This is a genomic window from Neoaquamicrobium sediminum (assembly GCF_040970315.1).
GTDB lineage: Bacteria > Pseudomonadota > Alphaproteobacteria > Rhizobiales > Rhizobiaceae > Aerobium > Aerobium sediminum.
In genome coordinates this window covers 1-92,222 of the sequence record NZ_JAZHFV010000011.1, presented here as the reverse complement: position 1 = coordinate 92,222, position 92,222 = coordinate 1, and the positions used below count along the sequence as shown (strand labels likewise).

Annotated in this window: 92 protein-coding genes and 5 pseudogenes; 46 read left to right on the top strand and 51 right to left on the bottom strand. The window is 59.8% G+C overall.

The genetic code is table 11. From position 1 onward, the window contains the following. The first annotated feature begins 47 nt into the window (after positions 1 to 47). Complete coding sequence (locus V1479_RS23755) at positions 48 to 1,034, top strand: xanthine dehydrogenase family protein molybdopterin-binding subunit (RefSeq protein WP_368805041.1); 987 nt, start codon at positions 48 to 50, stop codon at positions 1,032 to 1,034. A gap of 59 nt (positions 1,035 to 1,093) precedes the next feature. Here V1479_RS23755 and V1479_RS23750 read toward each other — a convergent pair whose 3' ends face one another. From V1479_RS23750 to V1479_RS23710, 9 genes and pseudogenes are all read right to left on the bottom strand, one after another. Further along, positions 1,094 to 1,306: a hypothetical protein gene (locus V1479_RS23750; protein ID WP_173194154.1), complete on the bottom strand. Its 213-nt coding sequence runs from the start codon at positions 1,304 to 1,306 to the stop codon at positions 1,094 to 1,096. A 362-nt stretch (positions 1,307 to 1,668) separates the two neighbouring features. Beyond that, complete coding sequence (locus V1479_RS23745; RefSeq protein ID WP_173194152.1) at positions 1,669 to 2,247, bottom strand: carboxymuconolactone decarboxylase family protein; 579 nt, start codon at positions 2,245 to 2,247, stop codon at positions 1,669 to 1,671. 186 nt (positions 2,248 to 2,433) lie between these two features. After that, positions 2,434 to 3,660: an ATP-binding protein gene (locus V1479_RS23740; protein WP_368805040.1), complete on the bottom strand. Its 1,227-nt coding sequence runs from the start codon at positions 3,658 to 3,660 to the stop codon at positions 2,434 to 2,436. 419 nt (positions 3,661 to 4,079) lie between these two features. Continuing rightward, the gene (locus V1479_RS23735; RefSeq protein WP_173194150.1) at positions 4,080 to 5,030 is read right to left on the bottom strand and encodes a helix-turn-helix transcriptional regulator; all 951 of its coding nucleotides are present in this window, start codon (positions 5,028 to 5,030) and stop codon (positions 4,080 to 4,082) included. Position 5,031: 1 nt separating this feature from the next. After that, the gene (locus tag V1479_RS23730) at positions 5,032 to 7,185 is read right to left on the bottom strand and encodes a xanthine dehydrogenase family protein molybdopterin-binding subunit (RefSeq protein ID WP_368805039.1); all 2,154 of its coding nucleotides are present in this window, start codon (positions 7,183 to 7,185) and stop codon (positions 5,032 to 5,034) included. Next, entirely contained in the window at positions 7,185 to 7,652 is a 468-nt protein-coding gene (locus V1479_RS23725; protein ID WP_173194144.1) for a (2Fe-2S)-binding protein, read from the bottom strand. The genes V1479_RS23730 and V1479_RS23725 overlap by 1 nt, the downstream gene beginning before the upstream one ends. 454 nt (positions 7,653 to 8,106) lie before the next feature. Further along, on the bottom strand, positions 8,107 to 9,390 hold the full coding sequence (locus V1479_RS23720; RefSeq protein WP_368805038.1) for an ATP-binding protein: 1,284 nt from the start codon (positions 9,388 to 9,390) through the stop codon (positions 8,107 to 8,109). 231 nt (positions 9,391 to 9,621) lie between these two features. Next, a pseudogene (locus V1479_RS23715) lies at positions 9,622 to 9,711 on the bottom strand (IS5/IS1182 family transposase); the annotation flags it as partial. Positions 9,712 to 10,034: 323 nt separating this feature from the next. Next, positions 10,035 to 10,943, bottom strand: coding sequence for a LysR family transcriptional regulator (locus V1479_RS23710; RefSeq protein WP_368805037.1), 909 nt, complete (start codon positions 10,941 to 10,943; stop codon positions 10,035 to 10,037). Between the two features lie 86 nt (positions 10,944 to 11,029). On the opposite strand from V1479_RS23710, the gene V1479_RS23705 reads away from it, so the two are divergent. Together V1479_RS23705 and V1479_RS23700 are read left to right on the top strand one after the other, a co-directional pair. Beyond that, positions 11,030 to 11,461, top strand: a complete 432-nt coding sequence (locus V1479_RS23705) for a cupin domain-containing protein (RefSeq protein WP_368805036.1) — start codon at positions 11,030 to 11,032, stop codon at positions 11,459 to 11,461. Positions 11,462 to 11,995: 534 nt separating this feature from the next. Next, on the top strand, positions 11,996 to 12,202 hold the full coding sequence (locus V1479_RS23700; protein ID WP_368805035.1) for a hypothetical protein: 207 nt from the start codon (positions 11,996 to 11,998) through the stop codon (positions 12,200 to 12,202). A 94-nt stretch (positions 12,203 to 12,296) separates the two neighbouring features. On the opposite strand, the gene V1479_RS23695 is transcribed toward V1479_RS23700, so the two are convergent. Both V1479_RS23695 and V1479_RS23690 read right to left on the bottom strand, forming a co-directional pair. Continuing rightward, positions 12,297 to 12,476 (bottom strand): hypothetical protein, encoded by a 180-nt coding sequence (locus tag V1479_RS23695; RefSeq protein WP_368805034.1) that lies wholly within the window; start codon positions 12,474 to 12,476, stop codon positions 12,297 to 12,299. An 88-nt stretch (positions 12,477 to 12,564) separates the two neighbouring features. Further along, the gene (locus tag V1479_RS23690) at positions 12,565 to 12,822 is read right to left on the bottom strand and encodes a hypothetical protein (RefSeq protein ID WP_368805033.1); all 258 of its coding nucleotides are present in this window, start codon (positions 12,820 to 12,822) and stop codon (positions 12,565 to 12,567) included. A 654-nt stretch (positions 12,823 to 13,476) separates the two neighbouring features. Between V1479_RS23690 and V1479_RS23685 the strand changes: the two genes are divergently transcribed. The 8 genes from V1479_RS23685 to V1479_RS23650 all read left to right on the top strand — a co-directional run bounded on the left by V1479_RS23685 (position 13,477) and on the right by V1479_RS23650 (position 21,669). Continuing rightward, on the top strand, positions 13,477 to 13,692 hold the full coding sequence (locus V1479_RS23685) for a hypothetical protein (RefSeq protein ID WP_368805032.1): 216 nt from the start codon (positions 13,477 to 13,479) through the stop codon (positions 13,690 to 13,692). Positions 13,693 to 13,760: 68 nt separating this feature from the next. Next, positions 13,761 to 14,729, top strand: coding sequence for an MvdC/MvdD family ATP grasp protein (locus V1479_RS23680; protein ID WP_368805031.1), 969 nt, complete (start codon positions 13,761 to 13,763; stop codon positions 14,727 to 14,729). A gap of 20 nt (positions 14,730 to 14,749) precedes the next feature. Continuing rightward, on the top strand, positions 14,750 to 16,453 hold the full coding sequence (locus tag V1479_RS23675; RefSeq protein ID WP_368805030.1) for an ABC transporter ATP-binding protein: 1,704 nt from the start codon (positions 14,750 to 14,752) through the stop codon (positions 16,451 to 16,453). A 461-nt stretch (positions 16,454 to 16,914) separates the two neighbouring features. Further along, the gene (locus V1479_RS23670; protein ID WP_368805029.1) at positions 16,915 to 18,849 is read left to right on the top strand and encodes a sensor histidine kinase; all 1,935 of its coding nucleotides are present in this window, start codon (positions 16,915 to 16,917) and stop codon (positions 18,847 to 18,849) included. A gap of 46 nt (positions 18,850 to 18,895) precedes the next feature. Beyond that, the gene (locus tag V1479_RS23665) at positions 18,896 to 19,576 is read left to right on the top strand and encodes a LuxR C-terminal-related transcriptional regulator (protein ID WP_368805028.1); all 681 of its coding nucleotides are present in this window, start codon (positions 18,896 to 18,898) and stop codon (positions 19,574 to 19,576) included. Between the two features lie 123 nt (positions 19,577 to 19,699). Further along, positions 19,700 to 20,095, top strand: a complete 396-nt coding sequence (locus tag V1479_RS23660) for a hypothetical protein (protein ID WP_368805027.1) — start codon at positions 19,700 to 19,702, stop codon at positions 20,093 to 20,095. Further along, complete coding sequence (locus tag V1479_RS23655; protein WP_368805026.1) at positions 20,092 to 20,769, top strand: hypothetical protein; 678 nt, start codon at positions 20,092 to 20,094, stop codon at positions 20,767 to 20,769. Before V1479_RS23660 ends, V1479_RS23655 begins: the two co-directional genes overlap by 4 nt. Before the next feature lie 99 nt (positions 20,770 to 20,868). Next, positions 20,869 to 21,669: a hypothetical protein gene (locus tag V1479_RS23650; RefSeq protein WP_368805025.1), complete on the top strand. Its 801-nt coding sequence runs from the start codon at positions 20,869 to 20,871 to the stop codon at positions 21,667 to 21,669. A gap of 31 nt (positions 21,670 to 21,700) precedes the next feature. Here V1479_RS23650 and V1479_RS23645 read toward each other — a convergent pair whose 3' ends face one another. The 4 genes from V1479_RS23645 to V1479_RS23630 form a co-directional block, all read right to left on the bottom strand. Next, a complete protein-coding gene (locus tag V1479_RS23645; RefSeq protein WP_368805024.1) occupies positions 21,701 to 22,060 on the bottom strand; it encodes a hypothetical protein in 360 nt (119 codons plus the stop codon). Between the two features lie 18 nt (positions 22,061 to 22,078). Next, positions 22,079 to 22,444 (bottom strand): hypothetical protein, encoded by a 366-nt coding sequence (locus V1479_RS23640; RefSeq protein WP_368805023.1) that lies wholly within the window; start codon positions 22,442 to 22,444, stop codon positions 22,079 to 22,081. A gap of 635 nt (positions 22,445 to 23,079) precedes the next feature. Then, the gene (gene scpB / locus V1479_RS23635; RefSeq protein WP_368805022.1) at positions 23,080 to 23,742 is read right to left on the bottom strand and encodes an SMC-Scp complex subunit ScpB; all 663 of its coding nucleotides are present in this window, start codon (positions 23,740 to 23,742) and stop codon (positions 23,080 to 23,082) included. A gap of 2 nt (positions 23,743 to 23,744) precedes the next feature. After that, positions 23,745 to 24,662, bottom strand: a complete 918-nt coding sequence (locus V1479_RS23630) for a DUF1403 family protein (protein ID WP_368805021.1) — start codon at positions 24,660 to 24,662, stop codon at positions 23,745 to 23,747. A gap of 162 nt (positions 24,663 to 24,824) precedes the next feature. Here V1479_RS23630 and V1479_RS23625 point away from each other — a divergent pair, with 162 nt between their 5' ends. Continuing rightward, positions 24,825 to 26,036 (top strand): site-specific integrase, encoded by a 1,212-nt coding sequence (locus tag V1479_RS23625; RefSeq protein ID WP_368805043.1) that lies wholly within the window; start codon positions 24,825 to 24,827, stop codon positions 26,034 to 26,036. A 29-nt stretch (positions 26,037 to 26,065) separates the two neighbouring features. Here the strand turns inward: V1479_RS23625 and V1479_RS23620 are convergent. The 7 genes and pseudogenes from V1479_RS23620 to V1479_RS23590 all read right to left on the bottom strand — a co-directional run bounded on the left by V1479_RS23620 (position 26,066) and on the right by V1479_RS23590 (position 35,173). Then, positions 26,066 to 26,318, bottom strand: a pseudogene (locus V1479_RS23620) (PIN domain-containing protein). Between the two features lie 17 nt (positions 26,319 to 26,335). Then, positions 26,336 to 26,584, bottom strand: coding sequence for a plasmid stabilization protein (locus V1479_RS23615; RefSeq protein WP_368805020.1), 249 nt, complete (start codon positions 26,582 to 26,584; stop codon positions 26,336 to 26,338). Between the two features lie 257 nt (positions 26,585 to 26,841). After that, positions 26,842 to 28,155: a plasmid replication protein RepC gene (repC, locus tag V1479_RS23610; protein WP_368805019.1), complete on the bottom strand. Its 1,314-nt coding sequence runs from the start codon at positions 28,153 to 28,155 to the stop codon at positions 26,842 to 26,844. A gap of 187 nt (positions 28,156 to 28,342) precedes the next feature. Further along, a complete protein-coding gene (gene repB, locus V1479_RS23605; RefSeq protein ID WP_368805018.1) occupies positions 28,343 to 29,353 on the bottom strand; it encodes a plasmid partitioning protein RepB in 1,011 nt (336 codons plus the stop codon). 250 nt (positions 29,354 to 29,603) lie between these two features. Continuing rightward, positions 29,604 to 30,833 carry a plasmid partitioning protein RepA gene (gene repA / locus V1479_RS23600; RefSeq protein ID WP_368805017.1) on the bottom strand — a complete coding sequence of 410 codons (1,230 nt, stop codon included), beginning with the start codon at positions 30,831 to 30,833 and terminating at the stop codon, positions 29,604 to 29,606. Positions 30,834 to 31,934: 1,101 nt separating this feature from the next. Continuing rightward, a complete protein-coding gene (locus V1479_RS23595; RefSeq protein ID WP_368805016.1) occupies positions 31,935 to 32,204 on the bottom strand; it encodes a DUF982 domain-containing protein in 270 nt (89 codons plus the stop codon). Between the two features lie 581 nt (positions 32,205 to 32,785). Next, positions 32,786 to 35,173: a thiamine pyrophosphate-binding protein gene (locus tag V1479_RS23590; RefSeq protein WP_368805015.1), complete on the bottom strand. Its 2,388-nt coding sequence runs from the start codon at positions 35,171 to 35,173 to the stop codon at positions 32,786 to 32,788. A 123-nt stretch (positions 35,174 to 35,296) separates the two neighbouring features. On the opposite strand from V1479_RS23590, the gene V1479_RS23585 reads away from it, so the two are divergent. The 3 genes from V1479_RS23585 (at position 35,297) to xth (ending at position 37,433) form a co-directional block, all read left to right on the top strand. Beyond that, positions 35,297 to 35,767, top strand: a complete 471-nt coding sequence (locus V1479_RS23585; RefSeq protein WP_368805014.1) for an Lrp/AsnC family transcriptional regulator — start codon at positions 35,297 to 35,299, stop codon at positions 35,765 to 35,767. Positions 35,768 to 36,027: 260 nt separating this feature from the next. Continuing rightward, the gene (locus V1479_RS23580) at positions 36,028 to 36,663 is read left to right on the top strand and encodes an alpha/beta hydrolase family protein (RefSeq protein WP_368805013.1); all 636 of its coding nucleotides are present in this window, start codon (positions 36,028 to 36,030) and stop codon (positions 36,661 to 36,663) included. Beyond that, positions 36,660 to 37,433, top strand: a complete 774-nt coding sequence (xth, locus tag V1479_RS23575) for an exodeoxyribonuclease III (RefSeq protein ID WP_368805012.1) — start codon at positions 36,660 to 36,662, stop codon at positions 37,431 to 37,433. Before V1479_RS23580 ends, xth begins: the two co-directional genes overlap by 4 nt. A gap of 122 nt (positions 37,434 to 37,555) precedes the next feature. Here the strand turns inward: xth and V1479_RS23570 are convergent, their stop codons facing one another. The 3 genes from V1479_RS23570 to V1479_RS23560 all read right to left on the bottom strand — a co-directional run bounded on the left by V1479_RS23570 (position 37,556) and on the right by V1479_RS23560 (position 39,278). Further along, positions 37,556 to 37,747 carry a DUF982 domain-containing protein gene (locus V1479_RS23570; RefSeq protein WP_368805011.1) on the bottom strand — a complete coding sequence of 64 codons (192 nt, stop codon included), beginning with the start codon at positions 37,745 to 37,747 and terminating at the stop codon, positions 37,556 to 37,558. A 134-nt stretch (positions 37,748 to 37,881) separates the two neighbouring features. Continuing rightward, on the bottom strand, positions 37,882 to 38,130 hold the full coding sequence (locus tag V1479_RS23565) for a DUF982 domain-containing protein (protein ID WP_368805010.1): 249 nt from the start codon (positions 38,128 to 38,130) through the stop codon (positions 37,882 to 37,884). Positions 38,131 to 38,306: 176 nt separating this feature from the next. After that, positions 38,307 to 39,278, bottom strand: a complete 972-nt coding sequence (locus V1479_RS23560) for a YihY/virulence factor BrkB family protein (protein ID WP_368805009.1) — start codon at positions 39,276 to 39,278, stop codon at positions 38,307 to 38,309. Positions 39,279 to 39,687: 409 nt separating this feature from the next. Here V1479_RS23560 and V1479_RS23555 point away from each other — a divergent pair, with 409 nt between their 5' ends. Both V1479_RS23555 and V1479_RS23550 read left to right on the top strand, forming a co-directional pair. Next, positions 39,688 to 39,963 (top strand): hypothetical protein, encoded by a 276-nt coding sequence (locus tag V1479_RS23555; RefSeq protein ID WP_368805008.1) that lies wholly within the window; start codon positions 39,688 to 39,690, stop codon positions 39,961 to 39,963. A 245-nt stretch (positions 39,964 to 40,208) separates the two neighbouring features. Beyond that, entirely contained in the window at positions 40,209 to 40,397 is a 189-nt protein-coding gene (locus V1479_RS23550; RefSeq protein WP_368805007.1) for a hypothetical protein, read from the top strand. Positions 40,398 to 40,450: 53 nt separating this feature from the next. Here the strand turns inward: V1479_RS23550 and V1479_RS23545 are convergent, their stop codons facing one another. Next, positions 40,451 to 42,772: a membrane-bound PQQ-dependent dehydrogenase, glucose/quinate/shikimate family gene (locus V1479_RS23545; RefSeq protein ID WP_368805006.1), complete on the bottom strand. Its 2,322-nt coding sequence runs from the start codon at positions 42,770 to 42,772 to the stop codon at positions 40,451 to 40,453. Between the two features lie 185 nt (positions 42,773 to 42,957). On the opposite strand from V1479_RS23545, the gene V1479_RS23540 reads away from it, so the two are divergent. From V1479_RS23540 to ctaD, 5 genes are all read left to right on the top strand, one after another. Continuing rightward, positions 42,958 to 43,539, top strand: a complete 582-nt coding sequence (locus tag V1479_RS23540; protein WP_368805005.1) for a cytochrome c oxidase assembly protein — start codon at positions 42,958 to 42,960, stop codon at positions 43,537 to 43,539. 65 nt (positions 43,540 to 43,604) lie between these two features. Then, on the top strand, positions 43,605 to 44,678 hold the full coding sequence (locus V1479_RS23535) for a c-type cytochrome (protein ID WP_368805004.1): 1,074 nt from the start codon (positions 43,605 to 43,607) through the stop codon (positions 44,676 to 44,678). Further along, positions 44,675 to 45,673, top strand: a complete 999-nt coding sequence (locus V1479_RS23530) for a cytochrome c oxidase subunit II (protein ID WP_368805003.1) — start codon at positions 44,675 to 44,677, stop codon at positions 45,671 to 45,673. The genes V1479_RS23535 and V1479_RS23530 overlap by 4 nt, the downstream gene beginning before the upstream one ends. A gap of 3 nt (positions 45,674 to 45,676) precedes the next feature. Further along, entirely contained in the window at positions 45,677 to 46,747 is a 1,071-nt protein-coding gene (locus tag V1479_RS23525) for a sodium:calcium antiporter (RefSeq protein WP_368805002.1), read from the top strand. Next, positions 46,744 to 49,314: a cytochrome c oxidase subunit I gene (gene ctaD / locus V1479_RS23520; protein WP_368805001.1), complete on the top strand. Its 2,571-nt coding sequence runs from the start codon at positions 46,744 to 46,746 to the stop codon at positions 49,312 to 49,314. Before V1479_RS23525 ends, ctaD begins: the two co-directional genes overlap by 4 nt. 349 nt (positions 49,315 to 49,663) lie before the next feature. Here ctaD and V1479_RS23515 read toward each other — a convergent pair whose 3' ends face one another. After that, complete coding sequence (locus V1479_RS23515; RefSeq protein ID WP_368805000.1) at positions 49,664 to 50,656, bottom strand: cation diffusion facilitator family transporter; 993 nt, start codon at positions 50,654 to 50,656, stop codon at positions 49,664 to 49,666. Positions 50,657 to 50,772: 116 nt separating this feature from the next. Here V1479_RS23515 and V1479_RS23510 point away from each other — a divergent pair, with 116 nt between their 5' ends. Next, positions 50,773 to 51,063 (top strand): DUF3175 domain-containing protein, encoded by a 291-nt coding sequence (locus tag V1479_RS23510; RefSeq protein ID WP_173194426.1) that lies wholly within the window; start codon positions 50,773 to 50,775, stop codon positions 51,061 to 51,063. Then, a complete protein-coding gene (locus V1479_RS23505) occupies positions 51,063 to 51,278 on the top strand; it encodes a hypothetical protein (protein WP_368804999.1) in 216 nt (71 codons plus the stop codon). The genes V1479_RS23510 and V1479_RS23505 overlap by 1 nt, the downstream gene beginning before the upstream one ends. 177 nt (positions 51,279 to 51,455) lie before the next feature. Here V1479_RS23505 and V1479_RS23500 read toward each other — a convergent pair. After that, positions 51,456 to 51,710 (bottom strand): annotated as a pseudogene (locus V1479_RS23500) (TCP-1/cpn60 chaperonin family protein); the annotation flags it as partial. Between V1479_RS23500 and V1479_RS23495 the strand changes: the two are divergent. Next, positions 51,702 to 51,922 (top strand): annotated as a pseudogene (locus V1479_RS23495) (protein usg); the annotation flags it as partial. The pseudogenes V1479_RS23500 and V1479_RS23495 sit on opposite strands and share 9 nt — an antisense overlap. Here V1479_RS23495 and V1479_RS23490 read toward each other — a convergent pair. Beyond that, complete coding sequence (locus tag V1479_RS23490) at positions 51,916 to 52,233, bottom strand: DUF982 domain-containing protein (protein WP_368804998.1); 318 nt, start codon at positions 52,231 to 52,233, stop codon at positions 51,916 to 51,918. The pseudogene V1479_RS23495 and the gene V1479_RS23490 sit on opposite strands and share 7 nt — an antisense overlap. 125 nt (positions 52,234 to 52,358) lie before the next feature. Further along, positions 52,359 to 52,574: a hypothetical protein gene (locus V1479_RS23485; RefSeq protein WP_173194428.1), complete on the bottom strand. Its 216-nt coding sequence runs from the start codon at positions 52,572 to 52,574 to the stop codon at positions 52,359 to 52,361. Positions 52,575 to 52,784: 210 nt separating this feature from the next. Between V1479_RS23485 and V1479_RS23480 the strand changes: the two genes are divergently transcribed. Both V1479_RS23480 and V1479_RS23475 read left to right on the top strand, forming a co-directional pair. After that, positions 52,785 to 53,258, top strand: coding sequence for an Hsp20 family protein (locus V1479_RS23480; protein ID WP_368805042.1), 474 nt, complete (start codon positions 52,785 to 52,787; stop codon positions 53,256 to 53,258). Between the two features lie 96 nt (positions 53,259 to 53,354). Beyond that, complete coding sequence (locus V1479_RS23475; protein ID WP_368804997.1) at positions 53,355 to 53,870, top strand: Hsp20/alpha crystallin family protein; 516 nt, start codon at positions 53,355 to 53,357, stop codon at positions 53,868 to 53,870. Positions 53,871 to 54,406: 536 nt separating this feature from the next. On the opposite strand, the gene V1479_RS23470 is transcribed toward V1479_RS23475, so the two are convergent. The 4 genes from V1479_RS23470 to groES form a co-directional block, all read right to left on the bottom strand. Further along, the gene (locus V1479_RS23470) at positions 54,407 to 54,625 is read right to left on the bottom strand and encodes a DUF982 domain-containing protein (RefSeq protein ID WP_368804996.1); all 219 of its coding nucleotides are present in this window, start codon (positions 54,623 to 54,625) and stop codon (positions 54,407 to 54,409) included. A gap of 356 nt (positions 54,626 to 54,981) precedes the next feature. Beyond that, positions 54,982 to 56,349, bottom strand: coding sequence for a Do family serine endopeptidase (locus V1479_RS23465; RefSeq protein ID WP_368804995.1), 1,368 nt, complete (start codon positions 56,347 to 56,349; stop codon positions 54,982 to 54,984). Positions 56,350 to 56,744: 395 nt separating this feature from the next. Then, entirely contained in the window at positions 56,745 to 58,373 is a 1,629-nt protein-coding gene (groL, locus tag V1479_RS23460) for a chaperonin GroEL (RefSeq protein ID WP_368804994.1), read from the bottom strand. A 56-nt stretch (positions 58,374 to 58,429) separates the two neighbouring features. Further along, positions 58,430 to 58,744 (bottom strand): co-chaperone GroES, encoded by a 315-nt coding sequence (gene groES, locus V1479_RS23455; RefSeq protein ID WP_368804993.1) that lies wholly within the window; start codon positions 58,742 to 58,744, stop codon positions 58,430 to 58,432. A 333-nt stretch (positions 58,745 to 59,077) separates the two neighbouring features. Here groES and V1479_RS23450 point away from each other — a divergent pair, with 333 nt between their 5' ends. Beyond that, a complete protein-coding gene (locus V1479_RS23450; protein WP_368804992.1) occupies positions 59,078 to 59,425 on the top strand; it encodes a hypothetical protein in 348 nt (115 codons plus the stop codon). 27 nt (positions 59,426 to 59,452) lie between these two features. Beyond that, on the top strand, positions 59,453 to 59,731 hold the full coding sequence (locus V1479_RS23445) for an usg protein (RefSeq protein ID WP_173194432.1): 279 nt from the start codon (positions 59,453 to 59,455) through the stop codon (positions 59,729 to 59,731). 1,005 nt (positions 59,732 to 60,736) lie between these two features. Here the strand turns inward: V1479_RS23445 and V1479_RS23440 are convergent. The 6 genes from V1479_RS23440 to V1479_RS23415 form a co-directional block, all read right to left on the bottom strand. Continuing rightward, entirely contained in the window at positions 60,737 to 61,051 is a 315-nt protein-coding gene (locus tag V1479_RS23440; protein WP_368804991.1) for a hypothetical protein, read from the bottom strand. Between the two features lie 99 nt (positions 61,052 to 61,150). Next, the gene (locus V1479_RS23435; protein WP_368804990.1) at positions 61,151 to 61,426 is read right to left on the bottom strand and encodes a hypothetical protein; all 276 of its coding nucleotides are present in this window, start codon (positions 61,424 to 61,426) and stop codon (positions 61,151 to 61,153) included. Between the two features lie 44 nt (positions 61,427 to 61,470). Continuing rightward, positions 61,471 to 61,644: a hypothetical protein gene (locus V1479_RS23430; protein WP_368804989.1), complete on the bottom strand. Its 174-nt coding sequence runs from the start codon at positions 61,642 to 61,644 to the stop codon at positions 61,471 to 61,473. Positions 61,645 to 61,721: 77 nt separating this feature from the next. Then, positions 61,722 to 61,964, bottom strand: coding sequence for a DUF6894 family protein (locus V1479_RS23425; RefSeq protein WP_368804988.1), 243 nt, complete (start codon positions 61,962 to 61,964; stop codon positions 61,722 to 61,724). A 160-nt stretch (positions 61,965 to 62,124) separates the two neighbouring features. After that, positions 62,125 to 62,508 (bottom strand): hypothetical protein, encoded by a 384-nt coding sequence (locus V1479_RS23420; RefSeq protein WP_368804987.1) that lies wholly within the window; start codon positions 62,506 to 62,508, stop codon positions 62,125 to 62,127. A 204-nt stretch (positions 62,509 to 62,712) separates the two neighbouring features. Then, positions 62,713 to 63,738: a sodium:calcium antiporter gene (locus tag V1479_RS23415; protein ID WP_368804986.1), complete on the bottom strand. Its 1,026-nt coding sequence runs from the start codon at positions 63,736 to 63,738 to the stop codon at positions 62,713 to 62,715. A 700-nt stretch (positions 63,739 to 64,438) separates the two neighbouring features. Here V1479_RS23415 and V1479_RS23410 point away from each other — a divergent pair. Both V1479_RS23410 and V1479_RS23405 read left to right on the top strand, forming a co-directional pair. Further along, positions 64,439 to 65,977 carry a sensor histidine kinase gene (locus V1479_RS23410; protein ID WP_368804985.1) on the top strand — a complete coding sequence of 513 codons (1,539 nt, stop codon included), beginning with the start codon at positions 64,439 to 64,441 and terminating at the stop codon, positions 65,975 to 65,977. Between the two features lie 66 nt (positions 65,978 to 66,043). Further along, positions 66,044 to 66,808, top strand: coding sequence for a Crp/Fnr family transcriptional regulator (locus V1479_RS23405; RefSeq protein ID WP_368804984.1), 765 nt, complete (start codon positions 66,044 to 66,046; stop codon positions 66,806 to 66,808). Here V1479_RS23405 and V1479_RS23400 read toward each other — a convergent pair. After that, entirely contained in the window at positions 66,795 to 67,670 is an 876-nt protein-coding gene (locus tag V1479_RS23400; RefSeq protein ID WP_368804983.1) for a Crp/Fnr family transcriptional regulator, read from the bottom strand. The two genes, V1479_RS23405 and V1479_RS23400, sit on opposite strands and share 14 nt — an antisense overlap. 267 nt (positions 67,671 to 67,937) lie before the next feature. Between V1479_RS23400 and V1479_RS23395 the strand changes: the two genes are divergently transcribed. Both V1479_RS23395 and V1479_RS23390 read left to right on the top strand, forming a co-directional pair. Then, positions 67,938 to 69,026 (top strand): AI-2E family transporter, encoded by a 1,089-nt coding sequence (locus tag V1479_RS23395; protein ID WP_368804982.1) that lies wholly within the window; start codon positions 67,938 to 67,940, stop codon positions 69,024 to 69,026. Positions 69,027 to 69,345: 319 nt separating this feature from the next. Next, entirely contained in the window at positions 69,346 to 69,792 is a 447-nt protein-coding gene (locus V1479_RS23390) for a CBS domain-containing protein (RefSeq protein WP_368804981.1), read from the top strand. 50 nt (positions 69,793 to 69,842) lie between these two features. Here the strand turns inward: V1479_RS23390 and V1479_RS23385 are convergent, their stop codons facing one another. Next, complete coding sequence (locus tag V1479_RS23385) at positions 69,843 to 70,349, bottom strand: superoxide dismutase family protein (RefSeq protein WP_368804980.1); 507 nt, start codon at positions 70,347 to 70,349, stop codon at positions 69,843 to 69,845. 96 nt (positions 70,350 to 70,445) lie between these two features. On the opposite strand from V1479_RS23385, the gene V1479_RS23380 reads away from it, so the two are divergent. The 3 genes from V1479_RS23380 (at position 70,446) to V1479_RS23370 (ending at position 73,659) form a co-directional block, all read left to right on the top strand. Further along, positions 70,446 to 71,339 carry a DMT family transporter gene (locus V1479_RS23380; protein ID WP_368804979.1) on the top strand — a complete coding sequence of 298 codons (894 nt, stop codon included), beginning with the start codon at positions 70,446 to 70,448 and terminating at the stop codon, positions 71,337 to 71,339. A 137-nt stretch (positions 71,340 to 71,476) separates the two neighbouring features. Then, on the top strand, positions 71,477 to 71,665 hold the full coding sequence (locus V1479_RS23375) for a DUF3008 family protein (RefSeq protein ID WP_368804978.1): 189 nt from the start codon (positions 71,477 to 71,479) through the stop codon (positions 71,663 to 71,665). A 20-nt stretch (positions 71,666 to 71,685) separates the two neighbouring features. Then, entirely contained in the window at positions 71,686 to 73,659 is a 1,974-nt protein-coding gene (locus V1479_RS23370; protein ID WP_368804977.1) for a protein-L-isoaspartate(D-aspartate) O-methyltransferase, read from the top strand. A gap of 1,875 nt (positions 73,660 to 75,534) precedes the next feature. Here the strand turns inward: V1479_RS23370 and V1479_RS23365 are convergent. Continuing rightward, positions 75,535 to 75,717, bottom strand: a pseudogene (locus V1479_RS23365) (hypothetical protein); the annotation flags it as partial. Positions 75,718 to 76,287: 570 nt separating this feature from the next. On the opposite strand from V1479_RS23365, the gene V1479_RS23360 reads away from it, so the two are divergent. The 4 genes from V1479_RS23360 to V1479_RS23345 all read left to right on the top strand — a co-directional run bounded on the left by V1479_RS23360 (position 76,288) and on the right by V1479_RS23345 (position 81,162). Beyond that, on the top strand, positions 76,288 to 76,812 hold the full coding sequence (locus V1479_RS23360) for a hypothetical protein (RefSeq protein ID WP_368804976.1): 525 nt from the start codon (positions 76,288 to 76,290) through the stop codon (positions 76,810 to 76,812). A gap of 82 nt (positions 76,813 to 76,894) precedes the next feature. Beyond that, complete coding sequence (locus tag V1479_RS23355) at positions 76,895 to 77,425, top strand: sigma-70 family RNA polymerase sigma factor (RefSeq protein WP_368804975.1); 531 nt, start codon at positions 76,895 to 76,897, stop codon at positions 77,423 to 77,425. A gap of 453 nt (positions 77,426 to 77,878) precedes the next feature. Continuing rightward, positions 77,879 to 79,294: an alpha,alpha-trehalose-phosphate synthase (UDP-forming) gene (locus tag V1479_RS23350; RefSeq protein ID WP_368804974.1), complete on the top strand. Its 1,416-nt coding sequence runs from the start codon at positions 77,879 to 77,881 to the stop codon at positions 79,292 to 79,294. Between the two features lie 425 nt (positions 79,295 to 79,719). Continuing rightward, entirely contained in the window at positions 79,720 to 81,162 is a 1,443-nt protein-coding gene (locus V1479_RS23345) for a phospholipase D-like domain-containing protein (protein ID WP_368804973.1), read from the top strand. Here the strand turns inward: V1479_RS23345 and V1479_RS23340 are convergent. Beyond that, a complete protein-coding gene (locus V1479_RS23340) occupies positions 81,106 to 82,074 on the bottom strand; it encodes a lysylphosphatidylglycerol synthase domain-containing protein (RefSeq protein ID WP_368804972.1) in 969 nt (322 codons plus the stop codon). The two genes, V1479_RS23345 and V1479_RS23340, sit on opposite strands and share 57 nt — an antisense overlap. A gap of 55 nt (positions 82,075 to 82,129) precedes the next feature. On the opposite strand from V1479_RS23340, the gene V1479_RS23335 reads away from it, so the two are divergent. Next, entirely contained in the window at positions 82,130 to 82,876 is a 747-nt protein-coding gene (locus tag V1479_RS23335) for an endonuclease/exonuclease/phosphatase family protein (protein WP_368804971.1), read from the top strand. Here the strand turns inward: V1479_RS23335 and V1479_RS23330 are convergent. After that, positions 82,873 to 83,073, bottom strand: coding sequence for a hypothetical protein (locus V1479_RS23330; RefSeq protein WP_368804970.1), 201 nt, complete (start codon positions 83,071 to 83,073; stop codon positions 82,873 to 82,875). The genes V1479_RS23335 and V1479_RS23330 overlap by 4 nt on opposite strands. 324 nt (positions 83,074 to 83,397) lie before the next feature. Between V1479_RS23330 and V1479_RS23325 the strand changes: the two genes are divergently transcribed. Beyond that, positions 83,398 to 83,637, top strand: a complete 240-nt coding sequence (locus tag V1479_RS23325; RefSeq protein WP_368804969.1) for a hypothetical protein — start codon at positions 83,398 to 83,400, stop codon at positions 83,635 to 83,637. Between the two features lie 17 nt (positions 83,638 to 83,654). Here the strand turns inward: V1479_RS23325 and V1479_RS23320 are convergent, their stop codons facing one another. Beyond that, positions 83,655 to 83,915 carry a hypothetical protein gene (locus V1479_RS23320; protein ID WP_368804968.1) on the bottom strand — a complete coding sequence of 87 codons (261 nt, stop codon included), beginning with the start codon at positions 83,913 to 83,915 and terminating at the stop codon, positions 83,655 to 83,657. A gap of 377 nt (positions 83,916 to 84,292) precedes the next feature. Here V1479_RS23320 and V1479_RS23315 point away from each other — a divergent pair, with 377 nt between their 5' ends. Continuing rightward, positions 84,293 to 84,829 carry a sigma-70 family RNA polymerase sigma factor gene (locus V1479_RS23315; RefSeq protein ID WP_368804967.1) on the top strand — a complete coding sequence of 179 codons (537 nt, stop codon included), beginning with the start codon at positions 84,293 to 84,295 and terminating at the stop codon, positions 84,827 to 84,829. 506 nt (positions 84,830 to 85,335) lie between these two features. On the opposite strand, the gene V1479_RS23310 is transcribed toward V1479_RS23315, so the two are convergent. Next, positions 85,336 to 85,518, bottom strand: a complete 183-nt coding sequence (locus V1479_RS23310) for a hypothetical protein (RefSeq protein WP_368804966.1) — start codon at positions 85,516 to 85,518, stop codon at positions 85,336 to 85,338. A gap of 392 nt (positions 85,519 to 85,910) precedes the next feature. Beyond that, entirely contained in the window at positions 85,911 to 86,162 is a 252-nt protein-coding gene (locus V1479_RS23305; RefSeq protein ID WP_368804965.1) for a YMGG-like glycine zipper-containing protein, read from the bottom strand. A gap of 397 nt (positions 86,163 to 86,559) precedes the next feature. On the opposite strand from V1479_RS23305, the gene V1479_RS23300 reads away from it, so the two are divergent. From V1479_RS23300 to V1479_RS23290, 3 genes are all read left to right on the top strand, one after another. Continuing rightward, positions 86,560 to 86,880: a hypothetical protein gene (locus tag V1479_RS23300; RefSeq protein WP_368804964.1), complete on the top strand. Its 321-nt coding sequence runs from the start codon at positions 86,560 to 86,562 to the stop codon at positions 86,878 to 86,880. A gap of 696 nt (positions 86,881 to 87,576) precedes the next feature. After that, a complete protein-coding gene (locus V1479_RS23295; protein ID WP_368804963.1) occupies positions 87,577 to 88,425 on the top strand; it encodes a TIGR02587 family membrane protein in 849 nt (282 codons plus the stop codon). A 10-nt stretch (positions 88,426 to 88,435) separates the two neighbouring features. Next, a complete protein-coding gene (locus V1479_RS23290) occupies positions 88,436 to 88,828 on the top strand; it encodes a hypothetical protein (RefSeq protein WP_368804962.1) in 393 nt (130 codons plus the stop codon). Positions 88,829 to 89,192: 364 nt separating this feature from the next. Here V1479_RS23290 and V1479_RS23285 read toward each other — a convergent pair whose 3' ends face one another. The 3 genes from V1479_RS23285 to V1479_RS23275 all read right to left on the bottom strand — a co-directional run bounded on the left by V1479_RS23285 (position 89,193) and on the right by V1479_RS23275 (position 91,837). Then, the gene (locus tag V1479_RS23285) at positions 89,193 to 89,888 is read right to left on the bottom strand and encodes an Ntn hydrolase family protein (protein ID WP_368804961.1); all 696 of its coding nucleotides are present in this window, start codon (positions 89,886 to 89,888) and stop codon (positions 89,193 to 89,195) included. Between the two features lie 175 nt (positions 89,889 to 90,063). Further along, positions 90,064 to 91,269 (bottom strand): NAD(P)/FAD-dependent oxidoreductase, encoded by a 1,206-nt coding sequence (locus V1479_RS23280; protein WP_368804960.1) that lies wholly within the window; start codon positions 91,267 to 91,269, stop codon positions 90,064 to 90,066. A gap of 262 nt (positions 91,270 to 91,531) precedes the next feature. Beyond that, positions 91,532 to 91,837 (bottom strand): DUF1236 domain-containing protein, encoded by a 306-nt coding sequence (locus V1479_RS23275; RefSeq protein WP_368804959.1) that lies wholly within the window; start codon positions 91,835 to 91,837, stop codon positions 91,532 to 91,534. Positions 91,838 to 92,222 lie beyond the last annotated feature (385 nt).

Here is a 92,222-nt window from a genome sequence, read left to right as displayed (position 1 = left end):
AAATGCAGTTAATTTGAGAATCTGGCTGCAGGAATTCTCACGATTAAGTGCCTAACCCGGGCAAAACCACCGCATTCTTGCATTTAAATGCCAAGCGACAATCGCCAGGCGAAGTGCGTGAGGGTGAATGGCTGATCGGTCTCGGCATGGCTTCTGCTGCGCGCGTCAACATGTTGATAGAATCGAAAGCGAGCGTGACGCTGACCAAACAGGGCCGTGCGACCATTGAGACCGATATGACGGATATAGGGACTGGCACATACGCCATCCTGGGACAGGTTGCAGCGGAAATGCTGGGATTGCCGGTGACGGACGTTGAAACGAGGCTCGGTGACACCAACTTGCCCCCGGCCTCGGGCTCCGGTGGTTCATTTGGGGCTGCCTCCAACGGAACCGCTGTGTTCCTCGCATGCGAGGAAATCCGCCAACAACTTTGCACCAAGCTCGACTGCAACCCTGAAGATCTGACGCTAAAGGATCGTCACGCGGTCGTGGGCAATCGTCGAATTCCCGTTGTCGATATTCTGAACGGTGAAGACATCCGCGGTGAAGGCCATGTTGAGCCGGGCGAGGCTGAGGACAAGGTCAGGCAGGCTACTTATGGCAGCTATTTCGCGGAGGTGGCCGTGAACTCGGTCACCGGAGAGGTGCGGGTGCGCCGTATGCTCGGGGTATTCGCCGCCGGACGCATTTTGAACGCCAAGACCGCCCGTTCACAATGTCTGGGGGGAATGACCTTTGGAATTGGGATGGCATTAACGGAGGAACTTCTGCACGATCCTCGAGATGGCCATATCGTCAATCGCGATTTTGCTGAATACCATTTGCCGGTGAATGCGGACGTTCCGCAGATTGAGGTTGAACTGCTTGAGGAGCGGGACGCATGGGCGAACCCCTTGCAAGCAAAAGGTATTGGCGAACTCGGCATCTGCGGCGCAGCCGCGGCTATCTTGAACGCGATATATAACGCTACAGGAGTTCGTATTCGCGACTTGCCGGCGACGGTAGATAAGGTTCTCCCCGGCCTTGCTTGACCCAAATACGGCGACCAAAAAAACCAGTCGTCGCCACTGCAAAAATTCGCAAGGGCCCTCTAGCTGTCGACTGTCGCCATGAGCACGGCCAAGTCCGATGGACTGAGCTGCAATTCATAGCGATAAAGAGCTCCAGATCCGTGTATTCCGTCAGCGCAGATCGTAATCACCGTAATTCCATCGCGCTTCGCAACGTCTTCTTCCCTCAGAGCACGATCATAGATCTTCTTCCGATTGCCCACGCGCTTGGCCGGGCCTACATCGACCAGCATCCCCCACCTCCGCCATCGTTCCCATGCATGCAATAGCACATTATTGCCGGGCCCTGAATATAGTCGCGCTGTACTGCTTGACAGGGCCGACAGCGTGTTTAGGTGTTGTCCTCGTTCTGGGAAATGGGCGCGCAAGCACGCACTTCACTGCTTGAACGGTGCCACCTGCATTCCTTAGCAAGGCGGAGATTAGGCGAATTTTAACTACAAGCGTTCACTGTTCAAGTGTCGACTTTGTCTTGCGTAACGGCGACAGCTGGCGCGTCAATTGTATCCCCCTGATCGACAATTGACGCGCCTCTAATCTCGACTTACGGCACAGCGGTGCTCAAAATGCTCCGGCGAGATGGTGGACCCGTTCGTCAGAGGGCTGTCATTGAGAGTTCTCTTCGAACGCTCAAGTCGCTATCCAAAAATTCCGGCTCCGCCTCAGCCCCCACAGCGTCGAAGTAGCGGCTCAAAAAGTTGCGAAACGAGGCGGCTAGAGCGATATCGGCTATATTCAGATCCGAAAGCCCTACGGCACGGAGCGCCTCAATGTCTGCTTGACCTATGCGAGAGGCGTCGACCGTGATCTGCTCGGCATAGGCCAGCATGGCGACCTGTTGGTCCGTCAGTCCGGCGTTTCTATAGTCTCGATGCACGGCGAGTGCTTGTTCCCTTCCGATCATGCCGGACAGCGTCTTGAAGTAGACTTGGGAACAGTAGCTGGAAGGCACATATTTGGCCGCCACCAGGGTGATGAGCCGGAAGTTGAGCAGTCCAAGAGAAAAACCGTCTCTCAACTGCTGCAACAAGTGCTCGATCGGTACCAGCATGTCAGGTCTAGCTGACCAGCATTGCGTTGCCTGCATCACCCTTCCCATTGACGCCAACTCATTGGCATAGATTGCCGCCACTGCGCCCTCAGCCTGTTCTGGTTCTATGGTTTGTATGAACATCGTTACCTCCCGGGGGTACTGACACTGCCACATTCTCGAACGGAAGCGTTGACATGGGAAGAGCTTGCTAAAGGCCGCATTGTCAGCTCGAGGCTACTCCACTCCTTGGTCGCACGATCATGAGTTCCTGCCCGGAGGTGACCTAGCACGCGACTTGTCTTTCGACGGGGTGCGACGGAGGCCTGGTCAGGACTCTGACCAAAGGCTCGATATTGGAGCGGCGAAAAGGTTGTCACCAAAAGGGACGATCTGGTCCCCGTCGTAAAGGACTACGCCCTGCGTGAACCTGCTGTGCAAAGACTCTGAGAGCTTGCGCAATCCCTTGAAATCTCCGGACGACACCGATGCGGCGGCCTTGATCTCGATCCCGGAGATATTCCCGTCTGATGCCTCGAGAACGATGTCTACTTCAACCCCTTCCCGATCTCGGAAGTGAAAGACCGAGGGTTGCTGCTCGCTCCAGCCGATGATCTTGCGCACCTCGCTATGGACGAACGCTTCGAGCACGGTGCCGAAGGCGCTACGGTCGCGCCGGACGTTATCGGGTGAGATGCCCCGCATCGCCGCAAGCAACCCGGAATCCAGAAAGTGCAGCTTGGGCGATTTCGTCAGTCGTTTGAGCTTGTTGGTGAACCAAGGCTGGACCGTATCGATGATGAACAGGCTTTCAAAGATGCGAAGATATTTCTGCGTGGTAACATGGTTGAGGCCGGCCGCAGAGCCGATCGAAGAGTAGTTCACGAGCTGGCCGGAATGCTCGGCGATCATGCGAAGCAAGTGCGGCATTACAGCTATCTGTTCGACTTGGGCGATATCCTTTATGTCGCGCTGCACGATCGCATCGATGTAACTGGTATACCACCCCTGACGTCGTGACCATCGGTTCCGAGAAAAGGCCTCAGGATACCCGCCGCGGAGTACCACCTCAACGAGATCATCTCCGTGAATGCAGTTGCCCACCGTGGGCTTGCGTCCGGAAAACAGGTTGTCGACGAAAGCCGATCGTCGCCCGAGGATTTCGGATTGAGCCAGCGGCAGAAGGGAAATGGTCTCCATTCGGCCGGCGAGGGAGTCGGCCACCTTAGGGATTGTCATCAGGTTGGCGGAGCCGGTAAGCAAAAAGCGACCAGGCCGCGTGTCGCGATCCACCTCGACCTTGATTGGCAACAGTAGCTGCGGAGCGCGCTGTACCTCGTCGATAACGGCGCGGTCGATGCCACGAAGGAAGCCGACCGGATCGGCGCGGGCCGCATCGAGCGTAGTTGGGTCATCGAGGGTGAAGAACTGCATACCCTTCCCGGAAACCTCCTTGGCCAAGGTGGTCTTGCCTGACTGCCTGGGGCCGGAGATGAGGACCACGCGCGTATCCTCGAGTGCTTCCTCGATCCGTACCTTTACATAGCGGGTAAACATGAGAGGCGACTCATCCGCATGCCGGGTTTCGTGACTGAATGAAAGCTATGAAGCCGCGAATTGAAAGTCAACGCTCCGCGAATTGAAAGATGAGTAGCCGCAAATGGAAGGATTTATGCCCGCGGATTGAAATGGCGATACCGCAATCCGATGATTGCCCCCGCCTCCACGTTTTTTGGTTGAGGCTGGGATATGGGCGGACGAACTCAAAAGTTGAACGGTGGAATGCAGGCCGCGTGCTTCTTTTGCCGTTTGCATCGCCTGCGTCTTTAACAATTGCCAGCCCGTCATCCCATCGGTTCCAGATCCACCGGGTTTTCGCTCAGGATCAGGCGGCGAAGCCCTCCCAGCATGTTGGTGCTATTGGTCTCGTCGATGCTTGCGGTTTCCACGATCGTGGCGTGTCCGGTACTCCCACGTCAAGTGGTTGGTTTGTTCTCTTCGTGCCTTGTGGCCAGGCGCCGGTATTCCGCCGGCGTCGGGCCAACTGCGGCGCGGAAAGCGCGTTGGAAGTGCGGCTGGTCGCTGTAGCCTGCAAGCAGCCCGACGAGCGCAAGAGGGGTGTCTGTTCCTGCAAGCAGCCGCGTCGCCAGATGGACACGCGCGGAGGCGACAATGTCGCTCAGGGTCCAGCCGGCTTCCGCCAGCCGCCGCTGAAGCGACCGAAGGCTGAGCCCTGCCGCGTGGGCAATATCGGCCGCCCTGCGGCGTCTCGTCGGTGCTCCGAGCTGTTCCGCAAACACTCGCCTCACATGGGGATCGCTTATACTTCGCCCCGCAACATCGACGGCGGGAACTGGCCCGTCGTCCGATGGCGAAGGAGCATTCGGCGGAGGCGTAAATCCTTGCCAGGAGACCCACCAGATATGGGTCCGGGCGGCTGGTGCGGCAGGTTCAGTGAGTGAGACCGACCCATCAAAACTCAACACAGCACCGTGCGCCCCGCGCCACCTGAGAATGCCCAGGATCAAGCCTGCTACTGCGATGTTCTCGCCTGCAGATATGGACAAACCGCACGTGTCGAAATGCTCCATGACAATCCTGTCATCAGCGCTGTCGACGACACGGGTGCGATGCCGGGAATGGAAATAGCGTTCTATGGCGATCCAGCTTGCGACCACATCGCTCGGCGTCCGGCATCCGGCGAACACGCCGGCGACCGGATGGTCTGCGAAATCCGGCACGATATCGGCAACGCGCAGGATCGTTGCCGGGCCATGAGCCCCAAGCACTCCGTCGAGTAGCGCCCGCTTCTCGGCCGGGTCCACGGTGCGATCACCTACGGCCGTCGAAGCAGGTACCGCTATCGACTGGCGGGCAAGGGAACGGCTCACCATCGCCACAACAAGCGCGCTGGCGAAATCGTCCAAGTTAGGCCGCCTTAACCGGGAGCGCCGTCACCGTCCGGCCCGTCATCGCCGCGATGGCGCTGGTGACGGCCGCCGTTCCGCAGACGATCGCGGTCTCGCCAGCACCCGTCGGCTCGTTGCTGCCCTCGATCAGACGGATTTCGATGCTCGGCACATCGGACAGCACAGGCAGCGGGTAGTCGAAGAAGCTCTCGGGCAGTATGCGCCCGTCCCCCACCACCAGCTCCTCCCTCAACGCCATGCCGATCCCCCACACAAGGTTGCCTTCTACCTGCGCCCGAACCTGATCGGGGTTTATCACAAGGCCGCAGTCATGCGCGCACCACAGGCCGGACACTGTGTACCCGGCATCGCGTCTTGTCACGCGCGCCACTGCGGCGGCGTAGGACATATCCTTGTAGATGCCGCAGGCGAGCCCCCAGCTCTCATTCCGTGAGTCCTTCGGCCGTGACGCCCAGCCGGCCATTTCCGCCGCCTCGGTGAGCACCGTGCTCAAGCGCGCGTGTTCCGGCTTGATCGACTTCAGGCGCATGTCCAACGGGTCGATGCCCTTTGCCCGGGCAAGCGCGTCTATGGCGGTCTCGACCGCCCAGTGGTTGGCCGCGGCACCCAGCCCGCGCCAGGGACCGGTCTTGACCGGCAGGCGAACATCCTGAAACTCGACGCGGCTGGCATCCGCCGCGTAAGGTGGGATCGAGCCCCGCGCGACACCCGGGTCGGCGACGAAACTGGTGGCAAGTTGCAGGCCCGGTCCCATCGCCGCCGAGGTGAAGATGATGTGGCCCGAACGGAATGCGTGGTGCCAATTCGTGATCCGTCCTGCCGCATCTGCTGAAAGCCGGATGCGGTGGGACGATGGAGGGCGATGGAACCCTGCACGGAATTCGTCGCTCCGGCTCCATTGCACCTTGACCGGCCGCCCGCAGAGCTTCGCCAGCCGCGCCGCTTCCATCTCGGCGGCCACGATGGTTCGCGCTCCGAAACCGCCTCCCATGCGCATGCCGTGAACCACCACCTTGTCCCGGTCGAGGCCGAATTCATCGGCAAGGCTGTCTCGGACGAAGAACGGATCCTGAGTGCCAGTCCATACATCCAGGCCACCATTCTCACCGAACCGGGCGATAGACGTGCGGGGCTCGATCGAGGCGTGGGCGGCGTGTGGCACGGTGAGCGTCAGGTCGACGTCGACCGGTCCGCTGCTTGTGTCGCCTGCATCAAGGACACTATGCTCCAGCGCGCCGGATGCGTCACCGACGTCGACCATTGCCGCAATGGCGGCGGAATTGATGTTCGGCCCTTCCTCTTCTTCGACACCAAGCAAGCTTATCGCCTGTGCCAGCGCGCCACGGCGGGAGGCGATGAGGCCTGCGAAGTTGCCCTCCTGGTAGAGGCCAAGGAATCCTGGGATCGATCCACATTCCGACGCATCGATGCCAAGGATTCGCCCTCCGAGGGTCTGTGGGCGGACGACCGCACCGAACACCATTCCCGGCAGGCGGATGTCGTCGGCATAGAGCGGGCGGTTGCCGGTGACGATTGCATCAATGTCGTGGGTCGGATGGGCGCGGCCGACCTCGCGCCGACCGTCTGAAACCGCAAGCAGCCGAGGCGTTGCGGTCTCGACATCCTCGGCGGTCATGAGGAGGGGCGTGCCTGCGCCCAATTCTTCGAAGGTGAGGATCGTCTTGCCATCAGATGCGACGCCATCCGGTGCCAGTTGCAGGTCTGCAACTGGACGGCCAAGCCGTTGCGCGGCCTCGCGCAGAACGGCGCCGGCAAGGGCCGCCGCCGCGCGCGCCACCAGCAAACCCGTCTCGCGCATCGCGTCGGAGCCGACGGTCGAGCGGGCGACCGGAATCAGGCTCGTATCGGGCTGCACGAGACGGACGCGGTACGCGCCGACGCCCAGTTCGTCGGCTGCCACCTGCCGAAGCCCCATCGAGATGCCCTGGCCCATCTCGGCGCGAGTGGAATATAGCTCGACAAACCCGTCCGGCCTCAAGCTGAGCCACGCCGCGGCATCCGCAGACGTCGGCACATTGCGCGGTGGCAGAGTCGGCATCAAGGCCCAGGCCGCCCCCCCGGCGACGACCGTGATACCGGCAGCGCCCCACCCGAGCGCGGTGAGGAAGCGGCGTCGCGACAGCTTCGGCATCATGCGTCTCCCGCCATTGCGGCTTGCGCTCGTGCAATCGCTTTGCGGATGCGTGCCTGTGTGCCGCAGCGGCAGAGAACACCGTCCATTACCGCCTCGATCCCGGACGCGTCGGCATCCGGCCGGGCAGCCAGCAGGGCAAACGCGGTCATGATCTGGCCGTTCTGGCAATAGCCGCACTGCGGCACGCTCTCCTCGATCCAGGCCTGCTGGACCGGATGCAGTTTGTCGCTATCTGCAAGCCCTTCCAGCGTGAGAACCTCGGAGCCTTGTGCTGCCGAGGCCGGATAGACGCACGAGCGATGCGCTTCCCCGTCGATGACGACGGTGCAGGCACCGCAGGACGCCACACCACAGCCGAAGCGCGGCCCATTCAGTCCGAAATGGTCCCGCAGGACGAAGAGCAGGGGTTCGTCGGAAAATTCATCGGGGATTTCCACCGACTGGCGATTGAGAATGATACGCATCTGGACCTCCGTTGATCGGCGGAGGTTCGCGCACCATAGGCAAGCCGTATTGAATGATCGCGCCACAATGGTGGAAGGCAGCACCGGGGCCGATACCGGATGGTCGGGTTTTTGGGCGCCGCGGGCCAAATAGCTGCCGTTTAACTCGGACTGACCTAGTCGACGGCTCCCGACCCCCAAGTCGATCTTTCAGGCCGGGCTGTTGAGCGCCCTAGACCTGCCGTTGATACAGCACCTGCTTCCGGCTCAAGCGAACCCGGCTGCGGATAGTCCGGTTGATCGCGCGAAGTCTGATCATGCGGCTATTCGCAACAAACTGGGTTGGCATCGCTCCCAGCCCCTAAGTGATATGTGGAATACATTGGGCGTCTTGTGCACGTTCTGGGAGAGGAAGAACGCTCAGTTCTGGCAGAGCGCGTTTGTGCGACATTAGAAACAACCCACTACCAACGTCCTAGTCAGCGGCAAATGACCAGAACGACGATAGTGGCAGGGCGAATAGCTTTGAGCCGAATGTCAAAGGTCTATCTCCCAGGTAGACGACGATGCCGATGACGTTCCAGGCGCTCCCGGGGCCGTCGGTTCGGAACCATTGCAGGTGGCGGAAATCATTCAAGTCGACGTTCGATGATGCCTTCATCTCGAAGCCGACTATGGTTCTGTTGGTTTCCGCTAGAATATCGATCTCTCGCCCACGTTGGTGGCGCCAATGATAAAGACGCCAGTGACTCTGCTGATGAGGCAAAGATTTCAACAATTCGTTGTGCACGAAGGTTTCAAGCACTCCACCGAGCGCTGCCGGATTGGCATCGGCAAGAAAGCTCTCAGAAGTCAGGTTCCGTAGTGCCGCGACGATTCCCGTGTCTACGAGGTGAACCTTCGGCTGTCGGATATCGCGCCCGGCCTCGCCAGAAGTCCAGGCTGGGAGCCTCGACATCAACGATAGCTTGGTAAGCACGTCCAGATAGGTCTCGATTGTAGGGCGCTGAACACCGATGATGCTCCCCATTTCCTGGACATTGAGTTCGTTCGCGGTTCGAGCGGCAATCTGATCAATCAGGCGGCGCATGGCATCGGACTTCCGTACCTTAATGAGATCGGCAACATCCCTTTCAACAATGGTGTCCACATAGTCGCGGTAGCGACGTTGTCGGCTACGGTCCGGCAGGTTGCGGATTTCAGGGTAGCCGCCCGCCAGAAGCTCCTGAATATAACCGTTCCTCGAGACGGGTTCTGGTTTCGGTAAGTCCCTAAGTAACGGTTCGGGAGTGCGGCTTGCCCAGTCAAGGATTCTCGCCGGACCCTTGCGTTGGACTTCGGCGCCGCTCAGCGGCAGCATCGTCAATGTCTGGACCCGTCCCGCGAGGGAATCAGCAACATGTGCGTTCGTGAACACATTGGATGATCCAGTTAGGATGAACTGCCCCATCCTTCGCCGTTCATCGACTATCCGCTTGATCGCGAGGGCGAGGCGCTTGGATCGCTGCGCCTCATCGATGATAAGCGGAACGTCATTCGCTTCAGACACGAGCGCTTCGATTTGTCCGGACGGATCGGCCTCCATCGCTGCAAGCACGTTCTCGTCGTCCAACGTAATGAACCTCCCGACATCGAGGAGCTCCCGAACCAGAGTCGTCTTGCCGACCTGTCGAGGGCCGATGATGTTGACCACCCTCGTCGAACGGAGGGAATCCAGCAGTTCGGCTCGCAGGTGTCTTGGCAGCAGAGTGTCTTCCATCGAATGTGACCTCGACATGTTAGATCGCTGGGCGGATTGATAACAGGAAGTTGGGGAAATGTATAGTAAAGATGCGGGGAAATGCATAATTGACGCCCGGGGAAATGTCTAGTCGCTCTGGGCTGAACCCCACAGGACGTGCCCTGCTGGCGCAAGTTCCGCCCTCGGGTAGTCGATGCGTCCGCCATTCCGTAGGGTCAGCAAGGCCGGACTACGCTCAGGACTCATTGATCAGATCCAGAAGATGATGGCTGCTGCGATGCAGATGGCCGAGAAGAAGGTGTGGGCGCATCGGTCGTAGCGGGTTGCGACGCGCCGCCAGCAGCAGACGTACAACCTTTGATGAAGGCGCAATGCCAATAAAGTGCGGCGGACACCTTCACGACCGCAATTTCTACTGCGCCGCACAAAACGCTGGAGTGCGCTTCCACCCCGATCGGTTTGCAGGCTTCATCTAAGTTGCGCAGATTGGGAAATGTTTTACGAGCGACGCCTTTGGGGCCGTATCCGGATTGTCCGGTTCCGGCTGAGATATTGAGAAAGCGGACGTTCGGCCAACGACCCAATGTCAGTCGTTCCGGCACCTTCGTTTCGGCTTGCAAGTAGCCATTGCCGGGAAAGCCCCACCTTCATCGAGCCGTTGGCTATCCGATCAGCGCTGTCTTCAATGCGGGAGCGTCTTCAAGCACATGATCGACGAAGGCGGCGATCCGGGGCGTTTTCCTGAGATCGGGGTGTGAAAGCAGATACCAGCTCCTCGTGAGTTCCTCCACCGGCGGCAGCACCTGGACGAGCGTCTCCTCAGCGTCGCCCAAGGTGGTGGGCAGAGGCGCCACGCCGATACCCGCCTTCACCGCCGACAACGTGCCCAGCATGCTGTTGTTGCGGTTGACGATATGAGCATTCGGCACCGCCTGCGGCAGCCATTTCGCCACGCGGTGGTTCTGCATGATGCCGTCGAAGCCGATCAGGGAATGGTCCGCCAGTTCGAGGATACTACCGGGGCGGCCGTGCTGCTGGATGTAGCTCTTGCTGGCGTAGATCGCCCATATGGAGTCGCAGATCTTGCGACCAACCAGACTGTCGTCCACAGGTTCGCCCGAGCGGAAGGCGACATCGGCCTCGCCCTTGGCGATGTCGAGATAGCGGTCGCTGGTGATAAATTCGACCGCAAGGCCGGGATAGCGCTGGTGAAAGCGGTCGAGCAGCCCGGTGGCGGCGATGCGCGAGACGGTCGGCTCTGGGCAGGTAAGGCGGATCACGCCCTTGAGGTCGTGCTTCAGCGCCTGAACTTGGCGCTCCAGTGCGCCGACTGCGGTCTCGACGGCGAGCACGTAGTCGATCAGCGTCTCGCCCAGTTCAGACAGGCGATAGCCTGACGGATGCCGTTTCACCAGGGTCAGACCGATGCCGCTTTCCAGTTCGCCCAGCCTGCGGTGAACGGTGGACTGGTTCACGCCAAGCGCTTTCGCAGCGGCCAGCGTGCTGCCAAAGCGCGAGACGGCAATGAGATGACGAAGGTCGCTCCAGTCGAACATAACTTCATTATGCACTTTTGCGCGCGGGTTTTGCAGATTCTCTGCTGCCGGCCGTCGAGCCGGCTCGGTAGATTCTCCCTCGTCCTTACGGGAGAAAATCCATGCACCACCAAAGCGACATCAAGACCATGATCGCAGGCCTGACCGTTGGACTGACGCGTAGCGCCCAGGAAAGCGGAATGGCGAAGCTGACCCCGATCCACCGCGAGGTCGTACGGGGCATGCCGATCCAGCCCGAGCAGGAGATCCGGGTACTTTTCTCGACCCTGCATCCGGGCGATGTGACGCCCTATCATTCCCATCGGTTTCCGGTGACCGTTTGCATGCTGGAGGGAACGTTCACGCTGGAACTGGACGGACGGGGGCCCGTAGCCATCGAGGCGGGAGAAGTCTTCGTTGAACCCGCCGGTATCAACATGACCGGTTTCAACAAGGGCAACGTTCCGGCGCGGATGGCGCTCTTTTATGTCTGCGCGCCCGATGCGCCGTTCATCGAATTGAGAATAGCCCATGTGAGTTCTCCTCGGCCTTGATTGGCCAGAGAATAAACGCAGGCATCTCCGTCACGGCTTAGGGGCCAAAGCCGACCAGGCAAACTTTGCCTGAAGGGGGCCGAGTGCGGACAGTCGGGTTTGTATTTCGAGGACTACGAAAGCAGCCATTATCTGCCTAAAGCGTTGCCATCCGAAGGCAAAGCGCCCGGTAGCCGAAGACGAGCGCGATGCGCGTTTGGAGTACGAAGACGTTGATAGGCTGCTCGTCCAAGGTCAGCGAGCCAGAACACCATTTTCGGCCCCCTTTGTCGAATTCGCTTTCGAGACAGGTGCTCGCCGAGGCAGCAGACGATTTGTTCGAGGTGCTTCTTCCGGGGTGGCGGGTGACAAAGTATGCTGGCGCGAACGCACCTGATAGCCGTTCGCCTGGGCGCCTGCCGCAGAGCAGCGCGCCTCTGCGGGGAAAAGTCTCTATCAGCGACGATCCGCGCCCTGCCAGGTGGGCATTGCGCGCTTCGGTTGCGGGAGATAAGCCGGACCCCATGCGGCACTGAAAAAGAGACTGAAGCAACTATGTCCCAGTATTACAAGCAGATGCATCATGGACGCAGCGAAGCGAAACGTTTGCTAGAGGAGCGGCTTGCTCAGAAGGAAATCGGCGATGCCGCCTATGACGAAGGAGCCTTCTGCACCGATGATCGCGCCTTCAAGGCGGTAGGCATAGTGTTCATTGCTGCGTTTGCCCTTGTGGTCTTTGCTGTCACCTGGCTAGGATACTGACCTAGCCTCAAGCCATAAACGCCAAGTCCAGTCCAAAACGATATCAACCCGATGCCGCTGTATTTGTGGCCAGAGCCATGCTTCTTCCAGCCTATCAAAACATGGTGCCGGTCTTTGGGTTGACATTGCGGTAATGCGCCTTGGATGGCTTGGCCAATCCAGGCTTCTTCTGGCCTGTTGGGCGCGTTGCCACAAAGATGTGGATCGCCACAAAACCTGTGACGATCAACACGATTGCGACGAGCACTATCAGATTTACCCATCCGGCTGACATTGATTCCTCCCGCGCTTCGTCCTGTTAGTAGATTATTCTGGTCAAGAAATATATCCGTAGTGGTGTCAAGGTACGTTTTCCCCGCGACCTACAGCAGGGAGAGTATGAGCGATAAGCCTAGAAGGATAAGTGTCAAAATGCCGAGCCAAAGCCTGTCTCTAGCGTAACACTTAGCCACCAGTCCGCCGCGAAAGGCGCGGATTGCCCATCGTGGTCCAGGCAACGCGGTGCCACTTTCGGCAACAGCATCGGCACGCAGGGCAAACAGCCAACGGAAGGCAAGGGCGATCCAGGCCAGAAAGACGACGCTCTGAATCGTCAAGAGAGTGAGGGAAATCAGGGTCATACGAGAGCCCCCTTAGCTGCTGGTTGATTCATGATTGACGGCCGGTAGTGTCTCATCTCCATCTCCTTCCTCGGTGCCAGTCCCATCCGTTCGCGCTGGAACGCTGCGCCCAGAGGGCGGCGCGCGGACGGTCGGCGTCGTCGTCGCCGTTTTCCAATCGGAACCCAGCCTCCAGAACAACCACGCCCTCACTCCAAAGCATCGCAATCCAAATGCCCTTGCGAAATGAATACGCCCTACTGCTAGACATCAACGCCCACGACTGTTGGTAGTCGCAGCACAAGCACAAGGGTTGTTCAAGCGTTCACTGAGACGATTCGATCGACCCGCACAATCAGGGCGTCGCCCGGTGGGCCGATGCCGAACTCGATATGCATGAGGAGTGGGGCCACGCCCTGGCCTGCGAATCGCGCGCGCACTGGTCACGACTGGGCGGCACGATTTTTGCGTGCGACGGGTATCGTCCCAGTGCACGCGACCGATCCTGCGGGCTGAAAAGATCACGCTTCGATACGAGATCAGCCCCCCTGAACCGGGGTTGCGGCGGTGTCCTGGATCACTAATCCTGAGAGGTGGCCGTTCGACCGCAGGATAACGCGTGTGCGCCGTTCGCTGCGGCTCAGGGGGCCATCGTCAGACTGAAAGGAAACTCAGGTGCAACATCAGACTCAGACTGCACAGCGTGCATTCGTCATGCTGAACGCCCACCTCTTCGACCCGAGCACCAGCGATGTCGAGAATGTGGGCCACTACGACCCGGTCACTCAGACCTGGATCGGGCGCATCAACGCGATGGGCAAGACCTACAGCGATCGCTCGACGGTGAACGGCACCGCGTCGGGCGACCGCACCAACACCCAGGACGACTGACGCCATCGACCGTTCGCCGCGCCAACGATCCGGGGCGGCGAACGTTTCGTGCACCTTCGAACGTCACCATGTCCAAGCCCATTCTTATTGTTACCGAGAAATTCGATCCGCATGCCGATGCGGTGATCGAGAAGCTGCGTGAGCGCGACCGTCCGTTCTTCCGGCTCAATTCGGACGACTTCCATATCGACTATTATGTCGATCTGGACGGGCGCGACGGTGTGATGTCCTTCCATGATCGCTGGGGCCGGTCGGTGCGCTTTCCCGATGGCGTGCATGCAGCGTGGCATCGCAAGCCCCGCGAGCCAAATCCGCCCGAGGGCGTAACCGAAGAGGCGGCACGCACCACGATCCGCACCGAGACCATCGAACTGATGAGCTATCTCAGCTGCATCCGCACGATCCCCTGGTACAATAACCCGGAGGACAATCGCGTCGCGCAGCGCAAATTCCCGCAACTCCGCCTCGCGCGCGAGCTGGGCCTCAAGGTCCCGCGCACCCTGGTGACCAACGATCCTGCGCGCGCGCGAACGTTCCAGCAGGATGTTGGCGGCGACTTGTTGTGCAAGCCGATGAAGGAGCCGGGCTTCACCACGGACGACGAGATCTATTTCATCTTCGCCCGCAAGGTCGGGACGCAGGAATTCGACGACAACCTCGATCGGATCGCACTTTGCCCGACACTACTGCAGGAATACACACCCAAGGCCTACGAGCTGCGCGTCACCATCATCGGTGACAAGGTGTTTGCCTGTCGGCTGGATTCGCAGCGTACGCCTGGTGCCGAAACCGACTGGCGACGTGTCAGCCCGGAGAAGGTCGCGCACAGCCTGATCGACCTCGAGCCCGCGGTCGAGGACCGCCTGCGCGAGATGCTGAGGCTCTGCAATCTCCGCTTCGGCGCTTTCGACCTGATCGTCACGCCTGAGGACGAGACGGTGTTTCTCGAGCTCAATCCCAATGGACAGTGGCTGTGGATCGAGTTGCTCACCGGCGCCCCGATGGTCGACGCCATGACCGACCTCCTTCTGTCCTGATTCATGAGGCGCGGACCGGCATGATGGGTAGCGGGTTCTCGGGGCTTTGGACGCTGTTCCGCGCCGAGTTGCGCGGGCCGTTCGCGCCGTTGTCGCTGGCCGTGGTTATCGCGATTGCGCTCGGCGGCGTCGCGGTGCTCGCGCCGCTGCTGATCGCGCGGCTCGTCGACGGCGTCGTCGCCCATGCCATCACGTTGCCACTGATCGCGCTGATCGCTGCGGGCTTTCTCACCTGCGCGCTCGCCGATGCCGGGCTCGTCCTGCTTCGGCACCGCCTGATCGTCCGCGCGCAGGTCGGCCTGCGGCGGCGCATCGCCCCGCTGCTGTTCGCCTCGATCCTGCGGCTGCCTCTGTCGCGCCTGCGAAGCGACGGCCATGCCGGCGCGATCCGTGCCTTCGACGATCTCGACGACGTCATCGACATGGTGGCGCGCACCATGCCGGACCTGATGACCAGCGCGATCCTCACGCTCAGCTATACGTTGCTGATCGTGGTCATCGATATCCGGCTTGCGGCCGTCGCGCTGGTGACGCTTGCGCTCGCGCTGCTGACATCGACGCAACTAGCGCGCCTGACGCGGTCTGGGTTCGCCGGATGGTTGGTCGAGCGCGATCGCCGCTTCTCGCTGATCGTCGAAAGCGTCACATCACTGCTGACGATCAAGTCGCTGAGTGCGCATCGACCAATCCATGAGCGCTTCACGAGCCACCAGCAGGCGGAGGGAGGAAGCTTGCGTGTACTGCGCGAACGCCTCGGCGCGGCCGACGCCGTCAATCGTGCGTGGATCGCCGTCGCACCCGGCGTCGTCGGTTGCGTCGGCGCATGGCTCGCGATGCAGGGACAGATCAGCGCCGGTGAGCTCGTGCTGTTCCTGATGGTATCCGGCTCGCTTGCCGGCCCCGTTGGCGACATCTGCGTCCATTGGGAGGTGGCGCAACGCTCGCTCGCGAGTCTGGACCGTGTTTCCGTTGTTCTGGTGGGGCCAGAGTTTGAGGATATAGACGGCGGCGCGGATAGCCCCGTCCGGCTGAACCAAGGATTGTCGCTCGCGGACGTTACGTATCGTCACGGTGACGGCGCGCCTGCCCTGAAGAGCGTGACTCTCGCCATCAAAGCCGGAGATCACGTCGCCATTGCCGGGCCGTCGGGCGGCGGCAAGACCACGCTTGCGCATCTCATCGCGCGATTGGTCGATATAAACGACGGCGCCATGCATGTGGGACCGCGTGACGCATCGGATGTTCCGCTCGGCCATTATCGTCGCCGTGTCCTCGTCGTGCCGCATGTGGTGGACATCTTCAGCGCCAGCATCGAGGACAATATCCGCCTGTGGGACGACGCCTTTCCGGCGTCCGCCGTGACCAAGGCGGTGTCGCTCGCCCAATTGACCGATGTCATCGGCGGCCTGCCCGACGGGATGGCGACCTGCCTCACCAGCAGTGGTGAACCGCTCTCAGCCGGGCAGCGCCAGCGGATCGGGATCGCGCGGGCGATGCTGCGCGAGCCTGACATCCTCATTCTCGACGAAGCGACGTCGTCGCTCGACGCCGAGACGGAACGCGCCGTCATCAGCAATGTTTGCCGCGCCATGGCCGGACGGACGCTGCTTGTGATCACCCACCGATCGGAACTGGCCTCGACCTTCCCGCGCCTGCTGCGGATCACCGACGGTGAGGTGCAGGATGAGGAAACTCAACGTCGCGGCATGAGCGGAACGTTCTAGTTTTCCACCTCGTGTCTGCAAAATGAAACGATGACTTCGGCGCCGCGCTGCCGAATCAAAGTGCTACCCAGGCGAACAGCCCGATGGTATAAGCCCGCGGGGACTGGGGGATCGGCGTGAGTTCGACGGGGACAATCGGCGAGGCGGAGCAGCGCCTGCCGACCGGTGGATGCGATGTTGCCGGTCAGGCAGCGGGCGAAGCCCGGCGGTTGTCGCCGGGCAACATCTTGCTCCGCGTGATGCTGATCTGCATTGCCGCAGCCGTCGTGACGGTTGCGATTGCGATCTCCCGGCCATATCTTGGCCTAGAACTTGCCGCCGATCCCGTTCGCAATGCCATCACTGTCAAGTCTGTTGCTCTGGGTGGACCGGCCGATGGGTTGCGAGCCTCGCCAGGCACGAAGCTCGCCGCCATCGGCTCCGCGCGCGATAGCGCGTCGGCGGGGCAGGTACCGGCAGTAGTGCAACTCACCGCCGGAGACCTAGTCGAGGATCCGGATGGATTGGAAAGTTACGCCGCGCTCGCGGATTTCATGAAGCGCCAAACGGAGCTTGCCGGCATCATCAGCGGGCAGACGGTCGCGCTTGATTTCACCGACAATGCGACCCGCACGACGTATGTTGCGACAATCCAACCGCGCGCGCGGTCTATCGCCGACCTGCCCGTGGTTTTCTGGGTGCAGCTTCTGTCGGGCCTCGCCGGTTTCGCCATTGGCGCCTGGGTCTGGTCGATGCGCCGCGGCGATCTCGCCGCGGGAATGTTCGCCCTCTCGGGTGTAGGGCTGCTGCTGTCGGCGTTGCCGGCCGCGATTTACAGCACGCGCGAGCTGGCCATCGACGGCGGTTCGTTCTTCGGCCTGTCGGTACTCAATCATTTCGGAACGCATATGTTCGGCGGCGCGATGATCGCGCTGTTCCTCAGCTATCCGCGGCCGCTGGTGCGCCCCGTCTGGCTGCTGGCGATCCCTGTGATCCTTGCGGCAACGCTGACTGCCGACGTCACGCGCCTGTTACCCGATCCCGTCACCGGGATGTACGTGCCGATGCTCCTCGAGATGCTGGCGATCATCGCGCTGATCCTGCTGCAGCGCTGGCTCGCGCGCGACATGCCGGTGACGCGCGCCGCGATGCGCTGGCTCGGGCTGTCTGTGGTCATCGGCGCAGGCGCCTTCGTCGCGGCGATCGCGATTCCACTGCTGTTGGAGATCGAGCCGGCCATCAGCCAGGGCTTCGCCTTTGCCTTCTTCCTGCTGATATACAGCGGCATCGCGCTCGGCATCCGGCGCTATCGCCTGTTCGAATTGGGTGACTGGTCCTTCCGCATCCTGTTCTACACCAGCGGTGCCGTCGTGCTGTTGGTGCTCGACGCGGCGCTGATCTGGTTCCTCCACCTCGAGCGCGGGCCGGCGCTGGGCATCTCGCTGCTGATCACCAGCTTCGGCTATCTGCCGCTGCGCGATGCCTTGTGGCGGGGCATCTACAGCAAGCGCCTCCCGCCGGTGCACGAGCTGTTTGCCGGCGCGATGGAAGTCGCCTTCAGCCTCACTCGCGCGGAACGCACGGAACGCTGGCGCGCGCTGCTCGCGCGGCTCTACGATCCGCTCAAGATCGTGCCGGCCGAGACGCCGGTCGGCGACGTGGCCGTGGTAGACGACGGCCTAGACATGCTGATCCCGCCGGTCGCGGACTCACCGGCGCTACGCCTGTCCTATCCCTTCGCTGGCAAGGGGATGTTCGGGCCGCACGACCTGCAGTTGGCGAAGCAACTCGTCGCCCTGGTGATGCAGGCGGACACCAACCGCGACGCCTATGATCGCGGTGTTTTGGAAGAGCGTCAGCGCATCGCGCGCGACCTGCATGACGATGTCGGCGCCCGCCTGCTCACCGGGCTGCACAGCGTCGACGACCGCACGCGTCCGGTTCTGCATGCCGCTCTGTCCGACATCCGCTCGATCGTCAGCGGCTTGAACGGCGAAGAGGCAGCGCTGGATCGCGTGCTGGCCGAAGCGCGTCATGAGACCGCGCGGCGCCTTGAGACGGTCGGCATCGCCCTGGAATGGCCTGCCATGGAAGAAGAGCTCGCGCAGAATGCCGTACTCGACTATCGCCAGACCAAGGCCCTGGTGTCGTCGGTGCGGGAGATCGTGAGCAACGTCATGCGCCATGCCCATGCAACGCGCGTGCGTGCCGACATCGCGCTCACCGGCACGGACCTTACCCTGCGCATCAGCGACGACGGCTGGGGGATGCCTGCGGACGGTCCGGGACGCGGTTTCGGACTGGGTAACGTCCAGCGGCGCGTCGAGGAGATCGGCGGCAGCCTGACGGCAACATCGACGCCCGGCGGTACCTCGATGGCTATTGCGGTCCCGTTGAAGACCGCGGGGCACCCCTGAACAGGGGTTGGCGTCGGGGAGAAATCCGGTAGGCTTGAGGCGGATGATGCCCGCTCTGGCGACCAACCTGTCTGCGCACAAATGCCTGCTGGTCGAGGATCAGCCGCGCACGCGCGACTGGCTGCTCGGTGCGCTTACAAGCGCGTTTCCCGGCATCAGCATTGTCACGGCCTCATCACTGCACGAGGCGCAGGCCTGCCTCGATGCGGCGTCCGGTCTTGGCGGTGACTTCACTCTCGCCGTGATCGATCTCGGGCTGCCCGACGGATCGGGGATCGACATTGTGCGCCGGCTCGCGGCCGAACGACCGGACACCCTGTCGATCGTCGCCACGATCTATGACGACGACGCACATCTGTTCGAAGCGATCGCGGCCGGCGCGCGCGGCTATCTGCTCAAGGACGAGGACGTCGATCTCCTGATCGGCTACCTGCGCCGGATCGAGCAGGGTGAGCCGCCGCTGTCCCCCTCGATCGCGCACCGCATGCTGGCGCATTTCCGGACGCCGCGTCCCATGTCTCCGGTGCGTGACAACGCTGGCTTGACCAACCGGGAGATCGAGACCCTGAGCCTGTTGTCGAAAGGGCTTACCGTTGCCGAGACGGCCACCCGGCTCGGGCTCAAGCCGCAGACGGTCGCGAGCTACGTCAAGGCGATTTACCAGAAGCTCAACATTACCTCGCGCGCGGAAGCGGCGCGCGAGGCGATCCGCCGCGGCCTGGCGTGAGGCAACTGGGCGTTACTGCGCTTCGATCTTCGCGATCTTGATGTACTGGTCCCAATCCACCATCGTTATGAGAAACGCCGCTTTGTGCTGTTATGGTGGTGTTTCGACGGGAAATGAGACTTCATGCAGCGCTTTCGCAAATTGCTGAACGAAGTCAGGGGCGATGCAACGCCATTCGCGCGACCGGACAACGTCGCCCTGGCGGGAGTGGGGAGCCGCCTCGCAGCCTCGGACGTGATCGAGATTCTGGATGAACTGGACAGGCTTGCGCGCGAACGCGACGCCCTGCCGCAATGGGATGGCGATACATCGGACGAGATTGCACGCTGGCAGGAGATTCTCGCACGCCTGCGTGCAGCGAGCTCCGGCGCGGCAAGACAAACGCTGGTGTCGACCTCGCCCGCCGTGAGCCTCAGACGCAGCAGTATGTCGAGATCGCCCTTAGCTGACGTGCCTGCCGGGGCGGCCCGAGACCATGTTGTAGAATATCGCCCACTCGCTTCCGGAGGATGCCAATGAAACCACTCGTGATCGCCGTGTTGCTTGCTCTCCTTGGTGCCGCCATGCCCGCATCGGCGGGGTCGCATATGCCGATCGAGGGCATTGGCTCGACATGTCTCGAAACCATCCTGCGCAATTGTCGGGTCCTGACGGCCGGCTACGTCAATGCCGACGGCGGCGACCGGGATGGCGAGCCGATGCTGGCTTGGCAGACCCAGACCGGGTTCACCCCCGAAGACGGCGTCATGGGCGGGTTCGTGCTGTTTCAGCATGCTTCCGGCAAATGGACCGTGATGGATGCCGGCTTTAATGGCTGGCGCTTCTCGCCGCCCCAGCTCAGCGAGACTGGCCTGTTGCATATCGCCGGATATGGCGGTGGAACCGGCGCCTACAATGCCGACCGGCTCTATCAATGGCGCGATCCTGGCGATGCCGTCGCTCGGGAAGGCTGGCGACAGATTGACATGGGCACATGGCTGAAGACGATCGGGGAGAAACTGCCCGCAGGGCTTGAAATCTGGAAGGGCGTTCAATTCGAGTTTCAAGACCCGTGGTCTGGAATGATCGCCCGCACCGGTCTCTGGCGATCGGACGACGGCAATTGCTGTCCCACCGGTGGCAGCGCGGTGATTGCCTTCGGTATCGAGGATGATCGGCTCGTGGTCTCCAGGGTGGATTATGTGGTGCCCTGAACCGCGATCATCTCACCGCATGGCAGAACAGGCGGCAGGGAAACTGGCGAAGACGACGGGATGGTCGACCGCATATTCCTATCTGAGGCGGGTTCAAGGATGAAGCGATTACCAAGCCGAACAGTGCTGAGCTTTCTTCTCTCCGCAGGTTTCGCCGCCACGCTGATGTCTTCCGCCATGGCGGGCACGATAGCGCCTTGCTCCGGTGTCGGATTGCTGCGTCCACCGGCGGCGGCCGTGCTGGAAAGTGTGCCCCCAAACCCGGCCGGCTGCGGACTAGGCCGCCGTTTCCCGGTGGAGGCCGGCGTTACGCTGTGGCGCTGCCGCGTCGATGTGCAAGATGCGCCAGATAGCATCATGTCGAAATATGCCTGGTCGCACGCGCTGCTGGTCATGCGTGAGGGACAACCCATCCAGTCATATCGCGACACGCTGGCGGACGGACGTTTCGACGCGTGGCATGTGCTCCGCGTCGATCTCGATGCCGATGGCGCGGAAGAACAGGTCGTCGCCTTGTGGAACGGGCAGGAAACCGAATGGCGCATCAATTCATGGACGATCCATGTTTTCTCCAACACATGGCAACCGCTCGGCTGGTATGGCGAGGTGCATGACTGGGGGCCTTCGTCGATTGTCTCGGCGATACCGGGACGCGCGGGTTGCGACATCGCGCTGACCTCTTATGAAGACGAGGGAACCGGCAGCGTCGTACTGGAAGCAGGGTTCGTTCGACTTGAAGGCGGCCGTCTTGCCGAGGCCTCCGACAGACCCCGCGCACGTCGCCCGCTGGGCGCAGAATTACAGCATGAACGGGCCGCGCATTTTGGCCAGGACGAGAACCGGGCGGAAGGCGACATCACGGCATGGCTTGGAAAATCGATCCGCTCCAGGCCGAATTGAATGGCTTTTCAGGGCCACGAGTCGGCGGCGATTATTTGCGTTCAGCCGGGTGTTTTTTATTCATGCGCCGGCGAATGGCCGCAACAAGCGAGGCGAACGTAGCACAGCGCAACTCACTCGTGCCGAAGCGATGCCGCTCTCCGACCTCCCATCCGAACCAATGCCGTTCGGAAATCCGATGTCTGCGCCCATTCGCCTCGATCAATCGGCAGGTGGCTCCTCCAGCCTGCTCCAGCACGACCACGTCCGTGATCGCCGACAAGGCGATATGCCCTTTCACGCGGCCCTTGCGCCAGTGGAGAATGTCGCCATCGAGCCAGAATGCTCGCCTGCGCCGGAACAAGCCCGGCCGGAACACATGGCCGTACTTGCTGAACTCCTGCGCATCCATCAGCCGCGAACGCCGCCGTCAGCCGGAAGGCCGCACATGCCAGGGGTCGAAATAGGCCCGGCTGAACGGTCCCATGAGCGGTCGGCTGATTTCTCCGGCTTCGGTGTCGGCGATGTTTTCCAGGAAGCAGGTGCACACCGAATTCGCCAGCGGATTGCTGTCGTGAGGGTCCGAGGCGACGATCGATTCAACGAGGCGGAAGAGTTCGACCTTCTCGACAAGGCCGAAGTCGGCAACGTGTGCGCGGTAGAAGCGACTGAACTCAGCGCACAGGCCATGTGGCGTAAAGCATCCATCCTTGCTCCTGAACAGGGAACCCGCGCAAGACGCGCTGAACGGGGGAAAGAGTTGCTCAAGCTGCGCGCGAAGCTCATCGGTTGTCATAACAGTCCGCGTGGAAGAGGGTGTGGAAAGCATATGTGTCCTGGTGTATGCAGCTTCAATTACCCTGGCGCTGTGAAATCAAAACGGCCCCGGAACCGTTCTGCGGGAACTCCCGGTAGCGGTAGGTGAACCTGCCCTTCTCTGCATATTTGTCACCATTCGGCACTGCGCTGAAGGAGATTTCTGAAGTGCGCGCCCACGTCTCAACGGCATCGGTAGCCCCTGACGTGTGATTGCCTCGGAATAAGATAACGGCGCAGATCGCTGCGGAAAACGCGATCACAGTCCGGTCCGAGCCTGCCTGATGCTGCCACGCTATTCGCGTCGCCCTTCGATAGATGCTCGAGGGCGAGATCGAGTTGTTCCAGATTATCGGCCAGTCGCTTCAGCATCGCCGAATGTTACCAGACCGCATCCGGGAGCCCAGCAAGAAATCAGCTAAGCCGCTTCCTTGTGCGCCAGCACTACGGCTGTCCTCCGGAACGGCTCATGCTGTTGATGTCATTCGATATGGTCCGCTTTCGGGTTGCCATCGGTAGACCTCCAATGTCCGAAATGGGGGCGCATTGTTGCCGTTGGCGACGCAAATCAATTCGGCCACTCCCAAGAGACCGGCCTACTGAGGCAATGCCAGACTAGTCGGGCAGATTGCTACTTTCCTCATCGTCGGTCAGTGCCAAATCAACGCCCGCAGCGCCCCGGTTCAGCAGCCCCGCGTCCTCAAGAGCTTCCAGATCGGGTAGTTCGCGTAGCGTATCGAGCCCGAACTGCTCGAGGAATTTTTTCGTCGTCACATAGGTGTAGGGGGCACCCGGCTGCGGCGACCGGGGCCCCGATGCGATCATGTCGAGCCGGCGCAGATGGCCGACGATATCGCGAGACACCTCGCGACCGAGCATGTCAGACAGGGCGGCGCGGGTGACCGGTTGATGGTAGGCGATCGAGGCCAGAACAAGCATCTCGCCCTCGGTGATATCGGCTCCGGCGACGGTGCCGCCGAAGGCGGCCTTCAGCACATCGGCTTGCCGCGGGCGGGTGCGGAACTGCCAACCGCCCGCAACGGCGACAATCTCATAGGGACGTGCCGTAAGCTCGCTGGCAATGTCCTCAATGAGTAAATCGATGCTGCACTCGCGGCCGACGATCTGCGACAGCAATTCCCGCGACACCGGTTCGGACGCAGCAAAAATCACTGCCTCGACGCGGGTCATCCATTCGCGCCAGCGAAGTTCGGGCGGCAGGGCTGCGAGTTCGGTATCTAACAATCCAGCATTTATTTCGCGCGCAGGCCGTCCCATCGCTACAATCCGTATAACCGAAAGGACGACCGGCCCGAAAGTTCGCGCACGGCATCGAGCTGCTGCAATCGCTCGAACAGCCGTCGACTGGCCCATCGGGTCATTGCCTTGCTGGTGAAGGAACCCGACACGGCATCGTCCGAGAGCAACAGGGCGATAACCTCCCCTGCCCCCTTGGCGCGCAATTTCGGCGTGACCTCTTGCAAGCGTTCGGCTTGCAGGGCGATCGCAGCAGCGAGCCGGCAGGCCTCGTTCGCCCCGGCCGCGGCGGCTATATAGACCGCTCGCTCGAAACCCGGCGCATCGGGACGACCCCGCCGCCGATCAGGACCGAAGCGCAGCACGGTCGCGTGGATCTGGCTCGCGATCAGCGGAACGGCATTACGCCAGCCCATTCGCCATGACAGAGCGATATCGGCCATCCACCACGCCAAGGCTTCCGCGCTTGGGTCTTCATGCATGATCGCCGTGGCGGCTCCTGCTGCGATTAGCGGCGCGGGAGCCATAGCGCGCACGTTGTCGGCAATCTCCTCCACGCGTTCGGCAAAGGCATCCGTCCAGGTGATGCCGAGCAGATCGGCGGCCGATTGAAGATCCTCAACCGACAAAGGCAGCGACCGGCCAGCGAGCTTTCGCCAGGCCAAAAGCACATTGCCGGCGGGACCCGGATCGTCACCGGGTTGGCGCAGATACCACGCATCGCGCAGAGCAGATTCGTCCTCCGCGCGGCGCATCAGCTTGACCGTTGCCGCAGCAGCCTTCAAGGCAAGTCGCTGCCGCCAAGCGCCGAGCCATGGCGCGTCTGAGCGAACGAGATTGTCGAGTGAATTCATGGCGCTGCCTGCCATGTAGGCGGCTTCGACCTCGCTCTCGACCGGCGCACGCGGCACCGCCCACGCGGGCACGCGGTGCGCGTTCATGGCGGGAGGAGTTAGTGGGGCAGCGTGCCGACTCATCGCAAATCAACCTACACGTCGTGTGCGGTTTATGCGAGAATTATCGATCCAATCCGCACCGCTTGTTGCGCAATAATAACGAACGATAATCTTGCATTATCATTCGTTTTGTGCGACCCCCGCAAAATGGCCTCTCTCGTCGACAAAAACCTCAAAAAACGCGCTGACGGACGCTCCGGTCGACCACAGGGAGCCTCCTCTAATGTCGGCCGAGGCGAAGTGAGCGGCTCAGCAAACGACTTAGCCGACATCGAACTGGACGTGCTTTTCAAGGAAGACTTGGGGTCCGAGCCAGGTGAGGAAGACGAAGCCCCCTCACCTTCCTTGCCCGCCGTCGCGCCATCTCACCAATCATCGCAACTCGATGCGCTCGCGAACCGGGCACGCGATTATGTCGAAGCGGCCAGTTCCACAAACACGCGCCGTGCTTACGCGTCTGACTGGAAGCACTTTGCCAGCTGGTGCCGGCGCCAGGGTATCGAGATATTTCCGCCCGATCCGCAGCTGGTCGGCCTCTATATTGCCGCCTGCGCATCGGGAACGGTGACTGACGGCCGGCAACCCAACTCGGTTGCGACGATTGAACGTCGGATTTCCGCGCTGACGTGGAATTACAGACAGCGCGGACAGCCGCTCGACAGGACGGACCGCCATATCGCCACCGTGATGGCTGGCATCCGCAACAAGCACGCCTCACCGCCGCGGCAGAAGGAGGCGGTGTTGCCGGAGGACCTCGTCGCAATGCTGGAGACGCTCGATCGCGGCACCCTGCGCGGTCTTCGAGACCGTGCCATGCTGCTACTCGGCTTCGCTGGAGGTCTGCGCCGTTCGGAGATTGTAGGCCTCGATTGCGGTCGCGACCAGACTGAGGATTCTTCCGGTTGGATAGAAATCCTCGACAAGGGCATACTATTGCGGATCCGCGGCAAGACCGGGTGGCGCGAGGTCGAAATCGGACGCGGTTCATCCGACGCAACCTGCCCTTTAGTGGCGCTCGAGACCTGGCTCCATCTTGCACGCATCGCCCACGGCCCCCTATTCCGGCGCGTTACGGGCCAGGGCAAGGCGGTTGGCGCCAATCGGTTAAACGCGCAGGAGGTTGCCCGCCTTGTCAAGCGCACTGCGCTGGCGGCCGGTATACGCAGCGACCTGCCGGAAGGCGACCGCGGGATGATATTCGCCGGCCACTCGCTGCGTTCCGGGCTGGCCTCCTCGGCTGAAGTCGACGAACGCTACGTGCAGAAGCATCTCGGCCATGCGAGTGCCGAGATGACCCGTAAATATCAACGGCGGCGTGACCGTTTCCGTGTCAATCTCACCAAAGCAAGCGGCCTGTAGGGAAACGAAACGGCCCCTCCCCTGCCCCGTCAATAATCCCATGGAGAGATGAATTCGAAGTAGGTCGCCTCGAAACCGGCAAGGTTGCGCGTTTCCAATTGGCTGCCGTTTACGCGTGCGATTGCAGCAATCATGCCGTCCGGCGCGGTGATCCGGCTGGATTTTCTGAAATTCGTAGGCAATTTTAGCGATCGTCACTGTCGGCAACGCAAGCTCGGCGTCGTGCCTTACCAGCCACGCAACCGCCGCTTCAATAGGGGACTTCTTCAGCGTCTCCGCCACGACATTCTAGAGAAATATCAAAGCTGACCGCCCTGATGCGGTCTCTGGCTCTCGCGGACGACCGCCTCCAGATCGATATCCGTGCCGGATCGTGCGGCAAGGCGGGCATAAAATGCTGCTGCGGCTTCGCGACCGGTTTCGCGGACTTCATAAGCCTCAAGAGCGCGCTCGACGATATCGGCGATAGATCGATTTTCCCGTAGAGCCAGACGGAGGGCCAAATCCCTAGCCTTGGAGCTCCGGACGCAGAGTTGTGGTTCGGCCATTTGTCACCTCCCTCCTGGAAACAAGCCACGGGAGCTTGAGAGTCCCCTCCCCTCGCGCTTCAGGAAGTCTCCGCCATGACAACCGATCCTTCGGAAGCCAGCGGCGCGGGTCAGAGATCCTTAACTTGATGAGGTGGTCCTCTCCGCGCCCCCATAATCCTAGGTTCAAAATATCAGCTTGGGCACCTCGAGAGAGCCAGTTCACGGATACCATAGAAAAATCTGGTCGACAGCGCGACTACCATCTTCATTCCGCCTCACCTCGGCCGCTTCAACGATCGCAATAGCGCATCTGATACTTCCAAACGCTCGCTCGGACTTTTCCCTTCATTTCGTGGATCAGATGCCTTGTGTGCAGGTGATCTGCTGGCATCAAGTTTGGCGCGCAAAAGCGCCATGACCATCGGCCAGGTGGAGAACTTCCCTTCTCTTGCCTTGTCGGTCAGATTGCGCAAATAGCCGCCGGCGCTGTTGATCTGGTCCGATCGCTGGAGGATTGCGGAGAGCGTGATCGCAGCTTGGACCTCGCCCATTGCTTCACAGGCTTCTTGCCAAGCGCTGGGACTCACCCCCAAGAGCGGCCTCGCGACTTCTGCGGCGGCCAGAAAATCCCGCCAGTGGCGAATTTCGCCCCCTTTCGCCAACGCTTTCACGTCCGGGCAGGCGTCAAGCACGATGCCCAATGGCAGTTCCCGTGCGGGCAAGCTGTGCAGGTTGCGATTATTCGCTCCGCTGGCGCTCGCTTCTTTTTCTTCTCGAGAGCGTTCTTCAGATTCTTTATGTGGATCGGTATTTGAATTCTGTATATGGCGCTCAGAATGAGACTCATTGGCGCTCATTTTCTGCGATCTGACAAACGATTCCAGCGTGTCGCGGATCTCTACATGCAACTCCTGCAGCTCGTTACAGATATCCTCGATGTGTTGACGCGGCGCGCTGCGCGGTAGCCGTGACACGGTGGTTTGATAGATCTGGAGTACCCTGCCCCAATTCCCAGGCACATTCTCTTCAATGCCGGCGTCGATCATCTTCACGACGTCACGCCGCAGCAGTGTCAGGCGTTCCCTTGCGACGCGCAAGGCGCGCTTTTCAGCCTGCACAGCATCAGAAAGGTCCTTGAACTCCTGCGCTCGCGCGATGATGGGGGACAAATCAAATCCATAAGCCTGCTCGATTTCTCCGCCCGCCCCGCGCCGTGCAAAGCGTTTCCCGTTGGGGCTGTCCCGCCGGATTACCAGTCCGCACTCGACGAGTATGGCGATGTGCCGCCGCAACGTCGCCGGGGAAATGCCATTGGCACGCGCCATAAGCTGCTCATTCGACGGCCAAACGATCATTACGCCGTCCGCACGGAGCTCTGCATCCCTATGAAAAGACAGAAGTGCGTTGAGGACCGCCAGAGCCCGATCCGTGGCGCCCAGCATTTCCCGTGCCTCACGGATATGCTGGAACACTTCCCATTTGTTAACCATAGCCTCGGTCGGCATGGCTTTCGCTGAAACCTGGCTAGATATCTGGCCAAGCGTCATTGATCGCCGCCCAAAGGGCGTCGTTGCAACATGTGTCTGCATTTCCCTCACCTACGATCAGGCAAAAGAAATCCGGCCGCCCTGAGCGGTTCAGCCCAAATCGGGCCTTGACTGCGATTCTGGGAAGTGCGATTCTCTAGTTGCTACACATGAGAAAGGGCTTCCGAGGTTCGCTTTGGGGGCCTTTTTCTTTTGCGTTCAGATATTGCCGTGCAAATGGCCCGGCTTTTCAGCTGTCTGTATCATCCTCCTCCTTTGCCCGTGAGAACTCGTCGTAAAGTCGGTCGAGCCGCGCTGCTACGAAGCTCGCGAATTCGGGGACGCGCCTTTCATCGAACGTGATTGCGGTCTGCGTTCCCTGCCTGATGATTTTCGCAGCCTGGCGCCCGTGAGGTGTAGACCAGGGCTGGGATTTCGCCACGCGTCGCGTACCGGGCGATATCGCCTTCAGGATAAGCAAAAAGCGCCCGTCACTGTCCGCCTCTCGGAACCCGACGGATTCGACAACATCGTCAACACGTCGCGACTGGCCCGGCTTCTCTAGTTCCTCGGCAAGTTTGACCCATCGCGCACGGCCGGCTTTCGCCGCCGGCCCTATCTTGCGAGCCAAGGGTTCTGGCACACGTCTGGCGACGGCGATGTAGCGACTTAGGTCGGCCTTATCGCTCGAGAGCGCCGCCATAATGACGGTTCGATCGTAGCCGGCGTCCTCGAGATGCTTCGCAAAAAGAGCCTTCTCGATGAATGAAAGGTCGGCCCTATCCAGGTTTTCCCGTCCCTGGGCCACGACCAATTCCTCATCGGAAAGCTTGCGAACGATGGCCTTGATGTTGCGATCCAACTCCGCGATCGCGCGAAGGCGTCGACGGCCATAGGCGATCTGATAACGCCCTTCCGACGTTGGATGCGGCCTCACCAGAATCGGCACCTGCTGGCCATGTGTTTCTATGCTGGCCTTCAGCTGGTCGAATCCAGGATCACCATCTGCGGGCAATCTGTCGGCGATCGGCGACGGATCAATCAGGTTTGGTGAGAGTTCGACGACGTGATCACCGGCACTCAGTTGCTCTTGGAGCTTCGCTGCGGCACGGGCACCTTGGGTCAGTTCCTGCAGCGACGTACCCATGGCGCCAATCGCACCGGTGCGAACGCGCTCAGGATCCTTCGCTGGCGAGCCATGCGGGGCAGGGGCGTCCGCCTTCTTGAGGAACAGGCTGTTGATGGCGTCTTTCCGGCTCATCTGCCCACCTCGGCTCCGCTCATGTTGGGAGCTCCCAACAGCGATGCGTGTTGGGAGCTCCCAACAGTCGATCCATGAAGCATAAGATGCTTGCCGAGACGGCCATCTGCCCAAGCGGCGGGGTCACGATCAAACCCCCTTTCGTGATCATCACAGTGGCGCGCAGATGATGTCCAGAAGCGCGTGAAGGCGACCCCGGTTCGTTCTGCTACGACCGAGTTGGGAGCTCCCAACTGACAGTTTGAAGCCTTCATCGGGTACGCCCCCATGCTGCCTTCATCAACCCTTCGACTTCCGCGTTGACCGCATCGAGCGATTCCATCGCCCGATCATAAGTGGCACGGGTAAGGTTTTCCCGACCGATCTCGTATAGCGTCTGCTTGGTGAGACCTGCATCGGAGACCGCCGCAGACTTCACCATCGGATTGGTCATTACGTGGTCGTCGAACAGGTTGCGCAAGAGAGCCGCCACCTTGGTCTGCGGAGCATCCTGCGGCTCGAAGCGCGTCAGCAGATAGCGGATGAAATCGTACTCCAGTCGTCCGCCAGCTTCCCGGACCACGCTCAGGAGATCGCGCGTCATCAGCAGGAACTGGCTCATCGAGGAGACGTCCAGCATCTGCGGATGTACGGTCACGATCATCGACGTTGCCGCACACAGACCGGACAGCGTCAAGAAGCCTAGCTGCGGCGGGCAGTCGATGACGACAACATCGTAATTGTCGGAAACCGTGTCGATCGCGGTCGCGACGCGCGCAAAGAATATTCCATCCCTTGTTTTCGACCCATCGGTGAGGGCTTTAGGTGTGGTATGCTCGAATTCCATCAGTTCCAGATTTCCAGGAACCAGGTCCAAGCCATCGAAATACGTCGGACGGATCACTTCGCTGAGCGGGCGGCGCAGCTCGTCGTAGCGAATTGCGGCATACAGCGTTTCGTTCGCGCGCACATCCGTCTCGGGCAACACGCCAAGAAGCGCCGACAGACTCGCTTGCGGGTCGAGATCCACGGCCAGGACACGATAGCCCTGAAGAGCAAGAAACTGCGCGAGGTGGGCGGAGGTGGTGGTTTTCCCGCTCCCGCCCTTGAAGTTGGTGATCGCTAGAACCTGGAGATGCTCGCCGGGGCGTCGGTGGGGAATAAAATCTCTTGCGTCACGCCCACGCGTGCCGCTGGCCAGAATTTGCCTGATCTCGTTGATCTGGCCGAGCGTATAAAGCCGCCTGCCATTCGTGGTGGTCTTCGGCTGCGGCCCTTCGCCAGCGAGCGTCATCTTGCGTAGGGTAGAGTCCGAAATTCCCATGAGCTTCGCCGCCTCACCTGAGGTGAACAGGCGCAGGGTCTTGTGAGACGTCGGCGGAAACAACATCTCGCTCATCGCTTGCAATTGCGAGCTCAACAGCTCAGCATGCGCGCCGATGGCCTCATCTGCTGCCAAGGTCGTGCCAACGTTCACACTGACGGCTTCAGTCACGGACATAGTATCTCATCACGGTGGAAGCGCATTTCGCGCAAATTCTCCGTGACGATACCTAAGGTGCGTTACCTTGCAAGGACTTAATGGTTAACGACTCCTTGCCGCAAGCTGCTCTGCTGAGCGCCGTTCGCGGTTGTTTGGCCATTTATCCCGTTTTTTCCGCTACTTATGATGAACATGAAAATGCGTGTGCCTGTGAGGGCCCCTAGCGGATTCAAGGGGGTAACTGCAACCGGAGATGCCTTAGGGCGCGTAGAGCGGAGTAGTTTCGTTGAGAATCGCAGCGACTCACACACCTCTCAGATTCGTTGGGATCACCCGGGACCGCGGCCGAGGCCACATTGTTTGCATCGTTTGCGAGAAGCCAAGCATCCGCGATTGCGCGCTTGACCGATCACAGACAACAAGCCTGCCTCTCGCCAGTTCGCGGCGGCGACTGCAGACGAAGCTGGAGATGCGCTTGGCCGGGACATCTGCGGCGCTTTCTCCGATCCTGACGCGGTCGAGACCAATCGCGACGGTCACCTGTTTATCGAAAGGCTCGGGCAACGGCCTGAGAAACTGGAGCGCTGACTGCCGGTGCAGCGGAGATCGTAATTGGATGTGACGCACATGTGCTCGAGACCCCAGCCGACGATAGCCGCCCCATTGTTTCAGGCGAACCCACGATAGGAGACGACGGATTCGAGGAACTTCTACCCTCTAGTTCGCGGCACCTCCCCTGATCAGCGGGAAAGAGGAGGGGAGGGGAGGGGGCATGTCTGAGCCCGCTGCCCGGTGGCCGATCCATCGCGCGCTATCGCGACCCAATCTTCTGCTGAGCGCCGACCGAAGCCAGCGGAGGCGGAATAGGCACGTCCTTTCCAACGTTGATCGGCGGCGATCATTGCCGGCGCGTTGGCCCGGACGGGGTGGCGATCAACTCACCTGCCATCGGCTTCGGTAGCACTATGTCATACTGGCTTACGCCCTCCGGTGCAGCGCCCGCAGGGACTGGTGACGTTCACAGGACCGACAGACGCGAGCCTCAAGCAACTGCGCCGACAGAGGCCGCGTTTTGGAAACGACCAGATTCGATCGGCAAAGAACGACGTGCCAGCGGAGTTAACAGACCCGGGGGGACGTCCAGTCATCCAACAGAATTCGGGCGTCGCGTGCGGCCGATATGAATGCGTTTCGCGCATAGCTGGGAGGCTTGCGGCCTTTTATGACCTCGAGACAAGCCCGCATGGCTCTCTCCCGCTTCTTTTGGCCCCTGTCCGGCCAATCCCTGAGGAGGATTTCCGCGGCGTGCTTGGTGGAGAGCACGACCTTGTCTCGATCGATCCGACCGGGCTGCACGCGAACCGGCTTGTGGAAACGCAATTTACTCATTCCTAATGTTAGGGCATCCTATAACCAGTTTGCAAGTGGCGGGCCGGGACACCGTTGGAAGCAGTAACGGTGCTAATCTGTATACCGCGGAGTGCAGCCCTTCTGCCGAATAGCAATCGATCGACTCTGCTGTTCTACGCTTCGCTGACAAAGCCCATGTCATGAGATGGCTCGCCTCAACCAGTCGGCTGCTTGCTAAGGTCTAGGGTCGGCAGGTGGGGCAGGGCCGCACGTCACTCCAACCCAGCATCGCCGCTTTGCTAAAGGCAGCCTCGCGCTCATAGGGGCCGTGCCATTGGCCATTTCTGGATGGATCGAGTTGCTGGAACCCGTCTTTGGCCGCACAGAAGCCACAGCCGGCGACGTGGACCCGAACCCGGCCTTGTGCCCGGTTCTCGTAGATGAAGTAAAGCACGGCCCACGCCCCCCAAACAATGTTGGCGACGTAAAGACGGAACGATCGACAGGTCAAGCGAAAGAGGCTTGGTTGGCGTAGGCTAGAATTGTGGCTCTTCGAATCCGGAGGACTGGGGAAAGGAGCGCATGATCTAGATCAGCGATTTTCGACGATCCGCTAGGCTTTAGATGGTGCGGAACCGCCTGATCGGTTTGCCAGGCGTAAGCCCCTCGGCTGCTGCAACGATCCCGAGCGCGTCTATGCCGTAGTGGCGATAAAGCTCGGCTATCGATCCGGTCTGACCGAAATGCTCAATACCCACAGGCCTCACGCGATGACCGTGCACCGAGCCGAGCCAGCCGAGCGTTGCGGGATGACCGTCTATGACCGTAACGATGCTGCAGTGAGCGGGGATATCGCTGAGTAGTCTATCGACATGGCTTGTTGCGTCGCCGAGGCCACCTTCGCGCGCACGCTGTGCCGCTGTCCATCCGGCGCTGAGGCGATCTGCCGACGTTACCGCGAGGAGACCTATGTCGCGTCGGTCCTCGCCTAACATCCCGGTTGCTTCTATTGCCTCCGTCGCGACCACTCCGGTGTAGGCGATGATGACTTCGGCGTTGGGGCCGGGCTTTCGCATCCAATAGCCGCCGTTGATGATGTCTGCTTGCAATTCTGGGGTCATTTCCCGTTTGGGTTGGTCGAGCGTGCGGGTTGACAGGCGCAGATAGACGGAGCCGCCGATCGCGTCACGCAGCCATGTCATTTGATCTCGCTCGCCCTCGCCAGACCGCTGCATGTACTCGAAGCCCCAGCGCATGATGGTCGCAAGTTCATCGACGAATGCTGGTTCGAAACTCGCCAATCCGTCTTGAGACATACCGATGAGAGGCGTTGCGATCGACTGATGCGCTCCTCCTTCGGGAGCAAGAGTCACGCCTGACGGCGTGGCGGCGATCATAAACCTTGCGTCCTGATAGCAGGCATAATTCAGAGCATCGAGGCCGCGTTCAATGAACGGGTCATAGAGCGTCCCAACTGGTAGTATTCGCTCGCCGAAAATCGAATGTGAGAGCCCGAGTGCCGACAGCAGAACAAACAGGTTCATCTCCGCTATGCCCAGTTCCATGTGCTGGCCGCGCGGGGAGGATGTCCAGTTGTAGGTTGAGGGTATGCGCTCGGATTTGAAAAGATCGGGAGTGGTCTGCCTGGAGAAGAGACCACGGCGATTGACCCAGGCGCCCAAATTCGTTGAAACCGTTACATCTGGCGACGTCGTGACTATGCGATCTGCCAATGGCTCACCGGCCTTGGCAATCTCATGCATGATCAGACCGAAACCCTGTTGGGTTGACATGGTGAGCTGGTAGCCAAGGGCAAGCCGTTCGGGCACGGGAACATCGGGGGCGACAAATCTGCGGCGGCCGCGTTGGGTAAATGGCACCCGGGCAAGATAGGCGCGCGCCTGAGCCTCGCCGACAGACAGGCCCTCGAACGGATCCCACTCGTGGCCTTCCCGAACGTTCATGGACTCCCTGAAAGTCTCTATCTGGCCGGGCGTCATCAATCCGGCATGGTTGTCTTTATGTCCGGCAAGCGGCAATCCGTGGCCCTTGATCGTATAGGCAAGAAAACAGACGGGACGGTCATGTGAGCGGGCTTCCTCAAAGGCTGCGAGCAGTGCTTCGATATCGTGGCCGCCGAGATTGGACATCAACTGCGCCAGTTCGCTGTCATTGCGCTTCTCAATCAGTTGCGAGACTGATCCCTGTTCGCCAAGATCGTCCAGCAGGCGCTTGCGCCACGCTGCCCCTCCCTGGAAAGTCAGGGCGGAGTAGAGTTGGTTGGGACAGGCATCGATCCATTCGCGCAGCTTTTCGCCGCCCGGCTCCGCGAATGCAGCCTGTTGCCGTTTTCCATATTTGAGTATGACAACGTCCCAGCCGAAGTTTTGGAAAATCGCTTCGAAGCGGGCCCAGAGGCCCTCTCGCACGACAGCGTCGAGGCTTTGGCGATTGTAGTCGATCACCCACCACGTGTTGCGCAATCCGTGCTTCCATCCTTCCAGCAGCGCTTCGAAGATATTGCCCTCGTCCATTTCAGCGTCGCCGACGAGGGCCACCATCTTGCCCTCCGGTTGCCTATCGGCCCATCCTTTGGCCCCGACGTAATCCTGCACCAGAGAAGCGAAGATCGTCTGGGCCGCTCCCAGCCCAACCGAGCCTGTCGAGAAGTCGACGTCGTCGACGTCCTTGGTGCGAGACGGATAGGATTGCGCACCCTTGTAGCCGCGAAAGTTCTCCAGCTTGTCGCGAGTCTGGTTGCCAAGCAGGTATTGGATCGCGTGAAAGAGGGGGCTTGCATGAGGCTTGACAGCGACGCGATCGTGCGGCTGGAGTGCATGGAAGTATAAGGCGGTCATAATTGTCGCCAGCGATGCCGAGGACGCCTGATGACCGCCGACCTTGAGACCATCAGCGTTATCGCGCAGATGGTTGGCGTGATGGATTGTCCACGTAGCTAGCCACAATGCCTTGCGTTCAAGTTCACCAAGCATCTTCAAGTCGGCCATGTCGTTCTCCTGCTATATGCATGGACCGTACAATGATGACCGGAGCAGGTGCTGCCATATTTGCGTTCCCCAACCGCTGCGATTAGCAGGAGGCGAACGTTTCCGGCAGCAGGATGGTGAATTGTGCCAAATCAGAAAATTGACGATATCGATCGGAGAATTCTCCGGGCACTGCAGCTTGATGCGAAAATCTCGTTGAGCGAGCTTGCAGACGAGGTTGGGTTATCCGCGTCACCTTGTGCCCGGCGCATCCGTTTGCTGGAACGAGGCGGGACCATCAAGGGCTACACGGCGATTGTCGACCAGGAACAGGTCGGCCTGCCGATCAATGCCTTTGCCTCGATCAAGCTCGAACGCCAACGTGAGGAAGATCTCGATCGTTTCGAAGACGCGGTCTCGCGTTGGCCGGAGGTGTTGGATTGCTATTTGATGACGGGCCAGCGCGACTATCTCATGCGCATTGTTGCAGCGGATCTGGCTGCCTATGAACGCTTCATCAAGGACAAGCTGACACGCCTAGATAACATCGCCTCGATCGAGACGAGTTTCGCTCTTGGTCAGGTGAAACGTTCGGAAGTCCTCCCGATCCAGTGAACATATGTGAGGCTGAAGGCATCCAATTCATTCACCGCCGAATGCAAGTTCGCCTTGGTATCGACAAGGGACGCTGCTGGTGTACTCGGGTTTCCGATGACGAATGATCAAACACTTCTCTCACCTCCGGCCACTGGGTAGAGTGGCGGCGTTAGGCGTGAAAGGGTTTTTAACAACCGGAACGCTGATTGTGATGGCCCCTCGGCCGCAACTTGGCATGCAATCAGTCAGCAAATGAGCAAAGCAAACGCGAACGGTCGATGCGGTTTTTGATTGACGGGAGTGAGGACGCGCTGGTCACCATAATGCTCGCGCACGGCGCGGGGGCACCGATGGACTCGACCGCGATGGATGCCGTCACCGATGCTTTGTCGGGCGCTGGCTTTCGGATAGTGCGTTTTGAGTTCGATTATATGGCGGCCCGACGCAGCGGTGGCCGCAAACCTCCACCGAAAGCGGAACTTTTGAAAGCAAACTATCGTCTCGCCGTAGCGGAATTGAATTGCCGCAACCCGCTCGTAATTGGCGGCAAGTCGATGGGAGGTCGCGTAGCATCGATGGTCGCTGACGAACTATACGACAAGGGGGAGGTGGCCGGCCTCCTGTGCCTTGGCTATCCTTTTCATCCACCCTCTAAACCGCATGAGCTTCGTACCGCGCATCTTGAGGAATTGAGAACGCCTGCGCTCATCTGCCAGGGCACACGCGATCAGTTTGGCACCCGCGGGGAGGTGGAAAGCTACAGGCTGGCGGATCAGATCGAGATCCTTTGGCTCGAAGATGGCGACCATGACCTCAAGCCACGCAGGAAGCTCTCCGGCTTTTCGCCAGCAGATCATCTTGAAACTCTTGCTCGGACAGCTCAGGACTGGGTCCAGCGGCGTATCGGCCGGTGAAGATCGCAACTTTCAACATCAACGGCATCAACCGTCGCCTTTCCAATTTGCTGGTGTGGTTGGAAGCCACCCGCCCCGACATAGTGTGTCTGCAAGAATTAAAGGCTGAGCATACGGCCTTTCCCGAGACTCAAATCGCGGCCCGGGGGTACGACTCTGTGTGGTTGGGGCAGCGTAGCTGGAACGGTGTCGCCATCCTCTCGCGCATTGGTCAGCCTATACTTACACGTAGAGGACTTCCAGACGACCCGTCCGACCAACAGGCACGTTACATCGAGGCGGCAGTCGCCGGTGTGCTGGTCGCGTCAATCTACGCGCCGAACGGAAATCCGCAGCCGGGCGCCAAGTTCGATTACAAGCTGGCCTGGATGGCACGACTGCACAGGCGAGCCACAGCTCTCCGCAAGACGGGAGCGCCCATCGTGCTCGCCGGGGACTTCAACGTTGCCCCGACCGACCTCGATATCTATCCGACCAGATCTTGGGATAACGATGCGCTCGTGCATCCGCAAAGTCGTGCAGCATTCAAGCGCCTCATTGGACGGACATGGACCGACGCGGTGCGGCAATTTCATCCGCGCGAGCGGATCTACACCTTCTGGCATTACAAACGTCTGCGATGGCAACGTGATGCTGGCCTGCGTCTCGACCATCTGTTGGTCAGCCCCAATCTTCGCGAGAGGCTGGCAGGAGCGGGCGTCGACCGTGAGGTCAGAGGATTTGAAGGCGCCAGTGATCATGCACCAGCCTGGCTCACCCTGGCGGACTAGCTAGAAGACCTGACGGAGCGGTTCACGCGAGAACATGGGTGAAACTGGAGGCGGGATGGAATGGTCGCGCTACGCCGACACGACATGCAGCGCAGCGCATGGTCAATGGATACCGGACGAAATCAGGTGGGAAGCCGTTCGCCTCGGGAAGGCAGCGGCGCATTTGCAAGCGGCTCATCAAGCAATACGCCTCGCCGACGCGCGTAGGCGACGAAGACGTCATGGGCTTCCTGTGGAGAGCAACGTTCGGTCAGGGCATCGCGACAAGCATCGCAGGTGGCGTGATAGACCTCGTCGCGGAGGAGCTTGGGCACTTCCTCCAGATATAAGCGTCGTTGCGCATATTGAAGCCCTTCTTGTTGTGACGTCTTTTTTTTGCGGGTGCCGCGAGCGCGACAGCGCTTCTAAACCGTGAAAGCAGCAAATAGTTCCAGCTGCTCTCCTAATGTCACTCACGAAGTATCCCCGCTTCATCCGCAGCGGCGGCGAAGGCCATACGCGCCGCTGCGCGAGCGCTGTCACTAGAGGGGTCCTGGAGCGCCTTGGACAGCGCTTCTTTGGCATTAGCGTAGGCAGGGCCATTCTGTTCCGGCCACTCGCCAAGAAGCATCTCTGCAGCCTTTTCCAACCGCTCCACGTTGCGGATGCCGCGGTCACTGATCACCACGCGAACGGGCTCATCCCACCAATCCTTCATCACAGGCTCTCCGGTTGCATTTGCATCAACGCAACCCCTCGGGAACGGTTGCGCCCGCACCCGCGGAATGATCGATCGATGGAACGAGCCGATCGCCAGAGCACGGCATCTGCGCCCTTGGATGGTGTATGTTCTTTCCCGCCGCGTCAGCCGTTACGCTAGTCCGCGAAATAGCTTCAGAGCTTTGGCGGAACGACCTTATCCGCCATTTCCGCTCCGCGCATTCCCATGGGGCGGGCGGGCCCCGTTGTAGTGTCTTTTGAGGTCTGGTGTTCGAGTTCCGCGTTGATCTCGGCTCCGATCAGCAAAATGGTGACCGAAATCCACGTCCATACCATCAAGCCCATAACCGCACCTAACGAGCCGTATGTGGCGTTATAGTTCGCAAAATTCTCAAGATACCAAGAGAATAAGACGGAGGTTGCGACCCAAACGATTGTGGCAGCAGCTGAACCCCAGGTAATCCAGCGCCATTTGGCTCCAGCGCGGCTGGGGGCCCACCGATAGATGGCTGATATAGCCAAGGCCACAGCCGACAATAGAACTGGCCAGCGCAACCAGCGGACGAGAATTTCTGCCCAGTCTTCCAGTCTGAGAGCTGCCAGCAAGACGGGGACGATGCCGACAGTGATGAGGAACAGGATGCCGACCATCAAGCCTCCCATAGTAAATGCGAGGGCCATGAGATTATACGTCAAGAAGCTGCGTTTCTCGGCTTCTTCATAGACCACGTTCATCGCGTCAAAAATCGCTTTGACGCCGCTGTTCGCGCTCCAGATCGCAATTAGCAGTCCCAGGGCGAATCCGAAGCTCAAGGCATCCGTATCCTGCCGTGACAATGCGTCTAATTGGCTCTCGATAATCTCTACGCCGCCGGACGGAAGCAGGCCGCCCAAGAAAGAGATGTGGTCCGCGATCGTGGTTGGATCGGCCACGAACCCGTACAAGGAGACGAATGCGGCCAAGGCAGGAAACAGGGCCAATAGAAGGTAATATGTGACTCCTGCAGCGGTGAGCATGACGCGATCATCGATGATCTCCGCATAGACCCTCTTGATGACCGACCACCATCCACCGGCCGGCATATCGGAAGGCGATGCAGCTGATCGTCCCCGATCGCCACCGTGGAGACTCTGCGCCGCAGCCATTTGACACCCTCCCGATATCTTCGCGTCTGCCTAAAGAACCCTCATCGATGCCCGGTGTTCCCTCCGGCGACGGTCGAGCCCGTTGCTGCTTGCCTGCGTCCGGCAGGAATTGTGTCGCAACAGCAATTGAATGAACCAAGAGAGGCCCGAATTCGGGCATTCGGGCACGGCGTTGGTCTGATGTGTTGGTCGCTGTTTTCGGCGTTTTCACTTTTACGTCTATTGTCCGGCTTGAGTGAGGAACGTTACGCTCGCTCGCGCGTCATGGCAGGCGTCCGCCGAGGCGGGTGATTAGGCGAGTACCTGCTCCGGAGGACCGAGGACGCGCCGCTTCCGCGGTGTCTGGGCGGATTGCCAATCTACCTGCGTTCTGCGACATGATTGGGATCGGCGACTTGCGAGGGACCCTATGTCAGCAGATGCGAGAGCGGCTGTCGTGCAGCTACGAGCGTTGCTTCTGGCGGATGTGGCAATCGATATAGGGCATGCGCGCCGGTTGATCGAAGCGGCCGCCGAGCGGCTGGCTGATCCTGCTGCAGCTCAGGAGCTGGTCGAGACGTTCCTGTGTCTCATCCAAATCAATGCAGTCGACTTCTGCAACATGCACGACGTCAAGGATCCCATCGGGGAGGCGTTGTCACTGCTGAGCGCCAGCGAAACTGGAACGAGCTGGCGGAGACAGTAGCTGAACGCGCTATCTCTGCCTTGGGCGAAGCGTAGACAGGATCCGCCGGCCATCGTTTCCATACCGTAAACGTCGAATTATTGCGGTGCGTGGCAGGGCTCTGGTGGGCGGCGTTGTCACGCAACAAGCTTGCTTGGGATTTGCGGCGAAACGCCATGGATCGCTCGCCATTTGCTACTTACTTATCCACCCCCGATTAGCCTCGGTGCATCATGGCCTCCAGATAAATTGCTGGAGATCAAGAAATGACGCAGTTTGATTTCGCCGTTTCCGCCACGCTTGCTGTGACCATCCTATTCGCAGCAGCAGCGATTTGGCTGGCCTCTGTCGGGCCGGAGGCGCCGACCTCGCGAAGGCAGGTCGCCGAGCGCCTGGCTCAGATCGCTGTGCTTGGAGCGGTAGCCCTGTTCGCGCTGCTTAAGCGCGATAGTTGAGCGCACCCCCTGTCTTAGGTGGCGCGCTGCCAGATCGGTTCGGTTCCAGTGCGCTACTCCGGCAAAGCATACGCGATTACATGGTCACCAGGCTTCGTCCCTGTCGAGCCGTGCCCCCCTGCCACTACGACGAGATATTGCCGCCCGTCCGCTCCCTCGTAGGTCATTGGCGTTGCCTGTCCGCCGGCCGGAAGACGGTCCTGCCAGAGCGTGGCGCCTGTGGTCACGTCGAATGCGCGGACGTAATAGTCCAGTGTGCCGCTGTGGAAAGCGACGCCACCCGCGGTGACAATCGGGCCGCCTATTGCAGGGACGCCCATTTCGAACGGCAGCGGCAAGGGCGACAGATCTCGAACGGTACCGTTACGATGCTGCCAAACGACATTGCCGTCCTCCAGGCTTGCAGCAGCGACATAACCCCATGGCGGTCGCTGGCAAGGAAGGCCGATCGGCGACCAGAAAGGGCGCATTTCGGCAGCGTAGGGGGCTCCGTAGTTCTCGTTGAAGCCCGGTTTTTGTTCCGAGACATAGCTGGTTGTGTCGTCCGCACGAGGAATCAGCTTGACGATGAAAGCCAGGTAGACCGGATTGGCGATGACCACCTGGCGTACAGGATCGACGGCCACCCCGCCCCAGTTGAAGGTCCCGAAATTACCCGGATACACGATGGTGCCGTTGACCGAGGGGGGCGTATATCGGCCTTCGTAATTGAGTTCGCGGTAGCGGATGCGGCAATAGAGCTGATCGAGCATGGTCGCTCCCCACATATCGCTCTCGCGTAGCGGCTCGGGCGCGAAACTCATCGCCGAGCGCGGTTGGGTGGGGGCGGTAAAATCGCCTTCGACCGCACCTTGTGGCGCTCGCTCCTCAGTGACCGGCAGCAGCGGTTCGCCGGACCGCCGGTCGAGCACATATATGTCACCCTGCTTAGTGGCCTGCACCAGAGCCGGCACGACCTCGCCGTCGCGCCGGATATCAACGAGCTGCGGTTGAGAGGGTGTATCCATGTCCCACAAATCGTGGTGGACGAGCTGGCGCACCCAGCGCACCTCGCCGGTCCCAAGATCGAGTGCGGTAACGGAAGAGGAGAACCGTTCCGTTTCCTCGGTCCGGTCGCCGCCATACTGGTCCGGCGGAGCGTTGCCCATCGGGGCATAGACGATCCCCAGTTCCTCATCGACCGATAGCATGGACCAGGCGTTGGGCGAGTTGCCGACGTAAGTCTCGCCCTGAGCCAACGGTTCGGTCTGTTCGGGATTACCGCTGTCGAAGTTCCAGACGAGTTCGCCGGTTTCAGTGTCATATGCCCTGATGACACCGGATGGCTCCGTGGTCGAGACGTTGTCGTTGACTGCACCGCCGATGACAACCAACCCGTCCGCCACGACCGGCGGGGATGTGGAATAATATGATCCAGCGTAGAAATGGGGCATGTTGGCACTCAGGTCGACCGCACCGTCCTGGCCGAAACCCACGCATTCTGATCCCGTTTTCGCGTCCAGCGCGATCAGGCGGGCATCCGCCGTCGGCAGGAGGATGCGGCTGGAGCAGACTGCATCGGCACTTGCCTCCACACGGTAGTGAGTGAGGCCGCGACACGTCTGGTGCTGCCGCATTTGACTGTGGCCGACGGTGGCGTCATACCGCCATCGTTCCTCGCCACTGACAGGATCGAGGGCGATTGCGATGTGGTGTGGCGTGCACAGGTAGAGCAAGCCGTCCACCATGGTCGGCGTTACTTCATAGGTCGTTTCCTCGGGGTCGACTTCCGGATCGCGGACGTCGCCTGTTCGGTAGACCCAGGCCTCCTCCAACTGCCCGACATTTGCCGGCGTTATCGCTGCGAGAGGCGAATAGTGACTTCCACCGCTTGTTCGCCCGTAGGCGACCCATTGTTCGGGCGGCGCGCTTGCCTCGCTGGGGGGCAAGGAAATCTCCCCAGCTTCCGCCACCTGCCCCTTGATGGTGTGGGACTCGCCAAGCATCGCAAAGACAGCGACCGCGATCGTTGCAACCAAAGTCGCGCCCAGCGTCGCACCGCCCCATCTCCACGCGCCAGCCACACTCCGAGGCCGCCTGCCGATGAGCAACCCCAGCAGGATGATGCCAAGCACAACGATCAGCCCACCACGGGGCGCCAGCGCCCACCAGTCCATTCCAACTTCGTAGAGAGCCCAGAAAAGCGATCCCAGGACGAGGGCTGCGTAGACATAGAGAGCGACCGGATTACGCAGCCAAAGGGCGAAACCCGTAAAGGCAAAGCCGGCCCCGGCAAGCAGGTAGTACCACGACCCTCCTAGTGCGATGAGCCAGATTCCGCCCCCGCCAACGAGAAATCCCAGCAGCAGAAGAACGATTGCGAGCACGGTCGTCATGGAGAACCTCCTCAGCGCCTAATTGGCGGCGAGGCACTTTGTTCCCAAGTCTAACCATAGTTCCCAAGTCCAACCATAGCCCCCGTCTCCAGCTGACAGTGGGATATTGGAAGGCCGTTTTGCGATAGCTATCCCTTCTGCGACAGTCGAATGGAACATAGGGTTCCAACGCTTGTTATTGATCTATGGCGATTTTCGAGGGGATGTTGTCGCAGCATATGGTCGCGCATATCACGGCCATGAATGTGCTTGCGCCCTTTGTGGTACTAGCGGTTCCGCAGTTCGCTGTTCGGCTGGCCGGAGGGGGAGGGGGCGGTCTCGCTCTTGCGACTGGCCTTCAGACTGCCCTGCTCTGGATTTGGCATATCCCGGCAATGCTCGGAGCGGCACTGCAGAGCCCATCCTTGATGTTGACAATGCATGGTTCGCTCTTTGCGGTGGCGTTCTGGTTCTGGGCAGCGGTCATCCGCAGTATCAGACAGGGTGAATGGTCCTCGATGGCGGCGCTCCTTGTCACCGGCAAGCTCTTCTGCCTGCTCGGCGTGCTGCTCACCTTTTCGCCGCGCGCCATCTACTGGCAGTTAGCACTCTTGCAATCCTGTTTCGGCACCCAGCCCGCTCCGTTGGTCGACCAGCAGCTCGCCGGCCTGCTCATGCTTGTTGCATGTCCCGCAGTTTTTGTCGGCGCCGCAATCGTTGCTGCCAAACGGTGGCTCCAGTCCGCAGGATTGACCAATGGCTGGCATCCGCACCCGGAGTTGCGCTGATGGCGATCCTTCTGCCACGTCGCCGGGCTGTCGCACTCGGCGCGATGATGATCGTTGCGGGAGGGTTGGCACTCGGCGCCGCCTTTGTCCTCTCGGGCGCCTACAACGTTGCAGCCTCGGTACGCCATTTCGACATTACCAACAAGCTGATCAAACTGACGCTCCGGCGCTCGATCGACACCCATAGCGCGTTCGTCAAAGTCCCAAACCTTGATGATGCTGACCTGGTACGGCTTGGAGCGCGCCACTTCGCCAATGGCTGCCAGCCCTGCCATGCAGCGCCCGGGTCTCGCCAGAACCCGATCGTCGCAGGAATGTATCCGTCCGCCCCGCCGCTGGGCGCAAAGGTGGACGATTGGGAACAGGATGAACTTTTCTGGATCGTTCGACACGGACTGAAATTTACGGGCATGCCGCAATGGGCCGGCGACGGACGGGATGACGAGGTCTGGGCGGTTGTCGCCTTCCTGCGTGAGTTGCCGGGCATGTCGGAGCAACGCTACAATGAACTTGCAGGCTCTGCAGGTTCCCGGTCCGGCTTCACGCTGGAAGTTGCCGACGATGAGCTCTTCGCGCAGTGCATCACCTGTCACGGCGATGACGCTACCCCCCCGGTCTCGGCAATCGTGCCCTCTTTGAACGGCCAGAAGCCGGCCTATCTTCGCCGTGCTCTCGAAGAGTATGCGCTCGACTTGCGCCAGAGCGGCATGATGGAGCCTCTGGCGGCCGCGCTGTCGAGCGAGCAGATCGTCGATCTCTCCGGTCGTTTCGCGGGAATGGCCAGGCAGCCGCATGGGCGGGAAACGCCCGAAGAGGGGTCCGCCAGTGCGCGCGAGCGTGGGAAGCAGATCGCCATGCAAGGTATCCCGCGGCAGAACGTGCCGGCCTGCTCGAGCTGCCACGGCGGGGCATCAGCCCCCACCTTCCCTTCGGTGGCAGGGTTGTCAAAGACATATCTGGCCACACAGCTTCGTCTCTTCCGGAAGGGGACACGCGGCGGCTCGGCTTATGGCCAAATTATGCAGAGCGTTGCGCAAAAGCTGACCGATGCGCAGATAGATGATGTCTCTGCCTATCTCGCGGCCGAGATGGCATTACCGTCGAGCGAGGCGACCGCGCACGCGGAGCCGACACGATGACGAAGCGTGCGATCGCAAACGTCGGATTTTCCGCCGGCGGCGTTGCGCTTCTTGCGGGATGTTCCGGCCCGCAATCGGTCTTCGAGGCCCGCGGTGCCGAAGCGCAGGAGATCATGCCGCTCTTCTGGACCGTGACCTGGATAGCGGTCGCCGTGACGGTGTTGGTCGTCGCGTTTATGGCAATCGCGCTTCTCGCGCCGGAACGCTGGCGTCGCCGCCTGACGTCGGAGAAGGTCGTCGTCGGTTTCGGGATCTTCCTGCCGGTCTTTGTCCTGAGCGGTCTCCTGACCTACGGGCTCCTGGTCATGCAGGCAGGTTCGGCGCGCTCGCGGTCCGCCGAAGGACCGGGCATCACCATTGTCGGCGAGCAGTGGTGGTGGAGGGTGGTTTATGACGGCCCCGACGGGAAGCAGATCGTTAGCGCCAACGAACTGCGTCTGCCGGTCGGGCACCAGATCGCCATCAGGCTCGAGTCCGACAATGTCATTCACAGCTTCTGGGCGCCGCAACTCGCCGGCAAGCTCGACATGATCCCCGGGCGGACCAACACGCTGACGATCGAAGCGACTGAGCCCGGCATCAGCCGAGCCCAGTGTGCGGAGTATTGCGGCGGCGCGCATGCTTTCATGTCGATGTATGTAGTCGCCATGGAGCCGGACGCCTACCGACAATGGCTCGAAGCCGAGGCGGATCCCGCCACCGAACCGGTAGATGCGGTCAGGCGCAGAGGGCAGCAGCTGTTCATGGAGCATGGGTGCGGAGGTTGCCACGCTGTCCGCGGCACGCCGGCTGCCGGAACGATCGGACCGGACCTCACCCATGTGGGCAGCAGGCACTCGCTTGCCGCCGCGAGGCTGCCCAACGATCCGCAGTCGTTTCGGCGTTGGCTAACAGAGAACCAGCACATCAAGCCCGATAATTTCATGCCGGAGTACGACGTCTTCTCCAATTCCGAACTCGACTCCATCGTGGCTTATCTCGACGGTCTGGAATAGGCGATGCTTGATTTCGTTCAGCTTGGCCTCCCCATGAACATGCTGCTGTTTGCGGTCGCAGCGGTAGCGGTTTGGCTCGCCGGCGCCCGTCTTACCGGCTATGCCGACGCGATCAGCCGCATAACCGGGCTGGGGCAGGCGGTGATCGGCATCATTCTTCTGGCCGGCGTCACTTCCCTGCCTGAAATCGGCGTGACCGCAACCGCGTCAATTGCCGGCGATGCCCAGCTTGCCGTCAACAATCTGTTCGGCAGCATCGCCTTGCAGGTCGCGTTGCTTGCAGTGGTCGATCTGATGATTGGCCGCGAGGCGCTCACCGCCGTGGTTCCGGACCCTGCGGTGATGCTCCAGGGCGCGCTGAACGTCCTTCTGCTGGCCGTTGCGGCGGCGGCGATGGTTGCCGGTGACGTCGGCATATTCGGTGTTGGACTATGGGCCTGGGCTTGCCTCTTTCTGTATGTGGCTGCGGTATGGAGCCTGGCTGTTGCGCGCGGCAAGCGGCCATGGCTTGCCGCGCGCAACGGCGGCATCGACGAACGGCTGATCCACGCCGATGAAAGACATGCAGTAACCGACGATGCCCAAAGTGCCAGCTTGCGTCCACTGCTCATCAAAACAGGCGCCACTGCCGCTGTGATACTGGCCGCAGGTTTTGTGCTTGCCCGCAGTGGCGACGCCATCGCTCAGGTAAGCGGCCTCGGGCAGAGTTTTGTCGGTTTCGTTCTCGTGGCACTGGCAACTTCGCTGCCCGAACTGAGTACGGCGCTTACGGCGGCACGGCGTGGTCTCTACACCATGGCGATCTCCGACATTCTCGGAACCAACCTGATCAATGTCGCACTTCTCTTCGTGGTTGACCTGCTCGATACAAATGAGGAGGTGATCCTCAACCGGATGGACGATTTCGCCGTCTTTGGCGCATTGCTGGCCATCGCGCTGACGGCCATATTTCTGGCCGGACTGTCGGAGCGGCGCGACCGCTCGTTCCTGCGCATGGGCTACGATTCCATTGCCGTAATGCTGACCTATGCCGTCGGCGTCGCCATCCTCTACACGCTGAGACCGGATCAATGACCCATACGCAAGCAAATGGGCGTTCGCCTGCCGCATACGATCTGCCCAATCCGGCGCCTCGTCCGGATGGCGAGGTCAAGGAGTTGCTATCAATCTGGGCGCGGCCGACGGGCTGGAAGGTCATCACAGCAGTCAACAACACCGTCATCGGCATTTTTTATATCGGCACTGCATTCCTGTTTTTCCTTCTTGCCGGCTTGCTGGCGCTCGTCATGCGCACGCAGCTTGCCGTGCCGGAAAACGATCTGATCAGTCAGGACCTCTACAATCAGATATTCACCGTACACGGCACCACGATGATGTTCCTGTTTGCCGTGCCAGCGGTCGAAGCGCTTGGCGTGATGCTGTTGCCTCAGATGCTTGCCGCGCGAGACCTACCCTTCCCGCGGCTCTCCGCCTTCGCCGTCTGGGCCTATGTCGTGGGTGGCCTCGTCTTCTTCTCGACCGTATTTTACGATCTGGCGCCAAAAGGCGGCTGGTTCATGTACGCGCCTTTGACACTCAAGGAATTCTCGCCCGGCGACAACGCTGATTTCTGGCTGCTCGGCATTGGTTTCATCGAAATATCGGCGATCGCCGGCGCCGTGGAAATCGTCGTGGGCACACTTAAGACCCGGCCGCCAGGTATGTCGCTGGCCAAGATGCCGATCTTCGCCTGGGCGATGCTCATTTTTGCGGCGATGATCATCTTCGCCTTTCCCGCCGTCATCCTGGGCACCATGCTCCTCGAAATCGAGCGGTCATTTGGCTGGCCCTTTTTCTCAGCCGACCAAGGCGGCGATCCACTGCTGTGGCAGCATCTATTCTGGTTCTTCGGGCACCCGGAGGTCTATATCATCTTCCTGCCGGCCGCTGGCCTCGTCTCGATGATTGTCTCGACTATGGCGCGCCGCCCGCTGGTGGGGCACGACCTTATTGTCGTCGCCCTCATAGGCACCGGCTTCTTCTCGTTCGGCCTCTGGGTTCACCACATGTTCACGACGGGGATACCGTCGCTGAGTCTCGCCTTCTTTTCGGCAGCAAGCATGGCGGTTGCCATACCGTCCGGCATCCAGGTGTTTTCATGGATTGCGACGATCGCGGCCAGCAAGGAGCGATTTCGAATCAACCCGCCTTCGCTGTTCGTCCTCGGGTTCCTGTTCATTTTCACTGTCGGCGGGCTTACCGGCATCATGGTGGCGCTGGTGCCAGTCGATTTCCAGGTGCACGACTCCTACTTCGTGGTTGCCCATTTCCACTACGTGCTGATCGGCGGGATGGTCTTTCCGTTGTTTGCGACCTTTTATTACTGGCTTCCGATGGTGAGCAGGAACATGCTTTCCGAGCGTGTAGGGCGTTGGGTTTTCTGGCTGATGTTCATCGGCTTCAACGTTACCTTTTTCCCAATGCACATTACTGGCCTGCGAGGCATGCCACGGCGCGTCTGGACCTATCCCGGCGATGTCGGGTGGGACGCACTCAACATGATCTCCACCGTGGGGGCCTACATATTTGCCGCAGGCGTCGCGCTCTTCGTTGTGGACCTGGCAAGGCGCTTCCGGCCTGTCATCACGGGGTCTGCGGGACCGGATAACCCATGGGACGCCAGCACACTCGAATGGCTTCCCAACGACGTCTATTCAACGCGCAGCATTCCCCTGGTCACCAGCCGCGACCCACTGTGGGACCAGCCCAATCTTCCTGAAGAGGTGGAGAAGGGACATCACTTCCTGCCCAACGCGCCGACGGGCGGCCGCGAGACGATCGTGACGAGCGCCATCGAGGGGCGTCCGCAATATATTATCCGCATGCCGGGACCGGGATTCGCGCATGTGATTGCGGCGATCTTCACCGCAGCCTTTTTCCTGTTGCTCACCATCAAGGCAGTCACGATGGCGGTCATATGCAGCGTCATCGCGATCGGTGCGATGCTGGTTTGGACCTGGGGGCTGGACAAGGGGCCGGGCGCAGGCGAGGTCGACATCGGGGCGGGCGTCAAGCTGCCGACCTATATGAGCGGGCCCTCCTCGCACGCGTGGTGGGCGACTGTCGTCCTCGTTCTGGTCGCCGGTTCCCTCTATCTCGCCTACGTTTTTTCCTATCTCTATCTTTGGGTGGTCTCGCCCGAGGTGTGGGCCCCGGATGGCTCGCCATCGCTTCCCGGTGTCGTCTGGCCATGGACGTCGGCAGGGCTTGTTTTGGCCGGTGGTATCTCGCTTATGACTGCCAACAGCTTCCTGCCGGAACCAGGCCAGCGCGGGGTTGCCGCGCCGCTGCTGTTCGTTCTTACGGCTGTCTGCCTCGTGGCAGCTGTTGCTACCAATCTCTGGGGCCACTGGCAGAGCGGTCTGCGCCCGACTGAGAATGCCTACGGAGCCATAGTCTATATGGCCGGTGTGCTCGATGGGCAGCTCGCATTTGCTCTTGTCATGATGCTTGCTGTTGCCGCTGTGCGATGTTTGGCCGGGCGTCTCGATAACATCCGCCGGGTCAGTTATGAAAATGTAGCGCTGCTTTTCGGGTACGCTCTGCTGCAGATGCTGTTCGGTCTTCTTCTGGTCCACGGCTTTCCGAGAGTAATGTCGTGACACAAGATTTTCGCTCACCTCGGCGAGGCCCGTCGACCATTTCAACGATGCTATTCCTCCTTTGGGGCCTGATCGTGTGGGGACTGCAATTTTCCCTCGTCTATGTGGGCCACACGTTCCTATGCGGGCTGGGCGGGCAAGAGCATGCGTCATCCATCCTTGTCGGTACCGCGACGGTTTTTTCAGTCGCATTAATCGCGCCAATCGTCATTGCCCCTGTCCAGGTGTCGCGGTTAACCGGTCTGGAACGGCAGAGGCCGGACACGAACGCGATCATTACGATTGCGCGGCTCATCGGAGCACTCTCCCTTATCGCTGCCATCTGGACCGGCTCGGCCGCGCTTATCGTTCAGGCTTGCGTTTCCCTACGGTGAGAACGCTCGTCCTCCTTCATCTGCGAATGGCTTTCCACGGGCATGATGACGATATCGTGCACGCGCCAATCCAGTGATTTCACCGTCGCAGCTGCCTCCATAATCAGGGTCGTCAGCCGAGCCGTACCAGCTTTGGGCACCACGAAGGCTTCGCCCATGAAGATGTGCCCCTCTTCCCGGAGGCGTACTTCCGCCTGCTGCACCCAGTCGAGATTTTCCAGCGTCTGCCGCACCTCTTCCGCCAGGTACTCCCAGTCTGATCCGTCAGTCTTCATTGGCCTGCGATCCGCCAGGTCGGTTACGGCGACACGTAAATTGGCCCAACCGTCGCGCATGATGCTGCCCGAGACAACAATCGCAGCGAAGGGGTCGAGCCACCAGATGCCAACGCCCAGTCCGATCACACCGGCCGCGGCGGCCGTTTCCGACATCCAGTCGGCGCGCATCATCGCCGCGTCCGCATGCAGGATTTTGTCGTGCAGGCAGGGTGCTAGCCTTGTCTTCATGCGCCCAAGGAAGAAGGATGGGACGGCCGTGTAGAGCAGGGCTATCAGCATCGGCCAGCCGGCCCAGATCGAATGCCCCAGGAATGTGACTGTGCCGATAGTCGCCTTCTCCTGAGAAATCAGTTTCAGACCACCCTCGATCAGCAGAAACAACCCCATCGTCGACAGCGCCAACGCTGCGATGAGGTGGCCGATCGAGGTTGCGCGGTGCAGGCCGTAGGGAAAGTTGTCGGTGGGCGCGCGGCGCGCCAACCTGGTGCAGACGAGGAACGCCACTGCCGGCACTATGCTGACTGCGTCCTCGAAGAAGCTCGTGCGCATTGCCTGCGAACTGCCCATGACGAAGAATAGAAACGCAGTGGAGCTGGCGATATAGCCCACCGTGATCCACTCCAGGCGCCGAGCCCGCGCGTAGACGTAGGCTATCTCTTGCGGAAATTCATGTGCGGTGATGGTTCTCACGGTCCCGCCTCCGTGGCTGATCGACCCGTACTGCCGGAACGCTTGAGCGACGGTTGGGTTCGCCCAGTATGGAACATCGGGCGATGGAACCCGTTCCAACCATTTGGAAGAGGACGATGGCTAGATCGACAAAAGACTGGTCTGCAAAGGTGACCGAGGAGAGTGACGCGCTCGATCTCGAAGAAGATGTCTTTCTACGGGACGACCCCAAGGACGTCGCGCGTTCGCTGAAAAGATCAGCTGAACGAAGCGACCGACGTAATACCGAGCCGTTTCGCTCCGCGATGTCGATGCTGACTTTCTACATCAACCGTGCGGGCAAGAACTTGCGCGCCAGACGACGCCGCGTGCTCGAGGATGCGAAGGACGAACTACGAACGCTCTATGGCAGGAAGAGGAAGAACTGATGACTGCGAAACAGACGGCGAACAGGCGAGAGACCGGAAAGCGGATCGCGAAGCCTGTGCGTAGCGACGATCCCTCCCACGCGTTTTCTCAGGAGGCGGCAGAAAACCGGAAACCTGCCGGACATTTTGGTCTGTCTGAACCGGTCGACCAAACGCAGGCGCAGACCCACAAGTCGGAAGGTGTGGATCCAAGCAGAAAAACGACACGCCGGTGATCGGTAGACGGCTTTCAACCCTTACCGCGAATGGCAAAATGGAGAGTGCCTACTGGGTAGCTCCATACGGCTCACGAGAGAGATCGTCGACGAGGTTTAGGGTGCAACACATGCTCCAGCCCCGGAGGATAATACGTCCAAAGATTCATTTGACCGGTGCTATTGGTACCCCTGCGCCTGCTTGTAGAGATCGCCGAATTCCTCGGTCTGGGCGTTCCAGCCCCAACCAAACTCGGCCTTCTCCCGCAGCTTGCCGACGATGATCGAGCCTTCGGCACCGGCATCCTCGGCGATCTGGCGGACCGGCGCCTCGATCGCGCGGCGTACGATCTCAACTCCCGTCCGCTGATCCGCGTTGTCGACCGGGATGGTCTCCAGTGCCTTGGCCGCCCTCAGCAGAGCAACACCACCGCAAGGCAATGCACCCTCTTTGAAAGACACTATCATTTGCCGGACCACCCCTCCTCCAGCTCTATGTCTGGCAGGAATACGACCTTGCATCCAACTTCCCCGAACTGCGCGGATTCCTGGAATACTGGAGGGAGACGCTGGAAGGGCCGCTTCATTTCGTGCACGTCGCCCACCACCGTCTAATCAGACCATCGGAATGGAGGGCCGTCGACGGCATCCTATCGGTTCACTGAGCGATCTGGGCGGTATTTCCAGTCTTGCAAGCCGGCCAGCCCCACACAGGGCTAACTGTAGCATGGTAGCCAGGCATCAGGTGGGCATGTTTCGCGGCCTTGATGAAGCGTCGTCTCGCTGCTTTTGCGCTGCACCAGCCGTCGAGCGCATTACGGCACGCCATGCATGCCTTTCGCCAGCTGCGTCCGCGGGCCCATAGCGGCCACTCATTCTGGAGACATTCGATTGCCTCAAAGCTGGTTGCAACCTTGCGCTGGCTGCCGCGCGGCAAAACCACGGTCACCGGCTCGGAAAACGTGACATCATTCATCACTTCCTCCGCTTGTTTTGGTCGTCTTTTGAAAACGTAACTGGCCAAGCAAACCTTGGGCCCTCGTCCAAGATGGGCAACGACTGTTCTCTCTTCAAGGAGCCAGAGGCCGCCGCCGCACGGCATCATCTCTCGTCATCATCATCCAGTATGTCGATCAGCCTGCTGACCATGGGACCTGGCAGCGGACGTCCGGCACCGATGAGCGCTTCCTCGTTGTTGAGCCATTCCCATGCCTCGCGCAACTCTTCTATCGATGCTTCCGAGGCTATCAGTTCCACGACCAGCACTTCATCGGTGGGTCCCAGAACAGATATGACGTCAGCGCGTGTGATCGGCATGTTCAATCCTCCATCGGTTCAACATGCTTGAAGCCATGATGGCAAACCCAAGGTCACGTCCAAAGTTCCGCCGGTTCGAAGAAGGCCTTGACGGGCCAGCACTGAATTCCCAAATCGATATTGCCGGTTGCCTGCGGGGCCGGCATGGTCAGGGAGCGCCGGCTTCTTGGCGCTCCTCGTACCCATGTTGCTCAAACGGAGGATATGGCTATGAGAACCGCATTCGACTTTTCACCACTCTACCGGTCAAGCATCGGCTTCGACCGCGTTTTCGACCTGCTCGAAAACGCCAGCCAGACGACTGCCGTCGATAACTGGCCTCCTTACGACATCGCCAGAACGGGCGAAGACGCCTACCGCATCACGATGGCGGTGGCTGGCTTTGGTCAGGACGAATTATCCATAACGCAGGAACGGAACCTGCTACTGGTCTCTGGCCAAAAATCCCCAGAGGATGAAGGAGAATACCTGCACCGCGGCATCGCGGGCCGGGCCTTTCAGCGCCGCTTCGAATTGGCCGACCACGTCAAGGTGACCGGCGCCGGCCTCGAAAACGGCCTGCTGACCGTCGATCTCAAGCGTGAGATTCCCGAAGAGATGAAACCGCGCCGGATCGAGATCGGCAGCGCCGATACGCCCAAGGTCGAACACCGCAAGGGCGGAACCGACAAACAGGCTGCCTGAGCGGTCCCCTACGCGAGAGCTGACAGGGCCGGGCTGTAGGCCCGGTCCTCGTCGACAGCTTTGTTGCGAACTACCGAAACTGAAAGGAGAATGACAATGAGTTTGCGTGACGTGATCCCTTGGAACCGGGAGCGAGGTCAGGTTCCCGCCGTGTTTCGCGACGGCGATACGCGCGACCCGTTCCTCTCGCTGCATCGCGAGATGAACCGGCTGTTCGACGATGTGTTTCGAGGCTTTGGTGGCCATGCGGCTAGCCTCGGCAGAGCCTCATCGTTTGGTGGAAGTTGGCCCAACGTGGAGGTGTCCGACAACGAAAAGGAAATACGCGTAACCGCTGAGGTCGCCGGCCTCGAGGCGGAGGACATCGAAGTGCTGCTCGAGGATGGCGTGCTGACGCTACGGGGCGAGAAGAGAGCCGAGTCCGAGGAGAAGGATCGTCGATTCTCCGAACGCTTCTACGGCCGCTTTGAGCGCCGGATACCGTTCGGTTATGAAATCGACGACGATAAGGTAAGCGCCGATTTCAAGAGTGGTGTTCTCACCGTCACTCTACCCAAAACCGAACGCGCTCAGGCAAAGAGCAAGCGGATTACAATTAACGGTACTGGTTGAACCTGCCTACCGCTCGAAGGCTGCGAAACCAGCCAGCCTTCGGACGGTCTTTTCCGCCGCCCCATAGAGCTTGGGATGTGCCGCACGCAATGATCGAGAGGAGCCCCCTCGTGCCCGCGTCAAAGCAATCGAGCGCGCAGCGTGACTATGCTGCCAGAAGCCGAGAGTGTTCGGAGCTTGTAGCGTACATCCGATAGGTTTTGGGATCGACGGTAGCGGTCCTCCGCCACCAACGCCGCCGTTGCCCTCTACATTGCCGCCGTTCACCACATCGCTAAATGTTATGATCAAAACGGCCCTATTTTGGCTATAGTTTTCCGCACCGAGCCCTTGGCTGGCAGGGGAGCGGAACGCATGATACCATCGCAGTTCACGGACGCGCAGAAGACGTTCATCATCGATCAGGCGCAGGATGGGACGTCTGTTGGAGAAGTCTCCCGGAAGGCAGGCATCAGCTAGGCGACGTGCTCTGTGGATGCTAGAACTTGACGTCACGGCTAGCTCGGAGAAGCGACCGCGAAGCAGTAATGCCTGGCCTAGCTAGGAATCAGCCGACAGCCTTCGGTTCGGGAGTATGAAATGATGTTCGGTACAATTATGCCGTTGCGGCGCGCAAATGCAGCGAAAGTGGCACGCACGGTTTCGGCGTCAATCTCACCGGCAACGCCCGCCTTACAGGCGTTGAGTATCACCATGTGAGCCCCGTTGCGGCTGGAATCGGGCCAATCGCGAAGCAGTGCGTAGGCCTCCAGCACCGTTTCGATACGTCTGGGAATGCCATTCCCACCAGAATCATGATCGGCTCCTCAATGGATAGATGCGGCATGTGTCGATCCTTTCCTAGATAATTGTCGCGGCGCCGCTGTGCCGGCGAGAAGGCTACGTCCCTCCAGTGGAACTTGCATCATTGTCAACGATGCGGGCTTCAGTGGTTGGCACGTTGGTGTTGCGCTCGTCGAGACAATCTGCACGGTCTCCCTAGTATCAGGCACGGGCAACGAACTGTGCAGTCTGACTAGCACCTCGAGCCACGGCGAGCGGCACATGAAGTTCCTCATCATCGTCTCTTTGAGATGGTTGCACGCGCTAAGTAAGGTGGGGATGGCTCTAGTCATCGGATAACCAGAAGCAGGCGGTTTCCGCCGCGAAACAAATCGAGCGCAATGGTGCCGCGCGCGGCACGCAAGGCGCTTGAGAGGTCCTCCCTCGATTGAACGGGCTGACGATTCACGGCGACGATGACGTCTCCGGCGCGCAGTCCTGCCATCGCGGCAGCGCTGTTGGGCTCCACCGTTTCGACGAAGACGTTTCCGGAGGCATCTTGTAAGATCGCTCCGGACAACTTCTGGGGGAATGTTGCGGCGATCGCGCCACCATTGTCAGCTTCGATTCGAACCCGGGCCACATTTCTTTCACCGTCGCGCAGCCAGGCGATCTCAACAGTCGAGCCAACCGGCGTCAGCCCGATACGGTTTCTCAGATCGGGCGCCCCAGTGATTTCCTGCCCATCCACTGCAACGATCACGTCGCCTGCCTGAAGGCCGACATGTGCCGCTGGCGCCTGCTCTTCGACGCTCCCTACAACCGCGCCCCTTATCCTCTCGATGCCGAGCGCCTCGGCCAGGTCGGGCGTCAGATCCTGAATTGCGACGCCAATTCGGCCCCGACTGACCTGACCGTGCTCTATGAGTTGCCGCATGACCGCCTGTGCCATGTCGATCGGTACTGCAAATCCGATTCCAACATTGCCGCCGGCCGGCGCGATGATCGCGGTATTGATGCCGACGAGGCGGCCATCCCCCGTGATCAGTGCCCCGCCCGAATTGCCTGGGTTGATCGACGCATCTGTCTGTATGAAGTCCTCGTAGCCCTCGACATTAATGCCGCTGCGGCCCAGCGCGCTGACGATGCCGGACGTTACCGTCTGGCCAAGGCCGAAGGGATTGCCGATGGCAACGACGTCATCGCCAACCCGAAGCAGATCAGGGTTACCGATCGGCAACTCAGTCAGCCTTTCGGCCTCAATCTTCAATACCGCGATGTCGGTGGCCTTATCGCTGCCGACAAGCTCCGCCGCAAAGCGACGACGGTCCTTCAACGTCACGGCGATGTCACCGGCGCCTTCGATGACGTGGTGATTGGTCAGAACATAGCCGTTCGCGGCATCAACAATGACGCCGGAGCCGGCACTCATCTTGTGTCGCTGCTGCGGCATCTGCGGCAGGTCGAAGAAGCGGCGATAATAAGGGTCGTTGAACAGCGGGTTGGTTTCTGCCGGCGCGCGCGAGGTTACGGCGATGTTGACGACAGCCGGCGTCACATCTTCCAGCACATCTGCAAGGGAACGCGCTTCGACGGTTTCCGCAAATGGAGATTGTGCGGCGACGGGGGCCACGGCGCATCCCGAGAAGGCCAGGAAAATGGTGGTGACAACAACGGCGAAGAATCGCTGCGCACGCGGTGGCATATACACGATCATCTTCAGTCTCCCGAAAACGTCCTTCTCCCTGGTTCGGAAGGCGGCGGTCGGGTCTGCCGCCTTCGTCGGTGTCAAAAAATCATCCAGCCGCCATGAGCGGCATTGGCTCATCCCTCGCGGTTACGCGTAGGTGACGGCCGTGAGGCGCTCTGCGCTGACAGAAACATCAGTGTCGAAGCCACTGTCCGGCGGTTCCACCCGGCAGTTTCCGCCTTGGCAAGCAACCCTTCAAGCCACGGCTTGAACGTTGAGCGGCATTCCGCCTGATGGCCAACGAAATCGCTCGGCGGACAATTCGGTGGAGCGATCGTGCCGATATTGGGGACCATGTTCATGACAGCCTCCCTGATCGATGATGCCTGCGCCCGTAATCGGGCGCAGGCTTCGCAGTTGATCTAGAAGTCCATTCCTGCGCCGGCGGGCAGGGCGGGCGCGGTGTCCTTCTTCGGCTTCTCAGCCACCATCGCCTCGGTCGTCACCAGCAGACCGGCTACGGAGGCTGCGTCCTGCAATGCGGTACGAACGACCTTTGCCGGGTCGATCACACCCTGCTTGTAGAGATCGCCGAATTCGTCGGTCTGGGCGTTCCAGCCCCAACCAAACTCGGCCTTCTCCCGCAGCTTGCCGACGATGATCGAGCCTTCGGCACCGGCATTTTCGGCGATCTGGCGGACCGGCGCCTCGATCGCGCGGCGGACAATCTCCACACCCGTCCGCTGATCCGCGTTGTCGACCTGGATGGTCTCAAGCGCCTTGGCCGCCCTTAGCAGAGCAACACCGCCACCAGGCAGTACGCCTTCTTCGACCGCGGCGCGCGTAGCGTGCAACGCATCGTCCACTCGGTCCTTGCGCTCCTTCACCTCGACCTCGGTCGAGCCGCCGACGCGGATAACAGCAACGCCGCCAGCAAGTTTGGCGAGACGCTCCTGGAGCTTCTCGCGGTCGTAGTCCGAGGTCGTCTCCTCGATCTGCGCCCTGATCTGCTTCACGCGACCTTCGATTTCAGCCTTGGAGCCGGAGCCGTCGACGATCGTGGTATTCTCCTTCTCGATGACCACCTTCTTGGCGCGGCCCAGCATCTGAAGCGTGACGTTTTCCAGCTTGATGCCAAGATCTTCGCTGATTGCGGTACCGCCGGTAAGGATGGCGATGTCCTCGAGCATAGCCTTGCGGCGATCGCCAAAGCCCGGTGCCTTGACCGCAGCCACCTTGAGGCCTCCGCGCAGCTTGTTGACGACAAGAGTCGCCAGAGCCTCACCCTCGACATCTTCAGCAATGATCAGCAGGGGCTTTCCGGACTGGACCACAGACTCGAGAACCGGAAGCAGTGCCTGAAGATTGGAAAGCTTCTTCTCGTGGATCAGCACATAGGGTTCGTCGAGCTCGACGCGCATTTTGTCCTGGTTGGTGATGAAGTAGGGCGACAGGTAGCCGCGGTCGAACTGCATGCCCTCGACAACCTCGAGTTCGGTCTCGGCAGTCTTGGCTTCCTCGACCGTGATCACGCCTTCATTGCCGACCTTCTGCATGGCCTCCGCGAGAAACCGGCCGATCTCCTTATCGCCGTTTGCCGATATGGTACCGACCTGCGCGATCTCGTCGTTCTTCGAGATCTTCCGAGCATTCGCCTTGAGCTCGGCGACCACTGCGTCGACGGCCTTGTCGATGCCGCGCTTCAGGTCCATCGGATTCATGCCGGAGGCCACGGCCTTGGCACCTTCCTTCACGATCGCCTGAGCCAAGACGGTTGCGGTCGTGGTGCCATCGCCGGCGAGATCGTTTGTCTTGCTTGCGACCTCGCGCACCATCTGGGCGCCCATGTTCTCGAACTTGTCCTCAAGCTCGATTTCCTTGGCGACAGTCACGCCATCCTTGGTGATGCGCGGGGCGCCGAACGATTTGTCGATCACGACATTGCGGCCCTTGGGGCCGAGCGTGACCTTTACCGCATTGGCGAGGATATCGACACCGCGCAGCATGCGCTCGCGCGCGTCGGAATGGAACTTGACTTCCTTGGCAGCCATTGGATCACTCCTTCAGTAGGCAGCTTTCGTTGACTGGTTGAGCAATGGAAGAAGCCTTACGCGGCCTTCTTCAGTGCGGCGGTCGCTTCGATCACGCCCATGACATCGCTCTCCTTCATGATGAGGAGGTCTTCGCCGTTGAGCTTGATCTCGGTGCCGGACCACTTGCCGAACAGGATGCGGTCGCCAACCTTCACGTCGAGCTCGACCAGCTTGCCGGTGTCGTCGCGGGCGCCGGAACCGACGGCGATGACTTCGCCTTCATGTGGCTTTTCCTTGGCGGTGTCGGGGATGATGATGCCGCCGGCGGTCTTTTCCTCGGCTTCGATGCGGCGGACCAGGATACGGTCATGCAATGGACGGAACGTCATCTCGTTCTCCTTCAGGACAAACAAATTTTGAGAGGTTCCTCCGCACCGGACCGGGTCCGGTACGGGGTGCGCAACCCTTGCGGCATTGCGCGCACATGGAGCTAGTTTGAGAAATTTGACGTTTCAAGAGGGCTGGCGAAAAATTTTGGCACTTGATCGTTACGAGTGCTAGGGGCCTGAAATCGTGCAACTTTCTACGGCGCCCGGATCACTAAAAGGCTTGATTTTTTCGAAGGAGACGGCAAAATTTTCGCCATGGTCGCGTTCTTGAAACGCGCCAGCAAAAATGGTCGCAACTGGAGTTTGGAACGGCAATCCGAAAGGAGGTAAGCTATGGGCCGAACCGATTTCTCAACGATCATTCCGTCACTCGCGCCTGAAGCAGAGGATGTCGCGCTTGATCGTCTGTTGTCCCCATCGCGCCATTACAAGCATCCCGATGATGTTGTTCGCGACCCGGAGCTAAATATGGGCGAGAAACGCGCCATTTTGTCATCCTGGGCGTCAGATGCGTGCGCGGTTGAATCGATGCCGACCCTGCGCCGCCCGCCGGGTATTCCACAGCCAATCTCGTTTAATGTCATCATGGATGCCCTGCATCGACTGGATCACCCGGACGAGGCGAGAGCGATGGCGCGCACGGCGATGCCGGATGGGCATTGGCAGCGACTGGATGCCTGACGTTCAAACGGGAACTTGGAGACTTGAATGGCCAAAACGGTGAGCAGAGAGTTTCATTTGCAAATGGAAGGATATGGCCTGACCACGGCAGAAATCCACTATCACATGCCGGACCATCCCAGCCTTCTTCAGCTCTATGTCTGGCAGGAATACGACCTTGCGCCCGGCTTCCCCGAACTGCGCGGGTTCCTGGAATACTGGCGCGAGACGCTGGAAGGGCCGCTTCATTCCGTGCGCGTCGCCCACCACCGTCTGATCAGACCATCGGAATGGAGGGCCGTCGACGGCATCATATCAGTTCATTGAGGGACAAGGTCGGCGGTAGGCCGAGCGACAGACGGCTTAGGGTGCGTCGCTGCGCAGCGGATGCCTCGTGACCACCGATATTGCCGCAGTCTCATCAGGTCTTTCCGAGGATACAATTGCGTCCGCTTTGCTAAGAAGGTGCCGGCCTCGCCCCTAGCTCTGCTATCCAGCCACGCGCACTCCGCCGCTGGGAGCAGTGGGGACCTGGTCAATGACGGTTTGCAGGGCGTTCGGCACTAAAGCATCCGCGTGTTTCTTATCGCCGCAACAGAGATAGGCCTTTCAACGCAGATAAGGCAGCAGCCAGACGATATAGAGTTCTTGTTCGTCCTCCACGGACAACGGCCGATCGCACCGCTTAGGTGTGTCGGCTCTCGCCGCCTTCCCTTTGGTCTGCGTTTCGGGCTTGCCGCTGACGGCTCCAGGTTTGAACCAGCATCTCAGCTCGCGCTTCACGGTCTGCAGGACCTTCGTCAGGAGCTTCCGAGCGCCGTAACTCCTCGCACATCAAAGCGAGATCGCGCGGTGTGAATATACCATTGTTAACGGGTTTGGCGGACATCATAGCCATCTCCGAACCTTTGGGGCGAGAGCATGATGGTCGCAAACAGCCGTCAGCGCCCTTAGAAGATGGCTGACGATGCACCCAGTCTCACAGATTGCGGGCTTGCTGGCCAGTCACTTCATATTACGGTCGGTGGGCAGCCTGGGGGGTTCACGCAGGATATTATGTTCTGTCACTGTTGAGATAACTGGTTCGCACTCTTGACGAGTTACCTGCTTCAGTTGGAAGAAATGCCGGGGACATCGGCGTTGTGGTCATATCACGTCAGTTCGCCGCCCCCGCGCCTGATATGAACTCTGCGGCCTACGACCCCTGACTGGCAACCTCGGCTTTGTGAAACCACCGCTGTCTGCGCACGCAAGTCAGGTTTCGGCCCTTGGCGGGAGGCGGCCTCGGATACTGATCGACGCTGCCCAGCACCGTTCGACGTGTTGCTATAACTAACGGTCGTCGCGTTTAATGAATTGATGGCTGTTATCCAGAACACCGGGGTTGTCAGGCAGGACAGCCAGAGCCAGCCCCGCGTCATCGAAGAGACGAAACCACTCGTCCCATCCCACGAGCTCGAACCCGCCGGCATTTGGAGGTCGCTCCGCTTGATCCTGATCTTCATAGGCCACTTGATCGAAGGCGATAAGGAGATGCGGTTGAACGCCCGGTTGTGACGACACATCGACTACGGCTGGGACGCCCATGCGTGCCGCTGCCCAAGCTCGTATCGCATTGTGGTCCGTCAAGATCTGCTGTCTAGCCATAGTGCCCTCCTGCCGTGGAAGCACAACCAACCGTGCCCACTCATCCTTGCTTTGGGACATTTCGTCTACTGCACCGCATCCTGGGAAGAGGCGAAGACATCACACTTCGTCGAAACGACTTCCTTCGCGCGAAGGCCTTCGCGACAGGGCGGCCTCGTCATCATCATTTGGCAACGCCTCGTCACTCTGCTGGAAGGCGTTGTCGTCATCCTCTTCTAGAGGTTTGCTCGATTCTTCGGAACTGAACTCAAGCTCCCCAACGTCCAGCAACCTGTCTGGAACGACCGGGCCGGATTCTGCTTCTTCTTGACCCTGCTCTTCGACGAAAAGGGCCTTGGGCATATCAGTTCTGGCGTCATAGCTTCGCCTGCTCATGGTCTGCTCCCTTTCTCGCAAGTTGTTCTCAGCGGATTGCCGCCTTACGATTTTCCGCCGTCGTTGGCGCGGGCCTTGTCACCCTTCTTGATGCTGGTCGTCGTCTTTGCATCTGCGCTCTGACCGAAATCTGTTCCCCCCAGATGACCGCCGCTGGTAGTGTGTTCGGCCACTTTTTCGATGCGTTCTTGAATCTCTTTTTTATCGGTCTTGCTCATTTAGAAACCTCCTTTCCAATGTTCACCAACCCGCTCATAGCAAGTCCGTTCCAGATAAAGCTGCGCGAGATGAGCGGCTAGTCGGGAGACAGGCGTCGAGCCTTGAAATTGAATTCGCATTCGAACAAGGACTGTTTGTGGGCATTGAGGACGACAATACGAAACGTACGATCGTTCCCGTCCGGCACCTCATCCACGGCCATTTCGGTTATTGCTTGTACCGCTTCGCGGGACGCTTCTTCTTCGTTCCTGAATTCCAGCCCCTTAGGGTCAGTGGTCGAATAGCGACCATTATCAATTGCGAAGAAAAAGATCGGCATTGCATCTATCCCACTTGAGACCGGAACCTTAGGTGCAGGTGGGTCGGATCGAACTGCGAAAAGGCGGCAAGACGCGAGAAGACGGGCATGGTAACCCTGTCGCTGTCATTGAAGCCCGACTTCATGATTAAGCTTCTTGATCAGCGGATTTTTCAACGCTTTAGAAGCGCTTGATCCAGGAGCAGAGCCTGATCAGGGAACCGCGCGTGACATTGGGTTCTCGCATCCCGCCATCGTCTTCTGCGCCCTGGGGGGCTTGTGCGCAGTAGTCTCGCACCGCCTCATGTTGCGAGGGGGAAAGCTGAGCCCAGTTGGCGCGAACCTCCGCCTCGGTCCGTAATGTGCCGGAACCGGTATCCAGAAAGAATGCTTTTGCGATCTGAGCGTCCCATTCCGGGGGCACGCTTCCGGTGTCGCTTCCAAGTCCCGAGACGCCCTGTTTGGGGTTCTGGGCCATTTGTTGTCGTTCCTGCGCCTCAGCCTCGGCCCCCACCATTGTCAGGGCCAATCCCAGGAGGCCAACTGCAGCACTCTTCGATGCCATCACGTTCATCCTCGCGCTTGTTTGACCCCGAACAGCAAGAGGCACACCTTGTTCCCTGGTAAAAAGAGGCGATTTGCCGGAATACTGCTTTAAGTGCGTGGGGCCATGGTGCGGCCTATTGCGAGATTTGGCTCCCGCTGGGACCTGCCCGGGGCGGATCGGTTGAGGTCAGGTTGACCGATTGACGGCGGCCTTAGAGGGGGTTCAGACCCATACAAGCACGACCGACACGGCATAGAGCAGGAACACGGCCGCGCTTTCAAATCCAATTCGAGCGATACCGAGGCGCTCCCTGCGCAGCATGCCGAGAAGTAGAACCGTGGTCATGAGTAACGCCATCAACGCAGTTGCCCGGTTTGCCGGGGAGAATGCAGAGTATATGGAGCCCTGATAAGACAGGTCGGCCAGGCTGAGGAAAATCACTTCGAACGCCTTCCCGCCGATGATGTCGCCCACAGCAAGGCTCACCACCCCAATCCGCACGGCTGCGATAGCAGTCACGAGCTCGGGAAGGGAGTTCGCTACTGCGGTAAAGACTGTGCCGACAGCCGTCGCGGAAAGATGGGTCCTGTCCACGATTGCCATGCTCGCTTCGCCTATGACGTAGCCTGAACACGCCGTCAGTGCCGCCAGCAACAAAAAGGCGCGCCAGAGTGCTCCCGTGGAACCGGCGCCGGATTCGGGTTGGGTCAGTTCGACTCGTGTCTCTTCTGTGCGGACCGGCTTCCACATGGGCTCGTCCTTGATCTTTGTGAGAAGCCGCAAACCAAATCCGTAAACAAGCACGATGAGCATCGATGCCGGGTGCACACCGAAGACGGCGATATCGGGAAATGTTTCAGCAAGAAGCACTATCGTCAGCAGACCTGCCAGCAACACACCTTGCGCTAATCCGGTCACGCTTGCGGCAGCGTGTTCGAGATTTGCGCGGCGGTAGGCCAAGTCGGCAATCGCTATAAAGGCGGTTTGCGCAGTAAGCCCTCCCAAAGCATTGCCTATGGCCAGCTCCGGCGCTCCTTGCGCGGCGGTGGAGACCGAAGTGATAGCACCGGGCAGTGAGGTGGCGGCCCCGACGAAAAGAGCTCCAGCAACGACTTCACCCAAGCCGGTTCGGTCAGCCAGTGCGTCGGCAACACGTGCGAGCCGCGCGCCCGCTATCGCGACAACGATTGCACCCGCGACGAAGATTGGCACGACCCAGACCAATGACAGATTTGCAAGTTCCGGCACGGCTCCTCTCACACGGCCGGCAGTTCACAAAAATCACGCACCAGCCGGTCGGGGGACATCTCGGGCTTGGTTCTGTTCCTTGGCCAGATGTTCGCGACCGGCACCGGGTTCACGAACAAGCCCGTTGGTCAGACCGATCTTTGCTGTGTTCCCCGGCGATTGCGCGCATCAGACCATCCGCAATTTGGCGCAGATCCCGACAAAGCGTCCATGTGTGGACAGCCAACAAATAGGAGAAGGACAATGACCCACGAGAAAGGCCAAGGTTGCGAGCAATCCGGTATGAGCCGGCATAGGCCAGAGATATCCAACGAACGGCGCAACGCACGAGCGCGGGCGGGGGAGTTGCGCGATCCGCGAAGCATCTGGGAAAACGCTGAGACGGAGCCGATGCCTCGAAGCGGGTTGCCAGCGCGACCTGGCGGGGGCGAAAGGATCGCTGATGAAGGCGACGTGGGCGCCTGGGAGACCACGCCCTATGACATTCCATTGCAGGCTGAGGAAGTGGGACGGCAGACGCGACAGCCGCGGCGCGGCGAAACTCAGGATACGCGCCGGCCAATCAATAATGTGCGAAGCCGGCGAGGGGAGTGAGCACGCACGATCGAAGCAGCTGCCTGTTTGACCGCCGACCTCCTATCATTTGACATATCGCCTGCTTCAGTCCCGCGCTACATTTGATTCTACGCAGGAAGGGTCGATGTGGGGAATGAGGGTGCGCACACCGCTGGCCGCTTTTGTTTTGGCGGCCGGCCTATTCGTCTCAGTTTTGGCTAGTTCGGCTCTGTTCGTTTCGCAGGGCTATCGCGATTCAATTCGGCGCGGCGAGGAGAAGGCTGGCATAGCAGCCCAAATCGTCGCCGTGCATTTTCAATGGCTCATCGAGGCGTCAAGGCAGTCCCTTCGTCGTATCGACGACACCTTGGGTTACCGCCCGGAACTGCTCGCAACCGCCATGCTTGGCGATCTTGATGACGCAATTGAAGGACTGCCGCAGAACGTCGAAGTCAGATTATTCGACCGCAATGGTCGTGAAATTCTCTCCACTGCGCCCAGAGGAGAGATCAACATTGCCGACCGTCCGTATTTTCAGGAGCTCAGAGACGGCGCAGCGCAGGTCATCTCACAATTGCTCATCGACCGGATCACAGGCGAACGAAGCTTCATTGTAGGCCGTCGCCTTTGGCGCTCGGGCAAGTTCGCTGGGGTCGCCGTGATCGTGGTTCCCACCAGTCTCATGTCACAGGTGTGGCTGAACCTCGACCTGGGTCCGGATTCCGCGATAAGTGTTGTTCGCAAGGACGGTCTCATAGTCGCGCGTCATCCTGGTCTTGCAGAGGGATCCGCGATTGGTTCGCAGGTGGTTCCAGAAGGATTGGGCAGGCAGGAGTCCGGGACTTACAGGCGCGTCTCCCGACTGGATGGTGTCGAGAGACTCATCGGCTTCCATCGTGTTTCAAACAGCGAGCTGATCGCGTTTGCTGCTGTCGCCAGCGAGGCGGCGCTTGCGGATTTCAACAGGCGGATTGTCCGAATTTCAGTGATCGCCGTACCGGTGTTCTTGGCATTGCTGGCAATGACTGTCTGGGTTTCAAGACTACTAGTGGTGGATAGGCGGCGTCGATTGGAGGCAGAGGAGTCGCTCGCTCAGAACAAGATGCTGTTGCGCGAGATACACCATAGGGTGAAGAACAATCTGCAGACGGTTGCATCTCTTGTCCGCCTCCAACCGCTGCCCGAAGACGCAAAGCGGGACCTTTCGAGGCGCGTCGCTGCCATGGCGATGGTTCACGAACAGATCTACCGGTCCGACCGGCTCGATACCGTAGATCTCTCGATGTATCTGCGCGAGCTCGTGGGGGAGGTGGTGCAAGCCTTCGGTGCCAATAGCAAGGTTGAGCTTGGTCTCGAACCGGCGAAGATCGATGCAGATCGCGCTATGGTGGTTGGATTGATTGTAACCGAGGTGGTTTCCAACTCACTTAAGCATGCGTTTCCCGGAGAACACCGCGGACAGATCAACTTCTCGCTCACTATCGGGGATGACGGCCAGATTCGGTTGACGATAGAAGACGATGGCGTGGGGTTCGATCCGCAGGCTGTTAAGGCAGGGCTGGGCCTCAAACTGATAGATCGTTTTGCCCAGCAGCTTGGAGGCCGGTACGAGATCAGCGGCAACGGAGGCTTGCGTTTCGTGCTTTCGATACCGGTGGCAATGCATCAGCAGTCCGGTCCGTAGTCTTTTGACCCTGATATGATAGTGTTCCGCCAAATCCAGTTGCTGCGCGGCTAGTCATATAGGATCATGACCCGGCATCCACCGACCAACGACGAACTCGCTCATGACGAGCGGCTGACCCCTTTGTTGATCAATCTCCAGAACAGGGATCGACTATCGCCTCGCGAGAGAGGCGCCATCGCCGGCAGCATTGCACGATTTCAGTCTCTGAAGAGCGGCGAAGATATCGTGCGTGAGGGGCAGGAGCCTGGCGAAAGCTGTCTCATGGTGAGCGGCTATTCGGTTCGAACGCACACCATGCGTGATGGCGGCGTCCAGATATCGGCGGTCCATATGGCGGGCGACTTCGTCGACCTCCATGGTTTCCTCCTGGGGCGGATGGACCATAGCGTAATGGCTCTGGGCGATTGTACCGTGGCCTACGTGCCCCATGCTGCTCTCAAAGCGATAACGGAAGAACATCCACATCTCAGCCGATTGCTCTGGCTGTTGACATTGGTGGACGCGGCAATCCACCGACGCTGGATCGCCGCGAAGGGACGTCTTTCCTCTGTGGGACAGATGGCGCATTTCCTTTGCGAGATACGGACACGCCTACTGGCCGTCGGCTTGTCAGACGGCGGCCGCTTCCAGTTGCCCATGACGCAGCAACAGCTAGGCGACGCCATGGGGCTGTCGCCTGTGCATATCAACAGAACACTTCAGGAAATGAGGCGCCGGAATCTGATTTCCTGGCGCGCTCTCGACGTCACCATACTCGATTGGCCGGAACTGAGACGATTGGGAGAGTTCGATCCCTCGTATCTCAACCTGACGGTCAGGCCTCGCTGAAGCTAACCCCCGCCTGACGCACTTGCCGAAATCCAAGGTAGCTAGGGTCGAACTCGGCAATTTCGCGAAGCTTGTACTCGTTCAGGATTGAAACAACCGAGTTCGACCAGGAAAGGAGGCCGTCACTTCTCATCGTTTTCAGCAATCGGTTCACGTGAACGACCGAAAGGCCGAGCGCGTCAGCAAGGTCGGATTGCGTGAGCGGCAACTGAAAGCTATTGCCGGCCGCTTTCCCGACCATGGACACGCGCTCGTGGAGCTCGCAAATGAAATGTGCGAGATGGCCCAGAGCCGTTCTGCGACCCATGGAGACAATGGATTCGCGTTGAATGGCCGCCTCAGTCAGAGTTTCCATCCATAAGATCCGGCCCAGTTCGGTCGAGTTAGACAGGGCCGATCGAAACTGCTCCGCCTCGGCCACAAGAACGCGGCACATATCCAGCGCGAGCACGCTGTAGGGCTCTTGGCCTACAATCATCGAGTGAAGGTTGACGAAGTCGCCGGGGACAAGGATCGACGTGATCTGCCGCCGCCCGTTGGAGAGGATCCGATATTGCGCCGCTACTCCTTCGATGAGGAGCGCGCAGTTTGCCGGCTGACTGAATTGCCGGGCGAGATCCGTTCCGGCTGCAAAAGAGCGCTCCCGAGAAAACAGCTGCTTGATCAGATCGGCAACCGCCAACCCCGCAGCATTTCTGGCCCTGAATTTTGCTAATAGCGCAGTTGGCAACCGGCACCTGGCGAATGGACGAATCATGTTTCCGCTCGGGCGACGGCCGAGAGCGAAGACGCAATAGCTATTTCGCGGCGCCTCCGCTTTTGCATTTGATAGTCGCCAACGTGGAATCGAAAACTGGAACATTGGACCGATCCACTGGTTGGAGCGGAGATTGATGCGAGGCAGAACGTGGACGGGACACATCATTGTGCAGCAGAAACCGAATGTTGGCAGCAAACAGCTCCGGATCCGAGATATTCGACGACCGTTGTGTCTGGCGGTGATCGACGTTGACGGCGATCTGATGTGGGCACCGCGCGTTTCCTCCGGACCGCGATGTGGTCATGTACCCAATCACAACAAGAGTAGGCGGACGGCTGTTCATTCGGCCGACCTCGCCGCTTCCAGGCAATGAGCACAAATTGCGATCCCGTTGCGCACAGTACGCGCTTCATCCGGCGAGCCACAGGCGTAGCAGTATTTGGAGTTCTACTGGTCGCCGGCTGGTATCTTCGGGACCTTCTGTTGCTGGTTTTTGCAGCGACGCTGTTCGCTTGTCTTCTTGTCAGCGTCTCACAATTCATCGCACACCTCTCCCGCCTGCCTCTTGGAATTGCTTTCGGCCTTTCCTGTCTCATGACGCTGCTCATTGCGATTGGCTTTTTCTGGCTCTTGGGCTCGCAGTTGCGCACGCAGATGATGGAACTGTGGGAGCAGCTGCCGGAACTCTTGAAGCCGATAGAGAACGCTCTCAATATTGGCAGTGTCGAAGAATGGCTGGGCGATCAGCTTGAAACAATGCTCTCCCAGACCTCGGTGATGAGCCGGATCGCCGGGTTGTCCTCCGCGGCGTTCGGTTTTCTCGCCAATCTTGTCCTGGTGATCGTTGCCGGATTTTATCTGGCGCTACAGCCCGATCTCTATGTGCGCGGCATTGTGAAGCTATTTCCGCAAAGCAAGCGGCCAGCGGTTGAGAATACGCTGGCAGACATCGGCGGCAGCCTCCGATACTGGCTTATTGGCCAGTCTTTGGCGATGTTGGTTGTGGCAGGCTTGACCTATATCGGTCTGGCGCTGATCGGGGTCCCCTCTGCACTCGCACTCGCGGTCATTGCCGGGCTGCTGGAGTTCATCCCGTTCTTCGGGCCAATTCTGGCGGCAGTACCGGCGGTGGCGTTGGGTCTGGGTCAAGGTCCCCACGTGGCGGCCTATGTCGCCATACTCTATCTCGCCATCCAACAGCTGGAAGGCAATCTTATCACGCCTGTGATCCAGCAGCAGTCTGTGAGCCTGCCGCCCGCGTTGACGCTGTTTGCCATCCTCGCTGCGGGTATCTTGTTCGGCTGGCTCGGAATCTTGCTAGCCACACCGCTAGCGGTGGCGCTGATGGTTCTGGTGCGAGAGGTATGGGTTGCCCCAATCTCGACCGCACGCCATGATGCGCCAGAAGCCTCTTTGAACATTTCGCTACGATCCGGCAAAAGCCGCTTTTTGGATTGAATGGTGGAACGCTCGCGGCCGAGCTCGCATATAACCGTGATCGTTCCGACCGATCGCCCTGTTCTCACGATGCGGTGGTCAGTCGGGTTCGACCGGGAAGGAATTGGCTTTTTGACAGGCCGCCGAGGAAAGCGGGACGGACCCGCCATGCTCGCGGTTCATCGGGTTGCACCGAAGCGACGAGAGCCCCCGGCGTTCGATTCCAAGGGTTTTTCCGAAGCCGCCGCATGGTCCCGGCATGTCACCGAATTCCGGTTCGGAACACAGGCCGCGTCTCTCGGTTGGGTTCCAGGATGGGGCTATCAGAGGAGATACAAGCATGAAGATGCGGGAAGCCATGACGCGAGACGTGACGATCGTATCGCCGCAAGACACCATACGGGACGCGGCAGTGATGATGTCTCACATCGATGCCGGTTCACTGCCTGTTGGCCAGAGTGATCGCCTCGTCGGGATGCTGACGGACCGCGACATCGCCATTCGGGCCGTTGGCACTAGTCGAGGGCCGGATACAAAGGTCGAAGAAATCATGTCGACAGGGATTTGCTACTGCTACGAAGACGAGGAAGCTGAAGACGTTTGCCGGAATCTGGCAGATCAACAGATTCGTCGCATCCCTGTCGTCGATCAGGACAAGAGACTGGTTGGGATACTTTCACTCGGCGACCTTGCCCGTGTTGACGGTAGCAAAGGTTCCGTCGGCGCGGCCTTAGCCGGCGTTGCAAGGCCGGGTGGGGATCACGTCCAGTCTACCAGCTCGTCGTGATGCGTCCCGGTCATGGAAAGAGCTGCCGGCCTGGCCGGCAGCTCCTCCATCTATTCTATAACAGCACACGCAATACGGGGTCCCGCATCGCCCGAGGGCTGGGTTTTGTAGTCGTCTTGTCCGCCGTGAATTACAAGCGATTTGCCGGTAATCCCAGCATCACCTTCGAGGTTCACCATCGAATTGAAGACGGCCGACTTGAGCATCCCTGTGCTACCGACATACTGGTTCGGCATGTCTCCTGCGTGAGGTCCACCCTCCACAAGCAGTCCGTGGTCGGCGCTCGTCGGGTTAAAGTGGCCTCCAGCTGTTTCGAAATCGGAAGAGGGGTCACACTCACCGGTTTCGTGTATGTGGAACGAGACCCAGCTTTCGGGTGTGAGGCCGTCCACGTCCAACTCGATAAGCACGCCCGAGGGAACGGCGGTGAGTTTTGCCTCTCCGATCGATTCGCCTCGCGTATTCGAGAATGTCGCGGTGGATGCGCCACCTTCCTGCGCGTGAAGGCCGGTTTGGCCTATCAGCACAAGGGCGCCAGCCAAGATCGAAGCTTTCATCATAATCTCCATTCGTTTTGGCATCGAGTGGCCGAAACCGCTGGCGCGCAGCGATGTTCCTCGAACAATGTCGAATGGTAGCCGACGAGGTCGAATATGACGGCGACACGAACGAGGCTCGCACTGGGTATGGCAGCGTTCGGCTCAGCGACGCCGATCAGCAAAATTGTCACCGATGCCATGCCGATCTTCGTAGGGGGTGGCCTGCGTGTATTGCTGGGGGCGGCCGTGCTGTTGCCGTTTGCACTGCGCAGCACGCAGCTGAAAGAGATCGCTTGGCGAGACTGGTTAGCGATCGGCGCGATTTCGATTTTCGGCATGTTCGGCTTCACCGCGTTCATGCTGTTTGGAATGCGCATGGTGACCGGGGTTGTCGGTGCGACAGTCATGAGCACTACACCTGCTGTAACTGCCTTGGCATCCATGATCGTGCTGCGCGAAAAGCCGACATGGCGCAAACTGCTTGCAATCGCCCTGGCCGTAGCAGGTGTCTTGGTTCTGCAGATCGATCAGAGCGACCCTGACGGAGATGTCTCTTTCAATATGCTGGGACCATTACTGGTGTTCGGCGCGGTCTGCTGTGAGGTTGTCTATACGCTGGTGGGCAAGAAGGTGAGTGAAACGGTTCCCCCGATTGCAGCCGCGGGTCTTTCTGCAGCGCTCTCGGTACCGCTATTTGCCGTGCTTGCCCTTTGGCAGCTCCAGGATTTCGACGTGTCAGCGGTCAACGCTCGCGCATGGCTCGCGCTTGTTTGGTATGGCGTCGGCACTCTCGCGCTGGGGAGCTGGCTCTGGTACTCGGGTATTGCGCGCGCCCAGGGTTCCGTAGCGGCTGCGTTCATGGGCGTTATGCCTGCATCTGCCCTCGTGCTTTCCTACTTCCTTCTGGATGAACCATTCAGGCTCCTTCACCTGGTCGGTTTCGCTACCGTTTTCATTGGCGTGTTGCTGGTCTCCAGGGAGCATGGGCGGTTGGCTCAGCCCTCATAACCTGCGCTGGCGAGCGACATAAGTCCTACCGCGGTGCCGGACAAAGGTTCATGAGATGCCTGCGTCTGCGGGCTGGTGGGAACATTGGCGCCGGCACGCAGTTCGGCGTCTGTGTCACAGAGGCAAGGAGCCGAACAATGCCCGCAAAATCGAAATCACAGCAGATGGCTGCTGGCGCTGCGCTAGCCGCAAAGCGCGGAGACAAGAAGAAGTGTGAGCTCAAGGGCGCTTCGAAGGAAATGGCCCAATCCATGTCGAAGAGCGAACTTGAAGACATGGCTTCGACGAAGAGAAAGGGAAAGCCGGATCACAAGTCCGACTCCTGACAGGCGGTGAGAGAAACACTATGGCGCCGGACTTTGCCGAGGCACGCCGCAGGATGATCCAGACCCAGCTCATCCGTCGCGGCATCGAGGACAACGCCGTGTTGAGGGCGATGGGCACTGTGGGACGCGAGCATTTCGTGCCCACGTCTCACCGCGCTTTGGCCTATGAGGACACGGCGCTGCCGATCGGAGAAGAACAGACTATCTCTCAACCCTTCATCGTTGCCTTGATGATCGAAGCTGCCGAAGTCGAGCCCGGTGCCAAGGTTTTGGAGGTTGGCGTCGGATCCGGTTATGCAGCTGCCGTCCTGGGGAGCATCGCCAGTCGCGTCATCGCAATCGACCGACATCAAACACTTGTCGAGGTCGCACGAAAAAATCTGGCCGACGCGAACATATCCAATGTCGAGGTTTGCCTCGGCGATGGCACTCGAGGCAAGCCGGAAGATGCTCCATTCGACGCGATCATCGTCTCGGCAGGCGGACCTGACATCCCGCACGCTCTGGTGGAACAGCTCGAAATCGGCGGAAGGCTCATCGTACCTGTTGGCGAGCAGGGCGCCCAGCGGCTGTTGCGGGTCGTGCGCCTGGGCGCGGGACGCTACGAGGAGGAGGATCTAGGCAATGTCATGTTCGTACCGCTGGTGGGGGAGCAGGGCTGGCCGGACCAAGCTGAGGCGCGACGAGGCAAAAGGTCCGACGCCAGAGATAGCACGTTGGAAAGCATAACCGAGACACTGCAGCCTATCGATGCTGAAGGCTTCGCCGTGCCGTTCGATCGCTTTGGCGACCGGCGGGTGATTTTGCTTGGCGAATCGACGCATGGAACGTCGGAATTTTATCGTGCACGGGCGGCCATCACTCGTCGTCTCATCGAAAGACACGGATTTACCGCACTGGCTGTGGAAGCCGACTGGCCGGATGCGGCCGCGATTAACCGAGTTCTTCGTGGCATCGAACCATTGCCCGCAGAGGAGCCGCCGTTCTCGCGTTTTCCGCAATGGATGTGGCGCAACAAGGAAATGGCGGCGTTCCTGAGTTGGCTAGGTGATCACAACAGATCTCGCCGCGAGGGCGAAGCTCAGACCGGCTTCTACGGCCTGGACTTGTATAACGTGACTGGCGCGATCGCGAGCGTCCTGGCGCACCTGGACAGGGTTGATCCGCACGCAGCATCCATTGCCCGCGAGCGATACGGGTGCATGACCCCTTGGCAACACGACCCTGCCGCCTATGCACGGGCGGCGGTGACAGCGGGCTACAGAAGCTGCGAGGAGGAAGTGGTCGCCCAGTGCCGCGAACTGCTGACCAGGCGAATGGCTTTCGCAGCTGGCGACGGCGAGAGCTTTCTGGATGCGGCGCAAAGTGCGCGGCTCGTTGCATCGGCCGAGCAATATTACAGGACGATGTATTACGGGGGCACTGAATCGTGGAACTTGCGCGACGGGCACATGTTCGAAACGCTTCGTGGCATCCTGGCGCAGGATGGTCATCGCAAGGTTGTGGTCTGGGCTCATAATTCGCACGTCGGCGATGCTCGCGAGACTGAGATGGGTCGCGCCCGCAATCAACTGAGTCTCGGGCAGCTCTGCCGTGAGCACTTTGGTCAGGAGGTCGCACTGATCGGGTTTGGAACACACGAAGGAACTGTTGCGGCAGCAAATGGTTGGGACGAACCCGTCCAAAGGATATCGATGCGGCCTTCGGCCCAGGATAGTTGGGAGCGGTTATGTCATCAGGCAGCGCCGGCTTGCGGACTGATAGATTTCACGTCCAGCAACACCGTCGCCGAGCAACTTGCAAAAGTCATGCCTCAGCGGTTCGTTGGAGTGATCTATCGACCTCACACAGAGCGGCAGAGTCACTACCTCGATGCCTCAGCTCCGGGGCAGTACGACGCTTATGTGTGGCTGGACAAGACAACGGCGCTTGAGCCACTCGACGAAAGGGCTCAGGCCGGGGAACCAGCAGATACGTTCCCCTCTGGAATGTGAAGCGCGGGCTGGGAACCGCACGACGCCCTTGAGGTTGACCGTAGCAAGGAGCCTTTACCATGCTTACGATGCCACCACCGCGGCCTGATCCTTCCCGGTTGCCCCCTCGGCCGCCTGAGCCCGGTCCACGCCCCCCGATCCGCGAGCCTGAGCCAAGACGTTTACCTGACGAGCAACCGCTTCCCAATCCCGACGAAAATGACGCGCCACCGCAACACGCAGCGAACCTCGCAACCTTTTAGGAGGACAAGCCAGTGGCTAACGAACCAATGGATATCCGGAACGTTCGACCGCAACGCGGCACAGTGACCGCTTACCTTTTCGGCCGCCGTGATTGCCTCGGGCAAGAACGAGCTTTTCGCTGATTTTGACGACGTTAAGCTCTTCTTCTTCCCGCAAGTGATGTCTATCATGGATTCCTGTCACGCTTTGAAAAACGGCCGACCTCAGACGGTACGCACGATTGGTGGGATGCCGGTGGAGTTAGCGAGGGCTGTGCCCAGCCGGTATGGAGCCCGAAGCAGACTTCTGAAAGTCACTGGCGACTACAAGGCCAACTCAGTTTCGATCAAGGGGCGCTCGGAACCGAAGCAGCCCCGGAGCAACTGGACGAAGACCGCACGGAACGCTTTGGGCGGCTCTTTGACGGGCTACCAGAGATTAGGCGAACCGTGTTGCAAGACAGCTTCTGTGGCCGTTGCTTGGATAGGTGGCAAAATACCGCTGGGGCATACGGTGGCGCCACATCCTCCACGCGCGCAGGAGCACCAAATTCATGGGGTCAAATGAACATCTTGTGTTGTTCAGCTTGGCTTGAAATCCACGCCCAAGCAACCGATAAGAGGGTGAAGGGTCTATCAAATGATAGGAATGAGAGCTCATGAAACCCAGTTCGCCGCGGCCGGAAGAAATCCGTGGCAGGTTTGAAGATCCTGACAATGCGATACGGGAATTGCTGGCTTCCATTGAAAGTGAACCGGTGCCTGAACGGCTCTTGGTCCTGGCCAAGGAACTGCAGGAAGCTCTTGCAGAGCGCAATAGACGCGTATGTGGGACCGTTGACAGCAGCACCTAGGCGGCCAGCCGGAGCATCGGCTCGGCAAGGATAAGCCTTTGCTGTAACGCAGGCTTCACCACAACGCCCACACACGCCCGGCACACCGGCACTACCGGGAGGTGGTACGTGCCTCACGGCGGCCCAGGAACTCGATCGGTGTCGTCTGATGCTCGCCCGCCGGGACTATGACCTGATCTGCAGGACGTGCGGGGAAGGGCGAGCTAGAGCGGGTTGTTCTGCACGAAACGGGAGAAGAACACGCAGCCGATGTGCTGCACGCCAGCGGCCGTGAAGACCCCGCCAAGATGTGAGGCATGCACCGCCGGGAAACGGAACGCAGTGCCGGGTGTCGTTCACAGAGCGCGCGAACACGAACCGGAAAATTACGCGATAATCGTAGAAGGCCGCTGGGGGGATATGCCATGCAGTCACTAATGGCGGAAATCGTGCCCAGAACCCGCCCAAGCGATCAGGCGGGTTTTCTGTAACAGCGGGCGCCACTATGCGTCTTTGGTGTGCCCAGCGGGAGCGGGACCGGCCCCGGACGTTTGCTGCTACGTTGGATGCTTCGGGTTGACGCCCTCCGAATGGCGAGTGTGCTCATCGGTGTCGTGGACCGCTTCGCTGTTCCCGATACCCTCGGGCGGTCTGTTTGCGGCCGCGTCTTGTGAGAATTCCGGATGACCAGCGTATTCGGTGTCCTTTGGAGGCGGCGATGATACCGGAGCATCCTTCTGAACTGGTGAACCGGCAGGCTTGTTGCTATGGGCGGGATCGTCAAAGGGTGGAAGCTTTCCCGGCTGCCGCGGCTCCTTCGTTCCAAAATCGCCGAGTGTGCTGCGATCTGGGTCATTCAAGTTTTCGCCCGCAGCATCCCGGTCAGAAGCTGGATCGTCTTCTGCCGGCAGATAGCCCCGAGGTCGATTTTCTTCCGGCCCTTCCCAACGAGGCGACTGCTCGGTGGTGCCGGGCTTTCCTTCACGCGGTGGTGTGTTTGCCATTGAACCATCCTCACATTGAAAATGATTCAACTGACTGGAATGTGATGTGTTCCATGTCCCGGCGATTAGCCGCAGTTGCGGGCGGAGGCCCGACGCCCCCCTCTACCGCGACAAGCGCTGGCGCAGCCCGCATGCCGCCCTCAAGCAGGCTCTCCGCTGCGACCTCTACACTCTCCTTGCGGCAGCTGCCGTCGATGCCGTGATTGGGAACGGTTTGGGCGAGCATGAAGAGTTTGGGCAGGATGGCGGGCGCTGCCTCATTGTTCTCCCCGGAGATAGCCTCAAGCGCCCCAGACAGAAAACGCGGCGTGCTCGTCGCGGTGTTCCGGATGCCAGCGGGCGCGCTGGACAGGTGCGTTCGGCGACTGTCGGGTCTCTCGCCCGCCACGAAATCGCCACGCCGTTGTCGCCGTTAAGAAACCGCAGGGCGAAGTGCATTCGTCCGACGGCAGAACATTTCAACCGCCTGCTTGTTCTTCAGCCCGACAGCATGAGTGAGGCGCCGAGATGAGCGGATTCTGGCAATGGCTTTCTGAGAACCACGGAGCTGTGAACGCGTTGGCGGGCCTCATGACGCTGCTTGTCTGGCTGTTCTATTTCCAACTTCTCTTGAGTGGGTATCGCCACCGGCTGCGCCCGAAGATTCTCATTACGAGAGGAGGCGCACGCACGATAGGAGCCCGTTGCATCATCACGAACATGAGTGTCGAAGCGATCTATCTCGAAGCCATCATGGTGTCCGTTCGCGACGGGGAGCGCCAGTATATCTCGTCATTGAGCGAGTTGGAGGCAGAGCAGACGACAAAGTCGGATCCTCGTCAATTATACCTACAAGGGCCGCTGGCCAGCGGTGAAATGATAGACATCGGCAGCTACGCTGAACTCCTGAAGCGAGCTACGAACGGCAAAGAACAGCCCTCGGCGTTCACATTGACGGTGATAGCGACCTACACGTCGGAAGAAACGTTGGTGGCCGCTGAGCGGGACTTTACGATATCTGGTAGCAGCCTGAATTCCGATGCCATCGTCGCCCGGCAGATCAGATCGCGCTGGCAGAGGATGCGCCTCATGCGATTGATATCTGGAGAGCTCTGACACGCTACGTCCCGGGGGGAACCATAGCTGCCGAGTCTCGTTAGCAATCGGGCGGCAGAGATTTGACCCGTTTGGTGAAGAAGTGAAATCGGAGCAGCAGCAGATTGTCGCGTTGATACCGGCTCTGCGTGCGTTCGCCAGAACATTCCTGCGTGACCGCGACGCAGCGGACGATTTGGTCCAGGAGACCCTGGTTAAGGCGCTCAAGAGCATTCATCAGTTCCAGCCCGGCACCAACATGAAGTCGTGGCTTTTCACGATTATGCGCAATACGTTCTATTCGGAAGTGAAGTTGCGCCGCCGGGAGGCGCCGGGGATCGACGACTGCATTTCCTCAAGGCCGGGCCTTGAGCCGACGCAAGAATGGTCGGTCCGCGGTATTGAGATTGCCGAGGCTATTGACCGTCTGCCACCCGAGCAGCGCGAAGTTCTGGTTCTGATTGGTGTGCTCGGGACCAGTTACGAGGACGCGGTCGGAATTTGTGGCTGTGCGATGGGAACAATCAAAAGTCGTCTTTTCAGAGCGCGGGAACGTCTTCTTCGGGAACTTGGCGAGTCATCGGCTGAAGGTTCGGTAAAAACGCTGGAGAGGCAGTCCCTAATTTCCTCTTGAAAGCTGCAACCGACTCCTCATTCACATCAACTCTTGCCGAAGCTGTGGCGCTGCCTGGCGAACTCGTTTTCCGCTAGGCACCAAGAGTTGTCTATCGTCGCATTTACTGGGCAATAGGGGATTGAGCGCCCGGGAAGGTCGGCTGGTGTTACCGATAATTGTCTGGTCGGCGCAGTGACGGCCATGACCTGCGATGGCTTCGGGCGCGAATAATTCCTTCGATCGGGGAACATAGTGCTGCGGAGGCAGTTGGAGACGCGATGGACATTTTACTCTCCCAAGACTCAGCCCCCGTCCATCTCCACGGATGCTTTCCCCCCGCATCCGGGCGGCCGGCCGATAGGCCGGCCGCCATCGGTTTCCATCAACCAGCTACCTTCGCGTCGCCCGAGAGCCGCAGCACTGACGTCCCGGCGCATCGCTCATTAGGACCTTCATAGCGGATCGTTTGCCATGCCTAGAGTTGTGATAGTTTCAAACCGCGTCGCCGATCTCCGCAAGAAGTCGCAAACCGGAGGGCTTGCGGTGGCGCTTGCAGATGCCATGCGCGAACGCGGTGGAATCTGGTTTGGCTGGAGCGGTGAAACGAAGGAGGAAGCCGCGCCCGCGGTGGCTGAGACAATCGGCAGAGTTGCCGCCGTTTCACTCCCGCTATCAAGACGCGAGGTAGAGGAATACTACCTTGGCTATGCCAATAGTGTACTATGGCCGCTCTTTCACTATCGGCTCGACCTCGTCGATCACCGACCAAACTTCCTTGATACATACGCAGCTGTAAATCGGCGTTTCGCAACCGAACTCGTTCCATACCTCGAAGAGGACGACCTCGTCTGGGTGCAGGATTATCACCTGATGCCGCTTGCGGCCCGCCTGCGCGAACTGGGCTGCAGAAACCGGATAGGCTTTTTCCTGCATATTCCGTTTCCTCCTCCCGACATGCTGGCCGCCACTTCCAATCACCGAGAGATGGTTGAGTGGCTTTTGGAATTTGACTTGGTCGGCCTGCAAACTTCGACCGATGTCGGCAATCTCACGCGCTACCTTGAGGAGCATATGGGGCTTGAAGAGATAGGTGGCGCCTATCGTCATGGTAGTCGCCAAGTCAGGGTCGAGCGGTTTCCGATCGGCATCGATCCCGTGGGGTTCGCGGCCATGGCCCGTGAAGAGCCGGACGATGTCGCCATCGATCTAATGCGTCGCAAGCTTCTGGGGCAGCGTCAGATCATTGGGGTGGATCGGCTCGATTACTCAAAGGGGCTTCCAGAGCGGCTCCGGGCCTACGGCCGTCTGCTCGTGCAGCACCCTGAGTACGAAAGGGTCGTATCCTTCCTGCAGATCGCTCCACCCACTCGCGAAGATGTGGACGCGTATGCCGAAATCCGACTCGAACTCGAGGCTTTAGCCGGTTCGATCAACGGTCGCTTTGCGGAGTTCAACTGGACGCCGATACGCTACATTCACCGCCCTGTATCCCGGGAGAAGCTGGCGCCACTTCTTAGGGCAAGCGACGTGGGGTTCGTCACACCACTGCGTGACGGCATGAATCTTGTCGCCAAGGAATATGTCGCAGCGCAAGACGTGGAAGATCCCGGAGTTCTGGTTCTTTCCCGGTTCGCCGGAGCTGCTGAGGAGCTGGATGCGGCTCTCCTTGTCAACCCTTATGACGTCGACGAGATGTCACGGCGACTGCATCAGGCGCTCGAGATGCCACTTGCCGAGCGACGACGACGTCACGAGGAACTGTTGGAGAAGGTCATGCGGCAGAATGCGACAGCATGGCTTGAGAGCTTCCTGGAGGTTCTCGAGCGTCCGGACGGTAATCAAGAAGCTGGAACAGCCGACCAGGTTGCTGCGTTTCGCGCCAAGTGATGTGTGACCAGATCTAGGCGAGGGAGCCTCAAGATGGACACGAAGGACAAATCCGGACGCAAGGGGGATCGGCAGGCCAGCGCTAAAATGACCCCGCCAGATGAGCGCGATACCACTGTACCGAAGCGACGCCAGCCCACGCCTGGGCACGCCACCGTTATTCACGATGCCAGCGAGATCTCGACCGCGCAGGTTGGAGCAGGCGGCCTCGGCGATCTCGTTCGACCGGATGAAATCGCCAGTAGCGAGGATGATCGATCAGCTACGGCCGCCCGATCGCGCAGGGCGAGGCATCGAGCCGGGGAAACACGGTAGGGACTTGGGACGCTCATTGTCTCATAGCGGCTCGCCGCCGAGGTCCGGTTAGTTGTCGGCGACGCTTATGGCTTTCGGCCGACAATCCATTTTCGGCCTCAGAGGTGGGCATGAACACGAGTGTTTCAATACCGCAAATTTTGGAGCGGCTGGATGGCCGGCGCCCCAGGCTCGAAAGAGCTGATCAGGTAGCCTTTCTCGTTGACGCGGCCGCCTATTTCGGCGCACTGCGCACCTCGCTCCTCACGGCCAGGCGCATTGTGTGGATCATAGGATGGGACTTTGATCCAGCCATCAAGTTGCGGCCGGATTTGGAAGCCGAACCGACACTGGGAACCTTACTTCGCCGGCTCGTGGAACAGAATGAGGAACTTCACGTAAAAATTCTGATTTGGGCGATGGGGCCTATCTATTCCAGCAGATCGGGCGAGCTTTATGTCCACCATCCGTGGGCGGATCACCCCCGGATTTCGCTGAAATTCGACATCAGACATCCGCTACGCGCTTCCCACCATCAGAAAATCGTCGTGATCGATCGATCGATGGCGTTCTCCGGTGGGATAGACCTGACCGCCGGACGCTGGGACACCAGAGAGCATCACGTTACAGCCGATTTGCGCAGGACGCCTGGAGGTGAACGCTACGGCCCGGTACACGATGTTCAGATCGCCGTTTCAGGCGACGCTGCCCGGGCGCTGGCCGAAATTGCCGAGTCGCGCTGGGTGGCCGCCGGTGAGAACAGTGGCAATGCTCCGGCTGAGACGATCGACCGGGGGACATGGCCGAAGCAGCTTCCGGTCGCTCTCGTTGACTGCAAGGTTGCGATTGCCCGGACCCAAGGCGGAATCTTCCTGCGCCGCGGCAGGCGAGAGGCGGTAAGGCTGACGCTGCAGCTGATCCGGTCGGCCCGCAAGTCACTCTACATAGAAACGCAATATCTCGCCTCCTGGCGCGTCGCCCGCGCGATCAAAGATCGGCTCGACGAACCCTTTGGGCCGGAAGTCGTCATTCTGGTGACGAAGAGTTCCAGGGGGATCGTTGAGCAGTATGTGATGGCGCATCAGCGCAACCGCATTCTGCGTTGGCTTGGTGGCGCAAACGGCCCCCGCCTGCGCGTCGTATATCGGATGAAATCCGACGATGGAAATGCGAACAAGGAGGTTCTCGTTCATTCCAAGGTTATCGTGGTTGACGACAACGCCGTGCGTATCGGCTCATCAAACCTCAATAACCGCTCCGAAGGACTCGACACCGAGTGCGACGTCGTGGTCTTCGCTGAGAACGATGAGCACCGACGCGCGATAGCCGCCTTTCGTGATGGGCTTCTGGCCGAACATCTGGAAACTGATCGCGTTGAACTCGGTCAAGCATTGAGAGAGTGCAAAACGCTCGTAGGCACCGTCGACCACTTCGCGGCTATAACCGGTTCGCTTCGCACGTATGATGAACTTAACGACGGGGGAGCACCTATCCTTGGGACCAAGCTTTTTGACCCTTCAAGACCGTTCAGACCGTTCGGTTGGCTTCTGCGTCGAATTTTCGGCAAGAGTTGATCCTCTCCAGCGCGCTGCGATCTCGCTGGCAGCAAACATGCTCAGCCCGAGGATGAGTGGCACCAGAAAGTAGACGAGGCGGAATGCGATAAGGGCGGGCAATGAGCCCGCGCCTTGAAGCAGATAATGTGCGGTTGCCTCCAAGACACCCAGTCCACCGGGGACATGGCTGATGAGGCCGCTCACATTGGCTATCACATAAACGGCGGCGACCTTTGCGTAGGCCAGTTCGCTCACACCAAGCATCAGCTGATGGAGACAGGCCGCAACGCAGGCGAAATTGACCGTTCCCAGCAATAGCTGGCCGCATGCGAGCCGCAGGGATGGAAAGGCGAAACTCCATTTCCAGATAGTCAAGCGACGCCTCACAAAGGTCGCCGCGAGGCAATAGGCGACGGGAACGAGCAGACAAAGGCAGCCGAGGAGAACAATCGAACCCGAACTCACGCCGACGAAGTCAGCTGCATCGGCGGGAACGAAGACCAGGGCCAGTCCACCCAGGGTAGCCAGTCCCAATCCCACTGTCGCGCCGGAGAAAGCGACGACTTTCGCCACCTCCTCCGCATTCAATCCCCAGCGGCTATAAAAGCGATACCTCACCGCGCCGCTGCTGAGCGCGGCCACGCCAATGTTGTGTCCGATCGACAGGCTGACGAAAGACGCAATGGCTGCCCGCGGGTATGAGAGTGGACGTTTCGCGTAATGAAGACCCAGATAGTCGAAGCCGGTCAGCAGCACGTAGGACAGCGCGGCGTACGCTGCAGCATATCCGAAACGGCCGATCCCGATGCTTTGCCAGGCCGAGGTGATCTGGGTCAGGCCGTAACGGGTCAGCGCCCGGGTAATGAGAATGGCCGCGACGAGAACCGCCACGCCAATGAGGATGCGCAGCAGATAGCGAGGACGTATCAAAGTCGATGAAGACACATTGCTGGAACGAACGGAGAGGTCCGGTGTTCCCTCGAGTATGGTTCCTTCGGAGAGACGGGAAAGGTCGCATGGGCGTATTCGTGTCGCGACCTACAATGTTCACGGATGTCGTGGGACTGACGGTCGCGTGGATCCGTCGCGGATCGCCGAAGTCCTGACCGCATTGCGTGTCGACGTTGCAGCTTTGCAGGAACTCGATTCGGGTCGAAGCAGAAGTGGTGGATTGGATCAAGCGCGGGCAATCGCTTCCCATATGCGCATGGATTTCCACTTCCACGCTGTCCATCAGATTCAAGGTGGCGAATACGGTAATGCGATTCTGTCGGCGTGGCCGTTGCGTCGTGTGCAAGCTGCTCCGCTGCCTTCCTTAGGCGAGCCACGGGGAGCATTGTGGGCCTCGGTCGCATTACCGGGCACCAACGTGGAAATCATCACCACGCATCTTGGTTTGCGCCGACGGGAACGTGCCATGCAGGTTTCCGCTCTTCTCGGCCCCCAATGGCTGAACTCTCCCGATCTGCGCAAAAAGCCCACGATCCTACTGGGCGACTTTAACGCTGTACCTTGGTCGATGGCCTACCGAACGCTTGCGCGGCATTTTCATAGCGCATTATCGAAAGGCGCCCCGACCTTCCCCTCTCAATTTGCTCTGCTGAAACTCGACCATGTGATGACCCGCAACGGCCCCAGGATCGTTTCGCAAGAAGTACCGCAGCGTCCGCCATTTCGCACCGCTTCCGATCACCTGCCCCTTTTGGCTCACGTGGACGTCGATGCATATTAAGGTTCGTCAATCGTGCCTGTTGCACTGGGAGGAGTTTGATCCACCTCGTGAGGCGCATCCGTTTCCATCTCGTGTCGTTCCGGGGCGATGTCGCCGGTGATGGGCGCATCGCTGTCGAAGTATAGAAAGCCAACAAGAACGAGCACCAGGATGATGGCGGCGATGATAAGAGAATATGCTTCGCGATTGTTTTTCATGGGATTTCCGCCTCCTTTTTGAGAATTACAGCTTGTTGAGGCTGCGAGTTCAGCCAACCTCTTCCTTCTGAAATTGCTCCTCGCTGCCGCGCTTGGCCCAAACCTCACTTTCCGCGAAGGAGGAGATCGCTCATGGTTGCTGGTTGTACCAAACGTCGGAAATCGTCCTCGTAAATGCGCGTTGGCTGCTGCAAGTCATCTCACTCATTTCGCAAGTTTCCTGGGGCTGCACCCGGAAGCCTCCTGAAGCCGGCGTTGCCTTCAATTGGCACTGTACGGAACACGTCCGGCTCTACGTGGTTGGGTATGAAAAGGAGAAGTCAGATGCAGGACAACAAACAGCGCGATCGCACACGTGAGCAGGAAACGACGGATGCAACGATCGATAGCGAGCGGATGGGACGCAATAGCTTGCAGGGCGACGATCAGAAAAGCGTTCGTAATGAACGACAGTCCCAACCCGACGAGCGTGGACAAGCGGACGATATGGACGAGAGCTTCGACAAGCTCGACAAGGATGAACGGGCTCGGACCGACCTGAATAAGGGTGCGCGACGAGATTGATGGTGCGATCCATCCAATTACCGGTCGATGAACTTGCTGAAGCGGCTTATTTGCCCATCGGCCGTGCGATCCTGATGAAGAAACGCCAGTTGGTTTTTCTCGAATATTTCAAAAAACTCTTCCCAGGCGATCGGTGTCAATCCTTCCTCGGGCTCACCAAAGTCGATGCGAAGAATTCCCCCCGTTCCGCCTGCGGAGACCTTTGCAGGCCTTCCATCGCGGTCGTCGATCCAGTTTCGAATGCGGGAATGGTCGGTGGTGGTTTCGGCTTCACTCATTGGATGCTCCTATGTTTCGTTGGCCGCCGAACAGGAAACCTGCAGGGATGTTCCTCGAATAATTCCGTCGTGAGGTGATCGGCAGCCTCCCGATCAACTCGAGCACGTGGTCATCATTCAATCGATGATCGTGCGAAGACGGGGAAAGCTGCTTGGAGCTGCGGTTGGTTGACGCCCCAACGGTCGTCCGGGCCAGACTTGCGCTCGCGCGCGGCAAATGGCGGGTGCCGTTACGCCTCCCCGGCGCAGAGCTTGGCCGGACCCTCGCCTGAAAGGTCGGGCCCTGTGACGTCACACACTTTCTCGCCCCTCGGGGGGAACAATATCGGTTGAGCTCAGGTTCGGTGCATTGGTTCATCAGAAAACGGGAGAGATCTATGCCGCATATTTGCGCCACACGAACTCAAGAGACTGTCGAACCTGCGGAAGTGGCAGCTCTGATCCCTGCTTTGCGCGCCTTTGCCCGCACCTTTTGTCGCGAACCATGCGATGCCGACGACCTAGTGCAGGAAACCCTCACCAAGGCTATCGCAAAAATCCATCAGTTTGAAAAAGGTACCCGGCTGAAGTCGTGGTTGTTCACCATCATGCGCAACTCCTTTTATAACCGAGTGGTGATTACGAACCGAGAAGCGCCGTCGGTTGCCGACTGTGCGTCGGCGTTGCCATCGACGAGGCCTTCCCAGGAATGGTCACTGAAGGCGGCCGAGACGCGACGAGCTATGTTACGCCTGCCGAGGCGGCAACGCGATATCCTTATCATGATTGCCATACAGGGAACCAGCTACAAGGACGCGGCACGAAAGTGTGGCTGCGACGTTGGGACCATAAAAAGCCGCCTCAGCCGCTCGCGGGCCAACCTGGTATCCGAATTGGGTGAGACGTCGGCTTCAGCACTTTTCGATCGTGCTTAACGCGCGATCCGCAGTGCGGTCGGCATAGGGGGCCGTCCCTGAGCGAATCGGGGGCTCGAGCGCCCACGATACCACGGGGCAAGCTTGGTCATATCGCCAGCGCGGTGGCCTGGAACATTTCATAGTGGGACGAAGTTCTGCTCGCACTTTCAACGCAAATCCATACGAGGAGCGAGACAGAAATGGCCCAGAACCGAACTCGAGACGTGACCGATACCGCACCCCGGCAGCCGATTTCACCACGAGCGGGAGCTGCGGAGCCCTCCTTGCAGAGACTGCATCCAGACGGTGGCCGCAGCCATAGTCGAAAGCAGGTGCTTGCGCGGGCCAAAAGAATGCTTGCGGCGGCTTTGGAGGAAGAGGCCGCGCCTAGCGCTCAAACGCGACCCGACACGCCCACGACACTTCGGCGTCCGCCTGCCGGCAACGGAGCTTGGTGGCTCTTCTAGCGAGATCAAGAACGAGAACTACGGCGACCACTCGCTAGCGGCTCGCCGCAGTTCGATTCAACCCTCGGCTTTGAGCGTGTGAGCCACCTGCAGCAGCTTTTCACGATTACAGCCGTGTTCGCTCACGATCTCTTTTGCCTGCTTCGGCGAGACGTCGGTCTGTTCAGCCAAAAACCGGATAGCACGTGCTTCATCGCTGTCCGACGTAAGCCAGTCGTTGCCTTGTTTGACTTCTTGCATCGCTCGAACTCCTCTTTTCCCTGCCAAACACACGGCTGGAGCCATTGTTCCGCCTCGCCGGAACAATCGGCTTTCCTGCCTGTTGCTCGACCACACGCGTCAGCACAGCACACTATAGATGGCGTCCTACACATATGATCACCTCATCCCCCACCCGCCTTGTTCTCGGTGCCTGTTCAGGCTTTCTGGCAGCGTTTGCGCTTGGCGCGGCCGTTTTCGACAGCTTAGGCGTCGGGCTTCTGTTTGGGCTCGCCCTGGGAGCAATCTGCGGCGCGGCCATAGCCTCTCTCGCCGGCAGGAAAAAGTACGGTGACAGCAGATAGGCACGCTGGTTGCGGAAGCGACCGCCGGAGCCGCTTAACAGGCAACCCCGGCGTCATTCCGGTGAAATGTTAGGGGCACGGTGCTATGTACCGGCTTCCATCACGGGCGCGATAGATGCAGTCGCCCGGTTCGCTTGCGCGACCGATGAGGGCGCCAGCCGCTGCGCCAACTGCACCGCCAATGGCTGCACCCTCAACATTGCCAGTCGCTGCAGCGCCTACAGCGGCGCCACCTAGCCCACCGACCGTGGCTCCGCGTTCCGTTGCTGTACAGCCGCCAACGATCAGCAGGGTGCATAGTGGAATGATTAGAAACTTCATTGTTTCCTCCTTGTTGGTCCCGCTGACGCAACAGACAGCACCAATTGTTGTTCCATCCTGCCGGAAGGAAGGCGGCGGAAACATTATCGAGGTGAATGCGATGAACGTCGCGGACGCTTACGGAAGGCATCGGTAGCGTCGGGCGGGAACATTGTGGCCTCCATCAAGTTCGGCGGAGCGAATGGCGGTCCTGGCCTGGGGCAAAACGCGGCTCCATTGGCAGGGGCTGCCAATGAATCGATCGAGAGGAATGACAAGATGGCAGTCAGAGACCGCCCAGCAGTGGTTACCGGTGCATTTCCCGGCATCGATCTGGCGCGATGCTACCCGCAGACCCGAACTGCCGGACAGACGATCTCGTAGGCACCGAAAGACAGGATAAACGAAGGACAAATCAATGGCAGCTAGACAGGAAGCCGAAGTCCGCGGGGCCATTGATGCGGGATTGCAAGGCGATAAGAAGCCAGGTTTCGATCCCGCCGCAGCGCCGATGGAAACGGACGCCGAGGCGGGGACCACACGGCCCGAGTCCGTGGGTGCGCTCGATGACGGGCGGTCAGGGCGAACTGGACGGTCACACATGCAAGACAGCGATGGCGATGCGATGCGAAGCATGCCTGGCGCTAAGCGTTCCCCGGTGCACGGTTTCTTGTGGCCGTTCCTGTCGGTGATGCTGCTGCTGGTTCTGGCTGCGCTGTTGTTCGCCCTATGGGTTTAGTATCGACGCGACAGTTTGATCCAGCCGGATCTCGCTCGCACCTGACTGTCGGAACGTTCTGTCGGCTGCAGGCTGTTAGCGGACGACAGGTCTACCGACATTCTGATCGGGCCTCCAAGGGGTTGCGAAGGCTCGGTCGCTGTTCCACCCGCGTTGCCGCCGAAGCCGGGGGCTCTGGCGGTGTTGCCGCATCGGGAGAAGAGATTGGGCAAGAGGAGCCCCTGCAAGGTCTGAAAGAAGGCCGACGCGAGGCCGGCCAGTTGGTGGTTCTGCAGGTAGACAAGTCAGGAAGATCGCGGGGAAGTGCGATCTGCCGCTTATCGGACCGCTCACCTATCGATTTGTTCCGACCTGCGGTCCTGTGGTCGAAACTGGGCCGGTTCATGCCGGGAGAGTTGAAAGGCCCTTACCGGCTCCGCCGGTATTCGCAGTCCTGTGGTTTTTGCTGGGGTGGCTTTGCATTTACGAAGCGCTTGCTGCGGTCCTTCGACTGCGGCGGCGAGATCGCTCTCGCTGCGATGCCCGAGACCCACGGCAACGGCCGTTGCTACATACGTCACGATCCACCTTATTAAGCAGATTGTCTGAGAAGCGCAGCCAAGGATTTGGGTGCAAGTCGCCTTCGCGGGCCTCTAGTGTGCTCCAACCTGGAACTGATCACCGCCTCCAGAGCTTGTAAGAGCGTGGAGAGATAGGATGAGCAGGGCCCACCACGAGATCTCAGGAACGCGCCGGGCAGTGCGCGACCTCGGCCGCGCGGCCGGCGGCGCTTTGGTCTTTTCGTTACCGATGCTGATGACAATGGAGCTGTGGTGGCTGGGGTTCTACCTGGATCGCCTGCGGCTGCTTGTTCTGGTTTTGACGGCGCTGCCATTGCTCGTCGTGCTTTCGCGTCATGTGGGATTCGAGCGGACCCGTTACTGGCTCGATGATGTCGTTGATGCGCTAATCGCGCTGGGAATATCCGGGTTGGTCTGCATTCTGACGCTTGTCCTGTTCGGGACAATTCCTGTTGAGGCGCCGCTGGACGAAATCATCGGAAAGGTCGTCATCCAGATGGTGCCGGCATCGATCGGCGCGCTCCTCGCCAAGAGCCAGTTCAAGGCAGAATCGGACGACGACGAATACGCAGATGCCGCTGGAGATCCGGAGGAATCCTACGGTGGTGAGCTCTTTCTTATGGCTGTGGGAGCCCTTTTTCTCGGCTTCAATGTCGCGCCGACCGAGGAGATGATGCTGATATCCTACCAGATGACGGAGTGGCATTCGCTCTGCCTGGTCGTGCTCTCCGTCGGCCTGATGCATGGCTTCGTCTTCGCGCTCGGCTTCGCGGGTGGATCGCATGTGTCACCCAAAGCGCCATGGTGGAGCCCGTTCCTGCGATTGACCCTGCCCGGCTACGTGATCGCCATCTCGGTCAGCCTGTACCTCCTGTGGGTCTTTGCGCGGCTCGATGGCTTGCACATCGACAGCATCGTTATGGCCACGGCGGTGCTTGCCTTTCCCTCGGCAATCGGTGCGGCGGCAGCGCGGCTTATCCTTTAGAGGCTGATTCATGAACGGGAAGGAGAACAAGCATCGCAATGGTCGGCCAGCTCTGGAGTGGATCGTCGGGGTCATCTCCGCAATTGTCGTTTTGGGTATCCTGGCTTTTCTCAGCTACGAGGCGCTCTTCGGTGAAGTACGGCCTCCGGACCTTCTCGCCACAATCGACAGCACGGAGGACGTCGAGGGTGGAACATTGGTCCTTGTCACGCTTATGAACCGAGGTGATCAGGCTGCGGCTGAAATCACAGTGGAGGCCACTGGTACCCATGTCTCCCGAAAGGAACTTCGCTTCGATTACATTCCGTCTCATGCGGTGCGGCGAGGCGCTTTCCTGGTAGAGGGACCGGCGGACACAGCGAAAGATCTTCGTCTTCGCATTCACGGCTACGTGGAGCCGTAGCTGACGGCCGATCCACGTGCTGTGTGGCACTGGCGTTAACGGCTTTCAATTTTGGCAAATCCTATCGGTGCCGCCACGAGAAATTGCTCCGGGCCTAGGCATTTGTTAATCGCGTCGTGGAGCTCGGCTCGTGGCGATGTCCCCGTTCGCTGTATCGTGAAGCGTAAAGCGTTGCGGCAACATCATGAGGGCGGGCCTGCAGACCGACTTGTCTCGTGCCAATAACTTAGCTTTTTCCCGCGGGAAGGTGGAAGCTTTGGGCCATAATGGAATGACCTCCAATTCACCCTGCGACACCAATATCGCTAAGCGCAGCATGTCCCGGGAAGCAGCAGTGTCGCAGTGTGATCGGAAGCATGCGGCTTCACTCGAATATTTTGGCAATCGCAGCCTGTTCGGCGCTCTCCCAACGTCGCACGTCCTTACTTACCTTTTCAATTTCCTTGTCGCTCAGGTGGTGGGCGCCATCCTTATCGATGCAACATACGCTGAATGGTTCACCGACACTCGAAGATGTCAGGTCGAGCGCCTGCAGGACGCGCAGAACAGCAGCGCAGCCGAAGCGGACCGACCGCTCGGTCAGGTGGAAATGGGACATCAGCGAACCAGCCTGCTGGGCCATGGCCGCGCCGCTGCCAATTGCATGAAAACCGATCTCGGCGTAGTGGCCGATCATGCCTGACGGCGTTATCTCGATAATCCACGGTTCACCGTCACGCCATCCGGCGGCCATAACGTAGGCAGACGGTGTGCCCCCGCCTTCGTCCCCCGGCACGTCGCGGATGAAGGTCTCGTAGTGATGCCGCAGGATCGGGAGTACCTGCTCCTGAAGTGCTCGTCCAATATCCGGCGCCTCCAGGATCGCAGCGCTGTTTTCGTTGAAACACCGTTCAACGTCGAACAGCACTGATCTCGCGCCGCTGCCTCCCCACGCCGCCAACTTACCCAAAGGGTGAATCTTCTCTGCGGGATATGTCATGCCGCGCCCTTTGTCCGTGATCTGGGAATCCGAGCCCAGCACGACCCCGTCTCGGCAAACGGTGGCAAGTACGACCGTCATATTAGGGACCTCTCAAGTGTTGTTCTCGGATGTAGCTCACCGACCCATGGACACCCATGCTCGACTTTGAGACAGCAGATTGACCACAGAGGGCCTTCCCCCCTCGCCAATGGGCCTTGACGCCGATTTGCCTCGCGACCGGTCGACGGAAAGCGGCTTTAGGCGTGACATGACCTCATAATGCGAACAAGTCGGCATCAACGTCCTCCCGTCCGGCGAGTTTGTTCCTCACGACTTCTGCGGCGATGCGGGCGTACGTAATGCCGTTGCCTCCATACCCCATCAGCGAGAAGAGTCGTGGCCGCCGAGGGACCGCACCAATCAGAGGCAGGCCGGTTGGCGTGGTGCCAAAGCTTCCGGCCCAGGTAAATTCAGGCGTTGGATCGATGTCAGGCAGAAGCTTGCGTAGCTTGTCGACGATCCGTTGCGTCTTCCTTGCTATCAGCCTGTCTCTGGACTGTTCGTCCTGGAAATCCTCATCCTCCCCACCGCAGATAATGCGACCGTCATGGGTGGTGCGAAGATACAGATAGGGATCTGACGCTTCCCAGATCATGGCCTCGCCTGGCCACAGCCCGTCCTTTGGCTGGTGTTTGGTCGCGATCGCCCAGGTCGAAATTATGGCGTGTCGATCTGCCTGCACGACATCCATCAGTTCGTACCCCGTCGCGAGCACAACATGACCTGCTTCGATGCGGTGGCCCGAACGCATGCTCACTTCTATCGACGATTTGTGAAACTTGAATTTCCAAGCCTCTTCAGGTGCGAAGAGTTGAGCTCCACGAGCCTGCGCCTGCAGCAACAGACCCTTCGTCAGCTTGACTGGATCGACGACGAAATTGCCGGTCGAAAGAATCGCGCCATTGCGATCAATGCCGAACTGTTTGGAGAGTTCGGCAGCGGTAAGATAGTCTGCGGGCAGCCCCGCCGAGGCTCGAAGCTCGGCCTCGTCGCGCAGCTTGGCCCCGCTGAGCACATTTCCCGCAAGGTAGAGCGTCTGGCGATCCGTCATTCGACAGCCGATCTTCAAGGTTTCAATATGTCCGCGCAGGTTTGCAACTGCGAGCCGCGAACGGCGCCACGCACGAAACGCCTTTTCGGCTCCAATCGTCTTTTGGAGTTTGGACAATGGTACGTCGGTTTCGAACTGCACCAGAGCCGTCGTAGCCGACGTGGAGCCTAACGTCGACCCGCGTCGGTCCACCAAAACAACCTTGTGACCATCTCCAGAAAGCAATTCCGCAGCCATCGCGCCGGTGATGCCCATGCCGACGATGAGAACCTCGGTTGTCAGGTTGTGCGTGAGCGTTGATTGCTCGATAACTGGTGACCGATAGGCTTTCCAGACTGGTGTTCCACTTCTCAGATCCAGCTTGCGCAAATGGCCTCCACCGCCGTGCTTGTGCCTGCGCTCAAGCGCAGACCCTACGGCACTTTCTCTGGACACGCGGCCCCGCGAGACAGCACACCCTCACCATAGACCCATGACCATGAGCAGCCAGCCTCCATTCTGGGGGCGCTGATTGCTTAGCCATTGCTCAGTCCGCTTGGCGCGAACCACAGGATTAGGTTGATGGGTCGCCGGAGAGCCATTCAACAGGTGGCGCCCCGACGAAGGTTATCAGTCCGGGCGCCTCGTTGCGTCATTCGATAATATGCACCACTTTGCGCGTTTCTGGCTCGATCAGAACGGTCCGACCGTCCATCACAACGTACTGGTATCTGCTGTCCAGGGTGTTTTCGGCAAGTTCGCCCGGCTTGAGGATATCCGGTATGATCGCGCCGACCACCAATTCGAAGTTCGAGGGTCGCTCAACTTCAACGGGATGGGTTGTGACGTATTCCCGTACCACGGTCTCCTGTTCAGGTGTGATAACCACAGTCTGCGCTGACGCAAATGCGGTCCCTGCGAGCAGCATGGTAGCGACCAGTGTTTTTCGGAAAATCATGGCAAAATCCTCCTTCGGTTACAGTGATAAGACAACCATTTTGGGACGAGCCGGTTCCGTAGTCGGATGTAAATGTCGGCGGTTAAGAGACAAAACCGCAGATCTGACGGAAGGAACGGAGATGAAGCAGATATATGGCGACCTCCGGCGGACCATCGCTGAGCACCCGTTGGCTCAGTTTCCGAACCGCAAATGCCACGCCTCCCTATTGAGAGGGGAGGGCGGCAATGTGCTCTTCTACAGCACCGGAGGATAAGCCGACGGCCAGGTCGTTGACCGCGCCCATGAGAACGGCGGTGGAAAACTAGACCACGGTAGCGGCGGGATTGTCCGGCTGCGGGCGGCGTAAAAGTCGTCCACTTTTTCCCTTTTCTGCGTGGCGCAG

What these genes read in the sequence shown, in the direction of transcription:
- V1479_RS23750 (WP_173194154.1), bottom strand. Translation starts at nt 1,306, where the DNA reads ATGCTGGTCGATGTAGGCCCGGCCAAGCGCGTGGGCAATCGGAAGAAG.
- V1479_RS23745 (WP_173194152.1), bottom strand. Translation starts at nt 2,247, where the DNA reads ATGTTCATACAAACCATAGAACCAGAACAGGCTGAGGGCGCAGTGGCG.
- V1479_RS23740 (WP_368805040.1), bottom strand. Translation starts at nt 3,660, where the DNA reads ATGTTTACCCGCTATGTAAAGGTACGGATCGAGGAAGCACTCGAGGAT.
- V1479_RS23730 (WP_368805039.1), bottom strand. Translation starts at nt 7,185, where the DNA reads ATGCCGAAGCTGTCGCGACGCCGCTTCCTCACCGCGCTCGGGTGGGGC.
- V1479_RS23725 (WP_173194144.1), bottom strand. Translation starts at nt 7,652, where the DNA reads ATGCGTATCATTCTCAATCGCCAGTCGGTGGAAATCCCCGATGAATTT.
- V1479_RS23720 (WP_368805038.1), bottom strand. Translation starts at nt 9,390, where the DNA reads ATGGAAGACACTCTGCTGCCAAGACACCTGCGAGCCGAACTGCTGGAT.
- V1479_RS23705 (WP_368805036.1), top strand. Translation starts at nt 11,030, where the DNA reads ATGCACCACCAAAGCGACATCAAGACCATGATCGCAGGCCTGACCGTT.
- V1479_RS23700 (WP_368805035.1), top strand. Translation starts at nt 11,996, where the DNA reads ATGTCCCAGTATTACAAGCAGATGCATCATGGACGCAGCGAAGCGAAA.
- V1479_RS23695 (WP_368805034.1), bottom strand. Translation starts at nt 12,476, where the DNA reads ATGTCAGCCGGATGGGTAAATCTGATAGTGCTCGTCGCAATCGTGTTG.
- V1479_RS23690 (WP_368805033.1), bottom strand. Translation starts at nt 12,822, where the DNA reads ATGACCCTGATTTCCCTCACTCTCTTGACGATTCAGAGCGTCGTCTTT.
- V1479_RS23680 (WP_368805031.1), top strand. Translation starts at nt 13,761, where the DNA reads ATGTCCAAGCCCATTCTTATTGTTACCGAGAAATTCGATCCGCATGCC.
- V1479_RS23675 (WP_368805030.1), top strand. Translation starts at nt 14,750, where the DNA reads ATGATGGGTAGCGGGTTCTCGGGGCTTTGGACGCTGTTCCGCGCCGAG.
- V1479_RS23665 (WP_368805028.1), top strand. Translation starts at nt 18,896, where the DNA reads ATGCCCGCTCTGGCGACCAACCTGTCTGCGCACAAATGCCTGCTGGTC.
- V1479_RS23660 (WP_368805027.1), top strand. Translation starts at nt 19,700, where the DNA reads ATGCAGCGCTTTCGCAAATTGCTGAACGAAGTCAGGGGCGATGCAACG.
- V1479_RS23655 (WP_368805026.1), top strand. Translation starts at nt 20,092, where the DNA reads ATGAAACCACTCGTGATCGCCGTGTTGCTTGCTCTCCTTGGTGCCGCC.
- V1479_RS23650 (WP_368805025.1), top strand. Translation starts at nt 20,869, where the DNA reads ATGAAGCGATTACCAAGCCGAACAGTGCTGAGCTTTCTTCTCTCCGCA.
- V1479_RS23645 (WP_368805024.1), bottom strand. Translation starts at nt 22,060, where the DNA reads ATGGATGCGCAGGAGTTCAGCAAGTACGGCCATGTGTTCCGGCCGGGC.
- V1479_RS23640 (WP_368805023.1), bottom strand. Translation starts at nt 22,444, where the DNA reads ATGACAACCGATGAGCTTCGCGCGCAGCTTGAGCAACTCTTTCCCCCG.
- scpB (WP_368805022.1), bottom strand. Translation starts at nt 23,742, where the DNA reads ATGGGACGGCCTGCGCGCGAAATAAATGCTGGATTGTTAGATACCGAA.
- V1479_RS23630 (WP_368805021.1), bottom strand. Translation starts at nt 24,662, where the DNA reads ATGAACGCGCACCGCGTGCCCGCGTGGGCGGTGCCGCGTGCGCCGGTC.
- V1479_RS23625 (WP_368805043.1), top strand. Translation starts at nt 24,825, where the DNA reads ATGGCCTCTCTCGTCGACAAAAACCTCAAAAAACGCGCTGACGGACGC.
- V1479_RS23615 (WP_368805020.1), bottom strand. Translation starts at nt 26,584, where the DNA reads ATGGCCGAACCACAACTCTGCGTCCGGAGCTCCAAGGCTAGGGATTTG.
- repC (WP_368805019.1), bottom strand. Translation starts at nt 28,155, where the DNA reads ATGCAGACACATGTTGCAACGACGCCCTTTGGGCGGCGATCAATGACG.
- repB (WP_368805018.1), bottom strand. Translation starts at nt 29,353, where the DNA reads ATGAGCCGGAAAGACGCCATCAACAGCCTGTTCCTCAAGAAGGCGGAC.
- repA (WP_368805017.1), bottom strand. Translation starts at nt 30,833, where the DNA reads ATGTCCGTGACTGAAGCCGTCAGTGTGAACGTTGGCACGACCTTGGCA.
- V1479_RS23595 (WP_368805016.1), bottom strand. Translation starts at nt 32,204, where the DNA reads ATGAGTAAATTGCGTTTCCACAAGCCGGTTCGCGTGCAGCCCGGTCGG.
- V1479_RS23590 (WP_368805015.1), bottom strand. Translation starts at nt 35,173, where the DNA reads ATGGCCGACTTGAAGATGCTTGGTGAACTTGAACGCAAGGCATTGTGG.
- V1479_RS23580 (WP_368805013.1), top strand. Translation starts at nt 36,028, where the DNA reads ATGCGGTTTTTGATTGACGGGAGTGAGGACGCGCTGGTCACCATAATG.
- V1479_RS23565 (WP_368805010.1), bottom strand. Translation starts at nt 38,130, where the DNA reads ATGAAGGATTGGTGGGATGAGCCCGTTCGCGTGGTGATCAGTGACCGC.
- V1479_RS23560 (WP_368805009.1), bottom strand. Translation starts at nt 39,278, where the DNA reads ATGGCTGCGGCGCAGAGTCTCCACGGTGGCGATCGGGGACGATCAGCT.
- V1479_RS23555 (WP_368805008.1), top strand. Translation starts at nt 39,688, where the DNA reads ATGTCAGCAGATGCGAGAGCGGCTGTCGTGCAGCTACGAGCGTTGCTT.
- V1479_RS23550 (WP_368805007.1), top strand. Translation starts at nt 40,209, where the DNA reads ATGACGCAGTTTGATTTCGCCGTTTCCGCCACGCTTGCTGTGACCATC.
- V1479_RS23545 (WP_368805006.1), bottom strand. Translation starts at nt 42,772, where the DNA reads ATGACGACCGTGCTCGCAATCGTTCTTCTGCTGCTGGGATTTCTCGTT.
- V1479_RS23540 (WP_368805005.1), top strand. Translation starts at nt 42,958, where the DNA reads ATGGCGATTTTCGAGGGGATGTTGTCGCAGCATATGGTCGCGCATATC.
- V1479_RS23530 (WP_368805003.1), top strand. Translation starts at nt 44,675, where the DNA reads ATGACGAAGCGTGCGATCGCAAACGTCGGATTTTCCGCCGGCGGCGTT.
- V1479_RS23525 (WP_368805002.1), top strand. Translation starts at nt 45,677, where the DNA reads ATGCTTGATTTCGTTCAGCTTGGCCTCCCCATGAACATGCTGCTGTTT.
- ctaD (WP_368805001.1), top strand. Translation starts at nt 46,744, where the DNA reads ATGACCCATACGCAAGCAAATGGGCGTTCGCCTGCCGCATACGATCTG.
- V1479_RS23510 (WP_173194426.1), top strand. Translation starts at nt 50,773, where the DNA reads ATGGCTAGATCGACAAAAGACTGGTCTGCAAAGGTGACCGAGGAGAGT.
- V1479_RS23505 (WP_368804999.1), top strand. Translation starts at nt 51,063, where the DNA reads ATGACTGCGAAACAGACGGCGAACAGGCGAGAGACCGGAAAGCGGATC.
- V1479_RS23490 (WP_368804998.1), bottom strand. Translation starts at nt 52,233, where the DNA reads ATGAATGATGTCACGTTTTCCGAGCCGGTGACCGTGGTTTTGCCGCGC.
- V1479_RS23485 (WP_173194428.1), bottom strand. Translation starts at nt 52,574, where the DNA reads ATGCCGATCACACGCGCTGACGTCATATCTGTTCTGGGACCCACCGAT.
- V1479_RS23480 (WP_368805042.1), top strand. Translation starts at nt 52,785, where the DNA reads ATGAGAACCGCATTCGACTTTTCACCACTCTACCGGTCAAGCATCGGC.
- V1479_RS23475 (WP_368804997.1), top strand. Translation starts at nt 53,355, where the DNA reads ATGAGTTTGCGTGACGTGATCCCTTGGAACCGGGAGCGAGGTCAGGTT.
- V1479_RS23465 (WP_368804995.1), bottom strand. Translation starts at nt 56,349, where the DNA reads ATGATCGTGTATATGCCACCGCGTGCGCAGCGATTCTTCGCCGTTGTT.
- groL (WP_368804994.1), bottom strand. Translation starts at nt 58,373, where the DNA reads ATGGCTGCCAAGGAAGTCAAGTTCCATTCCGACGCGCGCGAGCGCATG.
- groES (WP_368804993.1), bottom strand. Translation starts at nt 58,744, where the DNA reads ATGACGTTCCGTCCATTGCATGACCGTATCCTGGTCCGCCGCATCGAA.
- V1479_RS23450 (WP_368804992.1), top strand. Translation starts at nt 59,078, where the DNA reads ATGGGCCGAACCGATTTCTCAACGATCATTCCGTCACTCGCGCCTGAA.
- V1479_RS23445 (WP_173194432.1), top strand. Translation starts at nt 59,453, where the DNA reads ATGGCCAAAACGGTGAGCAGAGAGTTTCATTTGCAAATGGAAGGATAT.
- V1479_RS23440 (WP_368804991.1), bottom strand. Translation starts at nt 61,051, where the DNA reads ATGGCTAGACAGCAGATCTTGACGGACCACAATGCGATACGAGCTTGG.
- V1479_RS23435 (WP_368804990.1), bottom strand. Translation starts at nt 61,426, where the DNA reads ATGAGCAGGCGAAGCTATGACGCCAGAACTGATATGCCCAAGGCCCTT.
- V1479_RS23430 (WP_368804989.1), bottom strand. Translation starts at nt 61,644, where the DNA reads ATGAGCAAGACCGATAAAAAAGAGATTCAAGAACGCATCGAAAAAGTG.
- V1479_RS23425 (WP_368804988.1), bottom strand. Translation starts at nt 61,964, where the DNA reads ATGCCGATCTTTTTCTTCGCAATTGATAATGGTCGCTATTCGACCACT.
- V1479_RS23420 (WP_368804987.1), bottom strand. Translation starts at nt 62,508, where the DNA reads ATGGCATCGAAGAGTGCTGCAGTTGGCCTCCTGGGATTGGCCCTGACA.
- V1479_RS23410 (WP_368804985.1), top strand. Translation starts at nt 64,439, where the DNA reads ATGTGGGGAATGAGGGTGCGCACACCGCTGGCCGCTTTTGTTTTGGCG.
- V1479_RS23405 (WP_368804984.1), top strand. Translation starts at nt 66,044, where the DNA reads ATGACCCGGCATCCACCGACCAACGACGAACTCGCTCATGACGAGCGG.
- V1479_RS23400 (WP_368804983.1), bottom strand. Translation starts at nt 67,670, where the DNA reads ATGTTCCAGTTTTCGATTCCACGTTGGCGACTATCAAATGCAAAAGCG.
- V1479_RS23395 (WP_368804982.1), top strand. Translation starts at nt 67,938, where the DNA reads ATGAGCACAAATTGCGATCCCGTTGCGCACAGTACGCGCTTCATCCGG.
- V1479_RS23390 (WP_368804981.1), top strand. Translation starts at nt 69,346, where the DNA reads ATGAAGATGCGGGAAGCCATGACGCGAGACGTGACGATCGTATCGCCG.
- V1479_RS23385 (WP_368804980.1), bottom strand. Translation starts at nt 70,349, where the DNA reads ATGAAAGCTTCGATCTTGGCTGGCGCCCTTGTGCTGATAGGCCAAACC.
- V1479_RS23380 (WP_368804979.1), top strand. Translation starts at nt 70,446, where the DNA reads ATGACGGCGACACGAACGAGGCTCGCACTGGGTATGGCAGCGTTCGGC.
- V1479_RS23375 (WP_368804978.1), top strand. Translation starts at nt 71,477, where the DNA reads ATGCCCGCAAAATCGAAATCACAGCAGATGGCTGCTGGCGCTGCGCTA.
- V1479_RS23370 (WP_368804977.1), top strand. Translation starts at nt 71,686, where the DNA reads ATGGCGCCGGACTTTGCCGAGGCACGCCGCAGGATGATCCAGACCCAG.
- V1479_RS23360 (WP_368804976.1), top strand. Translation starts at nt 76,288, where the DNA reads ATGACGCTGCTTGTCTGGCTGTTCTATTTCCAACTTCTCTTGAGTGGG.
- V1479_RS23350 (WP_368804974.1), top strand. Translation starts at nt 77,879, where the DNA reads ATGCCTAGAGTTGTGATAGTTTCAAACCGCGTCGCCGATCTCCGCAAG.
- V1479_RS23345 (WP_368804973.1), top strand. Translation starts at nt 79,720, where the DNA reads ATGAACACGAGTGTTTCAATACCGCAAATTTTGGAGCGGCTGGATGGC.
- V1479_RS23335 (WP_368804971.1), top strand. Translation starts at nt 82,130, where the DNA reads ATGGTTCCTTCGGAGAGACGGGAAAGGTCGCATGGGCGTATTCGTGTC.
- V1479_RS23330 (WP_368804970.1), bottom strand. Translation starts at nt 83,073, where the DNA reads ATGAAAAACAATCGCGAAGCATATTCTCTTATCATCGCCGCCATCATC.
- V1479_RS23325 (WP_368804969.1), top strand. Translation starts at nt 83,398, where the DNA reads ATGCAGGACAACAAACAGCGCGATCGCACACGTGAGCAGGAAACGACG.
- V1479_RS23320 (WP_368804968.1), bottom strand. Translation starts at nt 83,915, where the DNA reads ATGAGTGAAGCCGAAACCACCACCGACCATTCCCGCATTCGAAACTGG.
- V1479_RS23315 (WP_368804967.1), top strand. Translation starts at nt 84,293, where the DNA reads ATGCCGCATATTTGCGCCACACGAACTCAAGAGACTGTCGAACCTGCG.
- V1479_RS23310 (WP_368804966.1), bottom strand. Translation starts at nt 85,518, where the DNA reads ATGCAAGAAGTCAAACAAGGCAACGACTGGCTTACGTCGGACAGCGAT.
- V1479_RS23305 (WP_368804965.1), bottom strand. Translation starts at nt 86,162, where the DNA reads ATGAAGTTTCTAATCATTCCACTATGCACCCTGCTGATCGTTGGCGGC.
- V1479_RS23300 (WP_368804964.1), top strand. Translation starts at nt 86,560, where the DNA reads ATGGCAGCTAGACAGGAAGCCGAAGTCCGCGGGGCCATTGATGCGGGA.
- V1479_RS23295 (WP_368804963.1), top strand. Translation starts at nt 87,577, where the DNA reads ATGAGCAGGGCCCACCACGAGATCTCAGGAACGCGCCGGGCAGTGCGC.
- V1479_RS23290 (WP_368804962.1), top strand. Translation starts at nt 88,436, where the DNA reads ATGAACGGGAAGGAGAACAAGCATCGCAATGGTCGGCCAGCTCTGGAG.
- V1479_RS23285 (WP_368804961.1), bottom strand. Translation starts at nt 89,888, where the DNA reads ATGACGGTCGTACTTGCCACCGTTTGCCGAGACGGGGTCGTGCTGGGC.
- V1479_RS23275 (WP_368804959.1), bottom strand. Translation starts at nt 91,837, where the DNA reads ATGATTTTCCGAAAAACACTGGTCGCTACCATGCTGCTCGCAGGGACC.